Genomic DNA, 105056 nt, shown 5'->3' on the forward strand with positions numbered 1-105056 from the left:
CCGCGATCGTCGTGGTAGCCACCCAGATCATCAGCGGAGTCGCGCTGGTCGGCCTGCTGCGGGCGGTCGGGCCGGCGCATGCCGGGCCGTCGGCCAGCGAGATCTCCGGGGGCGACGTCGCGGCCTGGATGATCGCGTTCGCCGGCGCCGGCATCGCGACCGCCCTGGGCACCATCGTGCTGACCGGCATGCTGACCGCCGTCGTCGGGCGCTCGGTGTTCGGCTCACCGATCACCGTCGGGGAAGCCTGGGCGATCGTCCGCACCCGTTTTGCGGCATTGATCGGCCTGACCGCCCTGATCGGGCTGGCGGCGGCGGTGTTGTTCGGTTTCGTCGCGTTCGTCGTCGCGATCGCCGGTGGTGCCGGCGGCAGCGGGGCCGCCGTCTTGGTCGGCCTACCGCTGGTGCTGGCGTTGATCGCGGCGTGTGGCTACGGCTATGCGGTCTTGGTGTTCGCGCCGACGGTGATCGTGCTGGAGCGTCAACCGGTGTTCGAGGCGATGCGCCGCTCGTTCGCCCTGGTGCGCAACAGTTTCTGGCGGGTGTTGGGCATCATGATCCTGACCGCGCTGATCGCCTCGCTGATCAGCAGCGCGGTGGCGTTCCCGTTCAACATCGCCGGGATGGCGGTCAGCCACGGCGCCGACGCGCTGACCGGCTCGGCGCAGCTGGGCCTGTTGTCCCGGATCGGTTCGATCATCGGCCAGATCATCGTGCTGCCGTTCACCGCCGGCGTGGCGGTGCTGCTCTACACCGATCGCCGGATCCGCTCCGAGGCGTTCGACCTGGTGCTGCGGACCGGCGTGACGAGCGGGCCGTATGCCGGCGGGTCGACCGATCAGCTGTGGCTGACCCGGCCGCCGGGGTGAGGACTGCCGGGTGCCCACCGTCGACATCGATCGCGAAGCCGCTCGCGAGGCCGCCGAACGTGAACTGAGCAAACCGATCTACCCGCGGCCGTCGCCCAAGCAGCAGTTCATCGACTTCATCGAGACGCTGATTCGGCGGTTGATCCTCAAGGGCGCGGAGCTGCCCGGCGGATGGTTCACCATCAGTGTGCTGTTGATCGTGCTGGTCGCGGCGGTGGTGGCCGCCATCGGAGTCGGCCGGCGCATGCTGCGCGACGGCGACACCAACCGGCCGTTGTTCGGCACCGCGGTGCTCAGCGCCGCCGAACACCGCGCGACCGCGCAGCGCTGCGCCGCTTCCGGCCAATGGGCCGACGCGATCCGGCACCGACTGCGGGCGGTGGCCCGCGGACTCGAGGAAACCGGGGTGATCCACCCGGCGCAGGGCCGCACCGCCACCGAACTGGCCCGCGACGCCGGTGCGGCGCTGCCGGAGCTGGCGGAGGCGCTGCTGCGTGCCGCCGAGACGTTCAACGACGTCAGCTACGGCGAGCTGCCGGCCACCCCGGAGGGCTATCAGCTCGTCGCCGAACTGGACGAGCGGGTGGAATCCACGACGCAGCGGCGGCAGCACCGATGAAGCTCACCCGGCGGACGTGGCTGTGGAGCACGGTGGCTTTGGTTGTGATCGTGGCGGTTTCAGCGTTGGGCGTCTATCTGACCAGTGCGCGCCCGGGTGGCCGGATGGATCCGAATGCCACCGGTCCGCAGGGCGCGCACGCCGTGGTGGCACTGTTGCGTGACCGCGGCGTCGAAGTGGTGATCGCCGGCACCGTCGACGACGTCACCCGCGCGGCGCGACCGGATGCGCTGGTGCTGGTGGCCGAAACCCAGCGCATCGTCGGCGACGAGCTGCTGAGCCGGCTGGCCGAACTGCCCGGCGACCGGCTGCTGATGGCACCCGACGCGCGGGCACGTAAGGCCCTGGCACCCGAGATCCGCTCCGGCCCGGCGCGTACCTTCACCCGCCAGCCCGACTGCAGCCTGCGCGAGGCCCAACGAGCCGGGACGGTAGACCTGGGCGCCACCGCGACTTACCTTGCTGTACAAGGCAAGTCGGTGCGCAGCTGCTATGACGGTGCACTGGTGCGCTTTTCCGACAACGACCGGACCATCACGGTGGTCGGCAGCTCCTCATTCATGACGAACACCGATCTGGCCCGCGAAGGGAACGCCGCCCTGGCGATGAACCTGGCCGGTGTCCGGAACCGGCTGGTCTGGTATGCACCCCAGCACATCGAAGGCGGACGCTCCGGCAGCGCAACACTTCTCGAGCTGATCCCGAACCAGGTGACCTGGCTGTTCTGGCAGCTCTGTGTGGCGTTGGCACTGGCCGCGTTGTGGAAGGGACGCCGGCTGGGCCCGCTGGTCGCCGAGCGGATGCCGGTCGTCGTGCGCGCCTCGGAGACCGTGGAGGGCCTTGGCCGGCTCTACCGGTCCCGACGGGCCCGCGACCGGGCCGCCGCCGCGCTGCGCACCGCGACCGTGCGGCGACTCGCCCCGCGGCTGGGGTTGGGGCCTGCCCCGGATCCACCGGCCCTGGTCGCGGCGGCAGCCCAGCGCATCGGGGCGCATCCGGACTGGGTGGGGCACTTACTGTTCGGCCCACCGCCGGAATCAGATGACGCACTGGTCGGTCTTGCTCAGGCACTCGACGATATCGAAAGGCAGGTCACCGGATCGTGACACATACTTCCCCGCCCAATCCGGCCGCAGCGGCGGCACGCGAGGCACTGCTGGCGTTGCGCACTGAGGTCGCCAAGGTGGTGGTCGGCCAGGACGCCGTGGTCAGCGGCCTGGTGATCGCGCTGCTGTGCCGCGGCCACGTGTTGCTCGAAGGCGTTCCGGGCGTGGCGAAGACGCTGCTGGTGCGCACGCTGAGCGCAGCGCTGCGACTGGACTTCAAACGCGTCCAATTCACCCCGGACCTGATGCCCGGCGATATCACCGGCTCGCTGGTCTATGACACTCACACCGCTCAGTTCGCCTTTCGCCCTGGCCCCATCTTCACCAACCTGCTGCTGGCCGACGAGATCAACCGGACCCCGCCGAAAACCCAAGCGGCACTGCTGGAGGCGATGGAGGAGGGGCAGGTCAGCGTGGACGGCGCAGCCAAACCGCTGCCGGAAATGTTCATCGTGGCGGCCACCGCCAACCCGATCGAGTACGAGGGCACCTATCGGTTGCCCGAGGCGCAACTCGACCGTTTCCTGCTCAAGTTGACCGTCCCGCTGCCCGGGCGGGAGGCCGAGATCGACATCTTGTCCCGGCACGCTCGGGGTTTCGACCCGCACGACCTGTCCGCGGTCGCTCCGGTGGCCGGCGCCGCGGATCTGGCGGCCGGCCGCGCCGCGGTGCGCCAGGTGCTGGTCGCCGACCAGGTGCTGGGCTACATCGTCGACGTGGTCACCGCGACCCGGCACTCGCCGGCGTTGCAGCTGGGCGTCTCGCCGCGCGGTGCGACCGCACTGCTGGCCACGTCGCGGTCCTGGGCATGGCTGTCCGGGCGCAACTACGTCACGCCCGACGATGTCAAGGCGATGGCCCGCGCCACGCTGCGGCACCGGGTGATGTTGCGCCCGGAGGCCGAACTCGAAGGCGCCAGCGCCGACGGCGTACTCGACGGCATCCTGGCCTCGGTTCCGGTGCCGCGCTGGTGATCCTGACCGGTCGCACCGCGTTGGTCGCACTGGTGTGCGCCCTGCCCGTCGCGCTGGCTCCCTGGCCGGCGACGGCGTTCGGCGTGCTGCTGGTGGTGCTCGCCGTGGCGGTGGTGTTCGACATCGCCGTGGCCGCCGATCCGGCCGCGTTGCGCATCACCCGGTCTATGGACCACACGGTGCGACTCGGCCAGTCGGTGCCGACCACCCTGATCCTGCGCGGCGACCGCCGGTTGCGCGGGCAGTTGCGCGACGCCTGGCCGCCCAGTGCCTGCGCCTCGCCCCGCGCCCACCCGCTCGACCTGCCCGCCGGCCAGGAGCGTCGGGTGCGCACCGAGCTGCGGCCGATTCGTCGCGGCGACCAGCACGCCGACCGGGTCACGGTGCGTTCGGTCGGGCCGCTGGGGTTGGCGGGGCGACAACGCTCGCGGGTGGTGCCCGGCCAGGTGCGGGTGCTGCCGCCGTTTTTGTCTCGCCGGCATCTGCCGGCGCGGCTGGCCCGGCTGCGCGAGATCGACGGGAACCTGCCGGCACTGGTGCGAGGCCAGGGCAGCGAGTTCGACTCACTGCGCGAGTACGTCGCCGGCGACGATGTGCGCTCGATCGACTGGCGGGCCACCGCCCGGCGTTCCGATGTGGTGGTGCGAACCTGGCGGCCCGAGCGGGACCGGCGCGTCGTCATCGTGCTGGACACCGGGCGGACCGCGGCGGGCCGGATCGGGGTCGACCCGACCGCGCGCGACCCGGCCGGCTGGCCCCGGCTGAATTGGTCGATGGATGCCGCATTGTTGTTGGCGGCGTTGGCCTTACGTGCCGGTGACCACGTCGATCTGCTCGCCCACGACTCGGTGAGCCGGGCCGGGGTGTTCGGCGCGTCACGCACCCGGCTGTTCGCCCAGCTGGTCGACGCGATGGCACCGCTGCAACCGGCGTTGGTCGAATCCGACGCTGCGGCAATGCTGGCCACCTTGTCCCGGCGGGCGCGCCGGGGCAACCTGGTAGTGCTGCTGACCGATCTGAACGCCTCCGCGCTGGAGGAAGGGCTGCTGCCGGTGCTGCCGAAACTGACCGCGGAACACCTGGTGATCCTGGCCGCGGTCGCTGATCCCCGGGTGGAAGGTTTGGCGCGCGGGCGCACCGACGCCGCCGCGGTCTACGACGCCGGCGCCGCGGAACGCTCGCGCAACCAGCGGCAGGCAGTGGCGGCGAAGTTGCGCCGCAGCGGTGTGCAGGTCATCGATGCCGCGCCCGACGAACTGGCGCCGGCGCTGGCCGATGCCTATCTGGCAATGAAAGCCGCCGGACGGCTGTGACCCTTTCTCGACGAGCAGACGTGAAAGCCCCCAAATTGCGTTCGTAAAGGGGGCTTTCACGACTGCTCGGCGGAGGGAATCAGCCCGTGGGCACCACGTCGGGCGCGTCGGCGATGTCGCCGGTCTCCTCGGCGGCAACCGCCTTGCGGCCGAAATACACCACGTAGGCCAGAAACGCCGCCTCGGCGACCACCCCGATGCCGATCCGCAGCCACGTCGGCAATCCCGACGGCGTCACCATCGCCTCCAGCAGTCCGGCGACGGCCAGCACCACCACCAGGCCGACGGCGACCGCGACGACGGCGCGGCCCTGCTCGGCGAGCACCTGTCCGCGCGGCCGGTCCCCCGGGGCGATCACCATCCAGCCCAGCCGCATACCGACCGCGCCGGCCAGAAACACCGCCGTCAGCTCCAGCAACCCGTGCGGGGCGAGCAGGCCGAGCATGAACCCGCCCCGGCCGGCGTGAAACATCAGCCCGAGTCCCACCCCGAGGTTGGCGGCGTTGGCGACCAGCAGTGCCGGGATCGGCAGGCCCAGCAGCACCGCGAATGCGATGGCGCGCGCGGCAACCCAGGCGTTGTTCACCCAGACCTGCAGGGCGAAGGACCCGGCCGGGTGATCGCTGTAGTACGCGGCGAACTCGTGGTTGACCAGCCGGTCGAGCTCCTCGGGAGTGCCGATCACCGCCTGCACGTCGGGATTGCCGGCCACCCAGCAGGCGATGACCACCGCGACGGCCAGGAAGGCGGCGGCGGTGCCCAGCCACCACCGCCAGGCCCGATAGGCCACCACCGGAAACGACACCGTCCAGAACCGCACGAACTCCGAAGCCAGCGGGGCATGCGCGCCGGTGACGGCGGCACGTGAGCGGGCCACCAGACCCGAGAGCCGCCCGATGAGCGCGGAATCCGTCGACGACGAGCGCGCCACCGACAGGTGGGTGGACACCCGCTGATAAAGCTCGACGAGTTCGTCGACTTCGGCGCCGCTGAGCCGGTGACGGTTCTTGACCAGCGACTCCAGCCGATCCCAGCTGGGGCGATGGGTCAGCACGAAGGCGTCGACATCCACGGCGTCGAGCCTAACCGCGTAGCGTCTGCTCTATGCCGTACCGCAGCCCCGAGCTGGTGACCGGCGACGCCGTCGTTCTCGACATCGCGATCGCCCAACTGCCGGTGCGAGCGGTCAGCGCGCTGATCGACATCACCGTCGTCATGGTGGCTTACCTGTGTTCGATCGTGCTGTGGGCGATGACGCTGGGCCAGTTCGATGACGCCTTGACCGCCGCGATCATGATCATCTTCGGGGTGCTGCTGCTGGTCGGCTACCCGGTCACCTTCGAGACCGTCACCCGCGGCCGGTCGCTGGGCAAGATGGCGATGGGGCTGCGGGTGGTCTCCGATGACGGCGGCCCGGAACGCTTCCGCCAGGCGCTGTTTCGGGCGCTGGCCGGCGTGGTGGAGATCTGGGCGCTGACCGGCAGCCCGGCGGTGATCTGCAGCCTGCTGTCGGCTCGCGGAAAACGCCTGGGCGACATCTTCGCCGGCACGGTGGTGATCAGCGAACGCGGACCGGCCTCGGCGCCACCGCCGCTGATGCCGCCCGGGCTGGCCTGGTGGGCGTCCACCCTGCAGCTGTCCGGGCTGCGACCCGAATCCGCCGAACTGGCAAGGCAATTCCTCGGCCGTGCGGCTCAGCTCGACCCGCACACCCGGCAGATGATGGCCTACCGGATCTCCGGTGAAGTGCTCGCGCACATCTCACCGCCGCCGCCCCCGGACGCCCCGCCGGAACTGGTGCTGGCGGCGGTGCTCGCCGAGCGCCACCAACGCGAGCTGGCGCGATTGCAGGCCGGCCCGCCGATGCCCTATTTCTCGCCGGGCCCCGGCTCGTGGCAGCCGCCGGGCACGGGCGGGTTCGCTCCGCCAGGGTGATCGCCGACGCCACAACGCGCTGAATCTAGCGCCGCACCGACACGTGTTCGACCACAACGCCCATCGCCTCATAGGTGGCCCGCGCCCGCGCATCCCTGGTGGCCAGGGATACCCCGTGCTCTCGAGCCGCCAATGCGACCAGCGCGTCATAGGTCGCTCCGCCCGTGACGCCGTTGGCGGCACATTCCCGATGGAACACTCGGGCGGCGCGGGCCGAAAGCGCAAGCGGTTGGCGGAAGTTCTCGTCGATGAGGCGCACCGCATCCGGCGCGGCTACCCGCGCGTCACCGGGCAGCCGGGTCAGCACCGCGTACGTCTCCGCCAGGCTATGCCCGGTCAGACATAGGGTCCGCCCGGATGCCCACGCCGCCACCTGCTCGTGGTGCTCGTGACTGGCGCTCAACAGGGGTACCGCGACGCTGGTGTCGACCGCCACCGCATTCGCAGTAGTCAACGCCGCCCCGAGTCCAGGAGCCCGAACATCGCCTCGTCGGTGACCACGGTGTCGCTGCGGGCCACCAACCGCCCGGTGTCATCGCGTTCCAGTCGGGCGGTGCGACCGCCGGGCGTGATCTGCACCCCGCCGCCGTACTGGGAAATGTCGACCACCGTTCCCGGCGCCAGCCCAAGCGCGTCGCGCAAGGGTTTTGGCACCACGATCCGGCCTGCCGAATCGACCACCGCCTCCATTGGCATCACGTTACCAGCCAGATCCCATTTAAAACCTCCGTTGCGCGCCGATAGTTCTCGATATATCGTCAACGTATCGGGAGCGAGGAGCGCTCCTGCTCGAGAGCAATGAGGTGACGAATGAATATCCCCTTCGGTCCGCCCGACGGACCCTTCACGGAAAACGCCGAGCCACCCGGTGTTTTCGGGTTCGGACCCGCGACACCGCACCTGCGCCGGGCCGCGCACGCCGCGCGTCGGCAGGCTCGGCGGGAGTTCCGCAGGCAACTGCGCGACCATGCCGTCGACCACTGCGGGCCCTTCGGCTTCAGTCCCGGTCACGAGCCCGGTGGCCCCGGATGCGGCCCCGGATTCGGCCCTGATTTCCGGCACGGCTTCGGCCCGGGTTTCGGCCCGGGTTTTGGCCCCGGCGGTCCCGGGTTCGGCTTCGGCTTCGGTCCGGGCGGGCACCGTGGGCACCGGCGCGGCAACCGCGGCCGGCGCGGTGACGTGCGAATCGCCATCCTGGCCCTGCTGGCCGAGCGTCCGATGCACGGCTACGAGATCATTCAGCAGATCGCCGAACGCAGCCAGCAACTCTGGCGCCCCAGCCCCGGATCGGTCTACCCGACCTTGCAGATTCTGGTCGACGAGGGCTTGATCGCCGGCAGCGAAACCGACGGCAAGAAGCGCCTTTTCGAGCTGACCGAGGACGGGCGCACGGTCGCCGCGGAGATCGAGACCCCGCCGTGGGAAGAGATCGCCGACGGCGCCGACCCGGGCCAGATCAATCTGCGCGCCGCGATCGGCCAGTTGTTCGGCGCGGTCGCACAGGCCGGTCAGGCCGCCACGCCCGAACAGCAGCAGCGCATCGTCGACATCGTCAACGGCGCGCGCAAGGAGATCTACGGCATCCTCGGCGAAACGGACTAGGCCGCTCAGCAGTGCCGAAGCACGCGATGCATCGCGGTCTTCTCGTGGGATGAAACCCACAGCCCGTACACGGTTTTCACCGTGACCTGACGGGCCACGAATTCGCATTCGAACGCGGCGTTCGCCGGCAGCCAGCCGGCGGCGTCGCGGAATGCTTTGTCGAAGTTGGCTTGTGCACTGACCGCCAGCAGATTGCGCGGGTCGTTGGCGAAGTCACGGCGATGGGCGTCGTCCCAGACACGCGCCCCCTTGTACCAGGCGTCGGCCAGCGACACCAGGTGATCGACCTGCACGGCCTCGGATGTTTGTGGACCCCGGACGAATTCGATGGTGTCCCCGGAATACGGGTCGTGCAGCACGCCGCGCTGCACCAGGCAGGTGCCACGGCGCAGTTCGATTCGGGTCAGGTCGCGGCGCAAGATGTCGTCGCGGGTATTGCAGCCGTTGTGGCCGAACTCGACGTCGACGTCATCGCTCCAGCGTTCACCGAACCGATAGCGCTTGAAGTCCTGGGCCCGGTCCCACCCCTTGACCGGCAGGGCGTCGAGCATTCGGCGGGCGGCGTCGAAACCCGGGTCCAGCGGTGCGGCGCTGGGCACCGGCGGAGTCCACGTCGGCGAAGGACCCGAGGACCGGGACACGCCGCTGTGCTGCCACCACGCCCAGCCGACGGCTGCCGCCGCGACCAGCACGACCAACGCGCCGGGCACCACCCGCCTGCGTGCGGTCATTCTCAGGGCAGCTCGACCCAGTCCAGGGTGCGCTGCACCGCCTTTCGCCATCCGGCGTAGCCTTCGGCGCGCTGGTCATCCGACCAGTTCGGGGTCCAGCGTTTGTGCTCCTGCCAGTTGGCCCGCAGGTCCTCGGGGCTCCTCCAGAACCCGACGCCCAGCCCGGCGGCGTACGCCGCGCCCAGCGCGGTGGTTTCGGCGACCACCGGCTTGACCACGTCGACGCCGAGTACATCGGCCTGGATCTGCATGCACAGATCGTTGGCGGTGATACCGCCGTCGACCTTCAAAACCCCAAGGTGCACACCGGAATCGGCTTCCATCGCCTCGGCCACGTCACGGCTTTGGTAGCAGATCGCCTCCAGCGTCGCCCGAGCCAGGTGCGCATTGGTGTTGAATCGGGACAAGCCGACGATCGCGCCGCGCGCATCCGAACGCCAGTACGGCGCGAACAAACCCGAGAACGCCGGCACGAAGTACATCCCGCCGTTGTCGGCGACCTGACGGGCCAGCGTTTCCACCTGGGTGGCGCCGCTGATGATGCCCAGCTGGTCACGCAACCACTGCACCGCCGAGCCGGTGACCGCGATCGACCCCTCCAGGGCATAGACCGGCTTGGCGTCGCCGAACTGATAACAGACCGTGGTGAGCAGCCCGTTGTCGGAGCGCACGATCTGCTCACCGGTGTTGAGCAGCAGGAAGTTTCCGGTGCCGTAGGTGTTCTTGGCCTCCCCCGCCGACAGGCACACCTGGCCGACCATGGCGCTCTGCTGATCGCCCAGGATGCCGGCGATCGGCACTTCGCCGCGCACCGGCCCGGTGCTCACGGTGATCGCGTGGCGCCGTCGCGACGACGACGAGGTGATGCGCGGCAGCATCGCCCGCGGGATGGAGAACAGTGCCAGCAGTTCGTCGTCCCAGTCCAGCGTCTCCAGGTTCATCAGCATGGTGCGACTGGCGTTGGTGACGTCGGTCAGATGCACCCCGCCACGCGGACCACCGGTCAGGTTCCACAGCACCCAGGAGTCGCAGGTGCCGAACAGGGCGTCGCCGCGTTCGGCATCGGCGCGCACGCCGTCGACGTTGTCCAGAATCCACTGCAGTTTGCCGCCGGAGAAGTAGGTGGCCGGCGGCAGGCCCGCCTTGCGCCGGATCACCTCGCCGTGCCCGTCGCGCTCCAGGGCCGCGGCGATGTAGTCGGTCCGGGTGTCCTGCCAAACGATCGCGTTGTAATACGGCTGGCCGGTCTTCTTGTTCCACACCACCGTCGTCTCGCGCTGGTTGGCGATGCCCATCGCGGCCAGGTCGGCGGCTTCGAGCTTGGTGGTGTTCAGCGCCGACACCAGCACCGCCGCGGTGTGGTTCCACAGTTCGAACGGGTCGTGTTCGACCCACCCCGCCCGCGGCAGGATCTGTTCGTGTTCAAGTTGATGACGGCCCACCGCAGCGCCGTCATGATCGAAGATGATGCAGCGGGTGCTGGTGGTGCCCTGGTCGATCGACGCGACGAAATCGCCCAAGTCTGACTCCTGTCCCCGGTACGCGCCCTGCCGGTCGCTTCAGCGTCCATCATGGCGCAAACCGGCCGGGATCGGGCGGCGCTACGCGGGCGCGGGGACGGCTCGTGAACGACGCCCGCCCACAAAATTAGACAGTCTTCACGAAGCCATCAGACAGTATTTATTCGTGCGATCGCATATTTCCATGTGTCACCGGTAGATGTCGTAGTGGTGAACAAACGGTGTCGATCGAGTCGGCGAAGCCGTTGGTAAACCCTCGTCGCCTGGCCCGGGCACGTGGAGCTCGATCAATCGGAGAAGCAATGGACGTCGTTCTCGGTGTGGCACTTGCATCAACACCGCCGGCCACCATCCACACCGTGCTGGTGGGCGGTGAGAATGGGGACGGCGTCATCCTGGAGACGCACAACTTCGAGGTGCCGACCGAGACCGTCACCGACTTCGCCGCGGTGGACGCGGCGATCGCCGCGATCCTGCAGGCGCGCGAAGCCGCCGGCTACGCCGGGTACCACTTGGTTTCGACCGGGTTGACGGTGACCGACCCGCTGGATGCCGCCGCGGTGAGTTCCCGGTTGGCCGCCAACGGCCTCGACGACGTCGCCGTGATCTCCCCCGCTCTGGCGGCCGCGAGCCTGGCGCAGAACCTGGGTCAGACGGTCGGCTGCGATCGGATGGGCCTGTTGTCGATCGAGTTGACGGAGGCGACCCTCGCCGTGATCGATTGCGCCGACGGCGCCATCACCCGCCTGTTCCGCCAGCCCCTGAACGCGGGCGATCCCACCGCCGCGGTCGACACGGTCGCCGGCCGGCTGAACGCTCCGGAGACCTGCCCGGACGGCCTGCTTCTGGTCTGCCCCGAGGCCGACTCGAGCGCGATCCGGCCTCGGCTGGAGGCGACGTGCGGCTATGAGGTGTGTGAGCCCGCGGAGCCACACGCGGCGCTGGCCCGCGGTGCTGCGCTGGCCTCCACCCGAGTGACCGGCGCTGTTCAGGCGTCGACCGCGGCGCTGGCCTACACGCAGGAAGCTGACTCTGGTGCGATCGCTGCCGGGTACTACGACATCCCCGGTTTCGGGGCCGACGATCTGGCTTACAGTGCGGTGCCCGACGAAGATGCCGACGCCGCAACCGAACTCATCGAACCGGTGGCTGCGCCGGCCAGGCGGCCGCTGCTGGTCGCCGGTACGGTGCTGGCTTCGGCCACGTTCGCTGCGGCCTCGGCGCTGATGGTGGCGATGGCGCTGGACATCACTCCCAACCTGGTCGCGTTGCGACCGGAGATCGGCCGGGTACTGAGTTTCCCGCTCGAACCGCCGAAGCTGCAGGAGCCCGCCTTGCAGCCGTACGTCGAGCCGCCGGTGGCGAGAAACCAGCCGGACGCACTGCCACTGCCGCCGCTGGACATGCCGCCCGTGGCGCCGGTGTCGGTTCCGATTCCGCCGCCGCCGGACGCGTCGGCACCCCCGATGTTCGGCCCCCCGTTGCATACGCCGTCCCCGGCTGTGCCCGTCGCGAACCCCTTCATCTTCACCCCGGCTCCGCTGCCGGTGCCGCACTCGACTCCCGCGATCAGACCGGTCGCGGCGGCTCTGCCTGATCTGTCCTTCCTGCTCGGGCTGCCCGCGAAGCTGCCGGCCGCTCCCACACCGCCCAGCGCGCTGCCCGCACCGCCGCTGGAGATTCCGACCCCACCGGTGGTCAAGCCCGACCCGCCGGTGGTCAAACCGCTTCCGCCCGTGGAGATTCCGATTCCACCCGTGGTCAAACCGCTGCCGCCGGTAGAGATTCCGACTCCCCCCGTGGTCAAACCGCAACCGCCGGTGATCAAGCCGATCCCGCCGGTGATCAAACCCAACCCGCCGGTGGAGATTCCGACTCCGCCCGTGGTCAAACCCAACCCGCCGGTGGTCAAACCGCAACCGCCCGTGATCAAGCCGATCCCGCCGGTAATCAAGCCCAACCCACCGGTTCAACTGCCCGATCCGCCGGTGATCAAGCCCAACCCACCGGTTCAACTGCCTGACCCGCCGGTCAAGCTGCCCGATGCACCGATCAAGCTGCCGGACCCACCGGCCGTCAACCCCGGCCCCGGCATGCAGCTGCCAGAGCTGCCGGTCAAGCTGCCCGACGCACCGGCGGTCAACCCCAGCCCGGGATTCCAGCTGCCGAATCTCCCGGCGCAGCTGCCAAGTTCAGGCCCACCGGCCGGCCTTCCCGCTCCTAAGGCACCCGCGATGCCCTGGCTGCCGGCACCCAAAGCCCCGGCACTACCGGCGTTTCCAGCACCGCAGGCACCATCGCTGCCCACACTGCCCGCACCCAGCGCGCCTTCGCTGCCCAAACTCGGTGGCAATCCCGGGGGCGGCATCTTCGGCGGCGGCAAACCGGGTGGCGGCATCTTCGGCGGCAACCCCGGCGGCGGTATCTTCGGCGGCGGCAAACCGGGTGGCGGCATCTTCGGCGGCAACCCAGGTGGCGGTATCTTCGGCGGCGGCAAGCCTGGCGGCGGCCTGTTCGGCGGCGGCGGAGGTGGCCTCTTCGGCGGTGGCGGGGGACTGTTCGGCAAGTGAGCGATGGGTGCGGTGTCGACGCCCATCCGGCGCCGACACCGCACTCAGCCATCGGCTGCTACGGCTGCCACCAGGGCCGCAGTGGCAGGCCGCCGTCGTCGCCCCGCTCGTCGACCTTGACGGCCAGCACGTGGTGCAGCTGAAAAAGGTTGCGCTCGAAGCCCAGCACTGATGCGGCCATGTACAGGCCCCACACCTTGGCCCGTCCCAAGCCGACCTCGGCGACGGCCTCGTCCCAGTGGTCGACCAGGTTCTGACTCCAGGCGCGCAGCGTCTTGGCGTAGTGGTGCCGGAAGTCCTCTTCGTGCACCACCTCGAAACCGGTCTGCTGGACCTGGGTGATGATGCGGCCCGCGCCGGTGATCTCCCCGTCCGGGAAGACATAGCGGTCGGTGAAGGCGTCACCCTTGTAGGTGGAGTTGTCCGGCAACGTGATGCAGTGGTTGAGCAGCAGACCGCCGGGCCGGAGCTTGTCCTTGAGCGACCGGAAGTACGACGGGTAATTCTTCACCCCGATGTGTTCGGTCAGCCCGATGGACGAGATGGCGTCGAAACCGGCCTCCCGCACGTCGCGGTAGTCGCAGTGCCGGACCTCGGCGAGATCGGAGAGCCCCTCGTCGGCGATCGCCTTCTGGGCCCACGCGACCTGTTCGGCTGACAGGGTGGCGCCGATCGCGCGCACACCGCGGCGAGCCGCGTAACGCACCATGCCGCCCCACCCGCAGCCGACATCGAGCAGTCGGTCACCAGGCTTGAGTCGCAGCTTGTCGAAGATCAGCCGGTACTTGTTCTCCTGCGCTTCCTCCAGGGTCGCGTCCGCGCTCGGGTAGATCGCGCAGGTGTAGGTCATCGACGGACCCAGCACCCACTCGTAGAAGGTGTTCGACACGTCGTAGTGGTGATGGATCGCGTCGGCGTCACGCGCTTTGGAATGGCGCAGGCCGGCCGCGGCGCGCCGGCGCCACTTGGCCGGCGCTTCCTCCGCAGGCGCCGCGATCGGCCGGAGATGCTTGAGACCGATCGAGCGGACGATGTTGAGCAGCGTCTGCGGCGACGGCTGGGTGAACTCGAGATCCGCCAGGGCGTTCAGCACCTCGTAGGGATTGCCCGGATGTACGCCGCGCAGTTCCAGATCACCGGTGATGTAGGACCGGGCTATCCCGAGTTGACCGAGTGAGGTGGCCAAGTAGGTGGTGGCCCGCGGCGTGAGCAACTCCACCCCGAGCGGGGCGTCCTCGGGCCCGACGCTGCTGCCGTCGTAAGCGGTGATCCTGATCGGGGGCTCGCCGCCGCCGGCGAGCGCCAGCAATATTTCGGCCAAGCCCATTTTGCCGGTCGTGCTGCGGGTGTGTTCCTTGTTGATCGTGCTCGTCACTAGGTGGTACCGCCTATGCATCTCGAAAACAGAAAGGGGTCCGCACGCGGTCTGAACGGGTGGGCGGCGCCGAGTCGAATCAGTCCCGTCCTCCCCCTGAGCGCAGGCTACTGCCCGAAGCGGCAATTCGCGCCCGCTATTCACTACGAAATCTGAAATAGCCAGACAACGGGACAGATGATGATGAATAGCTGTCTGACGTGCTGATTCGCGGTATGTCTGGCAGCGAACCCATTTGCCAAAGCGTCAATTTTCACAAATAAAGGCCAATTGAACACAATTCGAGACCATCATTGATCAATCCGGCTAAGACTTGGCTCCGCGCAGGTTTGGCGCGCTAGTCCGCCGATGTCACGGCCACCAGCGCCTCGGCGAAGGCCGCCAAGTCCGTCTCGGTGGTGTCGACGTGCGGCGAGATCCGCAGCACCGGCCCGGTCAGCTCCAGCGGTGCGCGTTCGACGCCGGCGGCGGTGGTGACCATCCGGTGCTCGGCGATCAGGGCGGAGCGCACCGCCACCGGGTCGGCACCGTCGGTCGGCGCCAGCGTGGTGATCGCGCTCGGCTCGTCGACCGGCTCGACCACCCGCCAGCCCGTCAACCCCGCCAGCGCCCGCCGGCTCAGCGAACCGACCTCGGCCAATCGGGCCCGCACAGCCGCCGGCCCGGCTGCCAGATACTCCCCCAGGGCAGCTGAAAACCCCACCTGCGCAGCGACATTCTCGTCACCGGCTTCCGGACCGGACGCCAGCAGGTCGGCCAGTTCGGGCCGTACCGCCAGCGCCCCGATGCCCCGCGGGCCGGCCAGCCATTTGCGTGAGGAGGAGTAGACGGCGTCGGCGCCGACGGCGCAGTCGATCTGGCCCAGCGCCTGAGCGGCGTCGATCACCAGCGGCACTCCCACTTCCGCGCAGACCCCAGCCAGCCCGGCCAGCGGCTGCACCAGTCCCCGGTGACTGCTGACGGGGGTCAGGTGCACCAGGTCCGGCCGATCGGCGGCGAGCGCGGCCGCTGCCTCCTCGAGCATCAACCGACCGGTTCCGTCCACCGGCAGCATCCGCCGGCGGAAACCGCGCGCCGCCACCAGCGCCAGGTTGGGCCCGTACTCGCCGGGCAGGCAGGCCAGCGTGCGGCCGGCGGGCCATCGGGACAACAGCAGATCCAGCGCATGGCGCGAGCCGGTGGTGAACACCACCTCGGCGCCGGCCATCCCGGTCAGCGCGGCGAACGCCGCCCGCCCGGCGTCGAGCAGCGGTGCGGCTGCTTCGGCGGCGACATAACCGCCGACCTCGGCTTCGTGGCGCGCGTGCTGCGCCGCGGCCGCCATTGCGGTGTAGCTCTGCCGCGAACAGGCGGCGCTGTCCAAGTGCAACCCGGCGACCGGCGGGCGCGCCGCGCGCCAGCTGTGGGCGAGACTCATTTGGCCGCGAGAGACAGACCGAAATCGCCTGCCGCGTCGGTCCACCACCGCCGGCTCTGCAGCCCCGCGGCGGCCAACTCGGCGGCCACCTGCTCGCGCCGGAACTTGCACGACACCTCGGTCAGCATCTCCTCGCCGGCCGCGAAGTCGACGACCAGATCCAGCTCACCGATGCTGACGTGCTGATCGGTACCGGCCCGCAGCCACATCTCGATGCGCTGCTCCGCCGAATTCCACCGCGCCACATGGGCGAACGCGTCCAGGTCGAAGTCGGCGTCGAGCTCCCGATTGACCACGGCGAGCACGTTGCGGTTGAACGCCGCGGTGACACCTGCGGCGTCGTCGTAGGCGCGCACCAGCCGTGCGGTGTCCTTGACCAGATCGGTGCCCAGCAGCAGCCCGTCGCCATCGTGCATCGCCGCGGCGAGGGCCGCCAGGAACTCCGCACGCGGCCCGGGAGTCAGGTTGCCGATGGTGGAGCCCAGAAACACGAACAGCCGCCTACCCCCGGCGGGGATCTGCGCCAGATGGTGCTCGAAATCGCCGCACACGGCGTCCACCTGAACACCCGGGTAGTCCCCGGCGATGACCTCCCCGGCCGTTTCCAGCACGCCGGCGTCGACATCGAACGGGACGAACCGGCGCAATGAACCGTTGGCGTGCAGCGCATCCAGCAGCATCCGGGTCTTCTCCGAGGTGCCGCTACCCAGCTCGACCAGGGTGTCAGCACCGGACAGCTGTGCCACCTCCGCGGAGTGATCACGCAGGATCTCCGCCTCGACGCGGGTCGGGTAGTACTCGGGCAACCGGGTGATCTGGTCGAACAGCTCACTGCCGACCTTGTCATAGAACCATTTGGGCGGCAGTGACTTCGGAGTCTGACGCAGGCCGTGACGAACATCGGTGCGCAACGCGATGCGGGCGGCGTCGGCCGCCAGATGGTTGGACAGTGAGACGCTCATCGGCTCACCTCCAACGCGGTGACACTGACGTCGCCGTCATGGGCCTCGACCAGGTGCCGGTCGGGTATGTCCACCCAGCGCGGGTCGTCATCGTAGGGTTCGCTGGCCAGCAGCACGCCATCGGCGCTGTGCAGCATCGACAAGGTGTCCCCCCAGGTCGTCGCCAGCAGCCGGGAACCGTTGGCGGCCAGCATATTCAGCCGGGCCTGCGGGTCAGCTGCACCGATCTCGGCGACCAACTCGCCGAGTGACGCCACGCCTCGCTCAAAGACAGACGCGGCCAGTATCGCGCTGTCACAAACGGATTCGGCTCCAGAGCAGGTGGGCAATACCGCGGTGTTCACCACGCCGTTGTGCGACAGCAGCCAGTTGCCGTCCGTGAACGGGGCGGCGGCACTGGCCTCGATCGGCATACCGACGGTGGCCGAGCGCACCGCGGCCACCACGCAGTGGCTCGACAATGCCGGAGCCACCGACGCGAACGAGGTATCGCCCCACAACGGCGACGCGCTACGCCACCGGCGCGGCACCGCGCCGTCGAAAAACCCCGCGCCCCAACCGTCGGCGTTGAGCAATCCGTGCTGCTGGCGGCGCGGCGCGTAGGACTGCACCAACAGCCCGCCCGGCGGCTCCAGGATCAACTCGGCCAGCGATCGCGGCCGGCCCAGCCAGCCCAGGTGCCGGCACATCAGGCGTCCCAGGCCAGTCGCACTCCGGCGAAGATCTGCCGCCGGTAGGGGTGATCCCAGTTGCGGAAGCTGGGCCGGAGGATCTCGGGCGCGACCGCCCACGAGCCGCCGCGCAGCACCCGATAGTCGCCGCCGAAGAACGGTTCCGAATAGCGCTGGTAGATCATCGGCGCAAAGCCCGGCCACTGCTGCAGCGCCGAACTCGTCCACTCCCAGACGTCGCCGAGCATCTGCTGCGCCCCGTACGCCGACGCGCCGCCCGGATACGCCCCGATCGGAGCCGGCCGCAGCGCCGCGCCGCCGAGGTTGGCCAGCTCGGCCATCGCCTCACCCTCGCCCCACGGGTGGCGGCGTCGGGCGCCGGCGCCGGGGTCCCAGGCGCAGGCCTTCTCCCATTCGATCTCGGTGGGCAGCCGGGCGCCGGCCCACGTCGCATACGCCTGCGCCTCGAAGTAGCTGACATGCTGCACCGGTTCGTCGTCGGGAAGGTCCTCGACGCGGCCGAACCGGGTCCGGGAGGCATGGTCAGGACTCCAGAATTGCGGCGCGCTCAAGCCGGCCTGCTCCCGGTGGTTCCAGCCTCGCTCGGTCCACCACCGGGGCTGCCGGTAGCCGCCGTCATCGATGAACGCCCGCCATTCGCGGTTGGTCACCGGTACCCGGCCGATCCGGAACGCGGCCACCTCGACGCGGTGGGCCGGCCGCTCGTTGTCGAGCGCGAACGGCTCATCGGTGAGGTCGACGCCGAGCACGAATTCACCGGCGGGCACCAGCACCGAGGTCCCGGCCAGCTCGGGCCGCCCGGCCGGCAGCGGTCGCCCCGCATCGAGCAGCGGCGCGCCGGTGCGCAGGTTCAGTGCCTGCAGCATGGTCTCGTCGTGCTGGTGTTCATGGCTGAGCACCAGACCGAACACGAAGCCGTCGGCGAAATCGCCGAAATCATCGGGCAGGGCGTCCAGTTCGTCGAAGACCTGGGATCGAACTGTGGCGCAATACTTCCGGGCTTGCTCCGGGCTCAGCAACGGCAGATCGACGCGGCTGGCCCGGGGATGGACGAACGCGTCATAGAGGCCCTCGACGTCGGCTGGCAGCGTCCCGGGCCGGGCCGGATCGCCGCCGCGCAGCAGCCACAGTTCCTCCTGCTGACCGATATGGGCCAGGTCCCACACCAGCGGGCTCATCAATGGGTCGTACTGGCGGTGCAGTTCGGTGTCGTCGAAGTCGACGAGCGCCAGGGTGCGCTCGCGCGCCCGGGCCAGGCCGCGCGCCAGCGTCTCCGGTGTGCTCACGACTGCCCTCGCGCCAGCCGGGCCACCATCGCCGGGACACCGGTGCGGCCCACCTCGTCGGCGACGTCGTCGGCTGGGCAGCGGGCCCGTTCGGCCAGCCCGACCAGCCGGTCCATCCCGGCCCGCAGCGGCGCCGGCGCCTGATCGGCCACCAGCTCCAGGCACCGGCGCGCGGCCTTGTGCAGGCGCGGGTCGGCCAGGCCGATCCGGGCGGCGACGTCCCAGGCGGTCGCGACGGGCTCGACCGCGTCGGCGGCGGCGTCGGCGGCGACCGGGTCGTCGAGCAGGGTGGCCAGGGTGAAGACGAGGGCCGGCCACAGTGCATCACCGACGCTGTCGAGGTAGCGGATCTCCAGCCACCCTCGCGGGCGCACCGGCGGAAACAGGGTGGTCAGGTGGTAGTCGAGGTCTTTGACCCCGGCGCGACGGCCGCCGAGGCGCACCCGGCCGTCGGCCCAGTCGGCGAACGGCACGTAACGGCTGACCGGGCTGGCCTCCGGGGCATGCACCAGCATCACGGGCGCCTTGAGCGCATAGCGCGCCCAGTCCGCGGCGGGATCGGTGCCGTCCAGACCCAGGACGGGACCGCAGCGCGCCGAGTCCAGCCGGCTCCACACCCGTTGCCGGGTGGAGCGCCAGCCGGAGAATTCCCCGCCCAACAGCGGGGAGTTCGCGGCGATCGCGACCATGGTCGGGCCCAGCGCGTGCGCCAGCCGCACCCGGTCGGCCCAGCGCGACCGCGGTCCGGCATCGAGGTTGAGCTGCACCGAGGCCGTCGACGTCATCATCGCCGCGCCGGCCGAGCCGGTGTGGCTGGCGGCGAAGAACTGCTCCATCGCCGCGTAGCGCGCGCCGGGGTTGACCCGACTCGCCGGACGCAGCGGGTCGGCGCCGAGGGGCACCAGCCCCAGCCCGGCGTCGGCGAACGCCGAGCGCAGCACCGCTTGGTCGGCGGCCATCGCCTCGATCGCGGCGAGGGCACCCGGAAGCGGCGGGCCGGACAGTTCCACCGCGCCACCGGGTTCCACGGTGACCCGACTGTCGCCCGGCAACACCGGCAGCGACGTCAGCACCTCGCCGATCTCGGCCCAACCGGGGCGGCGCAGCGGATCGGCCGGATCGAAGCAGTGCGCCTCGATCTCCAGGCCCACCCGGCCCAGCGGTGCATCGGTGAGGCAGCGAACAGCGATGTACTCGGCGGCTTCGGCGGCCCCGCACAGTTCATCCGCGTGGGGGCGCGGGTCATCGGCGCGGGACAGTGGTGTCGCCGCGACGAGCCCCATATATCAACCCCTCCGCCTGTTGATTTCCCCGACGCTACCGGAGTCGCCCGACAAGTTGACCGCCGTTTACTGGCCCAGGGAGTTCTGCATCGCCCCGGCCAGCACGTTCACCGCCGGCCCGGCGTTGCCGGACTGGCAGACCTTGGCCTGTAACAGCACGTTGGCCCGCAGGCGGGTCTGGTTGAAACAGCGGCGATCGGTATCGGCCTCCTGCTTGGTCCAGCCGGCGTCGGCCGCGGCGGCCGGCCCGCCCTCGAACGCCCACACCTGCGTGGCGCCGTTGTCCAGGTGCATCGCCGTGGTGCGACCCGAGCACCCGGTCGTGCGGTCGGTCGCCCGGTGGAAAGCCCGCTCCGCAGCGGTCTCGGTGGCGAACACCCCGACCGCCTGTTTGACGAAATGGGTTTGGTCGGTGGCCGAGGTCTGGGTCACCGCACTGTTGTAGGAGGCCAGGTCGGGATCGTTGTAGACCTCGGGCAGGCCGATGTCGGCCCAGTTGTTGCAGGCCGGGTCGTCGACCCAGAACGCCTGGAACGGCGCCCCGGACACGGCTTCCCAACCCATCGGGGCGCCGACGATGTTTCCGATCGACCCTTTCGGCAGGACCGCATAGGACACCACGCCCGGGTCGGAGGGCCGTGCCGTGACCGCCGGGGCAGCTGCGAGCCCCAGACCGGTCGCCACCACCAATGCCGCGGCGGCCCGCACGCTACACCGTCGCCGACACGATGAAGTCGGCGTTGCCGCGGGTGACGCGCGAGTACGGGCACACCTCGTGGGCCTGCGCCATCAGGTCGTCGGCGATGGCCTGCGACAGCCCCGGCAGATTCCCAATGATGGTTCCGGTCAGGCCGAATTCTTCGGTGGCGGCGTCCTTACCCAGGGCGACCTGGACGGTGACGTTGGTGGCGTCGTCGAGCGCGACGGCGGACCGGCGCGCCACCAGGCGCAGCGCGCCCAGGAAACACGCCGCGTAGCCCGCGGAGAACAATTCCTCGGGGTTGGTGCCCTCACCGTTGCCGCCCAGCTCGCGCGGCGGGCGGGTGTCCAGGTCGATGCGGCCGGTCGCGGAGCGGACGTGGCCGTCTCGACCACCGCCGGTCGCTGTCGACTCGGTGGCGAAAACGACTTTGATACTCATGGCTCGATCATGCCAGGACGACGGCCCGCCCGTCAGGCAAGGTTGGCCCGCACCCCCGCCTCCACGGCGCGGCCCAGGTCCGGATCGACGTTGTGCCAGTACTCGAACACCCGCGACAGCACCGGCTCCCGCACTCCGTTGGAAGCATGTCCAATGATGTTGTCGGCCAGTCGCTTTCGCTGATCATCATCGTAGACGTGCCGAACCAGGGTTCCGGCCTGGCCGAAGTCGTCGTCGTCTTCGCGCAGTGTGTACGCGGCGCGCACCATGTCTCCGTCGGCGTGCCAGCGCACCTCGGCGGCGCGGGCCGGGTCGGCCACCGGGCCGCCGACCGAGTTCGGCGCGTACACCGGGTCACTCGCGTTGCGGAACCGCATGGCGCCGTCCTTGGAGTAGGCGTGCACCTCCGTTTTCGGTGCATTGACCGGCAACTGGTTGTAGTTGGTCCCGATCCGGGCACGATGGGCGTCGGCGTAGGAGAAGCCGCGAGCCAGCAGCATCTTGTCGGGGCTCAGGCCGGTGCCGGGCACGGTGTTGCTGGGCTCGAACGCCGCCTGCTCGATCTCGGCGTGGTAGTCGGACACGTTGCGGTCCAGCGTGAAGCGTCCGACGTCGATCAGCGGATAGTCGGCGTGCGGCCACACCTTGGTGAGATCGAACGGGTTGAGCCGGTACGTCTTCGCCTGCTCGAACGGCATGATCTGTACCTTCACCGACCAGCTGGGGTATTCGCCGCGTTCGATCGCGTCGTACAGATCGCGCTGGTGGTAGTCGGCGTCGGCGCCTGCGAGCCGCTCCCCCTCGTCCTGAGTGAGGCACTCGACGCCCTGATCGCTGATGAAGTGGTACTTGACCCAGAAGATCTCGCCGGCGGCATTGACCCAGCTGTAGGTGTGGCTGCCGTAGCCGTTCATGTGCCGCCAGGATTTCGGCAGACCCCGGTCACCCATCAGATAGGTCACCTGATGCGCCGATTCCGGGCTGAGCGTCCAGAAATCCCACTGCATGTGGTGGTCGCGCAGATTGCTTGCCACCAGACGCTTTTGGGACCGGATGAAGTGCTGGAACTTCATCGGGTCGCGGAAGAAGAAGATCGGGGTGTTGTTGCCGACGATGTCGAAGTTGCCCTCGGCGGTGTAGAACTTGAGCGCAAAGCCGCGCACGTCGCGCCAGGTGTCGGGGCTGCCGCGTTCGCCGGCGACGGTGGAGAACCGGGCTAGCAGTTCGGTTTCGGCGCCCGGCGCGAATACCGCGGCGCGGGTGTAGGCGCTGACGTCCGCCGTCACCTGCAAGCGGCCGAACGCTCCGCCGCCCTTGGCGTGCGGCTGGCGTTCCGGCGTGCGCTCCCGGTTGAACATCGCCATCTGTTCGAGCAGGTAATGGTCCTGCAGCAGGATCGGGCCGTCCGGGCCGACCGTCAGTGCGTCGCTGTCACTCGGCGCCGGAGCACCGGCCTCGGTGGTGGTGTGGTGCTCGGTCATCGGTGTATCTCCATTTCAGGTCGGCGCAACCGGAACAGACCCGCGCGAATCCCCTTGGGATCGTGGGGCGTTGGTGTGCTGGGAACGACTAACGGTGCGGCGGGGGCGGCGGGACGCCCGGTCCGCCCGGCCCGTTACCGGGACCGGCGGGACGGAAGCCGGGCCAACCCGGTTCGTTACCCGGACCGGCGGGCCCGAAGCCCGGGCCCATCGGCGGACCGTGATGCATCATGCATGGCCCGTGACGGTGTCCGTGCCAACCGCTATCGCTGAGGTAGGTGCCTGCGCAGAAGATCACCGCGGCGACGAACACGGTCCCGGCGATGATCACCACCCATGCTGCTACCTGAAACAGCCGGTTCGGTTTGGCCGGTGGCGGCGGAGGCGGTGGCGGTGGCGGCGCCGGTTTGGGTGCGGGTGTCTCGGTCATATCCCGTAATCATGCCTGAGAACCAGGCCAGCCGCCGCCCTTTGAGGCGGCGGCTGGTTTGCTGGTGGCCGGACCGGCTACCGGCCGGGCGGGGGCGGCGGCGACGGGGTGACCGACGGCGGCAGCTCGCCGGGCCCAGGTCGTTCCGGACCCGGCATCATCGGGCCCGGCCCGCGGTGCGGGCCATGGTGGAACCCCTTGTGGAACATCGCGCCGTGGTGAGGCCCGTGGTGTTTGTGGTGGCAGTGGTGACCACGCATGCCGCCGCTGGCATAGACGCCGGCGAAGAAGATCGACGAGACGATGAAGACGATCCCGGCGACGATGGCGACCCAGGCGGCGAGCCGGTAGACCCAGTACGGCTTGGGCTCGACCGCGCGGGGCGGCACGGCCGGGGGCTGGGTGGTTTCAGGTGTTTCGCTCATGGTTGACATGGTGCGCGAACAATCGCCCGGCATCGCTAGGTGCCGGCTATGCGTCCGCTATGAGCTCAAGGCGCTGACCACGGCTTGAACGGATTGACAGCGAATTGGATCACCCGGTACGGCGCCCGGTGATGCGGCTCGGTGTTCCACTGGCTGATGAACACCCGCAGCTCGTCCAGCGTCGAGCCCGGTGAGATGTAGCCGCCGTAGGGCTGGGCCAGCCGGTTGTCGAACGGTGAGGGCAGGGTCTCCACGGGCACCGGCGCGTCCGGCCACTCGGTGTGCTGCACCACCGTGGTCACCGGCGCGGTGCCCAGCCCGGTCGGCTCGTAGGCCACCCGGACCTCCATGTTCCCGGTGGTCCCGTTGAAGTAGGACAGCACCGGCTTGCCGTCGACCTGGCGTAGGCTCAGCTCGCCGATCTGGTCGTTCCATAACGGTGTGGGTTTATGCCCCCAGCCGTTGCCGGCCGCCCAGCCCTGCCAGGCCGACCGGTCGGTGAACGCCTCCGGAGCGACCCGGTACAGCGTCACCGACGCGCTGCGGTCGAAGTTGTTGGCGACGAGGTATACCCAGCCGGTGACCGAGTCCGGTGTCGGAACCGGGTCGTAGTAGCCGCTGATCTGGGATTGGCCGAAATCCTGATAGGAGGCCGGTCGTACCGAACCCGGTACCGTCTGCCAAGCCGGTTGCACCGGATCGGCTTTCACCAGACGTGAGGTCTGGGGCACCAGCATCGTGGCGGTGGTCACCATCAGGTAGTTGGTCCGGTTGATCGACACGATCCCGGCCGGCAACTGCGTGCTGCCGGCCGGTGACGGGTCGGCCAGCAGCGGTCTGTCCACCCCGATCACCCCGGTGTAGCGCACCCCGGCGGGGTCGTCGACCGAGTCCGGGTCGAGCCGCAGCGCGATCGGGGAATACCAGCCGCCGAACCCGACACCTTGGCCGGCGAAGCTGTCCCCGCAGATCTGCAGCACCGCGGTGGGGAACTCCATGAACTCGCACAGATCGGTCGCGCCGATGCCGTAATCACCGGTGAGCGTGCCGGTTCCAGCGCTCGGCCCGATCCGGACCACCTGACCCTCGGCCAGCGGCCACAGCACCGGACGCGGGATCGGCGCGGGCGGTTCGGCATGTGCGGGCGGGCAGACCAACAGCGCGATGGCTCCCATTGAGCGTGCAACCATTGCGAAATTCCGCGCGGTTTTTCGCAGCCGGTGCACGTTCGGCGCCTCGGAGCGGGGTCAGGCCCCGGAAGACGCAGCCAGCAGCTCGGCGATCTGAATCGTGTTGAGCGCGGCCCCTTTACGCAGGTTGTCCCCGGAGACGAACAACGCCAGGCCGCGCCCGTCGGGCGCACCGGGGTCGACCCGGATCCGACCCACCAGGGAGTCGTCGGCGCCGGCGGCAGCCAGCGGGGTGGGCACATCGGTCACCGTCACACCCGGTGCTGCCTTCAGCAACTCGGTGGCCCGCTCCGGCGAGATCGGCCGGGCGAACTCGGCATTGATCGACAGCGAGTGCCCGGTGAACACCGGCACCCGAACGCAGGTACCACTCACCAAAAGGTCTGGGATGCCGAGGATTTTGCGGCTCTCGGACCGCAGCTTCTGGTCCTCGTCGGTTTCACCGGAACCGTCGTCGACGTAGCTGCCGGCCAGGGCGACCACGTTGAAGGCGATCGGCGCGACGTACTTGTTCGGCGCCGGGAAGTCGACTGCGCCGCCGTCGTGCACCAGCTGCTCGGCGCCGTCGGCGACCGCGCGCACCTGCCCGGCCAACTCCTGCACCCCCGCCACGCCGCTGCCCGAAACCGCCTGGTAGGTCGACACGATCAGCCGGGTCAGGCCCGCCTCGTCGTGCAGCGGCTTGAGCACCGGCATCGCGGCCATCGTGGTGCAGTTCGGGTTGGCGATGATGCCCTTCTTCAAGGACACCCCGCGCACATCCCGGTCGAAGTTCACCTCCGAGACCACCAACGGCACGTCGGGGTCTTTGCGCCAGGCCGAGGAGTTGTCGATCACCGTCACCCCGGCGGCGGCGAAGCGCGGCGCCTGCACCTTCGACATCGCGCCGCCGGCGGAGAACAGTGCGATGTCCAGGCCGGTCGGGTCGGCGGTCTCGGCGTCCTCGACCTCGATCTCAGCGCCGCGGAACTCCAGCTTGCGCCCGGCCGAGCGCGCCGAGGCGAAGAACCGCAGCTGATCGGCGGGGAAGTTGCGTTCTTCCAGCAGGTTGCGCATCACCTGGCCGACTTGGCCGGTGGCACCGACTACGCCTAATGCGACCATCTCAGCGTCCCGTCCCGGCGTACACCGTCGCCTGCTCGTCGCCGCCGAGGCCGAACGCCTGATGCAGCGTGACCACGGCCTTGTCCAGGTCCGATTCGGCCACCAGCACCGAGATCCGGATCTCCGAGGTGGAGATCAGGTCGATGTTGACGCCGTTGTCGGCCAGCGTCTCGCAGAAGGTGGCCGTGACGCCCGGGTGGCTGCGCATCCCGGCACCGATCAGCGACACCTTGCCGACATGGTCGTCGTAGAGCACCTCGGTGAAGCCGATCTCGCTCTTGCGGGACTCCAGCATCGCCACCGCGGCGGGCCCGTTGTCGCGCGGGCAGGTGAAGGTGATGTCGGTCTTGCCGTCCTCGACCTTGGAGACGTTCTGCAACACCATGTCGATGTTGATGTCGGCGTCGGCAATGGCGCGGAAGATCTTCGCCGCGTAGCCGGGCAGGTCGGGAATGCCGACCACGGTCACCTTGGCTTCGCTCTTGTCGTGGGCAACTCCGGTCAGGAGGGCGTCTTCCATGGGGATGTCCTTGATCGATCCGGAAACGATGGTGCCGGGCTTGTCCGAGTAGGAGGACCGGACATGAATGGGCAGGTGGTAGCGGCGGGCGTACTCCACGCAGCGCAGCATCAGCACCTTGGCGCCGCACGCGGCCAGTTCGAGCATCTCCTCGAAGGTGACCTTGTCCAGTTTCTGGGCGTTGGGCACGATGCGCGGGTCGGCACTGAAGATGCCGTCGACGTCGGTGTAGATCTCGCAGACGTCGGCGTTGAGCGCGGCGGCCAGCGCCACCGCGGTGGTGTCCGAGCCGCCGCGGCCCAACGTGGTGACGTCTTTGGTGTCCTGGCTGACGCCCTGGAAGCCGGCGACCATCACCACCTGGTTCTCCCCGAGCGCGGCCTGCAGCCGGCCCGGGGTGACATCGATGATCTTGGCCTTGCCGTGCACGCCGGTGGTGATCACCCCGGCCTGCGAGCCGGTGAACGAGCGGGCCTGGCAGCCCAGCTCCTCGACGGCCATCGCCACCAGGGCGTTAGAGATCCGCTCGCCGGCGGTGAGCAACATGTCCAGCTCTCGGGCCGGTGGGGACGAGCAGACCTGTTGGGCCAGGTCCAGCAGGTCATCGGTGGTGTCGCCCATCGCCGAACAGACCACGACGACGTCGTCGCCGACGTTCTTGGTCTCGACGATGCGCTCGGCGACGCGGCGGACCCGGTCGGCGTCGGCCACCGACGATCCGCCGTATTTCTGCACGACGAGCGCCACGGCTGTCCCTTCTACGTCCACGGGGTTTTGGGCCGACAATCAGGATACGGGGTCGTCCTCGCCGCGCTCACGCCAGCAGGATGGCGGCTTCGCTACCGGCGCGGCTTCGCCCGACCAAGGTCTGCCGTTTTCGCCGTGGCGCCTTTGCCGCGCTAAACTGGCCGACGTGCAGCGGGTGCTCCTTCTCGGACGCCGCGACGGGGTCTGATCCAGACCGGCCTCCCGTCGCGGGTGTTCGCGATGCGCCGGTCTTCAGGTCCCTCTGACAAACCCGGAGCAATCACCGTGACTACTTTCTCCAGCGCCGACTCCTTCACTTCGGGGCGCCCCATCACCAAACCCGCCGGGCCGCCCAGCCCCGGCCAGCCCCCCTGGAATCAGCAGCGCGGCTCGGCGATGCCGGTGCAGCGCTACCGCAGCTTCGCCGAAGAAGTCGAGCCCGTCACCCTCAAAGACCGCACCTGGCCGGACACCGTCATCGACAAGGCACCGCTGTGGTGCGCGGTGGACCTGCGCGACGGCAACCAGGCGCTGATCGACCCGATGAGCCCGGCCCGCAAACGCCGCATGTTCGACCTGCTGGTGGCCATGGGCTACAAGGAGATCGAGGTCGGCTTCCCCTCGGCCAGCCAGACCGACTTCGACTTCGTCCGCGAGATCATCGAGTCCGGTGCGATCCCGGACGACGTCACCATCCAGGTGCTGACCCAGTGCCGCGACGAGCTGATCGAGCGCACCTTCGAAGCGTGCGACGGCGCCAAGAACGTGATCGTGCACTTTTACAACTCCACCTCGGTCCTGCAGCGCCGGGTGGTGTTCAAAGCCGACCGGGCCGCGGTGCTGCAGATCGCCGTCAACGGGGCCCGCAAATGCCTGGAGGAACAGGCCAAGCATCCGGGCACCCGGTGGCGCTACGAGTACTCCCCGGAGTCCTACACCGGCACCGAGCTGGAGTACGCCAAAGAGGTATGTGACGCGGTGGGCGATGTGATTAAGCCATCGCCCGATTCGCCGATCATCTTCAACCTGCCGGCCACCGTGGAGATGGCCACCCCGAACGTTTACGCCGACTCGATCGAGTGGATGCACCGCAACCTGAAGCGGCGCGACTCGGTCATCCTGAGCTTGCACCCGCACAATGACCGCGGAACTGCCGTCGCCGCAGCGGAATTGGGTTACCAGGCCGGGGCGGACCGGATCGAGGGCTGCCTGTTCGGCAACGGCGAACGCACCGGCAACGTCTGCCTGGTGACGCTCGGGTTGAACCTGTTCTCCCGCGGGGTGGACCCGCAGATCGACTTCTCCAACATCGATGAGATCCGCCGCACCGTGGAGTACTGCAACCAGCTCAACGTCCCCGAGCGCCACCCCTATGGCGGCGACCTGGTTTATACGGCGTTCTCCGGCAGCCACCAGGACGCCATCAACAAGGGCCTGGACCAGATGAAGGTCGACGCGGATGCCGCCGACTCCGATGTCGACGACATGCTCTGGCAGGTCCCGTACCTGCCGATCGACCCGCGCGATGTGGGCCGCACGTATGAGGCGGTGATCCGGGTCAACTCGCAGTCCGGCAAGGGCGGCGTGGCCTACGTGATGAAGACCGACCACGGGCTGGTGCTGCCGAGGCGGCTGCAGATCGAATTCTCCAAGGTGATCCAGCACCTGACCGACGGCGAAGGCGGCGAGGTCACCCCGAAGGAGATGTGGGACGCGTTCGCCGACGAGTACCTGAACCCGGTGCGGCCGCTGGAGCGGATGCGGCAGCGGGTGATCGCCGCCGAAACCGACGACGGCACCGACCGCATCGAGGCCACGGTCTTGGTCGACGGGGTGGAGACCGAGATCGCCGGCGCGGGCAACGGCCCGCTGGCCGCGTTCGTCGACGCGCTGGCCCAGGTCGACGTGCATGTGCACGTGCTGGACTACTCCGAGCACGCGATGAGCGCCGGCGAGGAAGCTCAAGCCGCGGCGTACGTGGAGGCATCCATAGGCGGAAACTCCGTGTGGGGCGTCGGGATCGCGCCGTCGATCACCACGGCGTCGCTGCGCGCGGTGGTCTCCGCGGTGAACCGGGCGGCCCGGCTGGGCTGAGTCCCGCGGATAACTCCGGCCCCACCAGCAACCGCGAGGTCGGCACGTGGTTGTTGCCCGCCTATGAGCGACAACCGAGGTTATGTCAGTGCGGGCGCCGGGGTGGGCGGTCGACCTAACGCACGTTGTCGCTCAAAGGCGGGCACAAGCGATGCGCCTTCCCGCTCGTGACAGCTGGGGCAGATGGGGCGACGGTGCCCTAAGAAACGGGCTGCGCTCAGAACAGCGAGATCTGCTCGCCGGCCAACCCGGCGTCGGCGAACTGCTCGATGCCGGTGCCTTGGACGACCCGGTCGACGCACGCCATGAAGTGCGCGTCGGTGACGGTCGGCACGCCGAGTTCACGCGCCTGGTAGCCCTTGCCCTGCTCGGCGTGGTCGTTGTTGCAGATCACCAGTGAGGTGTTGGTGTCGACGACGTCGCTGTAGGCCAGCCCGGCATGCAGGATGCGTTCGACGAGTTCCTCGTGGGTGCGACTGCACTCCGCCGACAGCGCGACCCGCATGCCCTGCACCAGCGGGCGGCCCCGCACGTAGCGGCCGGGGTTGAGGTAGGCGCACGGCATCCGCGACGCCAGGGCCTTCAGCGGCCGCAGCTCTTCGTGGGTGATCCGGCCGTTGGGCCACCGGCGGCGGGTGACCGGCCGCACCGGCAGCCAGACGTCCCGTTCCCGGGCCCGCTGCAGCGCCGGCTCCAGCACCCCGGCCAGCACCCGGGCGTCGTCGAGCGCGTCGTGCGCGCGGGTCTGGACGATGCCCCAGTGCGCGGCGAGGCTTTGCAGCCGCAGGTTGGCCAGCCCCAGGTCCAGGCGCCGGACCAATTCCAGCGTGCACATCACCGAGTCGACGGGCAGTTCGGCGCCGGCCATCTCGGCTTCGACGGCCAGGAAGGTGTAATCGAAGGCCACGTTGTGCGCCACCAGGGTGCGCCCGGCCAGCAGCTCGGCGACCTCGTCGAAGACGTCGGCGAACCGCGGCTGGCCCGCCAGCATCTCGGCGGTGAGTCCGTGCACATGGGTGGGGCCGGGGTCGGTGCCTGGGTTGACCAGGCTGGAGGCCGACCGCTCGATCCGGCCGTCGGCGTCCAGTGCCAGGGCGGCGACGCTGAGCACCCGGGCCTGGCCGGGCCGAAACCCCGACGTCTCGACGTCGACGACGACCCAGCCGTCGCCGGGATCGCGGGCCGGGCGCCCCCACAGCGCACTCATGCCATGAGAATGGCACGCCGGGGTGACGAAGCCCGGTCGCCCCGGCCCGTGTCGTGAACTTAAGTCCCTGAGGGCGACCCACTGCGCCCGGCGCAAGCGCCGCGCTTGTGATCGCCCTAAACTCACGCCGTGATCACCGCCCGTGGACGCCTCGCGCTGGCCGCCGGAGCGAGCGCCCGATGGGCGTCGCGGGTCACCGGCCGCGGCGCCGGCGCGATGATCGGCGGCCTGGTCGCGATGACACTGGACCGCTCGATCCTGCGTCAGCTGGGCACCGGACGGCGCACCGTCGTCGTCACCGGCACCAACGGCAAGTCGACCACCACCCGCATGGTCGCCGCCGCGCTGCGTGACCTGGGCCCGGTCGCCACCAACGCCGAAGGCGCCAACATGGACGCCGGGCTGGTGGCGGCGCTGGCCGCCGACCGCACCGCACAGCGCGCGGCGCTCGAGGTCGACGAGATGCACGTGCCGCACGTGGCCGATGCGGTCTCGCCGGCCGTGGTCGTGCTGCTCAACCTGTCTCGCGACCAGCTGGACCGGGTCGGTGAGATCAACGCCGTGGAACGCGCACTGCGCACCGGGCTCGCCCGACATCCGCAGACGGTGGTCGTCGCCAACTGCGACGACGTGCTGATGACCTCGGCCGCCTACGACTCCCCCAACGTGGTGTGGGTCGCCGCGGGCGGCGGCTGGGCCGGTGACTCGGTCAGCTGCCCGCGCAGTGGCGAGGTGATCGACCGCCGCGACGAGCACTGGCGCTCGACCGGATGCGACTTCGCCCGGCCCACCCCGCAGTGGTGGTTCGACGACGACTCGCTGTACGGACCCGACGGGCTGGTGCTGCCGATGCGCCTGTCGCTTCCCGGAAACGTCAACCGCGGCAACGCCGCCCAGGCCGTCGCCGCCGCCGTCGCGCTCGGCGCCGACCCGGTCAAAGCGGTGGCCGCCGTATGCGCCGTCGACGAGGTGGCCGGGCGCTACCGCAGCGTGCAGGTCGGCCAGCACACGGTGCGGATGCTGCTGGCCAAGAACCCGGCCGGCTGGCAAGAAGCGCTGTCGATGGTCGACCACCAGGCCGGCGGGGTGGTGATCGCCGTCAACGGGCAGGTGCCCGACGGCGAGGACCTGTCCTGGCTGTGGGATGTGCGCTTCGAGCACTTCGAAGGGGTTCCGGTGGTGGCCGCCGGGGAGCGCGGCACCGACCTGGCGGTGCGGCTCGGCTACGCCGGTGTGTCACACACCCTGGTGCACGACACCTGCGCGGCCATCGCGTCCTGCCCGCCCGGGCGGGTGGAGGTGGTCGCCAACTACACCGCGTTCCTGGCACTGCAGCGGAGGCTTTCGTCATGACGGTGCGGATCGGGCTGGTGTTGCCCGACGTGATGGGCACCTACGGCGACAGCGGCAACGCGGTGGTGCTACGGCAGCGCCTGCTGCTGCGCGGTATCGCCGCCGAGATCGTCGAGATCACCCTGGCCGACCCGGTACCGGAATCACTCGATCTCTACACCCTGGGCGGCGCCGAGGACTACGCGCAGCGGCTGGCCACCCGGCACCTGATCCGGTATCCGGGATTGCAGCGTGCCGCCGAGCGCGGGGCGCCGGTGCTGGCGATCTGCGCGGCCATCCAGGTGCTCGGGCACTGGTATGAGACCTCTGCCGGGGAACGCGTCGACGGGGTGGGGCTGCTCGATGTCACCACCGCACCGCAGGACACGCGCACTATCGGCGAAGTGGTCGGCACCCCGCTGCTGGCGGGACTGACGCAGCCGCTGACCGGCTTCGAGAACCACCGCGGCGGCACCGTGCTGGGGCCTTCGGCAACACCGTTGAGCGCGGTGACCAAGGGCGCCGGGAACCGGACCGGCGACGGACACGACGGCGCCGTGCAGGGCAGCGTGGTCGCCACCTATCTGCACGGGCCGTGCCTGGCCCGCAACCCGCAACTGGCCGACCTGTTGCTGTCGAAGGTGGTCGGCGACCTGGCGCCGCTGGAGCTTCCCGAAGTCGAGATGCTGCGCGCCGAAAGACTGAGCGCGCCGCGGCGCGCCTGACTACGTTTGCGACCATGACCGATCCGAGCACCGTTGCCGACGCGGCGATCGGAATCTCCCAGCGGCTCTACGATCGCCTGGCCGATACCACCGCAGTCATCGAGGCACTGGTGGCCAAGGAGTCGCCGGACCTGACCGCGGACTCGTCGCTGCTGCAGCTGCTGCACGAAACCGTGACGGCGAACGTCGAAACCTACTTCTCGGCGATCCGGCACAACATCCCGGTGGCCGACGTCGCCGCGCCGCCCGTCGCTTTGGAGCACGCCCGCCGGTTGGCGCAGCGCGGGGTGCCGGTGAACGCATTGGTACGGGGCTACCGGCTGGGCCACTCAATGGCGCTGCGGGTGGTGCTGGAGGAGATCCGTTCCGCCGACCTGGATCCCGATCTACGGCTGGATGTGCTCGGGGAGATGTCGACACTGATGTTCGGCTACATCGACGAGATGTCGCAACAGGTGTCGGCCGTCTACCAGGCCGAGCGCGAACGCTGGCTGGAAAGCCGAAACGCGGTGCGCGCCTTGCGGGTCCGAGAGATCCTGACCGGGGACAGCTTGGACGTCGACGCCATGACGGCCGCGATCCGCTATCCGCTGCGGCGAACCCACGTGGCACTCGTCGTGTGGTACCCCGAGGCTGGCGGCGACAAGCTCGCGGCCGCCGAAGGTTTCATCAAGCAACTCGCCGAATCGGTTGCCGGGCAGGGTGCACCGCTGTTCATCCCCGCTGACAGCGCCACCGGGTGGGCCTGGATTCCGTTGGCGTCGAATGCCGGTGCCGAGGCGGTGGAACAGATCCGGTCCTGCGCGCAGGCCGATGAGCCCTGGGTGGCGATCGGTAATCCGCTGCCCGGAGTGCAGGGCTTCCGCCGGTCGCATCAGCAGGCGCTGGCCACCCACACCCTGGCAGTAGCCTCCGGCTCGGTCCGGGTCAGCGCGGCAAGCGATCCGGGACTGTCGGCCGCGGCACTGCTCGGCGGTGACAACGTGGCCGCCGCACGAGCCTGGGTCGGCGAAATCCTCGGCCCGCTGGCCTGCGCGACCGACGGCGACGAGCGGCTGCGCGACACGCTGCGGGTGTTCCTGCGGACCGGTTCCAGCTTCAAGGCGGCCGGCGAGCAGCTGCACTTCCACGTCAACACGATGAAGTACCGCGTCCAGCGCGCGATCGAACGTCGCGGCCGCCCGATCACCGAGGATCGGCTCGACGTTGAGATCGCGCTGCTGCTCTGTCAGTGGTACGGCGCCGCCGTGTTGTCTCCCGAAGACGAATAGCCGGCCGAATTCCGGTTTCGCGGGACGAGCGGCGAGTGGGCGCCGATACCTAACGTCGGCGACATGAACACCGAACTGAGTGACAAGCCAAAAATCTGGCACGACAAGAAACGACACCTGTGGCTGTTGGGCCTGTTCGTGCCCACCATGATGTTCCTGGTGCTGCCGCTGGTGTGGGCGATGAACCAGGCCGGCTGGCAGACCGCGGCGCAGCTGCCGTTGTACATCGGGCCGATCCTGCTCTACGTGATCCTGCCGGTGCTGGACCTGTGGGTCGGGGCCGACGGGCAGAACCCGCCGGATGAGGTGATGCCCGCCCTGGAGAACGACAAGTACTACCGGTACGCGACCTACGCCTACATCCCGCTGCAGTACGCCAGCGCCATCCTGGGCGCCTACCTGTTCACCGCCTCGGACCTGGGCTGGCTCGGCTTCGACGGGTCGCTGGGCTGGCTGGGCAAAATCGGTGTGGCGATGTCGGCGGCCACGGTGGCCGGGGTGGGCATCAACACCGCTCACGAATTGGGCCACAAGCGGGACTCGCTGGAGCGGTGGCTGTCCAAGATCACCTTGGCGCAGGTCTGCTACGGACACTTCTACGTCGAGCACAACCGTGGCCACCACGTGCGGGTGGCCACCCCGGAGGACCCGGCGTCGGCGCGTTTCGGCGAGACGTTCTGGGAGTTCCTGCCGCGTAGCACCTGGGGCGGCATCCGCTCGGCGTGGGAGCTGGAGGCGGCGCGGATCCGTCGTACCGGCAAGAACCCCTGGAACCCGCGCACCTGGTGGGGCAACGACGTGATCAACGCGCTGGCGATGTCGGTGCTGTTCTGGGGCGTGATGATCGCGGTGTTCGGTGTCGCACTGATCCCCTACCTGCTGATCAACGCTTTGTACGGCTCGTCGCTGCTGGAGTCGGTGAACTACCTGGAGCATTACGGCCTGGTGCGTCAGAAGCAGGCCGGCGGCCGCTACGAGCGCTGCACCCCGCAGCACAGCTGGAACTCCGACCACATGGTGACCAACCTGTTCCTCTACCACCTGCAGCGGCACAGCGACCACCACGCCAACCCGACCCGGCGCTACCAGACGCTGCGCAGCTTCGAGGACTCGCCGAACCTGCCGGCCGGATATGGAGCGCTCATTGGGGTGACCTACTTCCCGCCGGTGTGGCGCAAGCTGATGGACCACCGGGTGCTGGAGCACTACGCCGGTGACATCACCCGGGCCAACATCCAGCCGCGTGTGCGGGCGAAGGTCCTGGCGCGGTACGGGGCGGCCGCCTGATGGCCGCCCACGGATGCCCTGACGGTGCAGTACGCGAAAAGCTGGATTTCGAACCGATGGGAGTGAACTCATGAACGACTACAAACTGTTCCGGTGCCTGCAGTGCGGTTTCGAGTACGACGAGGCGCTGGGTTGGCCGGAGGACGGCATCGCCCCGGGCACCCGCTGGGCCGACATCCCCGAGGACTGGAGCTGCCCGGACTGCGGTGCGGCGAAAGCCGACTTCGAGATGGTGGAGGTGGCGCGGCCGTGAGCGGGGTCGTCATCGTCGGGGCCGGCCTGGCCGCGGTCCGTACCGCGGAGCAATTGCGCCGCAACGACTATGCCGACGCGATCACCATCGTCGGCGCCGAGGCCCATCTGCCCTACGACCGTCCGCCGCTGTCCAAGCAGATGCTGCGGGGTGAGGTAGACGACGTGGCTTTGAAGCCGGCGGCGTTCTACGAGCAGCACCGCATCGGGTTGCGGCTCGGCGTCGCCGCCCGTGGCGTCGACGCGGCCGCCCACACGGTCACGCTGGCCGACGGGGAGGTGCTGCGCTACGACCAGCTGGTGATCGCCACCGGCCTGGTGCCGCGGCGCATTCCGTCGTTCGGCGAGCTGGACGGCATCTGTGTACTGCGGTCGTTCGACGACTGTGTGGCGCTTCGGGAGCAGGCCGCGGGCGCCCGGCGTGCCGTGGTGATCGGGGCGGGGTTCATCGGCTGCGAGGTCTCGGCCAGCTTGCGCAGCTCGGGGGTGGGTGTGGTGCTGGTGGAACCCCAGCCCACCCCGCTGGCCTCCGTGCTGGGCGAGCAGCTGGGCGCGTTGGTCACCCGGCTGCACCGCGACGAAGGCGTCGACGTGCGCACCGGCGTGACCGTGACCTCCGTCGCCGGGACGGACGGCGTGGAGTCGGTGACGTTGTCGGACGGCTCGGTGTTGGCCGCCGATCTGGTGGTGGTGGGCATCGGGTCACGGCCCGCCTGCGACTGGCTGGCCGGCAGCGAGATCGCGGTGGCCGACGGGATCGTGTGCGACGAGGTCGGGCGTACCAACGCTCCGGACGTCTGGGCGCTGGGCGATGTGGCGAGTTGGCGCGATGGCACGGGTTCCCAAGCCCGGGTGGAGCACTGGAGCAACGTCGCTGAGCAGGCGCGCAGCCTGGTGTCGGCGATGCTGAACCTGGATGCGGCGCCCGCCGCGGGCGTGCCGTACTTCTGGAGCGACCAGTACGACCTCAAAATTCAGTGCCTCGGGCACCCGCGGGCCGGCGACACCGTGCACCTGGTCGAGGATGACGGCCGCCGATTCCTGGCCTACTACGAGCGCGACGGTGTGCTGGTCGCCGTGGTGGGCGCGGGCATCCCGGAGCAGGTGCGGACGGCTCGGGGGAAGATCGCCGCGGGGGCACCGATTTCCGAAGTGCTGCAACCGGTCTAAGGCCGCCAGCCGCGGGATCGCAGCGCCTCGGTGACGCGGCGGACCGTCTCGCTGGAGTTGTCCTCGTTGATGACCCGGATGTTGATCCAGCCCAGGCCTTCCAATCTGCGCTGGCGCTTGTGGTCTTTGACGTACTGCTGACGATCCTTTTGATGGTGATCCCCGTCGTATTCGGCCGACACCTTGTAGTCCTCCCAGCCCATATCAAGCCAGGCGAACGGCCAATACCCCCGCTCGATCACCGGGATCTGGGTGGTCGGGACGGGCACGCCGGCGTCGATCAGTCGCAACCGCAGCCTGGACTCCCTGAGTGAGGCGGCGCCGGGATCGACCAGTGGAAGCGCCGCCCGCAGCTTTCGTAAGCCGCGCGCGCCGTTGTGATGCTTGGCGATCAGCAGCACATCCTCAGCGCTGAACGGGGTGGCCCGGGCGAGGGCGTCGAGCCGGGCCACCGCGTGAACTCTTGGCAGGTGCCGGCCCAGGTCGTAGGCGGTGCGGGCGGGTGTGGTGACCGGTATGCCGGCGACTGTGGTTATTTCCTCGCCGGCCAGGGTTTCATCGCGGGCGATCAGGCCCCGCGGTGGCCGGGTATTCGGCCAGATCAGTTCGATCGGGATATCGGAGTCCACCCACCTGGCGCCGTGGAGGGCCGATGCGGCTAACCCGGCAATGACGCCTCGCCGTCCAGAACGGAGCCACGCCCCCTCTACCCGGTCGTGCAGGCTGGGCTGATGTCGTGCCGGCACATAGACGTCGCGGAAAATCGCCCGGTGCCAACGGCGCAGCTCGTACTCGGTGAGGCGCCCCTGGGCCAGCGCTTCGCTGCCGATGAAGACCTCTCCCATGGCCAGATCCTGCCGACGGGGACTGACACGTTCACCGAGCCTGGGGGTACCTCCCGCTTGCGGGGGAGAGTTGGCGCGAAGAAGTGCGAGTAGCGAGCACGGTAACCACAGGCTCGCGGGGCGGGGCCAAGTCCTAAGCCATGGAACGCGGCGAGGAAGCCCTAGGCCATGGCGCGGCGGCCGGTGAACGCCCGGCCCAGCGTCAGCTCGTCGGCGAACTCCAGGTCACCGCCCATCGGCAGCCCGGAGGCCAGGCGCGTCACCGAAAGGCCGGGGATGTCGCGCAGCATGCGCACCAGGTAGGTGGCGGTCGCCTCGCCTTCGGTGTTGGGGTCGGTGGCGATGATCACCTCGTTGACGTCGACCCCGTCGATCCGCTCCCCCACCCGGTTCAGCAACTCACGCACCCGCAGCTGCTCCGGCCCGATTCCGCTCAGCGGATCCAGCGCGCCGCCGAGCACGTGATAGCGGCCGTGGAACTCCCGGGTGCGCTCGATGGCGGCGACGTCCTTGGGTTCTTCGACGACACAGATCTGGGCGAAATCCCGGCGAGGATCCCCGCAGATCCGGCAGCGCTCCGCATCCGAGACGTTGCCGCACACCTCGCAGAACCGCACCCCGTCGCGCACCTTCGTCAACACCGCACTGAGCCGATCGATCTCTGAGGGCTCCACCGACAGCAGATGGAACGCGATCCGCTGGGCACTCTTGGGGCCGATACCCGGGAGCTTGCCCAGCTCATCGATGAGGTCCTGGACCGGACCTTCAAACACCTAGGCCCCCGGCATGCCGAGCGCGTTGCCCATGCCGCCGGCCAGCGGGGAGAGCCGCTCCTGGGCCAGGGTCTGGGCTTTCTTCGACGCATCGGCGAGCGCGCCGACGATCAGGTCCTGCAGCGTTTCCAGGTCGGAGGGGTCGACGACCTTCGGGTCGATCTGCACGGCCAGCACCTCACCGCTGCCGTTGGAGGTGACCTTGACCAGGCCGCCGCCGGCTTCGCCGTGCACCTCGGTGACGGCCAGCTCCTGCTGCGCCTGCAGCAGTCGCTGCTGCATCTGCTGAGCCTGGGCCAGCAACGCCGACATGTCGGGCGGGCCTCCTGGTTGCATGACGTTCCCCTTGCGTTGTTGTGCGCGGTCTCGACTTGATTGCGGCTTGGTATCAGCTCCAAGACCCGGCGCGTGTGAAACACCCAGCGTAGTCGGCCCCGGCCTACCTTGGCGGCGTGCGCGTACCAGTTCTCTCCCGTGTCGGCGTCGCGATCGCCACCGGCCTGGTGGTGGCCGCGGCCATACCGAGCGCCCCGTTGTCCTCGGCGGCGCCGGGCAATATCGCCGGCATGATCGTCTTCCTCGACCCCGGGCACAGCGGCACCGCCGATCCCGCCGCCATCGGCCGCCAGGTGACCAACGGCCGGGGCGGCACCAAGAACTGCCAGACCAGCGGCACCACCACCAACTCCGGCTACCCCGAGCACAGCTTCGCCTGGGACACCACGCTGCGGATCCGCCACGCCCTCAACGCGGCGGGGGTGCGCACCGCGATGTCCCGCGGCGACGACAACGGGCCGGGGCCGTGCGTCGACGAGCGCGCCGCCATGGCCAACTCCCTGCACCCGAATGCGATCGTGTCCATCCACGCCGACGGCGGACCGGCCGCCGGCCGCGGGTTCCACGTCAACTACTCCGCGCCGCCGCTCAACCCGGCGCAGGAGGGGCCCGCGGTCCGGTTCGCCCAGGTGATGCGCGGGCAGTTGCAGGCCGCGGGCATTCCGCCGGCCACCTATATCGGCACCGACGGCTTGAAGGGTCGCGCCGACCTGGCCGGGCTGAACCTGGCCGAATACCCGTCGATCCTGGTCGAGCTGGGCAACATGAAGAATCCCGCCGACGCTGCCCTGATGGAAAGCCCGGCGGGCCGGCAACGCTACGCCGACGCCGTCGCCCGCGGCATCGCCGGTTACCTGAGCGGCCAGGCGGTGCCGCAACAGGCCCAATAGGCCTGGCGAGTCGGCTGCAGAGCGGGCGATCCGCCGCTAGCGTAGGAGGTGATGTCCGTCCGGCCCGCTGACGCACCGACATCCCACACGCGCGGGGTGCAACGTCTGCTGGACAGCTACCGGGCGATTCCCGCCACGGCCTCGGTCCGGCTGGCCAAACCGACCTCGAATCTGTTCCGGGCGCGCACCAAACGCGATGCGCCGGGCCTGGACACCTCGGGTCTGACGAGTGTCATCGGCGTCGACGTGGCGAACCGCACCGCCGACGTCGCGGGCATGTGCACCTACGAGGACCTGGTCGCCGCCACTTTGCCGTACGGCTTCGCGCCGCTGGTGGTTCCGCAGCTCAAGACGATCACCGTCGGCGGCGCGGTATCCGGCCTGGGCATCGAGTCGACGTCGTTCCGCAACGGGCTGCCGCACGAATCGGTGCTGGAGATGGACGTGCTCACCGGCGCCGGCGAGCTGCTGACGGTGTCCCGGGACCAGCACGAAGACCTGTTCCGGGCATTTCCGAATTCCTATGGCACGCTGGGCTATTCGACACGGCTGCGGATCGAGTTGGAGGCCGTCAAGCCGTTTGTCGCACTGCGGCACATCCGGTTCGATTCCCTGGATGATCTGGTCGCGACCATGGACCGGATCATCGACACCGGAGGCCTCGACGGGGTAGCGGTGGACTACCTCGACGGGGTGGTGTTCTCCCCCGCCGAGAGCTACCTGTGCGTCGGAATCGAGACCGATACCCCCGGTCCCGTGAGCGACTACACCGGTCAGCAGATCTATTACCGCTCCATCCAGCACCAGCAGGGGATCAAAGACGACCGGCTGACCATTCACGACTACCTATGGCGCTGGGACACCGACTGGTTCTGGTGCTCGCGGGCTTTCGGGGCGCAGCACCCCTCGGTGAGACGCTGGTGGCCGCGCCGCTACCGGCGCAGCAGTTTCTACTGGAAGCTGATCTCCTACGACCGGCGGTTCGCCATCGCCGACCGGATCGAGAAACGCCACGACCGGCCGCCGCGCGAACGGGTGGTGCAGGACATCGAGGTCCCGCTCAAGCGCTGCGGGGAGTTCCTGGACTGGTTCTTCGCTCACGTGCCGATCGAGCCGGTGTGGCTGTGCCCGCTGCGGCTACGCGCCGACGAGGACTGGCCGCTGTACCCGATGCGGCCCAACCGCACCTACGTCAACGTCGGGTTCTGGTCCTCGGTCCCGGCCGGCGCCACCGAGGGCGCCACCAATCGGCTGATCGAGGCGAAGGTGAGCGAACTCGAGGGCCACAAGTCGCTGTACTCCGACTCCTACTACACCCCCGCGGAGTTTGACGAGCTCTACGGCGGTGAAACCTATCGGTCCGTCAAACGGGCCTACGACCCCGACTCGCGGCTGCTGGACCTCTACGACAAGGCGGTACGACGACGATGACCACGTACAAGGAGCAGACCCGCACCGGCCGACTGAGCCTGGCCGAGGTGCTGGAGACCCTGGCCACCGACGGTCACCTGCCGCTGCGTTTCACCGCCTACGACGGCAGCAGCGCCGGCCCCGACGACGCCCCCATGGGCTTGGACCTGCTCACCCCGCGCGGCACCACCTATCTGGCCACCGCGCCGGGTGATCTGGGTATGGCCCGCGCGTATGTCGCCGGGGACCTGGAAGCGCACGGCGTGCATCCCGGCGATCCGTACCTCCTGCTCAAGGCGCTCGCCGACGAACTGCACTTCAAGCGGCCCCCGGCGCGGGTGCTGGCCAACATCGTCCGCTCGATCGGGGTCGAACACCTGGTGCCGATCGCACCGCCGCCCCAGGAGGCCCGCCCGCGATGGCGGCGCGTGGCAGAAGGCCTGCGGCACAGCAAAACCCGGGACGCCGACGCCATCCACCACCACTACGACGTCTCCAACGCCTTCTACGAGTGGGTGCTCGGGCCGTCGATGACCTACACCTGCGCGGTCTACCCCACCCCGGACGCGACACTGGAGCAGGCCCAGGAGAACAAGTACCGGCTGGTCTTCGACAAACTGCGGCTGAGCCCCGGCGACCTGCTGCTCGATGTGGGGTGCGGCTGGGGCGGCATGGTGCGCTACGCGGCGCGACACGGTGTGCGCGCCATCGGTGCGACGCTCTCGGCCGAGCAGGCCCGATGGGCGCAGCGCGCGATCGCCGAGGACGGCCTGGCCGACCTGGCCGAAGTACGCCACTGCGACTACCGCGACGTCGGCGAGTCCGAGTTCGACGCGGTCTCCTCGATCGGGATGACCGAACACATCGGCGTCGCCAACTACCCGGCGTACTTCGGTTTCCTCAGATCCAAGCTGCGCACCGGTGGTCTGCTGCTCAACCACTGCATCACCCGGCGCGACAACACCGCCAACCCGACCGCGGGCGACTTCATCGACCGCTACGTGTTCCCCGACGGTGAGCTGGCCGGGTCGGGGCGGATCATCAGCGAGATCCAGGACGCGGGCATGGAGGTGTTGCACGCCGAGAACATCCGGCACCACTACGAGCTGACGCTGCGGGACTGGTGCGCCAATCTGGTGGCGCACTGGGACGAGGCGGTCGCCGAGGTCGGCCTGGCCACCGCGAAGGTCTGGGGCCTCTATATGGCCGGTTCGCGGCTGGGCTTCGAGCACAACGCGATTCAGCTGCATCACGTGCTGGCGTGCAATGGCGAGGTCGATCGCCCATCGCTGCGCCCGTGGTGGCGGCCCTAGCGGCGATCGCAAGCACGGCGCCAGCCGGGCGCAGCGGGTCGCCGCCATCGGCCCTAGATTCGTCCGAACGGTCGAATAGCCGAACCCTCAGCCGGACTTGGCTAGGATGGGGTGTCGCTTAGACATCCATGCTCAGTGCCGAGGGGACCGATGGCCGAACGTGTCAAGAACCAGCGCCCGAACGGGACCGCCGGTTCGGATCGTGTTGCCCGGCGCCGCGACCGCCGCAAGGCGGAGATCGTCCGGACCGCGACGCTGCTCCTGGCCGAATCGGGCTATCAGGGAATGAATCTCGATTCCGTCGCCGAACAGACCGATATCGCCAAGGCCACGCTGTATCACTACTTTCCGTCCAAGGACGTCCTGGTCGCCGCAGCCCTGGAGGCCACGACTCAGGAGGTGCTGGCCCGGCTGAACGCCCGCGAGGAGCAGCTCGGCGCGGTGAGCGCCCGTGATCATCTGGCGGCGCTGATCGACGAACAGATCCGGATACTCACCGAAACCGCTCCGGAGGTGGCCGCGGTGTTCGCCTGGCCGCGCGGGTGGCCCGCCACCTTCGGCGACGACATGAAGGACATGCGCCGACGCCACGACGCGGTGTTCCGCCGGGTGGTCGAGAAAGGTGTCGCCGCCGGTGAATTCGGTTGTCCCAATATCGATGTCGCTTTGCAGTGCCTGCACGGGATCTTGAACCAGTCGTCGGTATGGCTACGACCCGGCGCACGCGCGGATGATCGGGCCGAGATGCGTGCCGCAATCGTCGACCGTGCGCTGCGGGTGTTCGACTAGACGACGGGGCCGAAGTTGGGTGGACGCTTCTCCCGAAGGGCGGTGTAGCCCTCGATGACATCCGGCCCCAGAAAGGTCAGCATCTCGTAGGCGGCCGATTGATCGAAGATCGGCCCGGCGCTGCGCAGCCAGTTGTTGAGCGAGCGTTTAGTGAGCCGGATCGCCTGCTGTGCACCGGTTGCCAGCACCTCGGCAACACGCAAAGCCTCGGGCAGCACGTCTTCGCGGGGAAGCGCCTTGGCCGCCAAGCCGATTCGTTCGGCTTCGATTCCGGTGATCATCTCACCGGTGAGCAGGTAGTAGCGCGCCTTGGCCATTCCCGCCAGCAACGGCCAGATGATCGCGGCGTGGTCACCGGCGGCCACCCCCAACTTGACGTGGCCGTCACCGATGCGCGCGTCCTCGGCGACGATCGCCACATCGGCGAGCAGCGCGACCACCGCTCCGGCGCCGACGGCGACACCGTTGATGGCCGACACGATCGGCTTGTCGCAGTTGATCATGTTGTAGACCAGCTCGCTCATCTCGGTGAGCATGTGCGAGACGCGGTCGTAGTCACCGGCCATCCGCTCGACCATGGCGAGGTCGCCGCCGGCGCTGAAAGCCTTGCCGGCACCGGTGATCACCGCGACGCGGATGTCCGGGTCCGCGGCGACGTCGCGCCAGATCCGGGCCAACTCGGCGTGCATGCCCTCGTCGGCGGCGTTGTACTTCTCCGGCCGATCGATGGTGATGAGGAGGACGCCGTGGTCGCGACGGCTCAGGGTCAGCTGCTCATAGTCGGTGAAGGCCATCAACCGAGGTTACGGTTATTCGACCGTCCGAGTCAATATTCGACCATATGGTTGATTTTCTGCCACGTGGAGCCGATAGTGGTGGGATATCCCGCGTCCTAGGAGGTCAACCATGCGTTTCGAGAACAAGACCGTGGTGGTGACCGGTGCGGCCTCGGGGATCGGCCGGGCGATCGCGACGGGTTTCGGCACTCGCGGGGCGGCCGTCGTCGCCGTCGACCGGGACGCGCCGGGGTTGACCGAAACCGTGGAGCGGATCGGCGCGGCGGCCAGCGCCCACGTCGTCGACCTGGCGGATCCGGCGGCGATCGCCGCGTTGCGCGACGATGCGGTGGCCGCGTACGGCCCACCGGACATCATCGTCAACGCCGCCGGTTTCGACCGCGTCGAACCGTTCATGTCCAATGACGCCGCGTTGTGGGAAGCCCTGGTCGCGGTGAACTTTCTCGGACCGGTCCGGCTCACGCACGCGTTTCTGGAGCCGATTCTGGCGCACGAACGCACCGCGAAGATCGTCAACATCGCCAGCGACGCCGGCCGCGTCGGCAGTCTGGGCGAGACGGTCTATGCCGGCACCAAGGGCGGCCTGATCGCCTTTACCAAGTCGCTGGCCCGGGAACTGGCGCGCCACCAGATCAACGTCAACTGCGTGTGCCCCGGCCCCACCGACACGCCGCTGTTCGCATCACTTCCCGACAAGGTGCGCGACGGGCTGATTCGGGCCATCCCGTTTCGCCGGCTCGCGACCCCCGAACAGATCGCCGACGCGGTGCTGTTCTTCGCCTCCGAGTACGCCGACTACATCACCGGTCAGGTCCTCAGCGTCAGCGGCGGCCTGACCATGGCCGGCTGAGCAGTCAGCCGCGCCGCGCGAACGACGGCGCCCGCTCCGGTCGGACCCCGACGCCGACCAGGTAGGCCGGAATGGCCGAGAGCCAGGGGAGTTTGGCGAAAACCGTTCCGAAAGCCGCCGGCGGGCTGAGGTTTTTGCCGCGCAGGATCGGTGTGAGAGCGCGGTGCAGCACCCGCTGAACCGACTGGGTGACGACGGTGGGCAGCGCTCGGCGCCGTTGCACGGCAGCCAGATCGCGCTGGGTGACGCGCCCCTGCCGCAGCGGCTCGGCCAGGATGGTGGCGGCGGCCACCGCGTCCTGCACCGCCAGGTTGATGCCGACACCGCCCACCGGAGACATGGCGTGTGCGGCGTCGCCGATGCACAGCAATCCGTCGACGTTCCAGCGCCGCAGCCGATTCACCCGCACGTCAAGGTGTTTGACGTCATCCAGGCTGCGCAGTGCGTCCACCGAGTCGGCGGCCTCCGGGATGAGTTCGCCGACCTCGCGGCGGAACGCGTCGATGCCGCGCGCGCGCATGGCCGCGTCATTGCCCTTCAGCCCGAGGTAGGCGACCTGAAAGTAGCCCTCGCGCGGAATCATGATCGCGGCCCGGCCGGGCCCGAGGCGCGGCAGCAGCGTCGGCTCCGCGCCGCGGTCGTTCGGCAGCCGGAACCACCACACGTCGAAGTCCACCGGAAACTCGCGTGAGGTCAGGCCGGCCTCGTGCCGCGCAATCGACCACCGGCCGTCGCAGGCCACCGTCAGGCCGGCGCGAAGCTCACCCGGCCCGTCCGGCCCCTGGTAGCGCACCCCGACCACCCGGCCGTTCTCGTGCAGCAGGCCGGTGACCTCCGACTGCATCCGCAGCGTGAAAGTCGGCTCCTGTTGGGCGGCTTCGGCGAGCAGGTTGAGCAGATCCCACTGCGGCACCATCGCGACGTAGGGGTGCGGCTGGCGCCGCAGCCACCCGAAATCGACCACCGTGACGCCGCGCCCCGCCACGTCGAGGCTGACCTGGTGGATCTCGCTGTGCGACAGCTTGGTGAAACGGTCCCACAATCCGAGCTCGTCGAGTAGCCGCAGCGTGGTGGGATGCACTGTGTCGCCGCGGAAGTCGCGCAGGAAGTCGCCGTGCTTCTCCAGCAGCGTCACCTCGACACCGGCGCGGGCCAACAGCAGCGCGAGCACCATGCCGGCGGGGCCGCCGCCGATGACGGCGCAACCGGTGGACTCCGTCATCAATCGCCACCGATGCGGCGCGCACCCAGCTCGCTTTGCAGCAGCTCCAGGGCCGCCTCTTCGGGGTCACGGCGCGGCGCCGGGTCGGAGCGCTCGGCATCCGCCTCGGCGAGCATGGCCTCCTCGTCGGCTGCCCGCTCCACCTCCGCGGTGACCGGTGCGGGCGCGGCGGGCGACGCGGCTTCCGGTGGCGCGGCCCCGGCCTCGCAGCGCACCCGCCAGTTCACCCCGAGGGCGTCCTTGAGCGCCTCGACGATGACGTCGGCGTTGCGCTGTTCGCAGAGCCGTTTGGCCAGTGGAGCCGACTCGTGGCTGAGCACCAGGGTGTTGCCGTCCACGGCGCGCACGGTGGCGCCGGCCAGCATCACCTCGGTGGTGCGGCTGCGCTGACGAACCTTGTCGCGCACCGTGCTCCACATCGCGCGCACGGCGGCGGCGTCGGGTTCTCCCGGAGTCGCCGCGGCCGGTGGCGGCGGTGGCGGTGGCGGTGCAGGTTCGGCTGGCGGCGCGGGTTCGGCTGGCGGCGCGGCCGCGGGTTCCGGGGCGGCCGCGGGTTCCGGGGCGGCCGCGGGTTCGGGCTCCGGCGTGGGGTCGGCCGCCGGCGGCGGCGCGGGCGCAGCGGTCGGCTCGGGAGCCTGCGAGCGGCGGGTGAACTGCTTGCCCGGGGGCGACGAGCCCGCGGGCGAGGAGAGACCCGGGCGCATCGACCCGGCCGGGGGCACCACAGCGCCTGCGCTCGGCTGGGCGACCGCACCCGGGATCGACATGTCCAGCCGGCTCTCGATGCGCTCGATCCGCTGCAGCAGCGCGGCTTCGGTGTCGGCGGCCGACGGCAACAGCAGCCGGGCGCAGACCACCTCCAACAGCAGCCGCGGAGCCGTCGCGCCGCGCATCTCCCCCAGCCCGGCGTGCACCACCTCGGCGTAGCGGGCCAAAGTGGCCGAGCCGAGCCGGGCGGCCTGCTCCTGCATCCGTTCCAGGATGTCTTCGGGTGCGTCGACCACGCCCTTGGCCACCGCGTCGGGAACCGCCTGCAGCACGATCAGGTCGCGGAACCGCTCCAGCAGATCGATGGCGAACCGGCGCGGGTCGTGGCCGGCATCGACTACCGCCTCCACCGCCCCGAACAGTGAGGCGGCGTCCCCTGCCGCCAGCGCGTCGACGGCGTCGTCGATCAGGGCGACGTCGGTGGCGCCCAACAGGCCCAGCGCCCGCTGGTAGTGGACGTGGCTGATGTCGGACTCGTCCTTCTGCGAGCCGGCCAGCAGCTGGTCGAGCACCGAGAGGGTGTCGCGGGGCGAGCCGCCGCCGGCGCGGATCACCAGCGGGTACACCGCGTCGTCGACGACGACGCGCTCCTGCTCGCAGATCCGGCCGATCAGCTCACGCATGGTCCGCGGCGCCAGCAGCCGGAACGGGTAGTGGTGGGTGCGCGAGCGGATGGTCGGCAGCACCTTCTCGGGCTCGGTGGTGGCGAACACGAAGATCAGGTGTTCGGGGGGCTCCTCGACGATCTTGAGCAGCGCGTTGAATCCCGCGGTGGTCACCATGTGCGCTTCGTCGATGATGAAGATCCGGTATCGCGACTGGGCCGGCGCGTAAAACGCCCGGTCCCGCAGATCCCGGGTGTCGTCGACGCCGCCGTGGCTGGCGGCATCGAGTTCGACGACGTCGATGCTGCCCGCACCGTTGGGCGCCAGTGCCTGGCAGGAGTCGCAGGTCCCGCACGGCGTGGGAGTCGGCCCCTCGGCACAGTTCAGCGAGCGGGCCAGGATGCGCGCCGACGAGGTCTTGCCGCAGCCCCGCGGACCGGAGAACAGGTAGGCGTGGTTGATCCGGCCCGCCGACAACGCGGTGCACAGCGGTTCGGTGACGTGCTCCTGCCCCACCACTTCGGCGAACGTTGCCGGCCGGTATTTGCGGTAGAGCGCCACGCCAGCAGGGTACTTGCTCGGGCCGACGGCGGTGCAGGCCCGCCGGACTGCGCGCTACGCCTTCGGGCGCAGATAGCCCAGGGTGTTGTAGGCGGGGTTGAAGTCGCGCCAGTTCAACGTCACGAACAACCGGCCGCCGGAGTTCTGGTCGGCCGTCTCATAGCGGAACGGGAAGCTGTTTCGATCGACGGCGGTGACGACCGCGGCGTGTCCGTGTTCGCTGACAAATCCGCCGGGGCCGTAGACGGCGATGTCCCCGACCTGCGGCTGATTCGCCCCGCCGGCGAACGGGATCTGGTCAAAGAATTGACTCAGGCCGTTGGTGGGGAAATGTACGTAGAGGTCGAAGGCGTTACCGCTGGGGTCGGTGTTGCGCCAGGGGACGCCCAGCGCCTCGATGTAGTGCTGGATAAGCGGATAGCACTGGCCGTCGCCGTACACCACCGGATTGCCCAGTGCGGCATCAGCGGCGTCGCGCCGGTAGCCGTCGAGTGCCTCGGTCATCTTGGGCGGCAATACATCGGCCTGGGCCTGCACCGGAGAGGGGCCGGGCGCCGGACCCGGCACTGCATACGCCGCTGGCGGCTGGCCCAGCACGACGAAGCTTATGGCCAGTGCGCAGGCCCCGGCACCGTTCAGGATTGCCATTGCTCCGCCCCCGGCTCGCATTGCAGTTGGCTCATTGACGCAACTTCCCCAAACTCTATGTCAGCCCTACCTGCGGCGGGGACATACAGCTGCCCGCGCCGTCGCCGAACGTGTAATGGTTGCGAAAATCCGGCTGGATTTTCGCAATGAGTACACGTTCGGCGCGAGAAGAGGGGCCGGCCCCGTGGCTCAGCCCAGCATTGATTCGACCGCGGCCAGCAGCGCGCAGGTGGCCAGGCCGTCGACGGCGTTGCGCAGGTCGTCGGTGGACGGGAACGACGGGGCGATCCGGATGTTCTTGTCCTCGGGATCCTTGCGGTACGGGAACGACGCGCCCGCCTCGGTGACGGCGATGCCGGCGTCCTTGGCCAGCGCGACGGTGCGCCGCGCCGTACCCGGCAGCACATCGAGGCTGATGAAGTAGCCGCCCTTCGGGTCGGTCCACGACGCGATCTTGGAGTCGCCGAGCCGGTTCTGCAGAATCTCGGCGGCCATCTTGAACTTGGGCGCCAGGATCTCCTGGTGGCGGCGCATGTGCAGCCGCACCCCGTCGGCGTCGCCGAAAAACCGCAGGTGACGCAGCTGGTTGACCTTGTCCGGTCCGATCGAGCGCTTCCCGGCGTACTGCAGATACCAGGCGATGTTGCCCAGCGAGCCACCGAAGAAGCTGACACCGGCGCCGGCGAAGGTGATCTTCGAGGTGGAGGCGAACACGTACGGCCGGTTCGGGTTGCCCGCCGCGGTGGCCAGCCCGAGCACGTCGATCTGGTGCGGGAACTCGGTGGTCAGGGTGTGCACCGCGTAGGCGTTGTCCCAGAACAGCCGGAAGTCGGGGGCGGCGGTCTGCATCTGCACCAGCCGGCGCACCGTCTCCCAGGAATAGGTGATACCGGTCGGGTTGCCGAACACCGGCACCGTCCACATGCCCTTGATCGCCGGGTCGGCGGCGACGAGTTCCTCGATCAGATCGACGTCCGGGCCGTCTTCGCGCATCGGGACCGGGATCATCTCGATGCCCAGGGTCTCGGTGATCGCGAAGTGCCGGTCGTAGCCGGGCACCGGACACAAGAATTTGACGACCGGCTCCTGGCTCCAGGGGCGCGGTGAGTCGACGCCGCCGTGCACCATCGAGTAGACGACGACGTCGTGCATGAACTCCAGGCTGGCGTTGTTGCCGGCGATCAGGTTGGGCACCGCGATGCCGAGCAGCTCGCCGAAGATGGCCCGCAGCTCGGGCAGACCGTGCAGGCCGCCGTAGTTGCGGGTGTCGGTGCCGTCGTCATCGCGGTAGTCGTCGGGCCCGGGCAGTGCCAGCAGGCCGTTGGCCAGGTCGAGCTGCTCGGGCGCCGGCTTGCCGCGGGTCAGGTCCAAAGTCAGCTTCTTGGCCTGCAGTTCGGCGTAATCGCGCTGGTAACGCTCGTGTTGAGCGACCAAATCGGCACGGTTGAGGTTCTGCAACGACACAGGGGCGCCTTTCACGTCGAAGGCCTGAGACGTAAGGGGACCCCGCGCACCCGCCAGAGCCCATTGACCCTTGCTGCCTTCCGGCCCTGGGGGAGTTCACAGGATAGACGCCGCGCGGGGTCCGCTGGGCAGTCTACCGGCGGTCGGGACGAGGAGCGCGCGGCCCCTGCGGGAGTCTCCGCTACCATTGCCGACGGAGGATTCGCCTAGTGGCCTATGGCGCTCGCCTGGAACGCGGGTTGGGTTAATAGCCCTCAGGGGTTCAAATCCCCTATCCTCCGCACCCGATGCAGGTGCGACCGGACCGCAATACCTCGGTCCGGTCGCACCTGACTCACTACTGACGAACAGGGGAGGTGGCGTGAGTCGCACCGTCGCCACGGTTTGGCACGCGTCGCTCTCGACTCTCGCCGCCATTGTGTACTTCTTGTTCGTGCTGCCCCGCTGGTGGGAGCTGACCGACTTCACCTCGCACGTGCTGGGCACTGTGCTGCGGATCATCCTCGGGGTGCTGGTCGCCGTGACCGCGCTGCCGGTGGCGGCCACCTTGAAGCGCGCCCGCAAGCCGGAGTACGGCACGCCGCAGCTGGCGCTGACGCTGCTGACCGGCTCGATCGTGGCCCACATCGTGGCGGGGACGCTGATCGCGGGCGCCGCGATCAGCGAGATCTGGCTGTCGCTGGACAGTGCCGGGATGTGGTTGTTTGGCATTTACGGGGCGGCCGCCGCGATCGCCCTGCTGGGGATCGGCGCGTTCTACCTGTCGTTCGTCGCCGAGATGCCGCCGCCCCCGCCCAAACCGATCAAGCCCAAGACGGAGAAGCAGCCGAAGCGCCGGCTCCGGCGTGGCAAGAAGACCGTCACCGCCGAGGACTCAGACGAAGACGAGTCCGGCGACGAAACGGAGCCGGCCGAGGCTGACGAGACCGCCGAAACCGAGACCCAGGCCGAGGAGATCCTCGAGCCGGCGGGTGAAGAGTCCAGCGAGCCGGCCGTGAGCGGCGCCGAGGAGAAGCTGCGCCCCTCCGGCAAGCGCCGGGCGAAGAAGAGCACGTAGCCCCGCCTCACCCGGCTAATCTCTGCGCTATGACCGAGAATCTCGGTGCTTTCGCCGACGCGGCACGGGCGCGAGAAGAACAGCTGGCCAACCGGCTGGCGGCGTCGGTGGCCGCCGATCAACAGCTCCAGACCATCCTGCGCGAGGCCGTGCAGCACAACTCCAGTTCGCGGCAGCGCCTCGATGCGCTGGAGTCCGAGATCCGACAGGCCGCAAGCACCTGGCCGGGACTGGACACCCCCGCCGGGTCCCGCCAGTTCCAGCGATTTCTGAACGGCAAGACCCGCGAGATCCACCAGATCGTCTCCGACGCCGCCGCGGACAGCGAGCATCGGGCCGGCCTGGTGCGGACCCTGACCCACCGCTACGAACTCGGCGGTGACGACGGCGAGGATCCGCATATCCGGCTGGTGGACAATGAGATTCCGGCCGATACCCCGCCGCCGCACGACCCCACCATCGACGGGCGCGGCAGCGAACCGGTGCCGGAGACCCAGGACGGCTCGCCCTACGACTTAGGCGCCACCATCCCGGGCACCGGCATCGTCATCACCGGCGACCCGGAAACGGGGCACCCGCGGCTACACATCCCCGGGCAACCCGACATCGACAACCCGTTCCCCACCGACGAGGGGTTCCGGGCGCTGCCGACCGGTACGGCGATCGGCCCGAACGGCGAGCAGTACGCCTTCTACAGCGTGCGGCCCTACGGGCTCGGGACCTCTCCGGACAACTACATCGCCCCGGAGTCACGGGTGCAGAATCTGGCCGACCCCGCAACGGATTTGGGGCCGCTGATGGGCACCACGCTCGGCTCGGACACCAAAGTGGGCATCTCGCAGGCCAGCGGGGTCTACGACGCGGTGTCGGGACGGATGGTCATCGTCGGCAACATCGGTCAGGACGGTCAGCGCGCCATGTGGCAGTCCGACCCCGTTGCCCCCGGCGCCCCACCCAACGCCTGGATGAACAGCCTGCAGCAGGTCGGCGCCTTCGACAATCTGGGCGCGGGCAACCGGGAGAACCAGATCGTGGCGCTCCCACAGGGCGGTTACCTGCTGACCAGCGCCAGCGACGGCGGCCAGGTGGTGGGCGTGACCGCGGGCAGTCCCCAGGGGCTGCTACAGGCGCCGTCGCACGAAATCACCGGCCCCGGGCTGATTTTCAGCCCCGGGAATCAGCCGGCCGTTCCTTACGGCCCGAGCATCGTCAACGTCGAGACGCTTCCGAACGGGCAGGAGCAGGTCACCATGCGGGTCAGTACCTGGCCGACCCCGGAGGGCTGGCCGGTGGGGCCCGATGCCCCGCCGCCGCCCTATCATCCGCGGACCTATACGACGACGTTCAACGTCAACCCGTAGGGCGCTAAAAGGCGGTGCTTCCCGCCGGCCGCAGCACGAAACCGTGATGTCCCAGCGAGGTGTCTAGGCAGGCGACGAGTTGGTCGGCGCCTACCGCACAGGTCACGTTGCCGTAGGAGACCTTCTGCCCCACGCCGAGAAAGCCGCCGTTGGAGAACTGCCGGCCGCAGCTGGTCGATTCGCGGTTCAAGCGCAGCCCGGCCGCGCCCTGGGAGCGCACGGTGCCGATCACACATCCGCCGGGCACCGGCGCACCCGAACTCAGCGGTGCGTTGGCCATGCCCGGCATGTCGCCGTCGCACATGATCGCCTGCGAGGAGCCCGCCGGCGGTTCGATGGCGTCGAACTGGCACGCGATGTTGTAGGGGGTGGCGAAGTTCACCCAGCGCCCGGGCCCCTTCGGGCCGGTGCTGAGGTAGTCGTCGACCGGGACCGCGGCGAAGTCATCCAGGTTGGGAAAGCCCCCAGGTTGGGCTTGCACCGGTGAGCCCTGCCCGGCCATGAGCAGACCGCCCGCCAAGCCGGCGAGGGCCACAGCCTGCGTGACTCGACGGATGAGCATCGGCATGGTTACGGCTTGGGCGCCCAGTCCCACACCGACATGTCGTCGCGCGGGTACTGGCTGCAGGCTTCGGTCGACTTGGCGACGACACCCTTGTTGTTGAAGAAGATCTTGGCGTGGTTGGGCCAGGACACCGTCAGCGGGTCGGCGAAGTTCGTCGCCAGTTCCTCGGAGTAGGCCCGGCGCTGCTCGGGGCTGAGCGAGAAGAACCAGTGCATCTTGTCGATAGCGGCCTGCTGCACCTGCACCGGCTTGTTGTGCATGTCGATCATGTAGCGCTCGTAGTAGATCGGCGACAGGTCGCGGCTGGCGGCCAGCATCTGCTCGGCGCTGCAGTCGGTGCGGATCACCCGCCGCGGGATCGGAAAGTCGTCGGTGGCGTCAGCGGCGGCGGTGGCGGGGAACAGGGCGGCGGCGAAACCGGCGACGAAGGCCAGCGCGACCCCGCGCCGAATTGGGCGATGCGTACGCATGGAATCCACTGTAGCCATTGTCCCGTTCTTTCCCTATGTCGGTTTGCGGCGACAATCCCCGCTGGTGAGACCGCTGCGCCGGGTGAGACGGATGCAACGGCACAGGGCTGCGGAATTATCCGAACTCGACACGTAATGCTACATAACTTTAGCCGGGCTACCTAACTATTCTTCCGCCCTGGCCGCATGGGCTCGCTCACAACCGAGCACCGGTTGTGTTCCCCCCGCCTCAGGCCTGCGGACGGGAGAACTCCTCGGTCGACTCGGCGTCGGCGGCGTGCTCGGCCGCGGCTTCGCGCTGCCGGGCGGCTTTGCCGCCGACGTGCGGCAGCACGTTGATCGGCCACCAGAACCAGCGGCCCATCAGCGCAGCTATCGACGGCGTCATGAACGCCCGCACGATCAAGGTGTCGAACAGCAGCCCCAGCCCGATGGTCGTGCCGATCTGCCCGATGATGCGTAGGTCGCTGACCGCCATCGAGGCCATGGTGAAGGCGAACACCAGGCCGGCCGCCGTCACCACCTTTCCGGTTCCGCCCATGGCTCGGATGATGCCGGTGTGCAGACCGGCGTGGATCTCCTCTTTGAATCGGGAGACCAGCATCAGGTTGTAGTCCGAGCCCACGGCCAGCAGGACGATCACCGACATCACCATGACCAGCCAGTGCAGTGGCATACCGATGATGTGCTGCCACACCAGCACCGACAGCCCGAACGACGCCCCCAGTGACAGCGCGACGGTGCCGACGATCACCAACGCGGCGACCAGCGCACGGGTGATGATCAGCATGATGACGAAAATCAGGCACAGCGAGGCGATTCCGGCGATCAGCAGGTCGTAGTAGGAACCGTCGTGCATGTCCTTGAACAGCGCCGCGGTCCCGCCCAGATAGATCTTGGCGTCCTCGAGCGGCGTTCCCTTGAGCGCCTCCTCGGCAGCTGTGCGGATCTGGTCGATACGCGAAATGCCTTCGGCGGTAGCGGGATTGCCCCGGTGCGAGATGATCATGCGGACGGCCTTGCCATCCGGGGACAAGAACATCTTCATCGCCCGCTGGAAGTCGGGGTTCTCGAACACCTCCGGCGGCAGGTAGAAGGAGTCGTCGTTCTTGGACTCGTCGAACGCCTTGCCCATCGCGGTGGCGTTGTCGCCCATCTCGTCCATCTGGGCGAAGATCCCGGACATGGTGCTGTGCATCGTCAGCATCATGGTCTGCATGGTCTGCATGGTGTCGATCATCGGCGGGAAGGTGGTCAGCATCTCCGGCATGAGCTTGTCCATGTCGCCCATGTGCGCGATCATCTTGTCCATGCTCTCGCTCATCTGATCGACACTGTCGACCATGTCGAACGCCGAGCGCAGCGAGAAGCAGATCGGGATGTCGTAGCAGTGCGGTTCCCAGTAGAAGTAGCTCCGGATCGGCCGCCAGAAATCCTCGAAATCGGCGATGTGGTCCCGGATGTCGTAGATCTGGCCCTGTAGGTTGTCCATGTCGACCACCATCGCGTGGGTGGTGGCGGCCAACCGGCTCATGTAGCCGAGCATCTGGCGCATGGTGGCGATGGTCTCTCCCATCGCGTCGGCCTGGGTGAGCATGTCGTCCATGCGCTTCTTCTGGAACTGCATGGTCGCCATCTGGCCGGCATTCTGCATGCTGATCTGGAACGGGATCGAGGTGTGTTCCAGCGGGGTGCCCTGCGGCCGGGTGATCGCCTGAACCCGGGAGATGCCGACGACCTTGAACACCGCCTTGGCCAGTTTGTCGATGACCAGGAAGTCCGACGGGTTGCGCAGGTCGTGATCGGATTCGATCATCAGCACCTCCGGCATCATCCGGGACTGCGAGAAGTGCCGGTCGGCCGCGTTGAAGCCCTCGTTGGCCGGGATGTCGGTGGGGATGTATTTCCGGTCGTCGTAGGCGGGCTGGTAGCCGGGCAGCGCGAGCAGGCCGACGGCCGAGATGGCCAGGGAAGCGACCAGAATCGGCCCCGGCCACCGGACGATCGCCGTACCCAGCTGCCGCCAGCCCCGGGTGCTCATCTTGCGCTTCGGCTCGAACAGGCCGAACCGGCTGCCGACGGTGATGATCGCCGGGCCCAGCGTCAACGCGGCGAGCACCGAGATGACCATGCCGACCGCGCACGGGATGCCCAGCGAGACGAAGTAGGGCATGTGGGTGAAGTGCAGGCAGAACACCGCCCCGGCGATGGTGAGGCCGGAGCCCAGGATGACGTGCGAGACGCCGTTGAAAGCCGTGTAGTAGGCGGTTTCCGGATCCTCACCGTTGTGGCGGGCTTCGTGGTAGCGGCCGATCAGGAAGATCGCGTAGTCGGTGCCGGCGGCGATCGCCAGCGAGACCAGCAGGTTGACCGAGAATGTCGTCAGTCCGATCAAGTGGTGATGGCCCAGGAAGGCCACCACTCCGCGTGCGGCGGACAGTTCCAGGCCGACCGTGGCCAGCAGCAGCACCACGGTGGTGATCGACCGGTAGACCGCCAGCAGCATCGTCAGGATCACCATGATGGTGACGGCCATCATCCGCAGCATGGACTTGTCGCCGGCGGAGTTCATGTCGTTGGCCAGCGCCGCGGTGCCGGTGACATAGACCGTCAGCCCTGGCGGTTTCTGGACCGAGTCCACGATGTTGCGGACCGACTCCACGGAGTCGTTGGCCGCCGCCTGCCCGATGTTGCCGACGAGGTTCAGCTGCACGTAAGTCGCTCTGCCGTCGGCGCTTTGGGCACCGACCGAGGTCATCGGGTCGCCCCAGAAATCCTGGACGTGCTGCACGTGCGCGGTGTCGGCTTCGAGCCGCTTGACCATCTCGGCGTAGTACTCGTGTTCGGCGTCGCCGAGTTCGTGGTCGGCCTCCAGCACGATCATCGCGGTGCTGTCGGAATCCGACTCCTGAAAGACCTTGCCCATCTCGGTCATGGCCTGCATGGATGGGGCGGTGGTCGGACTCGCCGAGACGGCGTTCTCCTTGCCGATCTGTTCCAGCGACGGCACGGTGACGCTGAGCAGCACGATCAGCCCCAGCCAGGCGAGGATGATGGGCACCGACAGCCGGCGGATGGTGCGCGCGACGAATGTCCGCTGAGGAGGTCCGCCCGCGCTGTCGGTTATAGGCGAACTCATGCCGCCTTCAGCAGACAGAAGGTGTAGGCGTTCACCTCATTGGAGATGCGTTCGGCCTTCACCTCCCCATCCACGGTGATGCGGCAGCCGATGCTATTGCTATTGCCTTGCGCCATAATGCTTCCCACCACTGCCGGCAAGGTAGTGACGATTTCGAGCTGCCATGGCAGCGCGGCGTCGGAGACGCGTTGCGGTTCGGAGTTGACGTCGAAGTAGCTGATGTCGGCCACGGTGCCCGGCGGGCCGAAGATCTCATAGGTCAACCGCTTGGGGTTGAAGGGCTTGGTCTCGTCGATCTGGCCGTCGGCGTAGGTCGGCCGCTTCTCGGATCCGAACAGGCCATGGATACGCGTCACCGTGAACCCGGCGACACCAACGACGGCCAGAATCACCAGGGGTATCCACACCCGACTCAGCACCTTGAAAATCGGAGTCCCCTTCAGCTAGCACCTTTGGGTACCCTAACCCAAGTCCACGTGCGTAAACGCACGCTACAGCACGCTCCGGAGCTGTCGCAACGCACATCGTGTGCGTTATTCTCGCGCGGTGCGGCAGGTCTCATTTCAACGCGCTCGCAGCGAAGAAAAGAAGCGGCAGCGGGCAGAAGCGCTGGTGGAAGCCGCCCGTGCGGTGGCGCTGGAGGCCGGTGTCGCGTCGGTGACCTTGACCGCGGTGGCCAGCCGCGCCGGGGTGCACTACTCGGCCGTGCGCCGCTACTTCAGCTCCTATAAAGAGGTGCTGCTCCGTCTGTCAGCCGAGAGCTGGCAACGCTGGTCGGAGTCGGTCTGCACCGACTTGGACCGGCCCGGCCCGATGTCGCCGGAGCGGGTGGTCCAGACCCTGGTCAGCGGGCTGGCCGCCGATCCGCTGTTCTGCGACCTGCTGTCCAACCTGCACCTGCATCTGGAGCACGAGGTGGACGCCGAGCGGGTGATCGAGGTGCGGCGGGTCAGTGCTGCCGCGGTGATGGCCAGTGCCGGTGCGATCGAACGGGCGCTGCCCGCACTGGGGCCGAAAGGGGCGCTGGATCTGCTGTTGGCGGCCTATTCGCTGGGGTCGGTGCTGTGGCAGGTCTCACACCCGCCGCCGTCCCTGACCGAGGCCTACGCCGACGAGCCGGAACTGGCGCCCGGCTGGGACCTGGACTTCAGCACCGCGCTGACCCGGCTGCTCACCGCGACCTGCGTGGGGCTGCTGGAGCAGTCAGCCTGACTTCTCCCGGCTGGGCTGCACCCGCTTGGGCTCACCGGGCATCTTCGGATAGTTCGGCGGGTACGGCAGGTCACCGAGGCCACGCGCTTCGTCGGCGACGACCATCTCCAGCAGCGGCTCGAGGGATTGTTCGAGATCATCGATGGTGCGCCACGGGTCACCGCGACGTGCCACCAGGTCGGGCACGGTGGCGATGGTGTAGTCGTCGGGATCCGCGTCGGCGAGTTCGCCCCAGGCCAGCGGCGTGGAGACGGTGGCGATCGGGGTGGCCCGCACCGAGTAGGCCGACGCCATGGTGCGATCGCGGGCGTTCTGGTTGAAGTCGACGAAGATCCGCGCGCCCCGTTCTTCCTTCCACCAGGAGCAGGTGGCCGCCTCCGGTGCGCGCCGCTCGATCTCGCGGGCCAGCGCGATTCCGGCCCGGCGTACCTCGATGAAGTCCCAGTCGGTCTTGATCCGCAGGTAGATGTGCAGGCCGCGGCCCCCGGAGGTCTTGACGTAGCCGACGAGGCCGAGTTCATCGAGCAGCGGACGCACCACCTCCAGTGCGACAGCACGGGCCTGCGCGAAGCCGGTGCCGGGCTGCGGGTCCAGATCGATGCGCAGTTCGTCGGGATGGTCGGTGTCGGGACAGCGCACCGGCCAGGGGTGGAAGGTGACGGTGCTCATCTGCACCGCCCACAAGATGTCGGCGGGCCGGATGACCTTGAGGGCGTCGGCGGTGCGGCCGGACGGGAACGTCACCCGGCAGGCCTCCAGATCGTCGGGATGTCCCCGCGGCAACCGCTTTTGGTAGACCTCGGCACCTTCGATGCCGTCCGGGAACCGCTGCAGGTGGGTGGGCCGGTCCCGCAGTGCCTGCAGCAACGGCCCGTTGGCCACCGTCAGGTAGTAGTCGGCCAGCGCCCGCTTGGTGCCGCCCGCGCCGAGCCGGGGAAAGTACACCTTGTCGCCGCTGGTGAACCGGACGGCGGTGCCGTCGACGATCAACTCTTCGTCCGATTTGCCGCCTGTTCCCATCTCAGCTCTCCAGCACGTCGGCGAGTTCGTAGTTCAGCGGGACGTCGAGCTGGTCGAAGGTGCAACTGGCCGGGTCCCGGTCGGGGCGCCACCGCAGCAGCTTCACGGTGTGGCGGAAGCGCATCCCTTCCATCTGGTCGTAGGCGACCTCGGCGACCCGCTCGGGCCGGATCGGCACCCACTGCTTGTCGGCCTTGTTGGGCCCAGTGTTCCACCGGCTGGGCTCGCCCTCGCGGACGTCGCCGAGGCGCAGCGGCTCCAGCTCAGCCAGGAGCTTGAGCCGGTCGGCGTCGGTGAACGAGGCCGCGCCGCCGACCATCGCCAGTTCGCCGTCGGGGCGGTACAGGCCCAGCAGCAGCGAGCCGATGCCGGCGCCGCTCTTGTGGATGCGGTAGCCCATCACGACGCAGTCGGCGTCGCGGCGGTGTTTGACCTTGACCATCTCGCGCTTGCCGGGCAGATACGGCCCGTCGGTGCGCTTGGCGACCACGCCGTCCAACCCGGCCCCTTCGAACGTAGTGAGCCAGTGCATGGCCTGCTCGGGGTCGGCGGTGGCGCGGGTGACGTGGCAGCTGGAACCACCGGCTATCAGCTCCGCCAGCGCCTCGCGCCGCACCCGGAACGGTTCGTCGAGCAGCGAGGCCTGCCCGGTGGCCAGCGCGTCGAAGCCGATGAACTGCGCCGGGGTCTGCTCGGCCAGCATCCGCACCCGGCTCTGGGCGGGATGGATGCGCTGGCTCAGCGACTCCCAGTCCAGCCGGGTACGTCCGCCGATCTGCCGGGGTACGACCACCTCCCCGTCGAGCACGCAGCGCGGGGCGACCTCGGCGCGCAGCGCGTCCAGCAGTTCCGGAAAGTAGCGGCCCAGCGGCTTGCCGTTGCGCGACTGCAGCAACACCTCGTCGCCGTCGCGAAAGACGATGGCGCGAAAGCCGTCCCATTTGGGCTCGTAGGACCAGAGGCCGGGTTGGTCGGGAACCTTGGCCGCCGCCTTGGCGAGCATCGGATCCACCGGCGGGGCCACGGGCAGGTCCATGCTGTCCATGATGGATGCTGCGGCCTCATCTGTCACAGAAGCCACGGCCGGGAGGTGGTGTGTCTGTTGCCCGCCTTTGAGCGACAACCGGGGCTCGCCCAGGCCGGCTGGCGACCACCCAACAACGTTGTCGCTGAAAGGCGGGCAAACATCCCTGTCCCTCTCCGGCGGGCGCACACGGTCAACGGCGCAGGAACTCCACGATGTGGCCGGCCAGCTCCTCGCCGGCGTCCTCCTGCAGGAAGTGGCCGGCGTCGTGGATCACCGGGTGGGCGCGGCCGCGCGCGCCGCGCATCTCGCGCTGGAAGATCGGACCCATCGCCCCGGTGATCGGGTCACCGTCACTGAACGCCACCAGCATCGGGGTCTCCGAGGCGCACAGCGCGGCCCACGCCGACCGGTTGGCCGGGGCGGCCGGGTCCTCGGGGGTGGTCGGGATCAGCGACGGCATGGTGCGCGGGCCGACGCAGTAGCTGTCGTCGGGGAACGGCGCGTCGTAGCCGGCCCGCACCGCGTCGCCCATCGGCTTGCGGCACCCCGACTGCACGAACCATCCGACGTCGATCGTCGGCGCGCTCTGGATCGCCTCCCGGAAGCGCCACCAGATCTCCGGCATCGGGATATCCCCGGTGGGCAGTCCGGTGTTGGCCACCACGACCCGGGCGAACCGATCCGGGTTCTCGGCGACCAGCCGCAGTCCGATCAGCCCGCCCCAGTCCTGGCCGACCAGCGTCACCCGCTGCAGATCCAGCACGTCAAACGCCAGCGCCCGCATCCACTCGACGTGGCGGGCGTAGGTGTGGTCTTCGGCGCGGGTCGGCTTGTCCGAGCGCCCGAACCCGACCAGGTCTGGACAGATCACCCGGTGTCCGGCCTCGGCCAGGATCGGCATCATCTTGCGGTACAGATACGACCACGACGGCTCGCCGTGCAGCATCAGGATCGGGTCGCCGTCGTCGGGACCGCCTTCCACCCAGGCCACCCGCAGGGTGCCGCCGTCATCGTCGTCGAGGTCGCAGAACTGGGGCGAATAGCCGAAGTCGGGAAGGTTGACGAACCTGTCGTCGGGGGTACGCAGGGTCTGCATGAGGCGACACTACCGTGGCGGTATATACCCCATGGGGTATATTGGGGGTATCCACGGCGACCAAGGAGGTCTCAATGTCCGTCGCGATGAGCACCGCGGTTTCCGGCGTCGACTTCGACACCGTTACCGCCAAGACGCGAGAATTACTGAAAGACAACGGTTTCGGTGTACTGACTGAAATCGACATGCAGGCGACGCTGCGGGCCAAGCTCGGCGAGGAGATGGAGCGCTACCTGATCCTGGGCGCCTGTAACCCGCCGCTGGCACACCGTGCGGTGACCGCCGAGAAGCGCATCGGGGTGCTGCTGCCCTGCAACGTGGTGGTTCGCGAGGACCCGCAACAGGCCGGCACCGTCCTGGTCGAGGCGATGAACCCGCAACTGATGGCCCAAGTCGTCGACAATCCGGCGCTGGGGCCGATCGCCGACGAGGTAACCGAGAAGATCCGCACCGTCATCGATACCCTGACGGGTGCGTTGCGCACCGCCTGAAAGGAAACCGCTGATGTGCTACCCCGTGCCGTGTCGGGTCTGTGGCAAGACCACCTGGGACGGCTGCGGCGAGCACATCGCCGACGTGCGCGCGCAGGTGCCGCCCGAGCAGTGGTGTGAGGGGCACGCGGAGGCGCAGGCCCCGCGGCGTTCCTGGTTCCGCCGTTAACCGTTAACCGCAGCCAGCAGGCGGTCCAGCAGCGGACGCTGGCCGGCCAGCAACTTGGTGCGCGCTTGGGCGACTGTGAACCAGCCGACCCGGTCGACCTCGGGAAACTCCCGCAGTTGGCCTGACCGCGGTGGCCACTCCAGTTCGAAGGTGTTGCTGCGGGCGTCAGCGACGTCGAGGTCGCCGCGCACAGCAAACGCCGTGACCACTTTTCCGCCGGCCTGTCGCACCACACCGAGCTCCAGTCGCTCACCGTCGGGCGGGTCCAGTCCGAGTTCCTCGACGAATTCACGTCGCGCGGTGACCCACGGGTCCTCGCCGTCGGGTTGCTCGCCCTTGGGGATCGACCACGCCCCGTCATCCCGGCGTGACCAGAACGGCCCGCCGGGATGGGCGATCAGCACCTCGACGGCGCCGTCGGGTCCCGACCGGTAGAGCAGCAGCCCGGCGCTGCGCTTGGCCACGGGTCAGACACCCACGGCGCGTTCCAGGTCTTCCAGCGCGGTGTCCAGGTGCCCGAGCAGGCGCTGCAGGTGCGGAATCGACCGGCGGCAGCCGACCAGACCGAAATCGAGGTTGCCGGCGTTGCTGACCACGGTCATGTTCAGCGCTTGCCCGTCGAGGGCGATCGACAGCGGGTAGTTGCCGTCCAGGCGGGCGCCCCGCCAGTACAGCGGCTCGTCCGGGCCGGGCACGTTGGAGATGACGATGTTGAAGGGCGGGGGCGCCGCCGAGACGAAGCCGGGGATCGCCGCCAAGGCCAGCGGCGCCATGTTGGCCGCGGACAGTGCCAGCGCCTGAGCACGCGGCAACTCGCTGAACACCTTCTTGTTGCGGCGCATCGATTCGCTGATGGTCTCCAACCGCTGCGCCGGGTCGGTGAGATCGGTGGCCAGGTTGCACAAGATGGTGCCGACCATGTTGCCGCCGGAATCGGCGTCGGTGTCGCGGCGCAGGCTCACCGGCACCATCGCCACCAGCGGATGCTCGGGCAGGGCGTGCTGCTCCTCGAGGTAGGCCCGCAGCGCCCCGGCGCACATCGCCAGCACCACATCGTTGACGGTCACCCCGGCGGCCCGTTTGATCGCGACGACGCGGGCCACCGGCCAGGACTGCGCCGCGCACCGGCGGGCCCCGCCGATCTTGACGTTGAGCATGGTGCGCGGGGCTTCGAACGGCAGGGTCAGCTGCTGTTCCAACAGTGCGGCACGCGCCAGCTTCACCGTCGACGGGCCCAGCGCCGCAACGTCTTTGGCGATTCCGGTCAGCTGCCGCAGCCGAGACGGGGCATCCGGGCGCGGCCGCGACGGCGGCGCGAGGGACCACGGGGTGCGCAGGTCTGCCGCCCGCGGATCGTCCGACAGCGTGCGCCGCAGCAGCCGCAGCAGCGACACCCCGTCGATCAAGCTGTGGTGGATCTTGACGTACACCGCGAACCGGCCGTCGTTGAGACCCTCCACCAGGTGCGCCTCCCACAGCGGACGGTGCCGGTCGAGCAGGCTGCCGTGCAGCAGCGACGTCAACTCCAGCAGATCGCGCACCCGGCCCGGCACCGGCAGCGCTGAGCGCCGCACGTGGTACTCGATGTCGACGTCGTTGTCGAAGGCCCAGCCCACGTTCGCGATTCCGCCGAGCAGGGTCGCCGGATGTTTACGGAAGGCGGGCTGCAGATCACGGGCGGCCAGCAGCCCCTGGTAGATCTCGCCGACGAACTCCAGCCCGGCGCCCTCCGGCGGCTCAAACAGCATCAGGCCACCGACATGCATGGGATGCTCGCGGCTTTCGGCCAACAGGAAAACCGAATCGGTCGGTGACATCAGCTGCATCGATCCATTACACCCCGGCCGGCCGTCGCCCGCTTGCTAGTCTTTGGCGGTGCGCCGCCGGACCATTGCCTGTGTCGCCTTCACCGCTTGTTTCGTGGCGACTACCGCCGGTGCGCCCACCGCGCCCGCCGACCCCGACGGCCCGGCCGTCTCCGGCAAGACGGTGTTTCTGGATCCGGGACACAGCGGCGCCACCGACGCCTCGATCACCCGGCAGGTGCCCAACGGACGTGGCGGCACCAAGCCCTGTCAGACCAGCGGGACCGCCACCGACGACGGCTACCCCGAGCACAGCCTGAACTGGGATGTGACCAACCGGATCCGCGCGGCCCTCGACCAGCTGGGCGTCCACACCGAACTCTCGCGAACCGACGACGCGTCGGTAGGGCCGTGCATCGACGCGCGGGCCGCCGCCGCCAACACCGCACGCCCCGATGCGATCGTCTCGATCCACGCCGACGGCGGTCCGGGCTCGGGCCGCGGCTTTCACGTCAACTACTCCAGTCCTGCGCTCAATGATGCCCAGTCCGGCCCGGCGGTGCGGCTGGCCGGTGCCATCCGCGACTCGCTGGCGGCCGCCGGGATCCCCGAGTCCAGCTACCTCGGCGCCGACGGGCTCTACGGCCGGGCGGATCTGGCCGGGCTGAACCTGGCCGAATATCCCGCGGTGCTGGTCGAATTGGGCAATATGCGCAACGCCGACGACGCGGCGTTGCTGGGCAGCCCCGACGGGCGCGCCCGATATGCCGCGGCGGTCACCAGCGGGATCGTCGCGTTTCTGCGCGGGTGACGATGTCCAGATTGGTTGTCGCGCTCACCACCATGCTGCTGGTGCTGACCGGCTGCGCGAGCGGCCCACCCACAGTGGTGGCCGGCCGGGCGGTGTCGATGCTGTATGACCCGGGCCGAGTCGGCGGATTGCCCGCCGCCAATGGCCCCAGCGGCCCGCGCGGCGACGTCCCGCCGGTGACCGCCAGGTTGGCCAACAGCGACGGCGGACAGATCGACCGGTTGGCGCTGCTGGCGATCGACGACATCGAGGATTTCTGGACGCACCACTACGCCCAGTCGCTGCGCGGACGCTTCACGCCGGTGTCGACACTGGTGTCCTACGACTCCACCGACCCGAACTCTCCGGCGGTGTGCGGCGGCGACGTCTACCACCTGCCGAACGCGATGTACTGCCGCCGCGCCGACACCATGGCCTGGGATCGGGCCAAGTTCATGCCGACGGCCCGAAAGTACTTCGGCGACATGGCGATCAACGGCACCTTGGCCCACGAGTACGGGCACGCCCTGCAGGCGATGGCCAACATCGTCAACCCGCTGACCCGAACCCTGGTGCGCGAGCAGCAGGCCGACTGTTTCGCCGGGGTGTATCTGCAGTGGGTGGCGGCGGGCAAGTCGTCGCGCGCGCAGTTGGGTACCGGCGACGGGCTCAACCATGTGCTGGCCGGGCTGATCGTGATCCGCGACCCGGTCTCGACGCCGGACAACCCGGTGTCGGTCTCCGACGAGCACGGCACCGCGCTCGACCGGGTCGGCGCCTTCCAGACCGGCTTCGACGGCGGCGCGGAGATGTGCGCCCAGATCGACATGGGCGAGATCCGCAAGCGCCGCGGGAATCTGCCACGCTCGCTGTTTGATTCGGAGAACCCGCAAAGCGACCTCACCATCGACGAGGGCGTGTTGTCGACGCTGATGGAGCAACTGGGGCAGATCTTCGGCTTGTCCCGCCCACCGAAGCTGGCGACGTCGGGCAAGTGCCCCAGCGGCCATGAGCCCGACCCGGTGGCCTACTGCCCGGAGACCGACACCATCGTCGTCGACATGCCCGGACTGCAGGACATGAGCGCACCGACGGATCAGTCGACGATGGGGATGCCGCAGGGCGACAACACGGGATTGTCGGCCGTGACGTCCCGCTATGCGCTTGCGGTGCAAAGTGAACGCGATGTCGGTCTGGCGTCGGCGACCGCCGCGCTGCGCACCGCGTGCCTGACCGGGGTGGCCCAGCGCCGGATGGCCGAGCCGATGACGTTGTCGTCGGGCCCGGGACTGATGCTGGCCGGCGGTGACCTGGACGAGGCGGTCACCGGTCTGCTGATGAACGGGATAGTCGCCAGCGACGTCGACGACCACACCGTGCCGGCCGGATTCACCCGGATCCTGGCGTTCCGGTCCGGGCTGCACGGCGATATCGACGGCTGCTTCGAGCGGTTCCCGTGATGGGGGCGCGATGAACCGTCGCGACGAACCGCCCGAACCACCGGAGCGGCGGACCAGGCCGATCCCGCGGCCTTCGCAGCCGCGCGGGCCTGCCCAGCCGCCTTATCGGCCTGCGCAGCCTCCCCGCCGGCCCGCGCAGCCTCCCCACCGGCCGGCGCAGCCTCCGCGCGGGCCTGCGCAGCCTCCGCGCGGGCCTGCGCAGCGTCCCGAGCAACCGTGGTATCTGGAGTTCCGCCGGCCGCCGGCCCCGCAGCAACCGGCGCGGCCGGCCCCTCCTCCCCCGAAACCTGCTGGCCCGCAACGTCCGTCACAGCGGGTCGTGCTGATCGGCGCGGGCGCCACCGGGCTGCTCGCGCTGGCGCTGCTGCTGACGCTGGTCCTGCGCGGCGTGGTCGGCGGCTCTGGGACGGTGCAACTCGACGTCGGCCACGCCCAAGACGGGGTGCGCGGCGTGCTCACCGATCCGATCAACGGCTACGGGCGTGAGCAGGTGGGCGATGTGCGCTGCAACAACGGGGTCAACCCGACCGTCCGCAAGGGCGGCACCTTCACCTGCGCGGTCACCGTCGACGGCGCCCGACGCCAGGTGCTGGTGGAGTTCACCGACAACGCGGGGACCTACGCCGTGGATCGGCCGCGGTGAGCGCTGTGCGGCCAACGTGCACGGTTGTACGCCGCTCCCAGGGAGTCGGCGTACAAACACGCACGCTCGGCGCAGGTTTGCTATGGCGGTGGCGGAGGGATTTGAACCCTCGGACGGGGGTTACCCGTCACACGCTTTCGAGGCGTGCTCCTTAGGCCGCTCGGACACGCCACCGCGGGACAGCCTACCCAACGACGGTGCCCTCAGCCCAACCGCTGCCGGGCGAAGAACTCCTCCAGTGGTGCAGCACACTCTTGCGCCAGCACGCCGCCGCGCACCTGCGGGCGATGGTTGAGCCGGCGGTCGCGCACCACGTCCCACAGCGAGCCGACCGCCCCGGTCTTGGGCTCGAAGGCCCCGAACACCAGCCGCGCCACCCGGGCGGCCACCAGCGCCCCGGCGCACATGGTGCACGGCTCGAGGGTGACGGCCAGGGTGGCGCCGGTCAGCCGCCAGCCGTCGCCGAGCGCGAGCGTGGCCTCGCGGATCGCCAGCATCTCGGCGTGCGCGGTCGGGTCACCGAGGGATTCGCGGGCGTTGGCGGCCCGGGCCAGCACGGTGCCGTCGGGGCCGAGTACCACCGCTCCCACCGGCACGTCGCGGGACCCGGCCTGCCGGGCAGCCGCCAGTGCCGCGCGGATCAGGTCCTCGTCGGTGGGGGTCACCGATGGCGTCGCGGCAGGGCCGCCGAGAGCTGCTCGTCGAACCCCATCTCGGCGGCGATCCGGTGCAGTTGCTCGTCGACGGCCAGGTCGGACTCGTCGAGGATGACCCCGAGCACCGCGGCGGGCAGCCCGATATCGGAGAGCAGGCCCAGATCGCCCTCTTCGAACGGCTCGGAGTCCTCCAAGTCCTCGGCGTCGATGTCGGCGTCCAACTCCTCGAGCACCTCGTCGGCGATGTCGTAGTCCAGCGCGGCCGTCGCATCCGACAGCAGCAGCCGGGTGCCGGCCGGCCCCGGGCGGACGATCACGAAGAATTCGTCGTCGACGTTGAGCAGACCGAAAACCGCGCCGGCGCTGCGCAACTCACGCAGTTCCGTCTCGGCCATCGACAGACTGGTCAACGCCGCGGCACGCATCGACGTGCAGCGCCACTTGCCGTCTTCGCGCACAACAGCCACCCCGAAGCCGTCCAGCGTGTCCGCCGGCCGGCCCTGTGCGGACGCGCCCTGTGCTCCCATGGCCGCCTACGGTAGTCGCCGTTTACGCCCTTGACCAGCGTGTGCCAACCTGGAGAGGTGGTGGCAAGTGCAGGGAAAACTCCGGTGTGCGTATTGGGACTCGGCCTGATCGGCGGTTCGGTGCTGCGGGCCGCCGCGGCGGCCGGGCGCGAGGCGTTCGGCTACAACCGGTCCGCGGACGGGATGAAGTCCGCCGTCGCCGACGGTTTTGACGCCACCACCGACCTGGAGTCGGCGCTGACCCGGGCCGCCGAAACCGAAGCGCTGATCGTGCTGGCCGTCCCGGTGCCGGCGCTGTCGATGCTGCTCGACCACGTCCGCCGGCTGGCGCCCGGCAACCCGCTGACCGACGTCACCAGCGTCAAGCAGCCGGTGCTCGACGGCGTCGCCGCCGCCGGACTGCAGGCTCGGTTCGTCGGTGGCCACCCGATGGCCGGCACCGCGCACTCGGGCTGGCCCGCCGGCCACGCCGAGTTGTTCGAGGGAGCACCGTGGGTGATCAGCGTCGACGACCATGTGGACCCGACGGTGTTCGCCGAGGTGCTGGATCTGATCCTGGACTGCGGCTCGGTGGCGGTGCCGGCCCGCTCCGAGGAGCACGACGCCGCCGCGGCCGCGATCTCGCACCTGCCGCACCTGCTGGCCGAGGCGCTGGCCGTCACCGCCGCGGACGTGCCGCTGGCGTTCGCGCTGGCCGCCGGCTCGTTCCGGGACGGCACCCGGGTCGCCGGGACGGCGCCGGATCTGGTCCGGGCGATGTGCGAGGCCAACTGGCTGCAACTGCTGCCGGTGCTCGAGCGTGCCATCGCGCTGCTGGCCGACGCCCGGGATTCGCTGTCGGCCGCTGATTCGGTGGCCGAGCTGGTCAACCACGGGCACGCCGCCCGCACGCGCTACGACAACTTCCCGCGCCACGAGATCGTCACCGTCGTCGTCGGCGAGAACGACTGGCGCCGCGAGCTGGCCGCCGCCGGCCGGGCCGGCGGGGTGATCAGATCCGCGCTGCCAATCCGGGATAGTCGATGACGAACCCGTCGTCGTCGACGGTGATGGTGGTGCCGTCGGGATCGGTGCCCGGGGTCAGGACCGTGATGCCGGCGTCGGTGCTGCGGTAGCTGGCGGCCGCCGCGACCACCGACATCTCCGGCAGCCACAGGTAGACCGTCGGAAGGGTGACCGCGGCCGTCCGCTCGTGTAGTCGGGCCCGCCGGATCGGCAGCGTATTGAAAAACGGGCTGAACACCACGTCGACGTCCAATGCCCCGTCGAAGCCGGCACGCGACTGGCCGTGGGCGTCGGTGATCAGCCACATGTTCTCTTCGTCGCGAGCGATCACCAGCTGGCGGTCACGTTCGGCCACCGTGACGGTCAGCCCCAAGCGTTTGGTGGCCCCGGACTCGTCGGTCTGCAGGTCGTAATAGGCGCTGAACGCCGGGTGGGTGTCGGTGGCCGCCGCCACGATCCGGCCGTTGGCCTTGAGCCGGTTGCCGGACAACTGCACCCGCACCGACTCCATCCGCGGGGCGTCGGGCGCGCGCCAGGTCAGGATCGCCGGCCACGAGCCGGACGGGGCTGCGCTCACCGCACCACCGTAAGCGACCACCCGGCGATCCGCATTGACCCCGGCGCGCAAACTGACCGGAACCCGTTTATAACCGCACCCGAACGGGCAAGATGGCACCCATGAGCAGCGACCCCACCGTGCCCGTCGACCCGTCGCACGGCAAATCCGGTACACCGCCCGCTGGCGGGACGCCGTTGACCCGCACCGGCGCGTTGTGGAGCGCGCTGATCGTCGGTTTTCTGGTGTTGATCGTGCTGCTGGTGTTCATCACGCAGAACATGGAGACCGAAACGCTGAGCTTCTTGGCCTGGACGTGGTCGCTGCCGAAGGGCGTGGCGATCCTGCTGGCGGCGGTCGGCGGCGGGTTGATCACCGCGTTGGCCGGCACCGCGCGGATCTTCCAGCTGCGGCGCGCCGCCAAGAAGACGGCCGCCGCCCGGCGTTAGCCGGCCGCGTCGGCGGCGTCGTTTCCGGGCAACCGGGACTGGTTGCGCGGCAACAGATCCCAGACGTGCTCGGTCCCGTTGGTGGAGGCCACCGCGGCCTGCCCGGATCGGGAATACAGCAGCCTCGTGATCGACACGTAGTCGATGGGAAACGACAGCAGCCGCTGGGTGCCCAGGATCTGGTGCAGCACCACATTGATCACCCCGCCGTGGCTGAACACCGCCACGGTGTCGTCGGCGTCGGCGGCGGCCACCACGTCGGCCAGGGCGGCGGCCACCCGCGCGCAGAACGCGGCCTCGTCGACGTCGGCGGGCAGGTGGCCCTGGGCCATCCGGGCCCAGTCCTGCGGCCGCTCGGTGCGCAGCTGCTCGATCGGCAGGTAACCGGCCAGGTCCCGGTCGTATTCGGCGAACCGCTCGTCGATGTCGATGGCCAGCTTGCGCTGGGCGGCCAGCGGTTCGGCGGTCTGCACCGCTCGGCACTGCGGGCTGCTGACCAGCCGAGTGATCGGGTACCGCGCCAGCGCGTCGGGCAGGCGCAGGGCCTGCTGGTGGCCGGTCTCGGACAGCTCGGGGTCCGAGCCCTGGCCGTACTCGCTGCGCAGTGGCAGCGCGTGGCGGATAAGCAGCATCTGCACGCTGCCACCCTAAGGGGCGCATTCACCCCCGGGTCAGGGGGCGACGATGTTGAAACCCGGGTCGGCGGTGTCGAGCACCTCCCGCAGTTTCGTCCACGCCGACCGATCACCGGAGATCTCCAGTGTCCCGGTACCCAGCAATGCCCCGAGCAGCGCCAGCTTGGTGGCCGCGGTGACGGTGGCGTCCGCGCTGGCTGGATCCGGCGGCGCCTTACGGTGGACCAGCACGCCGTTGCGCACGCTGAGCCGGTAGTTGAGGCCGCTGTCGGCGAACGAAACGTCGAGGGCCACCTGGAGGTCCCAGGCGCGTGGCCCGTCGACCCGGATGGCCAGGCTGTCGAAGAGCTGCTCGGGACTCAGCTGTGACAGCAGCGCCATCGAGGTGACCTGACCGGCGGTGCCGAACACCCCGGTGCGCAATTCGGTGGCCCCCGAGAGGAAGAAGTTGCGCCAGGTGGCGTTCTCCGAGCCGTAGGCCAGTTGTTCGAGAGTGTCCGCGTAGACCCGGCGCGCCCCGGCGTGATCGGGATCGGTGAACACGGCGTGATCGAGCAGTGTTGCCGCCCAACGGAAATCGCCGTCGCGGAACGCTTCGGTGGCCAGCTCGACGACGCGGTCCACCCCGCCCATGGCCGCGGTGTAGCGGGTGGCCAACGCCTCCGGTGGGTGCGGCCAGAGCCGGGCCGGGTTGCCGTCGAACCAGCCCAGGTAACGCTGGTAGACGGCCTTGACGTTATGGCTCACCGAGCCGTAGTAGCCGCGGGCGTGCCAGGCGCGTTCCAGTGCGGGGGGCAGCCGGAACTGCTCGGCGATCTCGACGCCGGTGTAGCCCTGGTTCAGCAGCCGCAGGGTTTGATCGTGCAGGTAGGCGTACAGGTCCCGTTGCAGCGCCAGGTATTCCGCGATCCGCTCGGTACCCCAGGTCGGCCAGTGGTGTGAGGCGAAGACGACGTCGGCTCGACCGGCGAAGGTGTCGATGGCCTCGGTGAGGTATCCCGCCCAGGCACGCGGGTCGCGCACCAGCGCGCCGCGCAGCGTCAATAGGTTGTGCTGGGTGTGGGTGGCGTTCTCGGCCATGCACAACGCGCGGAACTGCGGGAAGTAGAAATGCATCTCGGCCGGCGCCTCGGAGCCCGGCGCCATCTGGAATTCGATCTGCACCCCGTCGACGACGCGGCTCTCACCGGTCTGGGAGATGGTCACGGTCGGGACGATGACGCCCACCTCGCCGGTCGAGGTGTTCTGGCCCAGGCCGCAGCCGACCTGCCCGTACGGGCCGCGCTCCAGCGTGGTGCCGTACATGTAACTGGCGCGCCGCAGCATCGCGGTGCCGGCGTAGACGTTCTCGGCCACCACGTGGTCGATGAAGCCCTCCGGAGCGATGACCACCACCCGGCCGGCGTCGACCTCGGCCTGCGAGGTCACCCCCAGCACACCGCCGAAATGGTCGACGTGGCTGTGGGTATAAATAACGGCGGTGACGGGGCGCTGGCCGCCGCGGTGCTCGCGGTACAGCGCCAGCGCGGCGGCGGCGACCTCGGTGGAGATCAGCGGATCGATGACGATCACGCCGGTGTCGCCCTCGACGAAGGTGATGTTGGAGATGTCGAAGCCACGAACCTGGTAAATACCTTCGACCACTTCATAGAGACCCTGCTTGGCCGCCAACTGGGATTGCCGCCACAAGGCGGGATGCACCGACGTCGGGGCGCCACCGGCGAGGAAGCCGTAGCTGTCGTTATCCCACACCACGCGGCCGTCGGCAGCGGTGATCACGCATGGCGCCAGCGCGGCCAGGAAACCGCGGTCGGCGTCCTCGAAATCCGTTGTGTCTTCGAAGGGCAGTGTTTTCAGGTGTTCGTGGTGGGCGGCCTCGACCGCCGCGCTGACCGGCCGATGCTCCATGTCGACCAGATTGCCACTCATTGCACCGGGGCGGTGGGAGTTGGCGTCGTCAGTGGCCGCGCTTCAAGCCCAGCGCTTCGCGCAACCGCGTCCAGACCGACGGGGGCTTGACTCGGTCCTGCGTCTCCTGCGCCTCGCGAGCGTAATCCTGAATGGATTCGTCGCCTTCTTCCGCACGCATGGGACCTCACTCCTTCGGGGGGTCTTCGGGCACCAGCCGCTCCGGCGTCTCTTCGGGCGCCAGTCGTTCCGGCGGGTCCGCCGGTACCAGTCGTTCCGGTGGATCCGCGGGAACCCGCCGGTGGGGTGGTTCTTTCGGTGTTCCCGGTTCCGGGGGCATTTCGGGATTCATCCCTGTCGCCTACCCCGTACCCGGGGGAAGGCAAACCCGCGCGAGGGTGCGAGTGGCTACCGGGGTAACCGCACCATGAACTCGGTGTGGCCGGGGGTGCTGGTCACCCCGATGGTGCCGCGATGGGCCCGGACCACCGCCGACGCGATCGCCAGCCCCAGGCCGGTGCTGCCGCCCTTGCGGGACCGGGAGGTGTCCCCGCGGGCGAACCGTTCGAAGATCTCCGGCTGGAACTCCGCCGGAATGCCCGGGCCGTCGTCGGTCACCGTCAGCACCGCCTCGGCGTCCTCGACCTCCAACCGGACCCGCACCACGGTTCCCGGGCCGGTGTGCACCCGGGCGTTGGTGAGCAGGTTGGTCAGCACCTGGTGCAGCCGGGCACCGTCGCCGGGCACCGTCACCGGTTCCTCGGGCAGCTCAAGCTGCCACTGGTGGTCCGGGCCGCCGACGTGGGCGTCGCTGACCGCGTCGACCGCCAGCCGCGACAGGTCCACCGTCTCGTGCTCCAGCGGCCGGCCGGAATCCAGCCGGGCCAGCAACAGCAGGTCCTCGACCAGCTGTGTCATCCGCTCGGTTTCGGACTGCACCCGGCTCAAAGCGTGGGATACGGCTGCACTGTCGTCCGGAACCCGTTGGGCCAGTTCGGTGTAGCCGCGGATCGCGGTCAGCGGAGTGCGCAGCTCATGGCTGGCGTCGGCGACGAACTGACGCACCCGGGTCTCACTGGCCTGCCGGGTCGACAGCGCGGCGGCGATGTGGTCGAGCATCCGGTTGACCGCGGCGCCCAGTTGCCCGACCTCGGTGCGGGGGTTGGTGTCGGATTCGGCGACCCGCACCGGCAGCGTCGCCTCGCCGCGATCCAGCGGCAGCCCGGCGACCTCGCCGGCGGTCTGGGCGACGCGGCGCAGCGGAGCCAGCGCCCGCCGGGTGACCACACTGCCGGCCGTGGCCGCGGCGGCCACCGCGACCAGAGTGACCAGCCCGAAGATGAGCAGCACCCGCATCAAGGTGGCGTCCACCGCTGCCAGCGGCAGCCCGGTGATGATGATCTCCTCACCGTGGCGGGCGCTCGTCGCGACCAGCCGGTAGCGGCCGACCCCGTCCAGCCGCCGGGTGACCGGCGCGGGTTCGGCGGCGATACCGGCCAATTGCGTTGTAGCCGAAGGGCTCAAATCCTCGCGCAGGCCCGAGGTGCTCAGCCGGCCGGCGTCGGTGATCGGGCCCGAGCCGTCGAGCCCGTCGACCACCGCGCCGACCATCCCGACCGGCTGACCGGGGGCGTCGAGGAAGTCCGGCCCGGGCCCGGGCCGGGGCCGATGGTGGCGATGCCAGGACGGCGGTGGCGGCTGGCCGTGCAACCGCGCCGACCGGCGCGCGGCATCGGAGAGCTGGTGGTCGAGTTGGCTGACCAGGTACTGGTAGAGCGCCAACTCCGTCACCGCCCCGATGCCCAGGCAGGCCACCGTCAGCAGCGCGATCTGACCGGCCAGCAACCGCGCCCGCAGCGACCAGGAACGGCGCACGTTACGGAGCCGGCTTGAGCACATAACCGGCGCCGCGCAAGGTGTGGATCATCGGCTCGCGGCCGTTGTCGATCTTCTTGCGCAGGTAGGAGATGTAGAGCTCGACGATGTTGGCCCGGCCGCCGAAGTCGTAGTCCCACACCCGGTCCAGGATCTGCGCCTTGGACAGCACCCGTTTGGCGTTGTGCATCAGGTAGCGCAGCAGCTCGAACTCGGTGGAGGTCAGCGTGATCGGGTCACCGCCGCGGGTGACCTCGTGGGAGTCCTCGTCGAGAACCAGGTCGCCCACCACAATCTGGGCTCCGCTGTCGGCGGTGCTCACCCCGGTGCGGCGCAACAGCGCCCGCAGCCGCAACACCACCTCTTCGATGCTGAACGGTTTGGTGACGTAGTCGTCGCCGCCGGCGGTCAACCCGGCGATGCGGTCCTCCAGCGCGTCCTTGGCGGTCAGGAACAGCACCGGCAGCCGCGGGTTGATCTCGCGCAGCTTGCCCAGCACATCCAGCCCGCTCATGTCGGGCAGCATCACGTCGAGCACCACCACATCGGGGCGTTCGGCTTTCGCGGCAGCGATCGCCGAGGCGCCGTCGCCTGCGGTCGCGGTGGTCCAGCCCTCGTAGCGCAGCGCCATCGACACCATCTCGGCCAGCACCGTCTCGTCGTCGACCACCAGCACCGTGATCGGCTTGCCGTCGGCACGCGCCATCACGACACGTTCGACAGATCCCCGAGGCTGTGCCATCACGCTCCAGTATGTCGCTAGTCCCGATATGGTCGGCTCATGGCACGCACACCGCAGGAGATCTTCGACCACCACCTTCACGCGCTGGTCGCCCGCAACGTCGACGAGTTGCTCACCGACTACGACGACGATTCGGTGCTGATCACCCCGGCCGGGGTGGCGCAGGGCCTGGCCGGCATTCGGGCCGCGTTCAGCCAGCTGTCCGACGCGCTGGCCTCCGCGGTGTTCGACATCAAGACGCGGACCCACCACGGCGAGATCCTGCTGATCGAGTGGATGCTCGACTCGCCGGGTTTCCAGACCGACGGCGTGGACACCTTCGTGTTCGGCGACGACTCGATCCGGGTGCAGACCATCTCCCAGCTGGTGCGCGCCAAAGACTGACCTGCGATGGACATCGAACCGGTAGCGCAATGGATGTCCGACCGGCGCCTCGGTGAGGGCCCGCTCGAAGACGTCACCGAACTGTCCGGCGGCACCCAGAACATCATGCTGCGGTTCACCCGGGCCGGTCGCAGCTATGTGCTGCGCCGCGGCCCGCTGCACCTGCGTCCCCGCAGCAACGACGTGATGCTGCGCGAGACCCGGGTGCTGGCCGCGCTGGCCGACACCGACGTGCCGCACCCGCGGCTGATCGCGGTCTGCGACGACCCGGCGGTGCTCGGTGACGCGGTGTTCTACCTCATGGAGCCGGTCGAGGGATTCAACGCCGGAGAGGAACTGCCCGCGCTGCACGCCGGCGAGCCGGCGATCCGGCACCAGATGGGCCTGTCAATGGCCGACGCGCTGGCCAAGCTCGGCGCCGTCGACCACGTGGCGGTAGGGCTGGCCGACTACGGCAAGCCGGACGGATTCCTGGAACGCCAAGTGCCGCGCTGGCTTTCGGAGTTGGACTCCTACCGCCAGTTCGAGAACTATCCGGGACCCGACCTGCCCGGCATCGACCAGGTCGCCTCGTGGCTGCAGCGCAACATCCCGGCGTCGTGGCAGCCGGGCATCCTGCACGGCGACTATCACGTGGCCAACGTGATGTTCTCCCGCACCGGGCCGCAGCTGGCGGCGATCCTGGACTGGGAGATGTCGACGATCGGCGATCCGCTGCTGGACCTGGGCTGGCTGCTGGCCACCTGGCGCCAAGACGACGGTTCCAGCGTGTTCAGCCACACCCTGACCGGCATGGACGGACTGGCTTCGACCGGCGAGCTGCTGGAGCGCTACGCCAAGGGCAGCTCCCGCGACCTGTCACAGATCGGCTGGTACACGGTTTTGGCCTGTTTCAAACTGGGCATCGTGATCGAAGGAACGCTGGCCCGCGCGTCGGCGGGCAAGGCGCAGAAGGAAGTCGGCGACCAATTGCACGACGCGGCGGTGTGGCTGTTCCAGCGCGCGCTGACGTTGATGGAGGGCTGAGGAGTGAGCGAACAGCTCGCGGAAGTCGAGGCGATCGTCGCCGACGACACGCCGCGGCTGATCGAGGTGTTCAAGGATCTGCACCGCAACCCCGAGCTGGGGTTCGCCGAGGTGCGCACCGCGCGGATCGTCGCGCAGGCCCTCACCAATCTCGGGTTCACCGTGACGACCGGGATCGGCGGCACCGGGGTGGTGGCGATCCTGGAGCGCGGCCAGGACCCGGTGGTGATGTACCGGGCCGACATGGACGCCCTGGCCGTGCGGGAGGCAACCGGCCTGGACTACGCGAGCACGGCGCGGGTGACCAACGACGACGGCAGCCAGTCGCCGGTGGCGCACGTGTGCGGACACGACGCCCACGTCACCTGGATGCTCGGGATGGCCAAGGTACTCGCGCAGACCACCTGGTCGGGCACCGCGGTGCTGATCGGCCAACCGGCCGAAGAACCGATCTCCGGCGCCCAGGCGATGGTCGACGACGGCCTCTATGCCGTTGCACCGCGGCCGGATTCGTTCGTGGCCATGCACACCGCGCCGGTCCCGGTGGGCATGGTGGCCGCCGCCGGCGGTGAGCGGATGGCCGGTACCGATCAGCTCGAGATCGTGTTCCATGGCGTCGGTGGGCACGGCTCGCTGCCGCAGCTGGCCAAGGACCCGGTGTTGATGGCCGCCCAGGCCGTCGTGGGCTTCCAGAGCATCATCAGCCGCACCATCGCGCCGCACGAGAGTGCGGTGCTCACGGTCGGCTCGGTGCAGGCCGGCTCGACCCACAATGTCATCCCGAACCAAGCCCGGCTGCTGGCGAATCTGCGCTGGTACAACCCGCACGTACGCGAGCAGCTACTCACCGGCATCCGGGCGATCAGCGAGGGCATCGCCCGCAGCGCCGGAATGCCCGACGAGCTGATGCCGGCCATCACGATGGGCGGCGGCTCCACACCGCTGGTTAACGACGCGCAGCTGACCGCCCGGCTGGCCGCTGCCCTGGGCGGCCTGCTCGGCGAGCACAACGTCGTCACCGATCTGCCCGCGGTCACCGCGTCGGAGGATTGCCACCTACTCAAAGGCCCGCACCACGACATCCCGTTGGCCTACCTGATGGTCGGGGTGGCAGACCCGAAGGTCTATTCCGACGCCGCCGCTCGCGGGCAGCTGTTCCCCTATTCCCCGCACTCCCCCGACTACGTGGTCGACCTGGCGGCGATCCCCTTGGGCGTCCGAATCGCCAGCCACGCGATGCTTGAGCTGCTCACCACTTGTTAAGAACAAGAACGCTTTTCGATACCAATCGTAGGGAACGTCCGGTTGTGCAGTCTACGAAGACGAGCTAAGGTTTATTGCTGTGGACGATCGTCACAAAGACCCAACCGTAGTGTTGCCCTACCTCGTCGGCAGGCCGCTCGGAGCGACCGAGGTCTACGAGGCATTCGGTTACCGCAAGTCGGCCTACTACAAGGCGGCACACGAGGGCCGACTGATCAGCGCCGACAATCTGATCCGGGTTGCCAGGTACTTCGGGTTGAACCCCGTCGACCTGCAGGTCCGGTTCGGACTGATCGAGCACGACGCCGTTGCGGAATACCTGGACTCGTCGTCGCGGCCGCTGCGCCTCGGCGACCTGAAGGCGGATCTGGATAAACCGCCTGTCTAAGCGGAGCTTAAAGAAGTACCGTCGACGTCATGACGTCGGTCTTCATCGGCGCCACCGTGCTCGTGGCGCTCTACAGCTTGTGGGTGCGCCGCGATACGTGGTGGTCACGCTGGGAGATCGGCATCACCTCGGCCCTCACCCTGGAGATCTGCGCACTGGTGCTGATGTCGCCGTGGGCGGCCGAAACGCTCGGCCCATTGCTGCACGGTGCCACTCGGATGTGGAACCTGCAGCAGCTGGCCGGCCACATCTGCTTCGTCATCGCGATCGCGGCCAACATCTATCACGTGCTGCGGCGGCTGGCTGACTTCCACCGCATCCGGCCGCTGTTCCGGCGGCAGGTGGAGTTGCCCGTGGCGGTCGGTGTGGTGGCGATGGTGGCGGTGTTCATCACTGCTGACGCGGGCTACCGCCCGGACGGTTTCTCGACACGTGGCGGCGGCGGCGACTGGGCGAGCGCGTACTGGGTGCTGCTCTGCGGGCTGCTGATCTTCCTGTCCGGCTACGCGACCCGGCTGCTGCTGTTGGTGCGGTCGGATCCCCGCGCCAAGGAGACCGTCGAGCTCTACACCGCCTCGTCGGCGTTCGCGTTGGCGGCCTTGGTGGCGCAGGTGAGCACCACCTGGACCAAAACCGACGTGAGCTCGCTGGTCTGGTTGTGCGCGTGCATCTCGGTGGCGATCTTCGCCTACGGCTCGGCCCGCTCGTGGAAAGCGAAGGCGGCATGGTTCGCCTCCGGCCGCCGATCGATCAAGGAGTCCAACCCGCCCCAAGCGCTTTCTTGAGGCGCCATGACGTCGGTACTCATCGTCACCACACTTGCGCTGATCGCGTACAGCTCGTGGATTCGTCGCGACACCTGGTGGTCACGCTGGGAGGCCGCCGCCTCGCTGGCATTGGTGTTGGAAGGCGTTGCGCTGCTGATGATGTCGCCGTGGGGCGCCACCGCGATCGGGCCGATCCTGCGCCGCGGCCTAGGGGTGTGGAACGTGCAGCAGATGCTCGGCCATCTGTGTCTGATCGTGGCCATCACGGCGAACATCTACCACATGCTGGTTCGGCTCGCCGACCCTGAGCAGGTGCGCTCGATCATGCGCCGCCAGCTGATGGTCCCGGTAGGGCTGGGCATCGCGGTGATGGTGCCCTCCTACCTGCTCGCCGACCAGGAGTACCGTCCGGACATGTTCGCCGCCGCACGTGCTGATTCCTGGCTGGTCGTCTACGAACTGGTGGGCTGCGCCGTGGTGCTCTATCTCAGCGCCTACGTCAGCCGGCTGATGCTGACGCTGCGCGAAGACCCGCGGGCCAAATCCACCGTCGACCTCTTCCTGGTGTCGATGAGCTTCGCCGCCGCGGCTTGCCTGATCGTGATCGGCTCGGCATGGGTGGACGGGGTCGATGCCAGTCCTGCGATCTGGCTGTGTATCTGTCTGTCGGTGGGGACCTTCGCCTACGGGTCGGCGCGGTCCTGGGTGGCCAAAGGCGCATGGTTCACCTCCGGGGGCGGCACGGCGATAGGTGCCCAATGACGTCGGTATTCATCGTCGCCACCCTCGCGGTGATCCTCTACAGCCTGTGGGTACGACGCGACACCTGGTGGTCGCGCTGGGAATCCGCCGCCACCTTCGCCATCGCGATGGAGGGCTGTGCACTGGTGCTGCTGTCGCCGTGGGCCGGTGCCGAGCTGAGCCCGTTGCTGTACCGGTGGCTGGGCATGTGGAACGTCCAGCATCTGATCGGCGGGCTTTGCCTGATCGTGGGGGTGATCGCGAACATCTACCACATGCTGGTCCGACTCGCCGATCCCGATCAGGTGCGCCCGCTCATGCGCAAACACCTGCGGCTGCCGTTGGGGGCGGGCGTCCTGGTGCTGCTGGTCAGCTTCGTCAAGATCGAACGGGGCCACGAACCCGACATGTTCGCCGGCCTGACCGGTGACGCGTGGCTGACCGCCTACGAGGTGGCCGCCTGCGGGATCGTGCTCTATCTGAGCGGCTACGTCGGCCGGCTGATGCTGGCTCTGCGCCATGACAAGCGGGCCAGGACGACGGTCTACCTGTATCTGGCGTCGATGCTGCTGACCGTGGTCGCCTGCCTGATCGCGATCGTCTCGATCGGGCTTGGCGGCTACGCCGGGCCGGCGATCTGGGCCTGCATCTGCTTGTCGGTGGCGATCTTCGCCTACGGGCTGGCGCGATCCTGGAAGGCCAAGCAGGCCTGGTTTTCTCCGGGAGCCTCCGCGCGAGGGTGAGCTGGGTTGACTCTGCGTCCACCAGGCGGGTTACTCGCACTTTTGCCTGGTACGCGCAGAGTCAGCGGGAAATTTTCGAGTGCGCCCGAAGGGATTCGAACCCCCAACCTTCTGATCCGTAGTCAGATGCTCTATCCGTTGAGCTACGGGCGCCTGTCTTCAGTTGTACTGCTCGGTCGAGCAAGCTCGGCCGTGGCGGAGGCGAGAGGATTTGAACCTCCGGTCCCCCGTAAAGAGGACAACTCATTAGCAGTGAGTCCCATTCGGCCGCTCTGGCACGCCTCCTCGAACTCGTTGAGGGTACCGGATCGATGCCCCGGCTCCGAAACCGCGGGTTCATGCGGCGGCGAAGCAGGCTGTCGGCGCACATATGCTGTGGTCCGTGACCGCCCGCCTGCGCCCGGAGATCGCCGCATTGCCGGCCTACGTCGAGGGCAAGACGGTGCCGGGCTCGATCAAGCTGGCCAGCAACGAGACGGTGCTGCCGCCGCTGCCCAGCGTCATCCAGGCCGTCGAAGCCGCCCTGGCAGGAACCAACCGCTACCCGGACAACGGCTACGCCGCGCTGCGGTCCCGGCTGGCCGAACATGTCGGATTCGCCCCGGAGCACGTCGCCGCGGGCGCCGGGTCGGTGAGCCTGTGCCAACAGCTCATCCAGATCAGCACCGGTGCGGGCGACGAGGTGGTGTTCGGCTGGCGCAGCTTCGAGATCTATCCGCTGCAGGTGCGCACTGCCGGCGCCGTCCCGGTGCAGGTGCCGTTGCGCGAGCACACCTACGACCTGGACGCGATGCTCGCCGCTATCACCGAACGCACCCGGCTGGTCTTCGTCTGCAACCCCAACAACCCGACCTCCACCGTCGTCGACCCCGACGCGCTGGCCCGGTTCGTCGCCGCGGTCCCGCCCCACATCCTGATCGCCATCGACGAGGCGTACGTGGAATACATCCGCGACGGCATGGTGCCAGACAGCCTGGGGCTGGCCCGCCAGTACCCGAACGTCGTTGTACTGCGGACGTTTTCGAAGGCCTACGGGCTGGCCGGGCTGCGCTTGGGTTATGCGGTCGGCGATCCGGAGATCATCACCGCCCTGGGCAAGGTCTACGTGCCGTTCACGGTGTCCAGCGTGGCGCAGGTCGCCGGGATCGCCTCGATGGACGCCGCCGACGAACTGCTGGCCCGCACCGACGCGGTGGTCGCCGAGCGGGTCCGGGTCTCCGCGGCGCTGCGGGAGGCCGGCTTCGAGCTGCCGGATTCGCAGGCCAACTTCGTCTGGCTGCCGCTGGCCGAGCGCACCGCGGACTTCGTGAGCGCTGCCGCGGGGGCGCGGATCGTGGTGCGCCCGTACGGCACCGACGGGGTCCGGGTGACCATCGGCGCGCCGGAGGAGAACGACGCGCTGTTACGGTTCGCTCAGGCTTACTGAGGAGGAACGCTATGCACGCGACCGCTACCGCCACCGTCGCCGCGCCCGCGGCCCGGGTGTGGGCGGTGCTCTCGGACTACGAGGGCATGTCCGCCTGGGCGCCCGGCCTGCAGATCACGCTGGCCCGGCCCGGCTCCCCCGAGCCCAACGGCGTCGGCGCCCAGCGCCGCATCAAGGCGGTGCCCGGGATGGCGCCCCTGGTGGAGGAGATCGTCGCGTTCGAGCCCGATCAGCGGCTGAGCTACCGGGGCGTGTCGGGCATACCGTTCCGCAACTACCTCGGCGACGTCGTGCTGCGGCCCTCGGGGGCGGGCACCGAGATCAGCTACACCATCAGCGCCGACAACCAGCTGCCCGGAGTGGCCGCGGTGCTGGCGCACGGGCTGCTGTTCGCCCTCAAGCGGGCCGTCAAGAAGGCCGGGTGAACGCGATGAGCGACGAGCAGGCCCGCACCGCGTTCACCGCGTTCAAGGAGCGCACCGGGGAGATCCCCGACGCCGAACTCGACGAGTTCTGGGCGACGCTGCCGCCGGCCACCATCGAGGGCATGATCGGCGAGTGGCGCGGCGGGGAGTTCATCACCGGCCACAAGATGAACGGCCTGCTGGACAAAGCCCGGTGGTTCGGCAAGAGCTTCCGCTCGGCCACCGACGTGCAGCCGCTGGTCTGCCTCGACGAGGACGGCAACAAGTTCTCCAACGTCAAACTCGGCAAGGGCGAGGCCAGCCTGTGGACCGAGGAGTTCCGCGGCGAGATGGTGGCCACCATGGTCTACGACGGCCAGCCCACCCACGACCACTTCAAGCGCGTCGACGACGACACCGTGCTGGGCATCATGAACGGCAAGGGAGTCCTGGATAACGGCCGTTACTTCTACTTCTACCTCGAGCGGGTGTAACGCCACGCTTAAGCGCGGCAGGGGGCGGGAACCCTGCCAGGCATGTCTAACTATCGAGTGCTGGACCCACACGGCGACGTCGTAGCCACCAAAGACATCGCCAGCGCCGAAGACGCCCACGCCTGGTTCGTCGACGTCAAGGCCGACAACTCCGAACTCGGCTGGCGGATGGAGGTCGATCTCGACGGCGAGTGGCGGTTCTTCGACAGCACCGAAGGCGACCGCTCCTAGGCCACCGGGACCGGCTCGGGCTCCTTCTCAGCGGCCGCCTTGGGGTCGCGTGCGCTGCGCAGCGAGGCGATCACGGTGACCACCAGCACGCTGACGATCACCAGCAGCGACGGCCAGGTACCGATCTCGATGACGCCGACGCCGTCTTCGTGCAGCGCGTGCAGGATCAGCTTCACCCCGATGAACCCGAGGATCACCGACAGCCCATAGGACAGGTACACCAGCCGGTCGAGCAGGCCGTCGATCAGGAAGTAGAGCTGCCGCAGGCCCAGCAGGGAGAACGCCGTCGCGGTGAACACGATGTAGGTGTTCTGGGTGAGGCCGAAGATCGCCGGGATCGAGTCGACCGCGAAGACCACATCGGTGCCGGCGATAGCGGTCAGCACCAGCAGCATCGGGTTCTTGACGACTCGTTTCGCCAGCCGGACGACGCCCTGGTGGGCTTGGTGGGACTGTTCGCCGCCGGCGGATTTGAGCATGTTGTGAGCCGTCAGCAGCAGAAGCAGCCCGAAGAAGTAGAAGACCCAGGCGAAGGAGTTGATCAGGGCGGCACCCAGGAAAATGAAGCCGGTCCGGGCGGCCAGGGCAAGGGTGATCCCGAACAGCAGCACCTTCTGCTGGTGTTCGCGGGGCACCTGGAAGCTCGTCATGATGATCAGGAAGACGAACAGGTTGTCCACCGACAGCGCCTTCTCGGTGACGTAGCCGGCGAAGTATTCCGAGCCGGCATCGGCCCCGCCGAAGGCGAACATGCCGAGCCCGAACAGCACCGCGATCCCGACGTAGCCACTGGACCAGATCGCGGCTTCCTTCAGCGTCGGCACGTGCGGCCGGCGGACGTGAAAGACGTAGTCGAAAACGACCAGTGCGACCAGGCCGACGACCGTCAGCCCCCATACCCAACCGGTAATGTCCATGTGTCACCCACCGTAGGCGGTCTGGGCGAAGCCGGACTGACGCGCAGGTTGCGAGGTTATGACCGCCCGGTGAATGCGATCAACCGCTGCAGGGCCGGTGCACTGCCGGCGACCTCGACGGGCTGGTCGAATCCCGCCCTGACCCGGCCCTCCGGCGTGATGATCGCCTGCGCCAGGCCCAGCACGTACTCGGCCAGCGGCTCGGCCACCTGCACCGTGCGGCCGGTCGCCGTCGCGTAGTCCCAGGCGTGCACCAGGAATTCGACCGCCAGGATGCCCGCCACCATCGTCGCCGGAAGCTCGTTGGGGCCGATCGTGACGGTGCCGTCCAGGCCGCGGCCGTGCCAGGCGTCCAAGGCCGGCCGGGCCGCGGCGATGACCTGCCGTTCCGGCGTCTCAGTGGCGTCGCGGTCCGGGACTTCTGCCCCCGCCGCGCCCCCGAGCATGGTGATGGAGCCCAGCAGATGCTCGGTCAACTGCGCGACGTCGAATTCCGAGCACGGCGTCTGGTTGGACAATTCGTCGCTGCTGATGTGGTGCAGCACCTGCGCCAGCACCGCAAGGGCGGCTTCGGCTCCGGCCAGCTCATCGCTGGGGGGCGCGTCGGGACCGGGTCGCAGATCGGAAGGCATGCGCCCAGGTTACGGTCTGGGTATGACCGATTCGTATGAAGCCGTCACCGTCGAGATCAAAGACCACGTCGCCCAGGTGACGCTGATCGGACCGGGCAAGGGCAATGCGATGGGCCCGGCGTTCTGGTCGGAGCTGCCGGAGGTGTTCGCCACCCTGGACGCCGACCGCGAGGTGCGGGCGATCGTGCTGACCGGATCCGGCAAGAACTTCAGCTACGGGCTGGATCTGGCCGCGATGGGCGGGACGATGACGCCGATGCTGGCCGAGGGGGCGTTGGCCCGGCCGCGGGCGGACTTCCACCGCGAACTGCAACGCATGCAGGGCGCGATCACCGCGGTCGCCGACTGCCGCACCCCGACGATCGCGGCGATCCAGGGCTGGTGCATCGGCGGTGGGGTGGACCTGATCTCGGCGGTCGACATCCGCTACGCCTCGGCCGACGCCAAGTTCAGCGTGCGCGAGGTCAAGCTGGCCATCGTCGCCGACGTCGGCAGCCTGGCCCGGCTGCCGCTGATCCTGTCCGACGGGCACCTGCGCGAGTTGGCGCTGACCGGTAAAGACATCGACGCCGCCCGGGCGGAGAAGATCGGCCTGGTCAACGACGTCTATGCAGACGCCGATGCCTGCCTGGCCGCCGCGCACGCCACCGCGGCCGAGATCGCGGCCAACCCGCCGCTGACCGTGGCCGGTGTCAAGGACGTGCTCGACGAGCAGCGCACCGACCGGGTGGCGGCCAGCCTGCGCTACGTCGCCGCCTGGAACTCGGCGTTTCTGGCGTCCAAGGACCTCATGGAGGGCATCGGCGCCATCATGGGCAAGCGCAAGCCCGAGTTCACCGGAGAATGACGGCCTGGCTACTGCTGTTCGGGGCGATCGGGTTCGAGGTCGCCGGGACACTGTCATTGCGGGCCTCGGACGGCTTGAGCCGGTGGCCGTGGGCGATTCCGGTGGCCGTCGGCTATCTGGTGTCGTTCGTGTTGCTGGCGCTGGTGTTGAAGCGCGGTATGCCGGTGGGCGTGGCCTACGGGGTCTGGGCGGGTGTCGGGGTGGCGCTGACCGCGGCACTGGCCCGGCTGCTGTTCGCCGACCCGTTCACCCCGGTGATGGCCGGCGGCGTGGTGCTGATCGGGGCCGGTGTGTACCTGCTGGAGCACGGAGCGCACGCGTGACGTCGCATCGGCAACCGACCCTGGCCGACATCGTCGCCACCCTCGACGTCGACCGGGTCGACGATGAGCACTTTCTCGCCACCCAGCTCGACAACCCGCAGCACCACATCGTCGGCGGGCACATCGCCGGGCAGGCGCTGATGGCCGCCAGCCGCACCGCCCCCGGCCGGGTGCCGCACAGCCTGCACGTCTACTACGTGCGCGCCGGCGACGCCCGCCGCCCGGTCGATCTGCATGTGGACGTGGCCCGCGACGGGGGGACTTTGTCGACGCGGCAGGTCACCGCCCGCCAGGACGGCGAGATCCTGCTGGAGGTGTTGTCGTCGTTCAGTGCGCCCGTCGACGCGCCCGAATATCAGCAGCCGATACCTGATGTGCCCGAACCTGATTCGCTGGCCCCGGTGCAGCAGCAGCTGGCGGACTACGCCGACGAGCTGGGTGGCTACTGGGTGCAGCCACATCCGTTCGACCAGCGCTACATCGACCCGCATCCCCGTCTGGCGCTGGACCGCGGCGAGCCGTCGCCGCGACTCCGGTTGTGGTGGAAGCCTGCTGGCGAGGTGCCTGCGGATCCCGCGATGCACAGCGCCCTGTTGACCTACCTGTCCGGCACCAAGATGGTCGAGGCGGCGGTGGCCATGCGCCGGGCCACCCAGGCCAGCGTGTTCAATGCGCTGATCGACCATGCGCTGTGGTTCCAGCGGCCCGTCGACCTCTCGGATTGGGTGCTGTCGGACCAGTTCTCGCCCAGCGGCATCGCCGGGCGCGGCCTGACCACCTCGACGATGTACAACCGGGCGGGACAGCTGGTCTGTGTGGCGACCCAGGAACTGTACTTCGGCCGCGGCGAGGGCAGGCAGCGGCAGTGAAGATACCCGAGATCTTGACACCCGACGGGCGGATCCGGCTTCCGGCCGACCTGGAGGCGGTGACGGCGGTCGGCGAGGAAGAGGCTGGGTCTCTCGATCCCGCTGCGGTGGAACGGATCTGGCAGGCCGCGCGGCACTGGTATGCCGCCGGCATGCACCCGGCGATCCAGCTGTGCCTGCGCCACAACGGCCGCGTCGTGCTCAACCGCGCGATCGGGCACAGTTGGGGCAACGCCCCCACCGATCCGGTCGACGCCGAGAAGGTGGCCGTGACCACCGACACCCCGTTCTGCGCGTACTCGACGGCCAAGGCGATCACCTCCACCGTGGTGCACATGCTCGTCGAGCGCGGCTGCTTCTCGCTCGACGACCGGGTGGCCGACTATCTACCCGGGTACGGGCGGCATGGCAAGGGCCGCACCACGATCCGTCAGGTGCTGACGCACAGCGCCGGGGTGCCGTTCGCCACCGGACCCCGGCCGGATGTGACGCGGGTCGACGACAGCGAGTACACCCGGGCGCAACTGGCGAACCTGCGCGCGATCTACCCGCCGGGCTGGGCGCACATGTACCACGCACTGACCTGGGGCCCGCTGGTTCGCGAGATCGTCTCGGCGGCCACCGGGCGGCAGCTCCGGGAGATTCTGGCATCGGAGATCCTCGACCCGCTGGGCTTCCGCTGGACGAATTTCGGTGTGGCCCAAGATGATGTCGCGCTGGTGGCGCCCAGCCACGCCACCGGCCGCCCGCTGCCCGGGCCGGTTGCTGCGGTGTTCCGCCGGGCGATCGGCGGCACCATGCACGAGATCATCCCGTTCACCAACACCCCGCTGTATCTGACCAGCGTCATCCCGTCGTCGAACACCATCTCGACGGCCTTCGAGTTGTCCAGATTTGCCGAGATCTGGCGCCGCGGCGGTGAACTCGACGGCGTGCGGGTGGTCTCGCCGGAGACGATGGCCGCGGCGACGGCGCAGTGCCGGCGGCTGCGTCCGGACGTGGCGACCGGGTTGGTGCCGCTGCGCTGGGGCACCGGCTACATGCTGGGCTCGGAGCGGTTCGGCCCGTTCGGCCGCGGTGCGCCGTCGGCGTTCGGGCACCTGGGCCTGGTCAATGTCGCGATCTGGGCGGATCCGGCGCGGGGGCTGGCGGCCGGGCTGATCTCCAGCGGCAAGCCCGGGCGTGATCCGGAGGCCAAGCGCTACAGCGCGCTGATGGACCGGATCGCCGCCGAGATCCCCCGGTCGTAACGTCGGCCTCAAACGCCACAATCGCCACCGCGGCCGACCATGTGGTGTTGTGCCCGCCTCTGAGCGACAAGCCGCGTTATGTCAAGCGGATTGGGCGCGTGCGCCCTCGGCTCGCGTCCGTTGTCGCGCAGAGGCGGGCACAACACCCGGTCCTCGACTCCAGTGACCAACGGGACGTTTGGGGCAAGTCGGTCAGGTGAGCACGTCCCCCCGGGCCGGAGCGATGCCGCACGCCGACGCGAACTGCTGCGGGGTGAGCCCGTCGACGGAGTTCATGTCGCAGCGCCCGAACGGCGGGCAGCCCTCGGGCAGGCCGCCGCCGTAGCCCTGGCCGTCGGTGTACTGGTGGGCCACCTTGCCCGGATACGGCGGGTTGGACCCGTAGGCGGCGATGATCAGCCGGATGCCGGCGGGTTTGACCGGCCGCATCCGATTGAGGTCGCCGACGTTGCCGTAGCGGGATGATCCTCGCCGGGTTGCCGCACCAGCCGGCCAGATCCCAGTACAGCCGGTTGATCGGGTCGGACTGGTACCGCCGGGGTTGCCGCCGGATTCGACGTCGAGCATCAGCGCCACCCGCGGGTGCAGGCCGGCGCTGGCGGCGAACATGGACTTGACCGTCGCCGCGTTGGAGGCCCAGGTCGCCGGCCGCACATAGGTATAGACGATCCCAAACGTCAGCCGCCCGTCGTCGAGTGCGGTGCGCATCCACGCGTAGTTGCGAACGAAGTTGTGGTCCCGGTAGGTCCCGTCGCAGACCCGGATCGACAGCACCCGATATGGGTACGAATCATTTACCGGCACTTGGAATTCAGAAACGTCAGCGAAGAGAGTGTTGGGTATCACGCGTCGGTGGTGTGCTTTCCGAAGTGTGCTATCAGCAGGTCGGTCAGGGCTTCCGGCGCCTCGTCGGGGATCCAGTGGCTGACCCCTTCGAGGGTACGCAATTCCCAAGGGCCGCTGACGAATCGCCGCGACAATTCATGACCCTTGCGGCCGACGGCGGTATCGCCGTCACTCCACACCTGCAGGGTGGGCACGCTAACCTTGCGCCGCAGGGCGGACGGCTGGGTCAACGGCATGGCCCGGTACCAGTTCAGCGCCGTTCTGGCGCTGCCGAGCCGATGGAGGTCGGCCATATCCCTGGCCGCGTTCGCCGGTGTCTGTCCCGTGCTGCGGAGACTGCGCTGGAAGAAGCCGGACTGGTTGCGCATCAACAATTCCGGCAGCCAGGGCAGCTGGAAGAAGAGCATGTACCAGGATTTGAGGGCCTGGGCGCTGCTGAACATCGAGTAGATGAAGGCCAGCGGATGCGGAACCGACACCGCGGTCAGGGTCTTGACCAGGTCGGGGCGTTCAGCCGCCAGTCCCCAGGCGATTACAGCTCCCCAGTCGTGGCCGACGAGGTGCACCGGTCCGGCACCGGCGGATTCGATCAGGGCGGCGGCGTCGGCGACCAATTCGGACACCCGGTAGTCGCGGCGCCGTGACGGCGCGGCTCCGGGGGTGTAGCCGCGTTGATCCGGCGCCAAGGTCCGAAACCCTTGGCGGTGCAGCAATTCGGCCACCGCTGTCCAGGACGCCGAGGTCTGCGGGAAGCCGTGCAGCAACACGACCGGGGTCCCGTCCCGCGGCCCGGTATCCCTGACTTCGAAGGTCAGTCCCTGCCGCTCGAAGCTGCTCAGCCTGGGCATGTCGCCATCCTAGCCACCGCACACGACGCCGAACCGGAACCGGCATGACGGCACACCCACGCTCGAAAATTCCTATAGTCGACCGATGGAGCTGCGGCACATCAAATACCTGCTGGCGGTCGCCGACCACCAGAATTTCACGCGGGCCGCCGAAGCTCTGCACGTCTCCCAACCGACACTGTCCCAACAGATCAAGCAACTCGAGCACACACTCGGGGTGGAACTGTTCGACCGGTCCGGTCGCACCGTCCGGCTCACGGACGCCGGTTCGGCCTACGTCCACCATGCCCGGCTGGCGCTGCGGGACCTGGAGGCCGCCGAGCGAGCCGTGCACGATGTGCGAGATCTCTCGCGCGGCAACCTGCGGATCGCGGTGACGCCCACCTTCACCGCGTACCTGATCGGACCGCTGGTCCAGCAATTCCGGACGTCCTATCCGGGCATCAGGGTGACGGTGGTGGAGACCAACCAGGACCGGATCGAGGCCGACCTGGTGGCCGACCGGCTCGACCTCGGGATCGGCTTCGCCGGCGGGCACGCGGCCGGTATCGAGGTCCGAACACTGTTCACCGAGACGCTGGGCCTGGTGGTGGGCTCGGGCCATCCGCTCGGGACGGCTAACCGGGTGCCGGTTGCTGAGCTGGCCGGCGAGCCGCTCGGCCTGCTCAGTTCGGACTTCGCCACCCGAGGGCATGTCGACTCCTATTTCACGAACTGTCGAGTGCCGCAGAACATTGCAGTCGAGGCGAACTCGGTCAGCGCGTTGTTGGAGCTGGTGAGCCGCGGCGTCGTCGCCACCGTGTTGCCGGATGCAATCACCAGTGAACGCCCGGACCTGCGCCCGGTCCCACTGGACCCGCCGCTGCCGACCCGCACCGTGCAACTGCTGCAGCGTTCCGGTATCTACCACTCGGCAGCGGCGCGCGCGTTCGGCGCGACCCTCAACGCAGTAGTGGCCGAGCGGCGGGGGCCGTCGGGAAAGTATTCGTTTTACCAATAGCTCCGCATGGTTCTACGTATTGGACAGTGCGCGCGCTGCCTCCCATGCTGAATGACATCTGAGTGAACGCTTCTCAAACACGCGGGGAAGGCTGGGGCGCCATGACGACTGCCCTGTATGACGACACCACCAGCGCGCCCGGGCTGGCGCAGCTGGGCCAGATGCTGCAGATCGACCGCGGCAGCAACGTGGCGGTGATCAACGCGCCGCCCGAATCGGGGCTGCGACTGTTGGCGATCAGTCGCGCCAACCCGTACGACGTCGAGGTTGTCATCGCGTTCGTGACCCGTCGGGTGGACGTGGCCTGGATACGGGCGGCTTACAGCGCGGCCCGCTCCGGCCGGACGGCCTGGGTCGTCTACCCCGAGCCGGGCAGGCCCGGTACCGATCTGCGCTGGGAGTGGTTCTTGGCAGCGCTACGCCAGTACGGCGTGCAGGCGGTGCAGCAGGTTCCGATCGACGGATCCTGGTCTGCGGTGCTGTTGCAGCGCAAGCGCAACGGCGAACCGGCGCCGGGTCTGGTGGGCTGAAACCGGCCGAACGGCGGTGGCGGAGGGATTTGAACCCCCGGACGGTTTTAGCCGTCTCTCGCTTTCAAGGCGAGTGCATTAGGCCGCTCTGCCACGCCACCGCGGGAAATCGTACCGGGTCAGCCGGGCTGCCCACTGCCGCCGTCGGTACCGGGCTGACCCGGCGGGGTGCCGGTGCCCGCCACGCCGCCGGCGCCGCCTACTCCGGCCGCCCCGGCTGCGCCGTGCGCCCCGTTGGTGCCGCCGGTGCTGGCGCCGCCCGCGCCGCCGGCCGCGCCGTTGCCGCCGGTGCCGCCGTCGCCGCCGTCCCCGCCGGGCAGGGTGTTGCCGTCGGAGTCGGTACCGCCGTTGCCGCCCCGGCTGCCGGCGCCGCCGGTGCCGCCCGCTCCGCCGGCACCGCCGTTCCCGCCGCTGCCGTCGACGGCGCTGCCGCCGGCGCCGCCTTGGCCTCCGTTCCCTGCGGTACCGCCGTCGTGGCCGTTGCCGCCGGGTGCGTGTGCGGGATTGGTTGCCGGCGCGCCCGTGTAGCCGGTTCCGCCGACGCCGCCGTTACCGCCATTGCCGGCGTCGACGCTGCCCTGGGCACTACCACCGGTCCCGCCGGACCCGCCGTCACCGCCGGCGCCGATGGTGCCGGTGCCGCCCATGCCGCCGTCGCCGCCGTTGCCGGCGTGGCCGGGGCCGGCACCGTAGGGGTTGTTGGCGGGCATCGTGACGCCGCCGCTGTTGCCGCCGGTGCCGCCGGCACCGCCGTCGCCCGCGGTGCCGCCTGACCCACTACCGCCGAGAAGGACCATGCCGGCGCCGCCACTGCCACCGGTGCCGCCATTGCCTCCCGATGCCGTGCCGCTTCCGCCGTTGCCGCCTACACCGCCCGCACCGGCATTGCCGCCGCCGTAGGCGGTGCCGCCGCTGCCGCCGCTGCCGCCGTTGCCACCCACACTGATGACACCCGGCCCGGTCGCCCCGGCACCGCCGTTGCCGCCGTTGCCGCCGGCCGCCGCATCGCCGGTGTAAGCGCCTCCGCCGGACGAGCCGCTACCGCCGTTACCGCCGTGGCTCCAGATGGTTCCGGTTCCGTCGTCCCACCCGGTGCTGTCGCCGCCGTTGCCGCCGCGGCCGCCGGCCCCGCCGGTGGCACCCGATCCGGCACCGAAGAAGCTGTCACCACCGTTACCGCCGGCATAGGTTCCGGCACCGCCGTCCCCGCTGTCGCCGCTGGCCCCACCGACCCCGGTTTGGCTGCTTCCGCCCATACCGCCACCGCCGCCGTCGCCGCCAATGGTCTTGACGGTGTTGTCGCCGGTAGCCCCATTGCCTCCGGCGCCACCGTTACCGCCCGCACCACCGGCACCGTCTTGGGATGGAGCGCCCCAACCGCCCCAACCGCCGCTGCCACCGGTGCCCGCGGTGGCATCTCCGCCGGCTCCGGCATTTCCGCCGGCGCCGCCGGTGTTGTTGCCGGCAGACTGGCCGCCGTTGCCGCCCCAGCCGCCGCCACCACCGTTGAGGCCGGCGCCGCCAGCACCGCCGTCACCGCCGTTGCCACCGATGTTGCCGTTGCCGGCGTACCCGCCGTCACTGCCGGCACCACCGTTGCCCAGGTAGTTGCCGTTGACGTCTTGGTAGGCGTCGCCGCCGTTACCGGCGTCGCCGCCGTCGCCGCCGTTTCCGAGCTGCCCGACGTGTCCATACATGGGGCTGGTGTAGATGGAGGATCCGCGCCCGCCGGCCGCACCGCCGGCTCCGCCGCCCCAGGACCAGGCCCCGTTTCCGCCGTCGACGTGATCGGCGGTGCCGGTGGCGCCGTCGCCACCTTTACCGCCGGCTCCGGCATTGCCGCCGTTGCCGCCGTTGCCGAACATGAATCCGCTGCGCCCGCCAGCGCCACCGTTGCCGCCGTAGCCGCCGGCTATGCCGTTGCCATCGCCGCCGTTGGCGAATGTGCCTGCGGCACCGGCCAGCCCATCCGCCCCGTTGCCGCCGACCCCGCCGTTGCCGAAGAACCACCCCGACGCGTTGCCGCCGGCCCCACCGTTGCCACCGACGACAGCCGGATCCAGGGCCTGGCCCCCGTTGCCGCCGGCCCCGCCGTTGCCCATCCAGAGGCCACCGGCTCCGCCGTCCCCGCCGTTGGCGCCCGCGCCGCCGTCGCCGCCGATCCCGCCGTCCCCGATCCAGCCCGCGGCATTGCCGCCGTTGCCGCCGACGATTCCGGCTCCGGTGCTGTCCCAACCGTTTCCGCCGTCGCCGAACCACAGGCCGCCGTTGCCGCCGTCGGGGTTGTCGGCGGTTCCGTCGGCGCCGTCTCCGATCAGGAACTGTCCGGCCGAGGTGTTGATCCAGCCGTTGACCATCGCCCCGAAGTCACTGTTGATCCAGTTCTCCATCGAGGTGTGCAGCGGCTCATACATCCACTGGTCAATCATGGTGGTCCAGTCAAGGGCGCCCACATCGGCCGGCCCGGCAGCCATCCACGCCGAAGAATCGAAAAGATCGGTGATCCAGTCGAATTCATCGGCTTGCGCCGGCGGTGCCACAGTCAGTGGGGCCACTCCGAACGCTAGGAATGCGCCCACCGCGCTGGCGGCGCCGATCGCCCGGGAGTGGCGACGACAGGGGGTGTGGTGACGACTCATACTAATGGCTGCCTCTCTAAGCAACTGGGGGACAGGGGTTTAGGGGAGATCAGAGGCCGAGCAGGTCGCCCAGCCAGCCGAACGTGTCGGTTGCTGAGGCACCCAGGCCGCCGTCGTCGAGAGCGTCGGTGGGCAACAGCGGCGGACCGGCGCCGGCTAACGGCGGGGTCACCACCACCGCGCCCTTGCCATCCCAGCCCGACCCCAACAACGCGCCGACGGTTTGGCCCCAGGCCTGCCACGCGGCGATCGGCCCGATGCCGGCACTGTTGAGATCGAGGGTGCCTATAACCGGCACGCCACTGAATTCGATTCCCACGCTTTGGAAGATCGACCCGCCGACCGCGGGCACCGACGCCGCGACCTCACCGCCGGGGCCAAGAACCTGGTACGGGCCCACCGCGACGGCACCCGGGGACAGCAGTCCACCGAAGGCGATGTCCAGGTGGTCCATGTTCATCCCGGCCGGAAAATATCCGGACTCGTTGATCATCGGCAACAACGCATCCAGATTCAGGGTGGCGCCGTTGAGGGTGGCCCCCCACATATTGGCCAGGGTGTCGCCGAAACTGTCGTGGTCGGTGATGCTGTTCATCAACGCGATCCACGGACTGATCATCGGCCCGATCATCCCCATGAAGACCGCGCTTGACGGGGAGCCCAGGTAGTCGATGATCGGCATGATCATCGACTTGTCCACATCGGCCGGGATATAACCCGCCACCTGACCGAACATCAGCTGATGGGTGCCATCCATCGTGTGGTTGAGCACCGTAGCGTGGGTTGCGTCGGTCTCGTTCTGCAGCGCCCAGCCCGAGATCACCGCGTTGAGATGCTTCTGAATCTCCTCGTTGACCGCATTGCTCGAACCCGACGGGTCGTTGGCCAACTGGTCCCAGTAGTCGAGCTGGTTGGCCCAGAACTGCTGCATGCCGACCGCGGGCGCCAGGTACCAGTTGTTCAACAGGCTGGTCATGTTGGCCGAGGCGGCATTGAGCACGTCATCCCACGCACTGGTCAACGCCACCGCCGGGGATTGGACGTCACGCAGCGCGGGCAGCGGCGCGGACAGCGGGCTAACCGCGACGAGACTGGCCCCAACCAGTGCCACACCAGCGGTGGCGTAGGGGCGAATGGTGGCGTGCAAGGGGAACTCCTCGGCAGGTGAATGTGGTGACACTCTGAACAGCGCTGAACGTAACTAAGCGGGGGCTGAGTGTCTCTAATCGAACGTTGTTATTCGCGAACACGTTTGGTGCGCGCTCGTCTGTACGCCCGGCCGGTCACGGCGAATGCCCACGTCAGCGGCGCAATTTGGGCAGCCGATTAAACGACGGGACCACGCGGAAACTACTTCAAGTGGTAACTACCCGCGGGTAACCGGTTCCGCTTGCCTCCCAAGCGAAGCCGCAGCCGAGGAAGCAGCAAATTGTGAGAACGGTTCTCGTAGAAATCATCGGGCCGCGCCGCCGGTGGCCTGGGCTGAATGGTGAATACCCTTGGCACACAGTGCTTATTATGTCCACGAGCGGGGCGGGCGACGGGGTAACTGACAGCCGCAGAGAGGCTTGCGCCGCCGCATTCCGGCGAACGGGTCAGGCCGGGCGCCCGGCCCCGGATTTCAGTGGCACACTGACTCGGCGGCACGCGTCGCCGAGTGCGATCGCCTGCGGGCGCGACATCGGATCCAAGTACAACCTGCGAATCTCCTTGGCGTAACAGGCAAGCGCAGGACCCAACCGTGCTCGCCCTGGCGCGGTGATCCCGGCGACCACACGACGCCGATCGCCCTGCCCCGGTCCTCGGCGCACCAGGTCGCCGGATTCCAGCCGGGCGACGTGCTGGGTGACGCCACTGGGCGTCAGCGCGAACGCCTCGCCCAACACGCTCATCGGCACGGCGCCCCCCGGCGACTTGGCGATTCGGTCCAGCAACAGCACATCGATCAACGCGAGCCGGTGGGCGGCCAGCAGGTGGTCATGCATCACCGGAAACAACGCCTCCGCCGATTCGAGGAACTCATGCCAACACCGCTTACCCGCATCGTCGACTCCCGGCATGTAACAACTCGGGGCCTCCGGAAAGGTCTGATCGGATGCGACGACGCCATGTTGGCCATCCGGGGCGCTCAGGGCTTGCCTGATGCGCCAACAGTTCTCCGCGATCGTATTCATCTGACGGGCCGACAGTGGACCGAGCAGGTGGGTCACCACACCTCGCGTGTAGCTGATTCGCGCCCGGTCGACCATGTCCCGGCCGTCATCGGTGACCACCGCGACCACCCCTCGCCGGTCCTGCGGGTCTCCTTCACGCTGCACCAGCCCGCGCGCCTCCAGGCGGTCGATCCGCTTGGTCATCTGGCGCCGGGTCGCCGCCAACGCGCCGGCCAGATCGCCCATCCGACCCGATCCGTCGGCGGACTTGGTCAAGATGTCCAGCACCCGCAGGTCGATCACCGACAACTGATGCTCCGCGTTGAGCAACCGGTTCAGCAGCGCATCGAAGCGCAGCACGGCGTCTAAGTAATGTTGCCAGGCTTGGTGTTCGGCGAGGTCCAAGCCGGGCAGGTCACTCCCGGTCCGGGGGCGATCGCGGCGCTGCACAGCGTCATGCTAAGCGATTCCGGCTGGTAGTAGCGTGTTCGGCATGCGTGCCATCGTCGCTGAATCCCCCGAGGTGTTGTGCTGGCAAGAGATCGACGACGTGCGGCCGGCCACCGGCGAGGTGCTGATCCGGGTCGCCGCGGCCGGGGTGAACCGAGCCGACCTGCTGCAGGCGGCGGGCAAGTATCCGCCGCCGCCGGGCGCCAGTGCGACGATCGGCCTGGAGGTCGCCGGCGAGGTCGCAGCGGTGGGCGACGGGGGGTCCGATTGGACTGTCGGACAACAGGTTTGCGCGTTGCTTTCCGGCGGCGGCTACGCCGAGTATGTTGCGGTGCCGGCCCCGCAGGTGCTGCCGATTCCGGACGGCGTGGACCTGGTGGACGCCGCCGGACTGCCGGAGGTGGCCTGCACGGTGTGGTCGAACCTGGTGCAGACGGCGGGACTGGCCGAGGGACAACAGTTGCTGGTGCACGGCGGCGCGAGCGGGGTGGGCAGCCACGCCATTCAGGTGGCCCACCAGCTCGGCGCGTGGGTGGCCGTCACCGCCGGATCAGAGGCCAAGCTGGCGTTCTGCCGCGAGCTGGGCGCCGACGTGACCATCAACTATCACGACGAGGACTTCGTCGCGCGGGTCCACGAGGCCGGGGGCGCCGACGTGATTCTGGACATCATGGGAGCGGTCTACCTGGACCGCAATATCGACGCGCTGGCCAACGACGGGCGCCTGATCGTCATCGGGATGCAGGGCGGGGTCAAAGGCGAACTGAACCTGGGCAAATTACTCGCCAAACGCGCCGGGGTGATCGCCACCGCGTTGCGCGGCCGGCCGGTGGAGGGCCCGCACGGCAAAGGCGCTGTGGTGGCCGCGGTGACCGACGAGGTGTGGCCGATGCTCGCCGACGGCCGGATCAAGCCGGTGATCGGTGCGCGACTGCCCATCGAGCAGGCCGCCGAGGCGCATCGGCTGCTGTCGTCGGGAGAGGTCGCCGGCAAGGTTGTGCTGACCGTCTAAGGGGTCTGTCGCCGTCGCGCACGAGGCCCGGCCCGACTGGTGTCGGACCGGGCCCTCGTACGTTCGGCGCAGATTACCCGTGCTCACCGGTTTCGCCGACGTGGCCGGGGCCACCGGGGACACCGGGCTTCGGGGTACCGCCGGTCGTCCCGTTGGTCGCGCCCGCGGCACCTCCGGTGCCGGCGCTGCCGCCGGCGCCGCCGTCGCCACCGCTGCCCGGCCCCTCGAGGCCCTCGCCACCGGTGCCACCAGTGCCACCGGTACCACCCTGACCACCAGTGCCGCCGGCGCCGGGCGCGCCCTTGCCCTGGCCGAAGATGCCGCCGTAACCCGAACCACCCGTGCCGCCCTTGCCGCCGACACCACCGGCGCCACCCTTGCCGCCGTCACCGGCCTCGCCGCCGGCGCCATGCTCACCGGCCTGGCCGTCACCGAGGGCAACACCGCCGGCGCCACCTTGACCGGCGGCGCCGCCGAGTCCGCCGTCGCCGCCCAGGCCGCCGGTGCCGCCGGTGCCGCCTTGGCGTCCGGGAAGGCCGAGGGAGCCGTTGGCACCGGTGCCACCTTGGCCACCGGTGCCACCGGTGCCACCCTTGCCGCCGTCGCCACCGAAACCGCCGAGCCCGCCCTTGCCGCCGTCACCGGAGATGGTGCCACCGGCACCACCGACACCGCCGACACCGCCTGCGCCGCCGGCGTAACCGGTGCCACCCTTGCCGCCCTGGGCGCCGGTGCCACCGGCCATGCCCTGGCCCTGGGGGTCCTTGGGCGCGTTGACGCCCGCGGCTCCGGTGGTGCCGGTCGTGGTGCTGTTGCCGCCGGCACCACCGTGGCCGGCGTTACCGCCGCTGCCACCAGTACCGTGCTGGCCGGCAGCACCGCCGTTCCCACCGTTGCCACCGGCCGCTCCGGCGCCGTTCGCGGCGTTGGTGCCGTTGGTGCCCGCGGCGCCGGTGCCGCCGTTACCGCCGGCTCCGCCGTTGCCGAACTCGCCGGTGGAGTTGCCGCCGACACCGCCGTGGCCGCCGGCCTGGGCAAGGCCGTTGCCCAGCGTCGCACCGTTGCCACCGTTGCCGCCGGTGCCACCAGCGGCGATCGCGCCGTCGGCACCGCTGACGCCACTATCGGCCTCGGTGACGCCGTCGCCTCCGACACCGCCGGCACCGGCCGCGCCGCCCGCACCCGCGGTGCTGCTGCTGTTGCCGCCGGCCCCGCCGCTGCCCGCAACGGCGTTGGTTCCGCCACCCGCGCCGTTGCCGCCGCGGCCGCCTACGCCGGCGTTACCGCCCGCGCCGCCGTCGCCACCCTGGCCGCCCGCACCGTCGGCGCCGTCGTTGCCAACGGTCGCCGCACCGCCGGCACCACCCTGACCGCCCGCACCGCCGGCACCGCCGTTACCGGCCGCGCCGGTGGCGTCACCGCCGTCACCGCCGTCGGCGCCGCTTCCGGCGGTGGCGTTGGTTCCCGCGGTGCCGTTGGCGGCGTTGCCGCCGGCCCCGCCAGCACCGCCGATACCGCCCTGGCCGCCAGCACCGCCGTCGCCGGAGATGGTGCCACCGGCACCACCGGCGCCACCGTTACCGCCGGCCGTACCGGCTCCGCCGTCGGTGCCGTCGTTGCCGCTGATGGCTCCGGCCAGGCCGTTGGCACCGGCCCCGCCGTCGCCGCCCGCGCCGCCGTTACCGATCGTCCCGGCCGCGCCGCCGGTACCGCCGTTACCGCCGATCTGGCCGAGCGCGGCATTCCCGCCGTCGCCGCCGTTGCCGCCGTTGCCGCCGAGCACCGAGCCGTCCTGACCGTCGGCGGCAGCAGTGCCGTCGCCGCCGGTACCGCCGGCACCACCGGTGCCCGCCGTACCCGCGATACCGCCGTGGCCGCCGTTACCACCGGCACCGGCGATCGCTTCGGCGCCACCGCCGGCACCCGCACCGCCGTTACCACCGTTGGCGCCATCACCGGTGTTACCACCGGCGCCGCCCTTGCCGCCGGCGCCGGCTGCGCCGGTGTTGCCGTTGGTGGCCGCACCGCCGGCCCCACCGCTACCGCCGTTACCACCGGCTCCGCCGTCACCATTGGTGCTGGTGGCGTCCCCACCGTTGCCACCGTTGTCGCCGCTGCCGACCGCTGCGTCGGCGCCCGTGGCGCCGTTGTCACCGGCACCGCCGTGGCCGCCGACTCCACCGGTACCGCCGATACCACCGACACCGCCGTTGCCCGAGGTGGTGCCACCGGCGCCACCGGCGCCGCCGCTGCCGCCGTTGCCGCCGGCCGTGCCGGCCGTGCCGTCGCCGTTGGCGTCGGTGCTGCCGTCGATACCAGCCGAGCCGGTACCGCCGTTACCACCGGCACCACCGGTACCGATGGCGCCGGCGCTACCACCCTGACCGCCGACACCACCGTCCTGCGCCGAGCCGTCCAGCAGCGTCAGACCGGTACCGCCGTTACCACCGGCACCACCGTCACCGCCGGCACCGTTGGTGCCGTCCTGGCCGGCGGCAGCTTGACCGCCCGTGCCGAGACCGCCGGCACCGCCGGCGCCACCGAGGTCACGGTCACCGCCGTCACCGCCGCTGCCGCCGTTGCCCGCGGTGGCATCGGTGCCGCCGCTGCCGCCGTGGCCGCCCGCACCACCGTTGCCGGCGTTGCCGGCGTTGCCGCCCTTACCGCCGACGCCACCGGCGCCATTGGTGGCCGTGCCACCCTGGCCACCGGCACCGCCGGCGGCCGCGTCGCCGCCGTTGCCGCCCTGGCCGCCGGAGCTTCCGCCGGCACCGGAGACGCCCTCGCCACCGTTGCCACCGCTGCCACCGGTACCACCGGCACCGCCTGCGCCGCCGGCACCCGAGGTGGTGCCACCGGCGCCACCGATACCACCGGCGCCACCGACTCCACCGTCGCCACCGAGGGTCCCGTTGCCGTCGAGCTCAGTGCTACCGGCCACGCCGTTGCCGCCGTTACCACCGGCACCGCCCACGCCGCCGGTGCCGATCGCGCCGGCCGCGCCACCGTTACCGCCGTAGCCACCGGCCTGGCCGGTCGACCCGTCGGCGAGCAGCGTGCCGTGACCGCCGGCACCACCGTTGCCGCCGTTACCGCCACCGCCGGCCGCTCCGGCCGCACCACTGGCCCGGTAGGTGACACCGTCACCGCTCAAGCCGCCCTTGCCGGCGGTACCCGCCGCGGCCCGGTCGCCGCCGGCGCCGCCGTTACCGCCGTGCCCCGCGGTGTCCTCGCTGCCGCCGCCGGCACCATTGCCGCCGCGGCCACCGTCACCTGCGGCACCCGCCGCACCGCCGTTACCGCCGATACCACCGCTGCCGTCGAGACCGGCGGTGCCGTTGGTCGCGCTACCGCCCTGACCGCCGTTGCCGCCGGCGCCGCCGTTGCCGCCTTGGCCGCCGTTGCCACCATCGGTGCCGTCGCCACCATCGCCACCGCTGCCGGCGGCGGCGTCGGCCCCCGCGAGACCTTGCACGCCGGCGCCACCGGCGCCACCGTTGCCGCCGGCACCACCGACACCGCCCTGACCGCCGTTGCCGGAGATCGAGCCGCCCTTACCGCCGTTGCCCGCGTTGCCACCGGCCGCGCCGTTGCCCCCGGTTCCGCCGTTGGCCAGGGCCGTCGACCCGGTCGCCCCGACAGCGCCGGCGCCGCCGTTACCGCCGGCGCCACCGTTGCCGACCGGTCCGGCGTCACCGCCGTGGCCGCCCGCGCCACCGGCCTGCGCGGTGCCGTCGGCGAGCAGCACACCGGTGCCGCCCTTACCGCCGGCGCCACCATTGCCGCCGATCGCCGAGGTACCGGCGTTGCCGCTGGCCGCCTGGGTGGTGTGCCCCGCGTTCCAGCCGCCGGTACCCGCGGTGCCCGCCGTGCCGCGGACACCGCCGTCGCCACCATTGCCGCCGGAACCGGCGACCGCACCGGTACCGCCGCCGGTGCCGTCGGCACCGCGTCCGCCGTTGCCGGCGTTACCGGCGTTGCCGGCGTTTCCGCCGTGGCCGCCGGATCCGTCCACCCCGGCGCTGCCGTTGCTGGCGATACCACCGGCGCCACCGTCGCCACCGACGCCGCCGTTGCCGCCGATACCACCGTTGCCGCCGTCAGTGCCGTCGGCACCGGATGCCCCAGTGCCGGGTGTGACCGGGGCAGCGGTGCCATCGGCACCGTGGCCGGCGTTGCCACCCGCACCACCGACGCCGCCCTGGCCACCCGCACCGCCGTTGCCGGCAGTCGTGCCGCCCGCACCACCGACACCGCCCGCACCGCCGGCGCCGCCGTGGGTCCCGTTGGTGCCATTGCCATCGGTGTCGGTGATCCCGGCGATGCCGGCCGCACCTGCGCCACCGTTGCCGCCGCCACCACCGGCGCCCACCGAAGCGGCATCACCGCCGTGACCGCCGGCGCCACCGCCCTGGCCGGTGTCAGTGCCGCTGATCAGGCCTACACCCGCGCCACCATTGCCACCGGCACCACCGTCGCTGCCGATACCGGCCACGCCGTCGCTGCCGTCGGCACCGTCGGCATCCACCCCGGATCCGCCCGTGCCCGCGACGCCTGCCGCGGCGCCGTCGGCGCCATTTCCGCCCAGGCCGCCGGCTCCTGCGTTGGCGCCGCCGCCACCACCGAGGCCCGCACCGCCGTCACCTGCCGCACCGGCGTTGCCACCGTCACCGGCGTTACCGCCGATACCGCCGGTGCCGGCCACGGCGTCACCACCCTGGCCACCGACACCACCCTGGCCGCCGGCCCCGGCGTCGCCGCCGTTGCCGCCCGCAGTGTCGGCCACCGTCGCGTCCGCGCCGGTGCCACCGGCACCACCATTGCCACCCTTACCTGCGTTACCACCGGCGCCACCGTTACCGGACGTGGTGCCACCGGAACCACCGGTTCCACCGTTGCCGCCGAGCCCACCGACAGCGCCGGCGGTCCCGTTGCCGTCACCGCCGGTGATGCCGTCGACGGTCGCACCGACGCCACCGGCACCACCCGTACCGCCGTTACCGACCGTGGACGCGTTGCCGCCGAGGCCGCCATGGCCACCGCCCTGGCCGACGTTGCCGCCGGCGATCAGACCTTCGCCGGCGCCGCCCTGGCCGCCGACACCACCGTCGCTGGCGATGCCGTCCTGGCCGGCACTGCCGTCGGCGCCGGTTGTGGTGCCCGCTCCGCCGGCCCCGACGGTGCCTGTCAGACCACCCTCGGCACCGGTGCCGCCGTTACCACCGGCACCGGCGTTCTCGGCGCCGCCGCCACCAAGTCCCTTACCGCCGGCGCCCGCGACGCCGCCGTTGCCGCCGTTACCCGAGTTTCCGCCCGCACCGCCGGTGCCGTCGGTGGCGGCACCGCCCTGGCCACCGTTACCACCGTTACCGCCGGCCCCGGCGTTCCCGCCGTTGCCGCCCGCGGTGTCGGCGACCGTCGCGTCTGCGCCGGCTCCGCCGGCACCGCCCTGGCCACCGATACCGCCGACGCCGCCCGCACCGCCGTCACCGGAGGTACTGCCGCCGGCACCACCCTGGCCGCCGTCGCCACCGACACCACCGGCGAAGCCGTCGGTGCCATTGCCGTCGATATCGGTGCTGCCGTCCACGGTCGCGCCGGTGCCGCCGGTACCGCCGACGCCGCCGTTGCCGATCGCACCCGCGTTGCCGCCCTGGCCACCGGTGCCACCGCCCTGGCCGGTGCTGGATCCGCCGATCAAGCCGTAGCCGTCGCCGCCGCGACCGCCGTCGGCGCCGTCCGCGTTCGCACCCGCGGCGCCGTCCGCGCCATCGACGCCTTGTTCGGCCCCAAGGCCACCGGCTCCGGCGTTGCCCGCCGCGCCGCCGACGGCGCCGTCGCCGCCGTTGCCGCCGCTACCGGCGTTGGCGGCACCGCCGCCACCGATGCCCTGACCGCCGTCCGCAGCGGTACCGGCGTTGCCGCCGTTGCCCGCTGCGCCACCGGTACCGCCGGTCCCGTTGGCCGCTGCGCCACCCACGCCGCCGCTACCGCCCGCGCCGCCGGTACCCGCGCCACCGCCGTTACCGCCGGAGCCGTCGAGCGCGGCGTCGGTGGCATCGAGTGCTGCCCCACCGTTGCCACCGGCACCACCCTGACCACCGGCCCCGCCAGCGCCACCATTGCCCGAGTTCGAGCCACCGAGGCCACCCGCGCCCCCGTCGCCGCCGATCGCACCGTTTCCACCGGTGGTGCCGTTGGGGCCGACGGTGATCCCGTCGGCCGCTGCAGCGCCGCTACCACCAGCACCACCGACGCCGCCGTCGCCGTCGGTACCGGCCGCGCCACCGGCGCCACCGTTTCCACCGGCCTGGGCCACGTTGCCGGTGAGCAACTCGCCGTCGCCACCGCGGCCACCGGCGCCACCGTTGCCGCCGCCGCCTTCTGCGCCGTTCGCGCCCTGGTCGGCCTGAGCACTGTTGTCTGCGTTCCAGCCACCGGCACCACCGGCACCGGCCGAGCCGCGGTTGCCGCCGGCGCCACCCTGTGCACCGGATCCGGCCGTGGCGTTGCTGCCGCCACCCGCACCATCACCGCCGCGACCGCCGTTACCGGCATCACCGGCCGCACCACCGGTACCACCTGTGCCACCGTCACCGTCAGCGCCGGCGTTGCCCGCCGTGGCGGTGCCACCGGCACCACCCTGACCGCCGACACCACCGGCACCACCGCTGCCGCTGTCGCCACCGCCGATACCGACGGTCCCGTCGCCGCCGCTGCCGGCCGCCGCGTCGACACCCTCCTGGCCGTCGAGGCCGTGGCCGCCGGCGCCGCCGGTGCCACCTACGCCGCCCGTACCACCGGCGCCACCGTTGCCCGAGGTCGTACCGCCGGCGCCACCGGTGCCACCCGCACCGCCGGCGCCACCCGCACCACCGTCGGAGCCGTTGCCGCTGATGTTCGTGGTTCCGGCCTGACCGGTCGCGCCTTGGCCACCGATGCCACCGGCACCACCGTCACCGATCGCTCCGGCGTCACCGCCGTTACCGCCCTGGCCGCCGGCCTGGACCGTGCCGTCGCCAAGAAGCAGGCCGCTGCCACCGTTACCGCCGTTGCCGCCGTTGCCGCCGGTACCGTCGGCTCCCGCAGCACCCGAGGCCGCATGCGTCGACCCGCCGCTGGAGCCGCCGGCGCCACCGGCGCCACCGGTGCCGACCGCACCGCCGGCGCCACCGTTACCGCCGCTACCGGCCGCTGCCCCGGTACCGCCACCGGCGCCATCACCACCATTACCGCCGACGCCTGTTGCGCCGGCCGCGCCACCGTCGCCACCGATACCACCGATGCCGTGGGCGCCTGCGGTGCCGTGCGCCGAGGTGCCGCCGGCGCCGCCAGCACCACCAGCGCCACCGATACCACCGTTGCCGGCGGTGCTGGTCGCGTCACCGCCATCGCCACCGTTGTCGCCGCTGCCGGCTGCCGCGTTCACACCCGCGGTGCCGTCCGCACCGGCGCCACCGACACCACCGGTGCCGCCACGGCCGCCTGCGCCACCGGCGCCACCGTTACCGGCGTCCGAACCGCCGGCACCACCGGCGCCACCGACACCACCGGTACCGCCGGTGCCACCGGTTGTCCCGTTACCGGAGGCAATGGTGTTTCCGGCCACGCCGACCGCGCCGTCACCACCGGCGCCACCGGCGCCACCGTTGCCCAGGTTGCCGGCATCGCCACCGCGGCCACCGGCACCACCGGCACCACCGATGACGGTGGCGTCGGCGCCGTCGCCGCCCTGGCCGCCGTTACCGCCCTCGGTCGCCGCCGCGCCCGCGGCGCCAGAGGTGCCCGGGGTTGAACCCGCACCACCGGCACCGGCCGTGCCCGCGTCACCGCCGCGGCCCCCGGCACCGCCATCGATGTGGGCGCCATCGCCGTCGGCACCGGCGCCACCGTTGCCGCCCTGGCCGGCACCACCACCGTTGCCGCCGTGACCACCGGCTCCCGCGGCACCCGAGGAGCCCATCAGGCCACCGGAACCGCCGGCGCCGCCGTGTCCGGCCGCACCACCGGCACCACCGTTGCCGCCGTCGCCGGCGGCACCGCCGTCGGCGCCCGGAGCGGTGGCGTCGATGCCGTCGCCGCCGTCACCACCGGCACCACCATTGGCGCCCTGACCACCAGCACCACCCTGGCCGCCGGAGCCGATCAGCCACGAACCCTTACCGCCGGCACCACCATTGCCGCCATTCCCACCAGCGGCACCCACACCACCATCAACACCGGCCAAGCCCACGGCGCCGGCCGCACCCACGGCACCATCGCCGCCCAGGCCACCGTTGCCACCCACCCCGTACATAAAGCCGATACCGGCACC

At 69.7% G+C, this 105056-nt stretch carries 101 protein-coding genes, 5 tRNA genes and 1 other RNA gene (1 of these 107 running past the window's edge); 49 read left to right on the forward strand and 58 right to left on the reverse strand.

Annotation, left to right across the window (positions count from 1 at the left end; genetic code table 11):
- The 5 genes in view from AC5Y31_RS08585 to AC5Y31_RS08605 are tightly spaced (at most 10 nt apart) and all read left to right on the forward strand, a layout consistent with a single transcriptional unit that may run on beyond the window.
- A protein-coding gene (locus AC5Y31_RS08585) for a DUF7847 domain-containing protein (protein WP_499979586.1) crosses the window boundary here: on the forward strand, positions 1-869 show its 3' portion. 352 nt of this gene lie to the left of the window's left edge; the window shows 869 of its 1221 coding nt (coding positions 353-1221); the start codon falls outside the window, past its left edge; the stop codon is at positions 867-869.
- Positions 870-879: 10 nt separating this feature from the next.
- Positions 880-1488 (forward strand): DUF4129 domain-containing protein, encoded by a 609-nt coding sequence (locus tag AC5Y31_RS08590; protein ID WP_499979587.1) that lies wholly within the window; start codon positions 880-882, stop codon positions 1486-1488.
- The gene (locus tag AC5Y31_RS08595; protein ID WP_499979590.1) at positions 1485-2594 is read left to right on the forward strand and encodes a DUF4350 domain-containing protein; all 1110 of its coding nucleotides are present in this window, start codon (positions 1485-1487) and stop codon (positions 2592-2594) included. Before AC5Y31_RS08590 ends, AC5Y31_RS08595 begins: the two co-directional genes overlap by 4 nt.
- On the forward strand, positions 2588-3568 hold the full coding sequence (locus AC5Y31_RS08600; RefSeq protein ID WP_499979776.1) for an AAA family ATPase: 981 nt from the start codon (positions 2588-2590) through the stop codon (positions 3566-3568). Before AC5Y31_RS08595 ends, AC5Y31_RS08600 begins: the two co-directional genes overlap by 7 nt.
- Positions 3565-4881 (forward strand): DUF58 domain-containing protein, encoded by a 1317-nt coding sequence (locus AC5Y31_RS08605; protein WP_499979591.1) that lies wholly within the window; start codon positions 3565-3567, stop codon positions 4879-4881. The genes AC5Y31_RS08600 and AC5Y31_RS08605 overlap by 4 nt, the downstream gene beginning before the upstream one ends.
- A gap of 79 nt (positions 4882-4960) precedes the next feature.
- On the opposite strand, the gene AC5Y31_RS08610 is transcribed toward AC5Y31_RS08605, so the two are convergent.
- The gene (locus AC5Y31_RS08610; RefSeq protein WP_499979592.1) at positions 4961-5953 is read right to left on the reverse strand and encodes a stage II sporulation protein M; all 993 of its coding nucleotides are present in this window, start codon (positions 5951-5953) and stop codon (positions 4961-4963) included.
- Positions 5954-5985: 32 nt separating this feature from the next.
- Here AC5Y31_RS08610 and AC5Y31_RS08615 point away from each other — a divergent pair, with 32 nt between their 5' ends.
- Positions 5986-6816, forward strand: a complete 831-nt coding sequence (locus tag AC5Y31_RS08615) for an RDD family protein (RefSeq protein ID WP_499979593.1) — start codon at positions 5986-5988, stop codon at positions 6814-6816.
- Positions 6817-6841: 25 nt separating this feature from the next.
- Here AC5Y31_RS08615 and AC5Y31_RS08620 read toward each other — a convergent pair whose 3' ends face one another.
- Both AC5Y31_RS08620 and AC5Y31_RS08625 read right to left on the reverse strand, forming a co-directional pair.
- Positions 6842-7270, reverse strand: coding sequence for a type II toxin-antitoxin system VapC family toxin (locus AC5Y31_RS08620; protein WP_499979596.1), 429 nt, complete (start codon positions 7268-7270; stop codon positions 6842-6844).
- Positions 7267-7506 (reverse strand): AbrB/MazE/SpoVT family DNA-binding domain-containing protein, encoded by a 240-nt coding sequence (locus AC5Y31_RS08625; protein ID WP_499979598.1) that lies wholly within the window; start codon positions 7504-7506, stop codon positions 7267-7269. The genes AC5Y31_RS08620 and AC5Y31_RS08625 overlap by 4 nt, the downstream gene beginning before the upstream one ends.
- Before the next feature lie 120 nt (positions 7507-7626).
- Here AC5Y31_RS08625 and AC5Y31_RS08630 point away from each other — a divergent pair, with 120 nt between their 5' ends.
- Complete coding sequence (locus AC5Y31_RS08630; RefSeq protein ID WP_499979600.1) at positions 7627-8418, forward strand: PadR family transcriptional regulator; 792 nt, start codon at positions 7627-7629, stop codon at positions 8416-8418.
- Positions 8419-8423: 5 nt separating this feature from the next.
- Here the strand turns inward: AC5Y31_RS08630 and AC5Y31_RS08635 are convergent, their stop codons facing one another.
- Both AC5Y31_RS08635 and glpK read right to left on the reverse strand, forming a co-directional pair.
- Complete coding sequence (locus AC5Y31_RS08635) at positions 8424-9149, reverse strand: HNH endonuclease family protein (protein ID WP_499979602.1); 726 nt, start codon at positions 9147-9149, stop codon at positions 8424-8426.
- Between the two features lie 2 nt (positions 9150-9151).
- Positions 9152-10669, reverse strand: coding sequence for a glycerol kinase GlpK (glpK, locus tag AC5Y31_RS08640; protein ID WP_065024559.1), 1518 nt, complete (start codon positions 10667-10669; stop codon positions 9152-9154).
- Between the two features lie 302 nt (positions 10670-10971).
- On the opposite strand from glpK, the gene AC5Y31_RS08645 reads away from it, so the two are divergent.
- A complete protein-coding gene (locus AC5Y31_RS08645; RefSeq protein WP_499979604.1) occupies positions 10972-13239 on the forward strand; it encodes a DUF7159 family protein in 2268 nt (755 codons plus the stop codon).
- A gap of 58 nt (positions 13240-13297) precedes the next feature.
- On the opposite strand, the gene AC5Y31_RS08650 is transcribed toward AC5Y31_RS08645, so the two are convergent.
- From AC5Y31_RS08650 to AC5Y31_RS08715, 14 genes are all read right to left on the reverse strand, one after another.
- The gene (locus AC5Y31_RS08650) at positions 13298-14566 is read right to left on the reverse strand and encodes a class I SAM-dependent methyltransferase (protein WP_499979778.1); all 1269 of its coding nucleotides are present in this window, start codon (positions 14564-14566) and stop codon (positions 13298-13300) included.
- A 385-nt stretch (positions 14567-14951) separates the two neighbouring features.
- A complete protein-coding gene (gene egtE / locus AC5Y31_RS08655) occupies positions 14952-16031 on the reverse strand; it encodes an ergothioneine biosynthesis PLP-dependent enzyme EgtE (RefSeq protein WP_499979608.1) in 1080 nt (359 codons plus the stop codon).
- Positions 16028-16993: an L-histidine N(alpha)-methyltransferase gene (gene egtD / locus AC5Y31_RS08660; RefSeq protein WP_499979610.1), complete on the reverse strand. Its 966-nt coding sequence runs from the start codon at positions 16991-16993 to the stop codon at positions 16028-16030. The genes egtE and egtD overlap by 4 nt, the downstream gene beginning before the upstream one ends.
- Positions 16990-17682: an ergothioneine biosynthesis protein EgtC gene (gene egtC / locus AC5Y31_RS08665; RefSeq protein ID WP_499979612.1), complete on the reverse strand. Its 693-nt coding sequence runs from the start codon at positions 17680-17682 to the stop codon at positions 16990-16992. Before egtC ends, egtD begins: the two co-directional genes overlap by 4 nt.
- A complete protein-coding gene (egtB, locus tag AC5Y31_RS08670; protein WP_499979614.1) occupies positions 17682-18971 on the reverse strand; it encodes an ergothioneine biosynthesis protein EgtB in 1290 nt (429 codons plus the stop codon). The genes egtC and egtB overlap by 1 nt, the downstream gene beginning before the upstream one ends.
- On the reverse strand, positions 18968-20254 hold the full coding sequence (egtA, locus tag AC5Y31_RS08675) for an ergothioneine biosynthesis glutamate--cysteine ligase EgtA (protein WP_499979615.1): 1287 nt from the start codon (positions 20252-20254) through the stop codon (positions 18968-18970). Before egtA ends, egtB begins: the two co-directional genes overlap by 4 nt.
- 66 nt (positions 20255-20320) lie before the next feature.
- Entirely contained in the window at positions 20321-20962 is a 642-nt protein-coding gene (locus AC5Y31_RS08680) for a sensor domain-containing protein (RefSeq protein WP_499979616.1), read from the reverse strand.
- A gap of 1 nt (position 20963) precedes the next feature.
- On the reverse strand, positions 20964-21395 hold the full coding sequence (locus AC5Y31_RS08685) for an Ohr family peroxiredoxin (protein WP_065024551.1): 432 nt from the start codon (positions 21393-21395) through the stop codon (positions 20964-20966).
- A 32-nt stretch (positions 21396-21427) separates the two neighbouring features.
- Positions 21428-22876: a catalase gene (locus AC5Y31_RS08690; protein WP_065024550.1), complete on the reverse strand. Its 1449-nt coding sequence runs from the start codon at positions 22874-22876 to the stop codon at positions 21428-21430.
- Between the two features lie 88 nt (positions 22877-22964).
- Positions 22965-23306, reverse strand: a complete 342-nt coding sequence (locus AC5Y31_RS08695) for a hypothetical protein (protein WP_499979617.1) — start codon at positions 23304-23306, stop codon at positions 22965-22967.
- Positions 23307-23383: 77 nt separating this feature from the next.
- On the reverse strand, positions 23384-23731 hold the full coding sequence (locus tag AC5Y31_RS08700; protein WP_301632876.1) for a hypothetical protein: 348 nt from the start codon (positions 23729-23731) through the stop codon (positions 23384-23386).
- A 65-nt stretch (positions 23732-23796) separates the two neighbouring features.
- A complete protein-coding gene (locus AC5Y31_RS08705; protein ID WP_301632875.1) occupies positions 23797-24921 on the reverse strand; it encodes a DUF4185 domain-containing protein in 1125 nt (374 codons plus the stop codon).
- A gap of 57 nt (positions 24922-24978) precedes the next feature.
- Positions 24979-26025, reverse strand: a complete 1047-nt coding sequence (locus tag AC5Y31_RS08710) for an aspartate-semialdehyde dehydrogenase (RefSeq protein WP_499979620.1) — start codon at positions 26023-26025, stop codon at positions 24979-24981.
- Position 26026: 1 nt separating this feature from the next.
- Positions 26027-27292, reverse strand: coding sequence for an aspartate kinase (locus tag AC5Y31_RS08715; RefSeq protein WP_065024546.1), 1266 nt, complete (start codon positions 27290-27292; stop codon positions 26027-26029).
- Positions 27293-27532: 240 nt separating this feature from the next.
- Here AC5Y31_RS08715 and leuA point away from each other — a divergent pair, with 240 nt between their 5' ends.
- A complete protein-coding gene (gene leuA / locus AC5Y31_RS08720) occupies positions 27533-29386 on the forward strand; it encodes a 2-isopropylmalate synthase (RefSeq protein WP_499979622.1) in 1854 nt (617 codons plus the stop codon).
- A 217-nt stretch (positions 29387-29603) separates the two neighbouring features.
- Here leuA and AC5Y31_RS08725 read toward each other — a convergent pair whose 3' ends face one another.
- Entirely contained in the window at positions 29604-30593 is a 990-nt protein-coding gene (locus AC5Y31_RS08725; protein WP_499979626.1) for a DEDDh family exonuclease, read from the reverse strand.
- A 129-nt stretch (positions 30594-30722) separates the two neighbouring features.
- Between AC5Y31_RS08725 and AC5Y31_RS08730 the strand changes: the two genes are divergently transcribed.
- From AC5Y31_RS08730 to AC5Y31_RS08755, 6 genes are all read left to right on the forward strand, one after another.
- Positions 30723-31946 carry a Mur ligase family protein gene (locus AC5Y31_RS08730; RefSeq protein WP_499979628.1) on the forward strand — a complete coding sequence of 408 codons (1224 nt, stop codon included), beginning with the start codon at positions 30723-30725 and terminating at the stop codon, positions 31944-31946.
- On the forward strand, positions 31943-32650 hold the full coding sequence (locus tag AC5Y31_RS08735; RefSeq protein ID WP_065024542.1) for a type 1 glutamine amidotransferase: 708 nt from the start codon (positions 31943-31945) through the stop codon (positions 32648-32650). The genes AC5Y31_RS08730 and AC5Y31_RS08735 overlap by 4 nt, the downstream gene beginning before the upstream one ends.
- Positions 32651-32664: 14 nt before the next feature.
- Positions 32665-33921: a PucR family transcriptional regulator gene (locus tag AC5Y31_RS08740; RefSeq protein ID WP_065024541.1), complete on the forward strand. Its 1257-nt coding sequence runs from the start codon at positions 32665-32667 to the stop codon at positions 33919-33921.
- A gap of 63 nt (positions 33922-33984) precedes the next feature.
- Positions 33985-35208 (forward strand): alkane 1-monooxygenase, encoded by a 1224-nt coding sequence (locus AC5Y31_RS08745; RefSeq protein ID WP_065024540.1) that lies wholly within the window; start codon positions 33985-33987, stop codon positions 35206-35208.
- Between the two features lie 70 nt (positions 35209-35278).
- Positions 35279-35461 carry a rubredoxin gene (locus tag AC5Y31_RS08750; RefSeq protein ID WP_065024539.1) on the forward strand — a complete coding sequence of 61 codons (183 nt, stop codon included), beginning with the start codon at positions 35279-35281 and terminating at the stop codon, positions 35459-35461.
- A complete protein-coding gene (locus AC5Y31_RS08755; RefSeq protein WP_499979631.1) occupies positions 35458-36630 on the forward strand; it encodes an NAD(P)/FAD-dependent oxidoreductase in 1173 nt (390 codons plus the stop codon). The genes AC5Y31_RS08750 and AC5Y31_RS08755 overlap by 4 nt, the downstream gene beginning before the upstream one ends.
- Here AC5Y31_RS08755 and AC5Y31_RS08760 read toward each other — a convergent pair.
- The 3 genes from AC5Y31_RS08760 to AC5Y31_RS08770 form a co-directional block, all read right to left on the reverse strand.
- Entirely contained in the window at positions 36627-37475 is an 849-nt protein-coding gene (locus tag AC5Y31_RS08760; RefSeq protein ID WP_499979633.1) for a type IV toxin-antitoxin system AbiEi family antitoxin, read from the reverse strand. The genes AC5Y31_RS08755 and AC5Y31_RS08760 overlap by 4 nt on opposite strands.
- A 161-nt stretch (positions 37476-37636) precedes the next feature.
- The gene (gene recR, locus AC5Y31_RS08765) at positions 37637-38248 is read right to left on the reverse strand and encodes a recombination mediator RecR (protein ID WP_065024537.1); all 612 of its coding nucleotides are present in this window, start codon (positions 38246-38248) and stop codon (positions 37637-37639) included.
- On the reverse strand, positions 38249-38584 hold the full coding sequence (locus AC5Y31_RS08770; RefSeq protein ID WP_082947220.1) for a YbaB/EbfC family nucleoid-associated protein: 336 nt from the start codon (positions 38582-38584) through the stop codon (positions 38249-38251).
- A 116-nt stretch (positions 38585-38700) separates the two neighbouring features.
- Between AC5Y31_RS08770 and AC5Y31_RS08775 the strand changes: the two genes are divergently transcribed.
- The 4 genes from AC5Y31_RS08775 (at position 38701) to AC5Y31_RS08790 (ending at position 42986) form a co-directional block, all read left to right on the forward strand.
- On the forward strand, positions 38701-39474 hold the full coding sequence (locus AC5Y31_RS08775) for an Rv3717 family N-acetylmuramoyl-L-alanine amidase (RefSeq protein ID WP_499979634.1): 774 nt from the start codon (positions 38701-38703) through the stop codon (positions 39472-39474).
- A 51-nt stretch (positions 39475-39525) separates the two neighbouring features.
- Positions 39526-40905: an FAD-binding oxidoreductase gene (locus tag AC5Y31_RS08780; protein ID WP_499979636.1), complete on the forward strand. Its 1380-nt coding sequence runs from the start codon at positions 39526-39528 to the stop codon at positions 40903-40905.
- Complete coding sequence (locus tag AC5Y31_RS08785; protein ID WP_065024535.1) at positions 40902-42197, forward strand: class I SAM-dependent methyltransferase; 1296 nt, start codon at positions 40902-40904, stop codon at positions 42195-42197. Before AC5Y31_RS08780 ends, AC5Y31_RS08785 begins: the two co-directional genes overlap by 4 nt.
- 150 nt (positions 42198-42347) lie before the next feature.
- A complete protein-coding gene (locus AC5Y31_RS08790) occupies positions 42348-42986 on the forward strand; it encodes a TetR/AcrR family transcriptional regulator (protein ID WP_499979638.1) in 639 nt (212 codons plus the stop codon).
- Here AC5Y31_RS08790 and AC5Y31_RS08795 read toward each other — a convergent pair.
- Positions 42983-43780: an enoyl-CoA hydratase/isomerase family protein gene (locus AC5Y31_RS08795; RefSeq protein ID WP_499979641.1), complete on the reverse strand. Its 798-nt coding sequence runs from the start codon at positions 43778-43780 to the stop codon at positions 42983-42985. The two genes, AC5Y31_RS08790 and AC5Y31_RS08795, sit on opposite strands and share 4 nt — an antisense overlap.
- Before the next feature lie 112 nt (positions 43781-43892).
- Here AC5Y31_RS08795 and AC5Y31_RS08800 point away from each other — a divergent pair, with 112 nt between their 5' ends.
- Positions 43893-44633, forward strand: coding sequence for an SDR family NAD(P)-dependent oxidoreductase (locus tag AC5Y31_RS08800; protein ID WP_499979643.1), 741 nt, complete (start codon positions 43893-43895; stop codon positions 44631-44633).
- A 4-nt stretch (positions 44634-44637) separates the two neighbouring features.
- On the opposite strand, the gene AC5Y31_RS08805 is transcribed toward AC5Y31_RS08800, so the two are convergent.
- The 5 genes from AC5Y31_RS08805 to ffs all read right to left on the reverse strand — a co-directional run bounded on the left by AC5Y31_RS08805 (position 44638) and on the right by ffs (position 50027).
- Positions 44638-45855, reverse strand: coding sequence for an FAD-dependent oxidoreductase (locus tag AC5Y31_RS08805; RefSeq protein WP_499979647.1), 1218 nt, complete (start codon positions 45853-45855; stop codon positions 44638-44640).
- A complete protein-coding gene (locus tag AC5Y31_RS08810) occupies positions 45855-47789 on the reverse strand; it encodes a DNA polymerase III subunits gamma/tau (RefSeq protein ID WP_065024530.1) in 1935 nt (644 codons plus the stop codon). The genes AC5Y31_RS08805 and AC5Y31_RS08810 overlap by 1 nt, the downstream gene beginning before the upstream one ends.
- A gap of 54 nt (positions 47790-47843) precedes the next feature.
- On the reverse strand, positions 47844-48437 hold the full coding sequence (locus AC5Y31_RS08815; RefSeq protein ID WP_499979650.1) for a CHAP domain-containing protein: 594 nt from the start codon (positions 48435-48437) through the stop codon (positions 47844-47846).
- 189 nt (positions 48438-48626) lie between these two features.
- The gene (locus AC5Y31_RS08820; RefSeq protein ID WP_499979651.1) at positions 48627-49901 is read right to left on the reverse strand and encodes an aspartate aminotransferase type Ic; all 1275 of its coding nucleotides are present in this window, start codon (positions 49899-49901) and stop codon (positions 48627-48629) included.
- A 31-nt stretch (positions 49902-49932) separates the two neighbouring features.
- Positions 49933-50027: signal recognition particle sRNA small type (gene ffs, locus AC5Y31_RS08825), an RNA gene on the reverse strand.
- Positions 50028-50096: 69 nt separating this feature from the next.
- On the opposite strand from ffs, the gene AC5Y31_RS08830 reads away from it, so the two are divergent.
- The 3 genes from AC5Y31_RS08830 to AC5Y31_RS08840 all read left to right on the forward strand — a co-directional run bounded on the left by AC5Y31_RS08830 (position 50097) and on the right by AC5Y31_RS08840 (position 52319).
- Positions 50097-50182 (forward strand) — tRNA-Ser (locus AC5Y31_RS08830).
- 80 nt (positions 50183-50262) lie between these two features.
- The gene (gene lucA / locus AC5Y31_RS08835; protein WP_499979653.1) at positions 50263-50958 is read left to right on the forward strand and encodes a lipid uptake coordinator LucA; all 696 of its coding nucleotides are present in this window, start codon (positions 50263-50265) and stop codon (positions 50956-50958) included.
- 29 nt (positions 50959-50987) lie between these two features.
- Complete coding sequence (locus AC5Y31_RS08840; protein WP_499979654.1) at positions 50988-52319, forward strand: DUF4226 domain-containing protein; 1332 nt, start codon at positions 50988-50990, stop codon at positions 52317-52319.
- Positions 52320-52323: 4 nt separating this feature from the next.
- On the opposite strand, the gene AC5Y31_RS08845 is transcribed toward AC5Y31_RS08840, so the two are convergent.
- The 4 genes from AC5Y31_RS08845 to AC5Y31_RS08860 all read right to left on the reverse strand — a co-directional run bounded on the left by AC5Y31_RS08845 (position 52324) and on the right by AC5Y31_RS08860 (position 56912).
- Entirely contained in the window at positions 52324-52887 is a 564-nt protein-coding gene (locus tag AC5Y31_RS08845) for a hypothetical protein (RefSeq protein WP_499979656.1), read from the reverse strand.
- 2 nt (positions 52888-52889) lie between these two features.
- Positions 52890-53354 (reverse strand): DUF5078 domain-containing protein, encoded by a 465-nt coding sequence (locus tag AC5Y31_RS08850; RefSeq protein WP_064855808.1) that lies wholly within the window; start codon positions 53352-53354, stop codon positions 52890-52892.
- A gap of 229 nt (positions 53355-53583) precedes the next feature.
- Positions 53584-56493, reverse strand: coding sequence for an MMPL/RND family transporter (locus AC5Y31_RS08855; RefSeq protein ID WP_499979657.1), 2910 nt, complete (start codon positions 56491-56493; stop codon positions 53584-53586).
- On the reverse strand, positions 56490-56912 hold the full coding sequence (locus tag AC5Y31_RS08860) for an MmpS family transport accessory protein (RefSeq protein ID WP_065024523.1): 423 nt from the start codon (positions 56910-56912) through the stop codon (positions 56490-56492). Before AC5Y31_RS08860 ends, AC5Y31_RS08855 begins: the two co-directional genes overlap by 4 nt.
- A gap of 109 nt (positions 56913-57021) precedes the next feature.
- On the opposite strand from AC5Y31_RS08860, the gene AC5Y31_RS08865 reads away from it, so the two are divergent.
- A complete protein-coding gene (locus AC5Y31_RS08865) occupies positions 57022-57705 on the forward strand; it encodes a TetR/AcrR family transcriptional regulator (protein WP_109470750.1) in 684 nt (227 codons plus the stop codon).
- Here the strand turns inward: AC5Y31_RS08865 and AC5Y31_RS08870 are convergent.
- The 3 genes from AC5Y31_RS08870 to AC5Y31_RS08880 all read right to left on the reverse strand — a co-directional run bounded on the left by AC5Y31_RS08870 (position 57697) and on the right by AC5Y31_RS08880 (position 60848).
- Positions 57697-58725 carry a DNA polymerase domain-containing protein gene (locus AC5Y31_RS08870; RefSeq protein WP_499979660.1) on the reverse strand — a complete coding sequence of 343 codons (1029 nt, stop codon included), beginning with the start codon at positions 58723-58725 and terminating at the stop codon, positions 57697-57699. The two genes, AC5Y31_RS08865 and AC5Y31_RS08870, sit on opposite strands and share 9 nt — an antisense overlap.
- Position 58726: 1 nt before the next feature.
- Positions 58727-59770 carry an ATP-dependent DNA ligase gene (locus AC5Y31_RS08875; protein ID WP_499979781.1) on the reverse strand — a complete coding sequence of 348 codons (1044 nt, stop codon included), beginning with the start codon at positions 59768-59770 and terminating at the stop codon, positions 58727-58729.
- Positions 59771-59942: 172 nt separating this feature from the next.
- Positions 59943-60848 carry a haloalkane dehalogenase gene (locus tag AC5Y31_RS08880; RefSeq protein ID WP_499979662.1) on the reverse strand — a complete coding sequence of 302 codons (906 nt, stop codon included), beginning with the start codon at positions 60846-60848 and terminating at the stop codon, positions 59943-59945.
- Between the two features lie 74 nt (positions 60849-60922).
- Between AC5Y31_RS08880 and AC5Y31_RS08885 the strand changes: the two genes are divergently transcribed.
- Together AC5Y31_RS08885 and AC5Y31_RS08890 are read left to right on the forward strand one after the other, a co-directional pair.
- Positions 60923-61339, forward strand: a complete 417-nt coding sequence (locus AC5Y31_RS08885; protein ID WP_499979664.1) for a DUF302 domain-containing protein — start codon at positions 60923-60925, stop codon at positions 61337-61339.
- A gap of 13 nt (positions 61340-61352) precedes the next feature.
- Positions 61353-61508 carry a DUF8730 family Cys-rich protein gene (locus AC5Y31_RS08890; RefSeq protein WP_165607329.1) on the forward strand — a complete coding sequence of 52 codons (156 nt, stop codon included), beginning with the start codon at positions 61353-61355 and terminating at the stop codon, positions 61506-61508.
- Here AC5Y31_RS08890 and AC5Y31_RS08895 read toward each other — a convergent pair.
- Complete coding sequence (locus AC5Y31_RS08895; RefSeq protein WP_499979668.1) at positions 61505-61972, reverse strand: NUDIX hydrolase; 468 nt, start codon at positions 61970-61972, stop codon at positions 61505-61507. The two genes, AC5Y31_RS08890 and AC5Y31_RS08895, sit on opposite strands and share 4 nt — an antisense overlap.
- A gap of 3 nt (positions 61973-61975) precedes the next feature.
- Positions 61976-63334, reverse strand: coding sequence for a WS/DGAT/MGAT family O-acyltransferase (locus AC5Y31_RS08900; RefSeq protein ID WP_065024516.1), 1359 nt, complete (start codon positions 63332-63334; stop codon positions 61976-61978).
- Between the two features lie 49 nt (positions 63335-63383).
- On the opposite strand from AC5Y31_RS08900, the gene AC5Y31_RS08905 reads away from it, so the two are divergent.
- From AC5Y31_RS08905 to AC5Y31_RS08915, 3 genes are all read left to right on the forward strand, one after another.
- Positions 63384-64124: an Rv3717 family N-acetylmuramoyl-L-alanine amidase gene (locus AC5Y31_RS08905; protein ID WP_499979672.1), complete on the forward strand. Its 741-nt coding sequence runs from the start codon at positions 63384-63386 to the stop codon at positions 64122-64124.
- Positions 64125-64126: 2 nt separating this feature from the next.
- Positions 64127-65563, forward strand: coding sequence for a neutral zinc metallopeptidase (locus AC5Y31_RS08910; protein ID WP_499979673.1), 1437 nt, complete (start codon positions 64127-64129; stop codon positions 65561-65563).
- Positions 65564-65882: 319 nt separating this feature from the next.
- Complete coding sequence (locus AC5Y31_RS08915) at positions 65883-66206, forward strand: DUF4333 domain-containing protein (RefSeq protein WP_499979675.1); 324 nt, start codon at positions 65883-65885, stop codon at positions 66204-66206.
- A gap of 83 nt (positions 66207-66289) precedes the next feature.
- On the opposite strand, the gene AC5Y31_RS08920 is transcribed toward AC5Y31_RS08915, so the two are convergent.
- The 3 genes from AC5Y31_RS08920 to AC5Y31_RS08930 form a co-directional block, all read right to left on the reverse strand.
- Positions 66290-66380 (reverse strand) — tRNA-Ser (locus AC5Y31_RS08920).
- A gap of 29 nt (positions 66381-66409) precedes the next feature.
- Positions 66410-66871, reverse strand: a complete 462-nt coding sequence (locus AC5Y31_RS08925; RefSeq protein ID WP_499979677.1) for a nucleoside deaminase — start codon at positions 66869-66871, stop codon at positions 66410-66412.
- Complete coding sequence (locus AC5Y31_RS08930; RefSeq protein WP_065024431.1) at positions 66868-67389, reverse strand: tRNA adenosine deaminase-associated protein; 522 nt, start codon at positions 67387-67389, stop codon at positions 66868-66870. Before AC5Y31_RS08930 ends, AC5Y31_RS08925 begins: the two co-directional genes overlap by 4 nt.
- Positions 67390-67473: 84 nt before the next feature.
- Between AC5Y31_RS08930 and AC5Y31_RS08935 the strand changes: the two genes are divergently transcribed.
- Complete coding sequence (locus tag AC5Y31_RS08935) at positions 67474-68415, forward strand: prephenate dehydrogenase (protein WP_499979784.1); 942 nt, start codon at positions 67474-67476, stop codon at positions 68413-68415.
- Here AC5Y31_RS08935 and AC5Y31_RS08940 read toward each other — a convergent pair.
- Positions 68381-68971, reverse strand: coding sequence for a putative glycolipid-binding domain-containing protein (locus AC5Y31_RS08940; protein WP_499979681.1), 591 nt, complete (start codon positions 68969-68971; stop codon positions 68381-68383). The two genes, AC5Y31_RS08935 and AC5Y31_RS08940, sit on opposite strands and share 35 nt — an antisense overlap.
- A gap of 101 nt (positions 68972-69072) precedes the next feature.
- On the opposite strand from AC5Y31_RS08940, the gene AC5Y31_RS08945 reads away from it, so the two are divergent.
- Positions 69073-69399, forward strand: coding sequence for a LapA family protein (locus tag AC5Y31_RS08945; RefSeq protein ID WP_065024429.1), 327 nt, complete (start codon positions 69073-69075; stop codon positions 69397-69399).
- Here the strand turns inward: AC5Y31_RS08945 and AC5Y31_RS08950 are convergent.
- The 5 genes from AC5Y31_RS08950 to AC5Y31_RS08970 all read right to left on the reverse strand — a co-directional run bounded on the left by AC5Y31_RS08950 (position 69396) and on the right by AC5Y31_RS08970 (position 74523).
- A complete protein-coding gene (locus AC5Y31_RS08950) occupies positions 69396-70037 on the reverse strand; it encodes a histidine phosphatase family protein (RefSeq protein WP_065024428.1) in 642 nt (213 codons plus the stop codon). The two genes, AC5Y31_RS08945 and AC5Y31_RS08950, sit on opposite strands and share 4 nt — an antisense overlap.
- Positions 70038-70070: 33 nt before the next feature.
- Entirely contained in the window at positions 70071-71942 is a 1872-nt protein-coding gene (locus AC5Y31_RS08955; protein ID WP_499979786.1) for an alkyl/aryl-sulfatase, read from the reverse strand.
- Between the two features lie 49 nt (positions 71943-71991).
- Positions 71992-72123: a hypothetical protein gene (locus AC5Y31_RS08960; protein ID WP_301632819.1), complete on the reverse strand. Its 132-nt coding sequence runs from the start codon at positions 72121-72123 to the stop codon at positions 71992-71994.
- 227 nt (positions 72124-72350) lie between these two features.
- Positions 72351-73841: a sensor histidine kinase gene (locus AC5Y31_RS08965; RefSeq protein WP_499979683.1), complete on the reverse strand. Its 1491-nt coding sequence runs from the start codon at positions 73839-73841 to the stop codon at positions 72351-72353.
- Positions 73819-74523 (reverse strand): response regulator transcription factor, encoded by a 705-nt coding sequence (locus AC5Y31_RS08970; protein ID WP_499979685.1) that lies wholly within the window; start codon positions 74521-74523, stop codon positions 73819-73821. Before AC5Y31_RS08970 ends, AC5Y31_RS08965 begins: the two co-directional genes overlap by 23 nt.
- Before the next feature lie 75 nt (positions 74524-74598).
- On the opposite strand from AC5Y31_RS08970, the gene AC5Y31_RS08975 reads away from it, so the two are divergent.
- The 7 genes from AC5Y31_RS08975 (at position 74599) to AC5Y31_RS09005 (ending at position 79871) form a co-directional block, all read left to right on the forward strand.
- Positions 74599-74943: a nuclear transport factor 2 family protein gene (locus tag AC5Y31_RS08975; RefSeq protein ID WP_065024425.1), complete on the forward strand. Its 345-nt coding sequence runs from the start codon at positions 74599-74601 to the stop codon at positions 74941-74943.
- Between the two features lie 6 nt (positions 74944-74949).
- Positions 74950-75969, forward strand: coding sequence for a phosphotransferase family protein (locus AC5Y31_RS08980; RefSeq protein WP_499979687.1), 1020 nt, complete (start codon positions 74950-74952; stop codon positions 75967-75969).
- Between the two features lie 3 nt (positions 75970-75972).
- Positions 75973-77232 carry an amidohydrolase gene (locus AC5Y31_RS08985; protein ID WP_499979689.1) on the forward strand — a complete coding sequence of 420 codons (1260 nt, stop codon included), beginning with the start codon at positions 75973-75975 and terminating at the stop codon, positions 77230-77232.
- Positions 77233-77311: 79 nt separating this feature from the next.
- Positions 77312-77620 (forward strand): hypothetical protein, encoded by a 309-nt coding sequence (locus tag AC5Y31_RS08990; RefSeq protein ID WP_064855779.1) that lies wholly within the window; start codon positions 77312-77314, stop codon positions 77618-77620.
- A 29-nt stretch (positions 77621-77649) separates the two neighbouring features.
- Positions 77650-78405 carry a hypothetical protein gene (locus tag AC5Y31_RS08995; RefSeq protein ID WP_499979690.1) on the forward strand — a complete coding sequence of 252 codons (756 nt, stop codon included), beginning with the start codon at positions 77650-77652 and terminating at the stop codon, positions 78403-78405.
- Positions 78406-78411: 6 nt separating this feature from the next.
- Positions 78412-79149 carry a hypothetical protein gene (locus AC5Y31_RS09000; protein ID WP_499979692.1) on the forward strand — a complete coding sequence of 246 codons (738 nt, stop codon included), beginning with the start codon at positions 78412-78414 and terminating at the stop codon, positions 79147-79149.
- Positions 79146-79871 (forward strand): hypothetical protein, encoded by a 726-nt coding sequence (locus tag AC5Y31_RS09005; protein WP_499979694.1) that lies wholly within the window; start codon positions 79146-79148, stop codon positions 79869-79871. Before AC5Y31_RS09000 ends, AC5Y31_RS09005 begins: the two co-directional genes overlap by 4 nt.
- An 80-nt stretch (positions 79872-79951) precedes the next feature.
- On the opposite strand, the gene AC5Y31_RS09010 is transcribed toward AC5Y31_RS09005, so the two are convergent.
- Together AC5Y31_RS09010 and AC5Y31_RS09015 are read right to left on the reverse strand one after the other, a co-directional pair.
- A tRNA-Arg gene (locus AC5Y31_RS09010) sits at positions 79952-80024 on the reverse strand.
- A 40-nt stretch (positions 80025-80064) separates the two neighbouring features.
- Positions 80065-80156 (reverse strand) — tRNA-Ser (locus AC5Y31_RS09015).
- 97 nt (positions 80157-80253) lie between these two features.
- Between AC5Y31_RS09015 and hisC the strand changes: the two genes are divergently transcribed.
- From hisC to AC5Y31_RS09035, 4 genes are read left to right on the forward strand one after another with little or no spacing between them, the layout of a single operon-like run.
- Positions 80254-81297, forward strand: a complete 1044-nt coding sequence (gene hisC, locus AC5Y31_RS09020) for a histidinol-phosphate transaminase (protein ID WP_301632809.1) — start codon at positions 80254-80256, stop codon at positions 81295-81297.
- Positions 81298-81308: 11 nt separating this feature from the next.
- Positions 81309-81722, forward strand: a complete 414-nt coding sequence (locus tag AC5Y31_RS09025; RefSeq protein ID WP_065024419.1) for an SRPBCC family protein — start codon at positions 81309-81311, stop codon at positions 81720-81722.
- Between the two features lie 5 nt (positions 81723-81727).
- Entirely contained in the window at positions 81728-82195 is a 468-nt protein-coding gene (locus tag AC5Y31_RS09030; protein WP_065024437.1) for a DUF4334 domain-containing protein, read from the forward strand.
- 42 nt (positions 82196-82237) lie between these two features.
- Positions 82238-82426, forward strand: coding sequence for a hypothetical protein (locus AC5Y31_RS09035; protein ID WP_065024418.1), 189 nt, complete (start codon positions 82238-82240; stop codon positions 82424-82426).
- On the opposite strand, the gene AC5Y31_RS09040 is transcribed toward AC5Y31_RS09035, so the two are convergent.
- Both AC5Y31_RS09040 and AC5Y31_RS09045 read right to left on the reverse strand, forming a co-directional pair.
- On the reverse strand, positions 82423-83343 hold the full coding sequence (locus tag AC5Y31_RS09040; RefSeq protein WP_065024417.1) for a TerC family protein: 921 nt from the start codon (positions 83341-83343) through the stop codon (positions 82423-82425). The genes AC5Y31_RS09035 and AC5Y31_RS09040 overlap by 4 nt on opposite strands.
- Before the next feature lie 56 nt (positions 83344-83399).
- The gene (locus AC5Y31_RS09045; protein WP_499979696.1) at positions 83400-83975 is read right to left on the reverse strand and encodes a TIGR03086 family metal-binding protein; all 576 of its coding nucleotides are present in this window, start codon (positions 83973-83975) and stop codon (positions 83400-83402) included.
- A gap of 22 nt (positions 83976-83997) precedes the next feature.
- On the opposite strand from AC5Y31_RS09045, the gene AC5Y31_RS09050 reads away from it, so the two are divergent.
- The 4 genes from AC5Y31_RS09050 to lipE are packed head-to-tail and all read left to right on the forward strand — an operon-like array spanning position 83998 to position 87264.
- Positions 83998-84822, forward strand: coding sequence for a crotonase/enoyl-CoA hydratase family protein (locus AC5Y31_RS09050; RefSeq protein ID WP_065024415.1), 825 nt, complete (start codon positions 83998-84000; stop codon positions 84820-84822).
- Positions 84819-85145, forward strand: a complete 327-nt coding sequence (locus AC5Y31_RS09055; RefSeq protein WP_065024414.1) for a DMT family transporter — start codon at positions 84819-84821, stop codon at positions 85143-85145. Before AC5Y31_RS09050 ends, AC5Y31_RS09055 begins: the two co-directional genes overlap by 4 nt.
- Positions 85142-86014, forward strand: coding sequence for an acyl-CoA thioesterase (locus tag AC5Y31_RS09060; RefSeq protein WP_499979697.1), 873 nt, complete (start codon positions 85142-85144; stop codon positions 86012-86014). The genes AC5Y31_RS09055 and AC5Y31_RS09060 overlap by 4 nt, the downstream gene beginning before the upstream one ends.
- A 14-nt stretch (positions 86015-86028) precedes the next feature.
- Entirely contained in the window at positions 86029-87264 is a 1236-nt protein-coding gene (lipE, locus tag AC5Y31_RS09065) for a lipase LipE (RefSeq protein ID WP_499979789.1), read from the forward strand.
- 192 nt (positions 87265-87456) lie between these two features.
- Here the strand turns inward: lipE and AC5Y31_RS09070 are convergent, their stop codons facing one another.
- Together AC5Y31_RS09070 and AC5Y31_RS09075 are read right to left on the reverse strand one after the other, a co-directional pair.
- A complete protein-coding gene (locus AC5Y31_RS09070) occupies positions 87457-88038 on the reverse strand; it encodes a hypothetical protein (RefSeq protein ID WP_499979699.1) in 582 nt (193 codons plus the stop codon).
- A 68-nt stretch (positions 88039-88106) separates the two neighbouring features.
- Positions 88107-88958 (reverse strand): alpha/beta fold hydrolase, encoded by an 852-nt coding sequence (locus tag AC5Y31_RS09075; protein ID WP_499979700.1) that lies wholly within the window; start codon positions 88956-88958, stop codon positions 88107-88109.
- Positions 88959-89043: 85 nt separating this feature from the next.
- Here AC5Y31_RS09075 and cynR point away from each other — a divergent pair, with 85 nt between their 5' ends.
- Both cynR and AC5Y31_RS09085 read left to right on the forward strand, forming a co-directional pair.
- Positions 89044-89958: a transcriptional regulator CynR gene (gene cynR, locus AC5Y31_RS09080; protein ID WP_499979701.1), complete on the forward strand. Its 915-nt coding sequence runs from the start codon at positions 89044-89046 to the stop codon at positions 89956-89958.
- A 101-nt stretch (positions 89959-90059) separates the two neighbouring features.
- Complete coding sequence (locus tag AC5Y31_RS09085; protein ID WP_499979703.1) at positions 90060-90488, forward strand: hypothetical protein; 429 nt, start codon at positions 90060-90062, stop codon at positions 90486-90488.
- Between the two features lie 14 nt (positions 90489-90502).
- On the opposite strand, the gene AC5Y31_RS09090 is transcribed toward AC5Y31_RS09085, so the two are convergent.
- The 4 genes from AC5Y31_RS09090 to AC5Y31_RS09105 form a co-directional block, all read right to left on the reverse strand.
- Positions 90503-90589 (reverse strand) — tRNA-Ser (locus tag AC5Y31_RS09090).
- Positions 90590-90607: 18 nt separating this feature from the next.
- Entirely contained in the window at positions 90608-93043 is a 2436-nt protein-coding gene (locus AC5Y31_RS09095; protein WP_499979704.1) for a PGRS repeat-containing protein, read from the reverse strand.
- Positions 93044-93176: 133 nt separating this feature from the next.
- Entirely contained in the window at positions 93177-94274 is a 1098-nt protein-coding gene (gene gjpA, locus AC5Y31_RS09100; protein ID WP_499979706.1) for an outer membrane porin GjpA, read from the reverse strand.
- 448 nt (positions 94275-94722) lie between these two features.
- Positions 94723-95730: a MarR family transcriptional regulator gene (locus AC5Y31_RS09105; RefSeq protein WP_082966381.1), complete on the reverse strand. Its 1008-nt coding sequence runs from the start codon at positions 95728-95730 to the stop codon at positions 94723-94725.
- 43 nt (positions 95731-95773) lie between these two features.
- Between AC5Y31_RS09105 and AC5Y31_RS09110 the strand changes: the two genes are divergently transcribed.
- Positions 95774-96742, forward strand: a complete 969-nt coding sequence (locus tag AC5Y31_RS09110; protein WP_499979708.1) for an NAD(P)H-quinone oxidoreductase — start codon at positions 95774-95776, stop codon at positions 96740-96742.
- Between the two features lie 73 nt (positions 96743-96815).
- Here the strand turns inward: AC5Y31_RS09110 and AC5Y31_RS09115 are convergent, their stop codons facing one another.
- The gene (locus AC5Y31_RS09115; RefSeq protein WP_499979710.1) at positions 96816-104948 is read right to left on the reverse strand and encodes a PE family protein; all 8133 of its coding nucleotides are present in this window, start codon (positions 104946-104948) and stop codon (positions 96816-96818) included.
- Positions 104949-105056: the final 108 nt, after the last annotated feature.

The organism is Mycobacterium sp. NGS18 (assembly GCF_059813185.1).

Bases quoted from the DNA above. Each gene is read 5' to 3' on its own strand.
- AC5Y31_RS08595 (WP_499979590.1), top strand. From the start codon at position 1,485: ATGAAGCTCACCCGGCGGACGTGGCTGTGGAGCACGGTGGCTTTGGTT.
- AC5Y31_RS08615 (WP_499979593.1), top strand. From the start codon at position 5,986: ATGCCGTACCGCAGCCCCGAGCTGGTGACCGGCGACGCCGTCGTTCTC.
- AC5Y31_RS08625 (WP_499979598.1), bottom strand. From the start codon at position 7,506: ATGGAGGCGGTGGTCGATTCGGCAGGCCGGATCGTGGTGCCAAAACCC.
- AC5Y31_RS08630 (WP_499979600.1), top strand. From the start codon at position 7,627: ATGAATATCCCCTTCGGTCCGCCCGACGGACCCTTCACGGAAAACGCC.
- AC5Y31_RS08635 (WP_499979602.1), bottom strand. From the start codon at position 9,149: ATGACCGCACGCAGGCGGGTGGTGCCCGGCGCGTTGGTCGTGCTGGTC.
- AC5Y31_RS08645 (WP_499979604.1), top strand. From the start codon at position 10,972: ATGGACGTCGTTCTCGGTGTGGCACTTGCATCAACACCGCCGGCCACC.
- AC5Y31_RS08650 (WP_499979778.1), bottom strand. From the start codon at position 14,566: ATGGGCTTGGCCGAAATATTGCTGGCGCTCGCCGGCGGCGGCGAGCCC.
- egtE (WP_499979608.1), bottom strand. From the start codon at position 16,031: ATGAGTCTCGCCCACAGCTGGCGCGCGGCGCGCCCGCCGGTCGCCGGG.
- egtD (WP_499979610.1), bottom strand. From the start codon at position 16,993: ATGAGCGTCTCACTGTCCAACCATCTGGCGGCCGACGCCGCCCGCATC.
- egtC (WP_499979612.1), bottom strand. From the start codon at position 17,682: ATGTGCCGGCACCTGGGCTGGCTGGGCCGGCCGCGATCGCTGGCCGAG.
- egtA (WP_499979615.1), bottom strand. From the start codon at position 20,254: ATGGGGCTCGTCGCGGCGACACCACTGTCCCGCGCCGATGACCCGCGC.
- AC5Y31_RS08685 (WP_065024551.1), bottom strand. From the start codon at position 21,395: ATGAGTATCAAAGTCGTTTTCGCCACCGAGTCGACAGCGACCGGCGGT.
- AC5Y31_RS08690 (WP_065024550.1), bottom strand. From the start codon at position 22,876: ATGACCGAGCACCACACCACCACCGAGGCCGGTGCTCCGGCGCCGAGT.
- AC5Y31_RS08695 (WP_499979617.1), bottom strand. From the start codon at position 23,306: ATGACCGAGACACCCGCACCCAAACCGGCGCCGCCACCGCCACCGCCT.
- AC5Y31_RS08700 (WP_301632876.1), bottom strand. From the start codon at position 23,731: ATGAGCGAAACACCTGAAACCACCCAGCCCCCGGCCGTGCCGCCCCGC.
- AC5Y31_RS08705 (WP_301632875.1), bottom strand. From the start codon at position 24,921: ATGGTTGCACGCTCAATGGGAGCCATCGCGCTGTTGGTCTGCCCGCCC.
- AC5Y31_RS08710 (WP_499979620.1), bottom strand. From the start codon at position 26,025: ATGGTCGCATTAGGCGTAGTCGGTGCCACCGGCCAAGTCGGCCAGGTG.
- leuA (WP_499979622.1), top strand. From the start codon at position 27,533: ATGCGCCGGTCTTCAGGTCCCTCTGACAAACCCGGAGCAATCACCGTG.
- AC5Y31_RS08725 (WP_499979626.1), bottom strand. From the start codon at position 30,593: ATGAGTGCGCTGTGGGGGCGCCCGGCCCGCGATCCCGGCGACGGCTGG.
- AC5Y31_RS08735 (WP_065024542.1), top strand. From the start codon at position 31,943: ATGACGGTGCGGATCGGGCTGGTGTTGCCCGACGTGATGGGCACCTAC.
- AC5Y31_RS08740 (WP_065024541.1), top strand. From the start codon at position 32,665: ATGACCGATCCGAGCACCGTTGCCGACGCGGCGATCGGAATCTCCCAG.
- AC5Y31_RS08745 (WP_065024540.1), top strand. From the start codon at position 33,985: ATGAACACCGAACTGAGTGACAAGCCAAAAATCTGGCACGACAAGAAA.
- AC5Y31_RS08750 (WP_065024539.1), top strand. From the start codon at position 35,279: ATGAACGACTACAAACTGTTCCGGTGCCTGCAGTGCGGTTTCGAGTAC.
- AC5Y31_RS08760 (WP_499979633.1), bottom strand. From the start codon at position 37,475: ATGGGAGAGGTCTTCATCGGCAGCGAAGCGCTGGCCCAGGGGCGCCTC.
- AC5Y31_RS08770 (WP_082947220.1), bottom strand. From the start codon at position 38,584: ATGCAACCAGGAGGCCCGCCCGACATGTCGGCGTTGCTGGCCCAGGCT.
- AC5Y31_RS08780 (WP_499979636.1), top strand. From the start codon at position 39,526: ATGTCCGTCCGGCCCGCTGACGCACCGACATCCCACACGCGCGGGGTG.
- AC5Y31_RS08785 (WP_065024535.1), top strand. From the start codon at position 40,902: ATGACCACGTACAAGGAGCAGACCCGCACCGGCCGACTGAGCCTGGCC.
- AC5Y31_RS08790 (WP_499979638.1), top strand. From the start codon at position 42,348: ATGGCCGAACGTGTCAAGAACCAGCGCCCGAACGGGACCGCCGGTTCG.
- AC5Y31_RS08795 (WP_499979641.1), bottom strand. From the start codon at position 43,780: ATGGCCTTCACCGACTATGAGCAGCTGACCCTGAGCCGTCGCGACCAC.
- AC5Y31_RS08800 (WP_499979643.1), top strand. From the start codon at position 43,893: ATGCGTTTCGAGAACAAGACCGTGGTGGTGACCGGTGCGGCCTCGGGG.
- AC5Y31_RS08805 (WP_499979647.1), bottom strand. From the start codon at position 45,855: ATGACGGAGTCCACCGGTTGCGCCGTCATCGGCGGCGGCCCCGCCGGC.
- AC5Y31_RS08815 (WP_499979650.1), bottom strand. From the start codon at position 48,437: ATGGCAATCCTGAACGGTGCCGGGGCCTGCGCACTGGCCATAAGCTTC.
- AC5Y31_RS08840 (WP_499979654.1), top strand. From the start codon at position 50,988: ATGACCGAGAATCTCGGTGCTTTCGCCGACGCGGCACGGGCGCGAGAA.
- AC5Y31_RS08845 (WP_499979656.1), bottom strand. From the start codon at position 52,887: ATGCCGATGCTCATCCGTCGAGTCACGCAGGCTGTGGCCCTCGCCGGC.
- AC5Y31_RS08850 (WP_064855808.1), bottom strand. From the start codon at position 53,354: ATGCGTACGCATCGCCCAATTCGGCGCGGGGTCGCGCTGGCCTTCGTC.
- AC5Y31_RS08855 (WP_499979657.1), bottom strand. From the start codon at position 56,493: ATGAGTTCGCCTATAACCGACAGCGCGGGCGGACCTCCTCAGCGGACA.
- AC5Y31_RS08870 (WP_499979660.1), bottom strand. From the start codon at position 58,725: ATGGGAACAGGCGGCAAATCGGACGAAGAGTTGATCGTCGACGGCACC.
- AC5Y31_RS08875 (WP_499979781.1), bottom strand. From the start codon at position 59,770: ATGGACAGCATGGACCTGCCCGTGGCCCCGCCGGTGGATCCGATGCTC.
- AC5Y31_RS08880 (WP_499979662.1), bottom strand. From the start codon at position 60,848: ATGCAGACCCTGCGTACCCCCGACGACAGGTTCGTCAACCTTCCCGAC.
- AC5Y31_RS08885 (WP_499979664.1), top strand. From the start codon at position 60,923: ATGTCCGTCGCGATGAGCACCGCGGTTTCCGGCGTCGACTTCGACACC.
- AC5Y31_RS08890 (WP_165607329.1), top strand. From the start codon at position 61,353: ATGTGCTACCCCGTGCCGTGTCGGGTCTGTGGCAAGACCACCTGGGAC.
- AC5Y31_RS08900 (WP_065024516.1), bottom strand. From the start codon at position 63,334: ATGCAGCTGATGTCACCGACCGATTCGGTTTTCCTGTTGGCCGAAAGC.
- AC5Y31_RS08910 (WP_499979673.1), top strand. From the start codon at position 64,127: ATGTCCAGATTGGTTGTCGCGCTCACCACCATGCTGCTGGTGCTGACC.
- AC5Y31_RS08930 (WP_065024431.1), bottom strand. From the start codon at position 67,389: ATGGGAGCACAGGGCGCGTCCGCACAGGGCCGGCCGGCGGACACGCTG.
- AC5Y31_RS08945 (WP_065024429.1), top strand. From the start codon at position 69,073: ATGAGCAGCGACCCCACCGTGCCCGTCGACCCGTCGCACGGCAAATCC.
- AC5Y31_RS08955 (WP_499979786.1), bottom strand. From the start codon at position 71,942: ATGGAGCATCGGCCGGTCAGCGCGGCGGTCGAGGCCGCCCACCACGAA.
- AC5Y31_RS08960 (WP_301632819.1), bottom strand. From the start codon at position 72,123: ATGCGTGCGGAAGAAGGCGACGAATCCATTCAGGATTACGCTCGCGAG.
- AC5Y31_RS08965 (WP_499979683.1), bottom strand. From the start codon at position 73,841: ATGTGCTCAAGCCGGCTCCGTAACGTGCGCCGTTCCTGGTCGCTGCGG.
- AC5Y31_RS08970 (WP_499979685.1), bottom strand. From the start codon at position 74,523: ATGGCGCGTGCCGACGGCAAGCCGATCACGGTGCTGGTGGTCGACGAC.
- AC5Y31_RS08975 (WP_065024425.1), top strand. From the start codon at position 74,599: ATGGCACGCACACCGCAGGAGATCTTCGACCACCACCTTCACGCGCTG.
- AC5Y31_RS08980 (WP_499979687.1), top strand. From the start codon at position 74,950: ATGGACATCGAACCGGTAGCGCAATGGATGTCCGACCGGCGCCTCGGT.
- AC5Y31_RS08995 (WP_499979690.1), top strand. From the start codon at position 77,650: ATGACGTCGGTCTTCATCGGCGCCACCGTGCTCGTGGCGCTCTACAGC.
- AC5Y31_RS09000 (WP_499979692.1), top strand. From the start codon at position 78,412: ATGACGTCGGTACTCATCGTCACCACACTTGCGCTGATCGCGTACAGC.
- AC5Y31_RS09005 (WP_499979694.1), top strand. From the start codon at position 79,146: ATGACGTCGGTATTCATCGTCGCCACCCTCGCGGTGATCCTCTACAGC.
- AC5Y31_RS09025 (WP_065024419.1), top strand. From the start codon at position 81,309: ATGCACGCGACCGCTACCGCCACCGTCGCCGCGCCCGCGGCCCGGGTG.
- AC5Y31_RS09030 (WP_065024437.1), top strand. From the start codon at position 81,728: ATGAGCGACGAGCAGGCCCGCACCGCGTTCACCGCGTTCAAGGAGCGC.
- AC5Y31_RS09035 (WP_065024418.1), top strand. From the start codon at position 82,238: ATGTCTAACTATCGAGTGCTGGACCCACACGGCGACGTCGTAGCCACC.
- AC5Y31_RS09040 (WP_065024417.1), bottom strand. From the start codon at position 83,343: ATGGACATTACCGGTTGGGTATGGGGGCTGACGGTCGTCGGCCTGGTC.
- AC5Y31_RS09045 (WP_499979696.1), bottom strand. From the start codon at position 83,975: ATGCCTTCCGATCTGCGACCCGGTCCCGACGCGCCCCCCAGCGATGAG.
- AC5Y31_RS09050 (WP_065024415.1), top strand. From the start codon at position 83,998: ATGACCGATTCGTATGAAGCCGTCACCGTCGAGATCAAAGACCACGTC.
- AC5Y31_RS09055 (WP_065024414.1), top strand. From the start codon at position 84,819: ATGACGGCCTGGCTACTGCTGTTCGGGGCGATCGGGTTCGAGGTCGCC.
- AC5Y31_RS09075 (WP_499979700.1), bottom strand. From the start codon at position 88,958: ATGCCCAGGCTGAGCAGCTTCGAGCGGCAGGGACTGACCTTCGAAGTC.
- cynR (WP_499979701.1), top strand. From the start codon at position 89,044: ATGGAGCTGCGGCACATCAAATACCTGCTGGCGGTCGCCGACCACCAG.
- AC5Y31_RS09085 (WP_499979703.1), top strand. From the start codon at position 90,060: ATGACGACTGCCCTGTATGACGACACCACCAGCGCGCCCGGGCTGGCG.
- AC5Y31_RS09110 (WP_499979708.1), top strand. From the start codon at position 95,774: ATGCGTGCCATCGTCGCTGAATCCCCCGAGGTGTTGTGCTGGCAAGAG.